Genomic DNA, 98,167 nt, shown 5'->3' on the forward strand with positions numbered 1-98,167 from the left:
AAGCTTGATTGACTTTTAATTCCAGGTAAGCACTTGGTTGATATTGGGCAATCAAAGCTTGTTTAGTGGCTGGGGAAATCAAATCTTGACTTGTTTTTTGTAAAAAAGCCGAAATCTTTTGGTCAAAAGTAATGAAAACAAATGGTTGATTTTTTTTAAGTGCCAGATTTTTTGCTTGGTTCAGAATTTGTTGATGATATTTATGGACACCATCAAAATAACCAATAACAACCACACTGTTTTTAAAATCATCTCATTGTTGTAAATTTTGAATTGTATCTTGGATAATTTGCATTAATTATTTAACCCACCTCTTCTTGATTTATAAATCGGAAATTGATCAAGTTCATAAATTGCCACTAGTTCATCATTTTCATTAGCAATGAAAATGATTGGTTCTGGAGTTGGCAAATCTAAGCTAACTTTTTTTCCTTGTTCAAATAAAATTGTATTTTGAAATTTAATAATTGGTTTTTGGGCAATTTGGATTGCCTTGTTTAAAGGAATAATATCTTGTGCTGTGATTTCAGCTATTTTTTTCGCATAGTCCAAATTAAAAGATCCCGATGAGATTCTTCTTAATTTTGAAACAAAACCAATGGTTTTTAATTGTTTAGCAAAATCAAGCGCTAAACTACGAATATAAGTCCCTTTACTTACATCAACAACCAATTTAATTTTATCATTTTCAAACTCTAATAATTGCATTGAGTTAATGGTAATTGTGCGTGATTTAATTGTCACTGCTTCTTTTTTTAAAGCATATTCATAAAGTTTTTGCCCATCAACTTTAATCGCTGAATAAATTGGGGGAACTTGGTCATAAGTTAAACCTGAAAAATATTGCACTGCTTTTTGAACTTCTGCTAAACTAATTGTGAATGGTTCTTGTTGTTCAATCACTTCACCTTCAGCATCTAATGTAGAAGTGGTTGAAAATAATTGAATTGTAAATTGATAACTTTTTTGATCATTTAATAAGTAATCACTAACTTTAGTTCCATTTCCAATTAAAGCAATTAAAACACCACTAGCAAGTGGGTCCAATGTGCCAGCATGACCAATTTTTTTAATATTTAATTTACGTTTTAATTGCTGAATAACTTTATTGGAACTCAAATTTAGTTCTTTATCAATAACAATAATTCCGTCTTTCATAAGTTTCTTTCTATCAAAAAAGTCCAACTGGACTTTTTTGAGTTCTAGTTTTTATTTACTTTTTTTAAAATTTCTTCAATATGATTAGCATTTGCTAAGGAAGTATCATAAACAAATTGTAGTTCTGGTACGGCGCGCACTTGAATTTTACCAGCTAAAAGATGACGAATTTTTTTATGATTAATGGCTAATTCTTCAGCCACACTCGCTTCATTAATACTTGGATCAAAAGCAATAAATGAATAGAAAATTTTGGCATTTTCATTATCTTTGGATAATCTCACTTCACTAATTGAAATTGCATTTAAGCATTTATTTTGAAACTCTCTTGTTAAAATTAAAGTTAATTCACGTAAAATAGTTGATTCTTTACGAGCTGATATTTTGTTAAATCCCATATGATTTACCTTCTTTCATTCTCACTAATATTATAACTAATTTAGCTTTGTTTAACTTCTTTAACAGCGTATGCTTCAACAACATCGCCTTCTTTAAGGTCTTTGAAGTTTTTAATTGTCATTCCACCTTCAGAATCAATTTTAGCTTCTTTAATATCATCTTTTTGATGTTTTAAAGTTAAAATTTCACTAGTGTATATCACCACTCCATTACGAATGACACGGATTTTAGCATTTCTTGGAATTGAACCACTGACCACATGGAACCCACCAATCACACCAATATCTGTATGTCTAAATAAGGCACGAATTTCAGCTTGTCCTAAAATTTGTTCTTCAAAAACTGGATCAAGCATTCCTTTAGCAGCAGCTTCAAGTTCTTCAATTAGTTTATAAATAACGTTATGTAAACGAATTTCCACACCATCTTCTTCTGCTTTTTTATGCACCACAGCACTTGGGCGGACATTAAATCCATAAACTAAAGCTTGTCCAGCTGCTGCTAAGGTAATATCTGAATTGGAAATCGCCCCAACACTGGCACGAATAATGTTAATTCTCACACCATTAATATCTAATTTTGCTAATGATGATTTTAAAGCTTCGACACTTCCTTGTGTGTCAGCTTTAATAATTAAGTTGACCAATTTTAATTCCCCATCATCAATATGCGTTTTAATTGAATCTAAAGTAAATGATTGTTTGTTTGAACGTTCCATTGCTAAATGTTTTTCGTATTGTGCTTCAGCAATTGAACGCGCAACTGTTGCATCATTCATGACTAAGAATTTATCTCCCGCATTTGGCACTTCATTTAAACCAATAATCACAACTGGTTGTGAAGGCACGGCCGTTTTTAATTTGCGACCATTTTCATTTTCCATATCTTTAATTGTTCCATAAGTTGGTCCAGCAATCACGACATCACGAATATTTAAAGTTCCTTGTTGAATTAAAACTGACGCAACTGGTCCTTTTGATTTATCTAAGTGGGCTTCTAAAACAATTCCACTAGCAAACTTATTCGGATTAGCTTTGTAATCACGTAGTTCAGCAATGAATAAGATAGTTTCTTGTAAGTCATCTAAACCTTGTTTTTGCTTAGCTGAACCATAAATGAATGGAACATCGCCACCAAATTCTTCAGCTAAAATGCCATGTTGCATTAATTCAGTTTTGACACGTTCGGGATTGGCATCTGGTTTATCCATTTTGTTCACAAAAACAATGATTGGAACATTGGCATGTTTAGCATGGTCAATCGCTTCTTCAGTTTGTGGCATCACTCCATCATCAGCTGCCACAATCAAAATAACAATATCAGTGACATTTGCTCCACGACTTCTCATTTCTGTAAATGCTTCGTGACCTGGTGTATCAATGAAAGTAATTTTTTTACCACTTTTACTTGTCACTTGGTAAGCCCCAATCGCTTGAGTAATTCCCCCAGCTTCTCCAGAAACCACATTAGAATCACGCATCGAATCTAATAATGTAGTTTTCCCATGATCAACGTGTCCCATAATTGTCACAACTGGGGGGCGAGTTATTAAATCTTCTGGTTTGTCAACTTCTTGCAGTTGTTCAAAAATATTTTCTTTAGTTAAAACATTTTCTTTTTTAAAGTCAAAACCAAAATGTAAAGCCAGCTCCCCCATTTGGTCTTCATTTAAGGTGGTGTTTTGGTTTAACATCATTCCTTGAGCAAAATAATATTTAATGATTTCTGTAGTTGGTTTTTGAATTTCTTTAGCAAATTCAAAAATAGTTAAAGGTTTTGTATAGACAAAAACACCATTAATTAACCCCGTTTCAACAGTTTCTTTCAACTGTTGTTTAATGTTTTTTGTGTGTTGCTGAGCACGTTTTTTTTGTGCCAACTTGTTGTTTTTATTGTGATTATGATTGGTGTTTTTTGCCATATTCCTACTCCTTTTCTTTACTTTGTTTTAATAGTGTAATAATATTTTTGTCTTTAATACCAATAGCAACAACTTTTTTTAAACCTGTTGCTTGTGATAATTCTTCGATACTCATCATATCTGTTCATTGCTCAATATTGTAAAAATTGCTTTTATCAATAAATTTCTTTTTTTGGGTTTCGCCCATATCTGTTGCGATAATTACAAGATTAACTTGGTTATTTTTGATTGCTTCGATTAAACGAAACCCAAAAACAATTTTCCCTGACCTTCTGGCTAGTCCTAAACCATTAATTAATTTCTTGTTATTCATCTAATAATCCTAAAAGTTTATCATAAATTGCTTCATCAATTTTAGTTTTTAAACTACGAGCCAGACCATTATGTTTTTTCACAGCGATAATCGCTTCGTAACTTTTTTGCATGTAAGCACCACGACCCGACATCTTTTGATCAAGGTCAATGATGATTTGGTTGTCTTTGGTTTTAACAATACGAATCAAGTTTTGGCGATCAATTAATGTTTTAGAAAATAAATCTTTACGCAGATTCTTAGTTGTAATATTTGTCATAACTTTCATCTTCAAAATCTTCATCATCTTCATCATCGATGACATTTTCATCTTCTTCTAAATTATTAAATGCTTCAATGTTTTCACGAATTTCATCCAACTCTAATGTTGGTGTTGCAAAATCAATGTTTTCTTCAAAATCATCTTCTTGTTTTGATAATTGATCAATTGCTTGAATTTCTTTAATTTCTTCTTGTAAAGCTAATAACTCATCTTCATTAATCAAGTTGTAATTATTTTGGAAACTATTTAAACTATTGTCATTATTTTTGTAGTTGTTATTACGATATTCATTGTTTCTAAAATTATTGTTACGTGGTTGGTCTTGGTAACGAGTAAATGGTTTGTTAGCCATTGGTTGACGACGACGCATGGTGCTTTCAATAAATTCAGGACTAGTTAATTCAGTTAAAGTAATGTTTCCATTTCAATTAATATCAATTGAAAATTGTTGTGCATCATCATATGAGTATATATTGATACGTTTACGGATTAAGTTAGCCACTAATCTCGCAGCCACTCCTTTTTTTCCAATCGCTAATGATAATTGTTCGTTGGGAACCACAATATCGATTTCTTCAGTACCTTCGACAAAGTTAATAGAAATCACACGCACTGGAGCCATTGTTTCTATAATGAATCGAGTTAAATCTTCATCTCATTTAATAATATCAATACGTTCATCTTTTAACGCTTTTCTAACAGCATCAATTCTGGCAGAATTTTCCCCAATAATTGATCCTTTGGGATCAATTGCTTGGTCGTGAGACATGACAGCCACTTTCGCTCTAACTCCTGGTTCACGACTAATTGCTTTAATTTCAATTAAACCATTTCTAATCTCTGGCACTTCTCTAACTAATAATTTCTCAAGAAAAGCAGGGGTTGTTCTTGAAACTTTAATTTGTGAAAATTTGTCTTCTTTAGCAACTTCTTCAATATAAACATCAATAATTTGGTTCACTTCAAATTTTTCCCCAGGAATCACTTTTTGTTTTCATAATGAAGCTTGTGCACCATTAATGTCTAATAAATAAGAATTTCCTTGTTCATTCATCCCAGTAACTTTAGCTGGTGAAATGGTGTGTTCTAAATCAATAAATTTTGAGTAAACATTAGCACGTTCTGCTCCTTTAATTTTTTGTTGCAAAATTTGACGCACTTGAATAACTGCTAAACGAGAAAATTCTTCACCAAAATGCACTTCTTTTTTCACAATGTCACCAATTTTAAAATCTTTGTTGATTTTATGAGCATCTTCTAAACTGATTTCTAATCAGTCATCTTCAACTTTTTGAACAACTTCTAAAAGTTGAAACATTTTTAATGTTCCTGCTTGTTCATCGATTTGCACATCAACATTTGCTTCAGTGTCAAAAAACCTTTCATAGGCTTTTTTAAATCCTTCTTTAATTCCTTGTAATACAACTTCTTTTTCAATTTTTTTTTCAGTCGCAATTTCGTTAATTGCTGCTAATAATACTGCTCCGTTAATCATTTTCTCTTCTCCTCTTAAAATTTAACCGCATATCTTGCTTGCTTGATTATTGGTCAAGTGAAAGCAAGTTTCTTTTTTTGCCCTTTGACAAAAAACTCAATATCAAATGTTTTTGTTTCCTGCTCATAGCCAGTTAGTGTGCCATCTGTTTTTTGAATTTTATTTATTGGGTCATGAAACTCAACATGAATATATTGACCAATCGCTTTAATTAATTCATCTTCATTGCGAATTGCTTTTTCAATCCCTGCACTAGCAACCTCTAATAAATATTGATCATCAATTTCTGGAATATCATCCATCATATTGGATAATGCTTCATTGACCAAAAGTAATGTATCAAAACTTAATGCTTTATTTGCTTCTGTTTTATCCTCAACTAAAATTTGAATCACATCACTATCAAACTCTTGGAAATTATTAATTTCATACACTTTTAAGTGGTGTTGATCTAAAATCTGATTTGCTAAATCTGTAATTTGTGTTTTAAAGCTGGTAAAGTTTTTCATAGTCCCCCTAAATTTAAATAAGAAAGCAAGCGGTGACGCTTGCTAATTTTTTTACTAACTTGCATATACATAATAACATATTTCAAACGAATATGTTTTTAAAACTAAGAAAAATTAAAATAAAAAACCAACACAGAATATTATTGGTTTTTATCAACTAACCTTTAATTTTTAGGGCAATAGTCGCATAAACTTTTTGCAAGTTTTGTTTAGTCACAATTTTTTTAATACCTAAAATTTCTTCATGAATATCAAATTTTAATTTTTCAGTGCCTTGGTTGGCATAAATTGGTCTAGCAAAAAACATCATTGTGTAGCAAAGTGGAAAGAGAATTCAACTAAACCCAAAAATCATAATAAAGTATTGTGCTAATAAATTAAGATATCCTAAGCCAAGATTATCAAAAATAAATTTATAAATATAATTTTTCCCTCAATGACCATTTGGTTTTGTTCCAACTGGTAAAGATTCTAAGGGATTAGTTCCGACTGGAATATAAGCCATATTTCAAACCATCACAAATGTTAAAAGTAAAACCGAGAAAATGGCTGAACGACGAATTGATTGTCAGCTTAAACGAGCGCCTGTGAAATCATATAAATAAATATATAAATAACTAACAATAATTCCTAAATGCGCAAAGTAATAATTTCAATATCTAAAATGATCAAAACCAAATTCTTTGGCAGTTCCAACGAAACCACCTCCAATAGCTAAAATAGGACCAACCATCACTAGTGGCATAAATAAATCGATTTGTAGTTTAGTTGGGCAAGCCATTAGGATTACAGCACTTCAAGCAAGGATGTAGCACAATTCCCAATCGAAAGTGATGTTTTCAAAAATAACAATATAAATTTGGTTACCAAGCATTCAAGCAAAAAGGATAATTCGCACTCAATAAGTTTTGGTTGTTTTTGCTCAAAATTTATGAAAAACAAACATACTAGTTATAACTAGTATGCTCACAATCATTCCAACAAGATACTCTGCAATATGACTCATTTTTTTAAAACCCTCCATTTTATTTTAAGAAATAACTAATATTTTTATAAAGTATTTTGTTTTCTTTTTCAATAAGTAAAATTAAAAAGTTATTCTGGGATGACTAATTGTAAAATAAAAATGTTCTAAAATAAAACAGCATTGGTGAGTTTTTAGAATAAATTTTTAAAGTAATTGTAGGACCTAAAAAGTTATGAAAAATGATTTTTGTTTCTATGATAAAAAGAATAGAACATCAAAAGCACCATCTTGAAAATAGAAAGTGAAAATAAATTCTAGATAACTTAAGTAATTTTCATTTATAATTTAAGAAGAAATTAAAAACTTAAGATTCTTATATGGGGTTATATGGAAAAGCATGATTTTTGAAAAATTACTATTAAAAAAGAAATAGTTTCATTGACAAAAAAGATAGTATATTGAGTTGATGTCCTTATACTAGCTTGTTTTGGTATTATTTTACCTATTTTATTGTTTATATTTGGTGATAAAGTAAAGGCACCAACAGGCATCTTAATAATTTGTTTAAGTTCTTTTTTCTTAATATATTCATTGCAAAGATTAACCCAATTATTTCTTGGACGTAAAATCATAAAAAAGATCTCAAGTAAGATTATTAATAATAAATTTGTTGATTGAAAAAAAACAAGAAGCTATCTATTTGTTTTAAGTAATGAATATAAAAACATCAATTACAATATTCAAAAAATAATTAAAAGTAATGATTTTTGCAAAACTAAAAATGAAGAAACAGTTAAATTTGTTAATATAAAATATTTATCATTTGATTTCTTTGGTTTGTTAATTTTAATAATTTTGTTTATTTCACAATTGTTGATAAAAGAAAATTTTTGGCATTGACAATTAATTCTTTCCATTGTGATTTTAAATGTTTATATCATCTTTTGTTTACCATTTTTGATTATCAGGCAAATAGTTTTAAATAATAAAATTAAAAATTATTATTTGAGTCAAACAAATAAAGAACAATATCCGCCAACAAACAAATGATTGTTTTTAGATAAAATAAAAGAAAAAATTATAGAAATTAGATAAATTTTATTAAGACTAGATTATGTTAAAAACGACACCTTAAAAAATGAGATTGACCTCCGTGTAGAATTTAGTGAAGCATCAAATTTAACTTATCATTTTTTATGAAGACATCAGGTTTATAAAAGCAAATGACGTATAAAATTTGATAATTCAAACTAATTGTAGGACCAGTCCTTGTTTGTGAATTTATTAATTTTTTCTAAAAAGAGGCCAACAATTACACTGATTCATGTCAAAGGCGGGATTCGAACATAATTCTTCAACCAAATTTTTAAATAAGTGATTTAAACACTCTTTTTTAGAATAATATGGCAAGCATTTTAATTTTTTAGGGGAATTTAAAAACACATTCCAAGAATTCATAAATTCTTGGAATGTATCAAAATCTAAATGTATACTGCAATTATCGTAAATGGAACAATAAAATTTTAAAGTAGCATTCTTAAGTTAACATATTTTAATTTTAAATATTTGTTAATTTCCTTTTAAAATTGTCAGTATTTTTTTACCATTATTAGATAACTTTCAATGAAAAAGCAATTTAAATAATAAAATAAATAAAAATGTTATAGTACAAAAAAGAAATCATATTAAAGACACAAAAACAGTTCAATAAAGAAGGTCGTACCAAAAATGGTGTGAAGCTTTTGTATCTTCGTCTTCATCAAAAAATGAACGTGCAGTTAACAAAAAGAGTATAGGACTAGGCTTCATTTGCTTTTTTTGTTCATCAGAAGAAAGATCCTTTTCAAAATTGTTTGTAATATCTTTAAAAATTTCATAATAAGTTTCCTTGCTTATAAAAAGAGTGGAAATAATTCTAAAAGAAGAGATGTCTTCGCCTCTTTTTTTAAAGAAGGATGTTTTTAATAGAATGAATATAAGATCAGCCATAATAATTACCAATGAACAAAGAGATAAAAACAAAAATACTTGAGGAACAAATACTTCATTGTGTTTGATTCATAAAAAGGCTTCAATCCCACTAAAACTTAAAAATATTAAAAATGTTGCAAGTAAATAAATTTTAGTTAGTTTTTTGAATTTTTCAAATTTAGGAATAATTTTTTCAAAATTGTTTTTGACAGATTTCATAATATGCATTTTCTCCCTTCTGATTATTAATATTTGATCCAAATATTATCTTTATTTTAATCAAATACATGCCCAAAACTTAAAAATTTATAATTATTAGTAGTAGACTCAATTGGATATTTTGATAAAATGTCTTTTGTTTTTGGACTAATTGCATCATTAAATTCTTGTTTGTTATTTTGGTAAATCTTAGCTTTATTTTTGGTATATTTTAAATTTTCAGATACAAATAAAATTTTTGCTATTGGTGTGCTTTTTTTATTAATGTTGGGTTTTAACTCTAATGTGGTTTTTTCTAAAAAATTTGCAGATCAATCTAAATCATAATCTCCACTTTTATCATTGTCAACAGGCCCATAAAATGTTCCTGTTCATGTTCCCTTAACTGCTAATGTTGCTGTAAAAAATGTTAATTTTTTGTTTTTATCAATATTGTGCTCTACTGTTTTTTGATTTGTATAAGTTAATCATGGAATTCATTTTCTAAATTTTGCTGTGGAGTGTGATGTAATAGATTTTAAATTTCAAAGAGGATTTTTAACCTCATCAAAAATAATAACAGCTCTATCTTTTACACTAGTACCTCCAAATGTTGAATTTCATTTTCCCCAGAATCCATTTTCAAAACCTTTCATAAAAAATTCAAAATATCGATCTCAAATGTCTTCATTATATTCTTCTGTTAAAACTTTTTTATTTTCAAATAAAATTTTACGTAATTTATCATATTGCAAAATTGATTTTATTATTCCTGTAAGAGATGATCAACCAAGTATTTTTTTTAAAGGGGTACTAACAGCATTATTTATCACTGATTTTATTATCATTTTAGTAATTGTATCAGGTATTTTTATGCCAATACTTAACAATGCTTTTGTGACTATCGGTACCACCATAGGTAATGCCAGATCTTTTATTGGTCCTAGAGCTTTAGATACAGTTAATATGAAAAGCGTTTCCATTCCCATTAATATAAAGTCATCTGATGGAGAATATACTTGACTAAATCCATTTATTGATTGATAAAAATAATTTGGTTTATCTTCTTCTCGGATAGGTTTTTCATATTGTTTTCATGCATAATTTGAAAGATATTGTTTTTCTTCATCTTTTGAAGATTCTATTTTATATAAAAACAACTCACTCATTTTACTTTTAAATTTATTGTCATAATGCAATGTATTAATGTGTAAGTATTTATTAATAAATTTTACTTCTTCATCAAAATTATAATCATTGTTTTGCATTTCGTTTAATTCAGTATCAATAAAAGAATAGATTTCATTTTCAATTTTATCCCTATCATATACATATATTCTTTGTGTTCCTACATTATTTTTGATGTCAAATAATTCAATATGATTGTTAGATTTTTCTTCCAAAGTAGATTTTGTTGATAAACTTCTTTTTTTAAAAAGTTTTTTCTTATACTTATCAATATTTATATTATATTTTTGCTTATCTGTTTTAGATATTTTAATTGCGTTCTTTTCTAAATTGTCTTCAATTGCTTGTATTTTTTCATCTTGTATTTTTGATACAACCTTACTACTAGAAACACAAACTAAACTAGTTGACCCCATTAAAGTCAAAGACAATAGTGAGATTAATAATTTTTTCATATAAACTTCTCCTTTTGCATATTATTATTTATAAATATAAAAATGTTAATCACCGACTTTTTACCTTAACTTTTGAATATAAAAATATTCTAAGAAATAATAAAATATAATGATTTTTAATAGGTATTTTTTGCTCTTCAATATTAAAAATAATTATTGATAAAATGTTGAATCGAAGTTCCATATGATGCCTCCTATAATTATTATATTTATTAAATTTTTCAAATTAGAATTACTAACCAAATGAAAGTACTTTCTATTTAGCAAAGATATTCCTATGTTTACACTTTACATTTTTGATCTTTATTTTCACCAATAAGTAAATGGATGTAATCCAAATTAAATTGTAATTTCCTAAGTTTAATGTTCATCTTTCCATTTTTCTTGATAAAAAATCAGAATCCGATAACATAAGTGTATTCATTTAGAGTACAAATAATTGGCTTTTTCAATTATTGTTATAATTGAAAATATGTTGTGCATTTCATAGTTTAACAAACTTTGCAAAGCTTGATACAAAATGCTCTATAGAATCATAAATGTTGCCAAAAAGTAAAAAAAATATTTCTAACTCAGCCATTTAATAATTCTGTTGGAGCATTGTGTTTGCAACTAGCATTTAACATTGAATGTGGGGTATTATACAGTTTCTTTAACCCCAGAAGGCCAACGAGCTTTAAAGGAAAATAATAAAAAATGGTTTCTTTCTCAACCCGACGTAACCGAAGCAAATTTGGCAGAATTTCAAATAGCAGGGAAGCTTAAAGTTTATTTTGTTTTTCAAGAATTAACAATTTCCTAATTTTTTTTAAAGTATATACCCTTAACAAGGTTTGGTGTATACTAAAATTAATCAAAGGTGACTTTGGTGCTCAAGTATGTAGGCAAGTGCCTCTCTAAAAAAAGAGCTTATGCTCTTTTTTTAGTTCTTAAATTAATTTATGATAAGAAAAGAAACATGAGGATAATATGACTGCCAAAATTGGGGAAATCTACATGGGTTGATCAGAAGCACCTGGAGATTTATTATAAAGATAATGGAAAATATAAATTTAGGCCCTTAATCATTGAGAAAGTATACCCAGAGGAAAAATTAGTTAGAGTGGGATTATCTTCAACACAATTACAATCAAAATACATATTTGAAATAAATATTCCCGAAAAAAAATTACATTTTACATTTGATAAATATGAAATTATGATTATTTCTGAAATAAACTTGAAAAAAAAGTTATTAGATTTACGTGAATATCTTAAAATCTATAAAATGTTTGAACAATTAAAACAATCTCATGAACATGCATGAAAACAAGAAAAAACTAAATTAGCTTTTGAACAAACCATTATCATAGGTCAATATGCCTTACTTTCACCCAAAGCACAAGAATACGAAAGAACAATAAACCAATTCTCGCTTAAAGAACAAGCACATAGAATAAAATGTAAAAAGGAAAGAATGAAACTCATTGAACAAATGAACCAAAACAAAATTGTGAACATAGAAAAAAAATCTTTATATAAAACAAAAGGGGAACAAGAATTTAATTCAACAAAATTCTTGAATGAAGCAGATAAAATTCTCAAACCTAATAAGCAAGAATCAGAAACCCAAAAATAAACAAAATCCAGAAAGAGATAACAACCAAAAACTAAAGCTTATTTTTTGCTCAAGATTTTGAGTTATATAATTACTTTTAAGTATCAAACCAAAACTAAATATATAACTTGGATCGATTAATACCGATTTTTTATTTTTTACAACCTACATAGTACATACTAAACACTACATACTACATAGGTTATTTAGTATAGTCAATTTTGAGGTATCAAAAAATGTGAATTAATGAAAAACTCGAATATAAAAAAATTCTAGACCAAAAGAAATTGGAACTAGAAGAATTAGATTATAAGTTATTAAAAAATAGAGATAAAAAAAGATACATACTAATAAAAGTTGCACCAAGAACAATCTCTACAAAATTTGGAACCTTAACATTTAATAGACGTATCTATATGGATAATACTAAATCTGTGTTTATATTTCATGTTGTTTCCTTGTTTGTGAAAGAATCATTATTGTTTTGAAAATAAACTTACGTTATGTTTTATTGTTTTTGTCGAGAGAATTTTAAAAGGTTTTTAAAATTCTTTTTGGTTAAATGTTTTTTAATGCCTAAAACTTCATCATGAATGTTGAACTTAAGTTTTTCAGTGCCTTTATAAGCATAAATTGGTCTGGCAAAAAAGATCGCTGTTCAACAAAGCACAAGAATGGCTGGCCCAAAAACAAACATCATTAAAAAGTATTGGACTAGTAAACTTAAATAGCCAAGACCAATGTTACCAAAAATATGTTTATAAGTATCATTTGATCCTCATCAAGTAGCAACATCTTCACCAACTGGCACTGGTTTTAAAGGGTTATGTCCAGCTGGAACATGGGCCATATTTCAAACCATAATAAAAGTTAATAAACAAACTGCAAATAAGCCAGATCTTTTGAGCATTTTTCAATTTAAACAGGCACCGGTAAAATCAAATAAATAAATATATAAATAACCAACCATAATTCCTAAATGGGCAAAATAATAATTTCAATATCTAAAATGTGCAAAACCAGCATCAGCAGGAGCAGCAACAATCCCTCCTGCAATCGATAGGACAGGACCAACCATCACTAATGGAAGGAAAAGTTCCACTTGTAATTTATTGGGGATAAACATCAACACAACAGTGGACCAAGCTAAAATATGACAAATTTCAAAATTAATTCAATGACCTTCATAAGTTCCTAATCAAATTTGATTCCCAATCATCCAACCAGCAACAATGATTCTCACTCAATAGGTTTTGGTTGTTTTTGCTCAGAATTTATGAAAAATAAAAAAGCTGGCAATGACCAAGATACTCACACCAAAACCAAAAAGATATTCTAAAATTTGCATAACTTAACTCCTTATGATGTCATTGCTATTTTAATAACTTTATTAAGTTTATATAAAACTATGAGAAAAGCAATGATGAAGATAAAGAAGACAATTTTCAAAAACCTGTGTATAACTTTTGGTTTTGATATTTAAAAAAAGTTTATAAGTGGAAATGTGGGAAAATGTTATTGAAATAAAAACAGAAAGATAGTCCAGGGAATTTGGTTTAAAGCCAAAACTGTACCAGCAACTGTAAAGAGGATTGATTATCAAAACCATTGGGCAACCGAGAAGGTGATAATCGAAGTGAATCTGAGTCAGGATACCTACTACTTTTCTCAATTATTCTTTTTCCTGGTCAGAAAAAGTTGGTTAAATCACCTTTTGCCAAATACGACCACGATTTACTTGCTAGCTAAATCGTGTTTTTATTTCAAAAACTAATTTTTAGCAAAATACATTTAGGAATCACTAAAAGTTTTTGTTATCGAAAAAAATGAAAATTTGGCACAAATTTTCTAAATAAACATCAAGGAGAGAGTATGAAAAACAATAAGAAAAACCAATACTATGAAGAGTCGGTTTCCCCATTAGCATATGCACTAAATGGTTTTGAAGGGAACATTCGTTCAGTCAATTGAAATGTAATTAATGATCCCAAAGATTTAGAAGTCTGAAATCGGATTACCCAAAATTTTTGATTGCCAGAAAAAATTCCTGTATCAAATGATTTACCATCATGAAAAACCTTACCCCAAGAATGACAAGATTTGGTGACCAGAACTTTTACTGGTCTCACCTTATTAGACACTGTCCAAGCAACAATTGGTGATACTAGCCAAATGGAAAATGCTTTAACTGATCATGAGCAAGTGATTTATACCAATTTTGCTTTTATGGTTGGAGTTCATGCTCGTAGTTATGGAACAATTTTCTCAACATTATGTTCAAGTGAACAAATTGAAGAAGCTCATGAATGAGTGGTTGGGTGTGAAGCTTTGCAAAAACGTGCTAAAGCTTTAATTCCTTATTATGTTGGCAATGATCCATTAAAATCAAAAGTTGCTGCTGCTTTAATGCCTGGGTTCTTATTATATGGCGGGTTTTATTTACCATTCTATTTATCAGCTCGTGCAAAATTACCAAATACTTCTGATATTGTACGTTTAATTTTGCGTGATAAAGTGATTCATAATTATTATAGCGGGTATAAGTACCAGCAAAAATTAAAACTCCTATCACTCCAAAAACAAGCCGATATGAAAAAATTTGTTTTTGATTTAATGTATGAATTGATTGATTTAGAAAAAACTTATTTAAGAGAGTTGTATGCTGGGTTTGATATTGTTGATGATGCAATTAAATTTAGTTTATATAATGCTGGTAAGTTCTTACAAAATTTAGGTTATGATTCACCTTTTTCAGAAGAAGAAACCACAATTAAATCAGAAATTTTTGCCCAATTATCAGCCAGAGCTGATGAAAATCATGATTTCTTTTCTGGAAATGGTTCAAGTTATATCATGGGTGTTAACGAAGAAACCGAAGATGAAGATTGAGAGTTTTAAAAACCATGCACAAAGACGTCATTAAAGTCGACGCTCAAGATATCGTAAAACCAACTGGTGAAATCTGCGTCGTTTATTTTTCATCACCCTCAAATAACACCCATCGTTTTATACAAAAATTAAATTTTACTAATTTACGTATTCCCTTTGAAGAGGATGAACAACTTTTAGTTGCACAAGATTATATTCTAATTTGCCCCACTTATAGTGGGGGAGGCGAGCATACTAGTGGAGCCGTGCCCAAACAAGTAGTTAAATTTTTAAACCAAAAACAAAATCGTGATTATTGTCGCGGAGTGATCGCATCGGGTAATACTAATTTTGGTAATACCTTTGCCATTGCTGGACCAATTTTGTCTAAAAAATTAAATGTTCCTTTACTCTATCAATTTGAGCTTTTAGGAACAAAAGAAGATGTTGAGAAAATCCAAAATATTATTAAGAATTTCTGAAAGAAAGAAGGAGAAGAAAATGGAAAAAACAACTAATGCATTATTTCAAAATGATGAATATATTAATTTAAATGCTAAATCAAAAGTGTTTTCAAGTAGTCAAACAAATTATCACTTAGATCAAGAAGCAGCAATTTTATATCGCCAAAATCATGCTAATCCAAAAATGATGGAATTTAAAAACTTTGCTGAGCGTATGCATTTTCTGGTGGAAAATGCATACTATGAAAAAGACTTAATTGAGAAATATACAATTGAAGATTTAGAAAGTTTAACTGAATACGCTTTAAGTTTTAATCATAAGTTTCCAAGTTTTATGGGAATTTTAAAGTTTTATAATGCTTATGCTTTGAAAACTTTTGATAACAAATATTTCTTAGAACATTATGAAGATCGGGTTGTAATGAATGCTCTTTTATTTGGTGATGGCAATGTCAATATCGCTGAAAAAATGATTAAAGAAATGATGTTAGGGCGTTATCAACCAGCCACTCCAACATTTTTAAATGCCGGTAAAAAACAACGTGGCGAATATACAAGTTGTTATTTATTACGTGTTGAAGATAATATGGAGTCAATCGGAAGAGCTATTGCCACTTCTCTCCAATTATCAAAACGTGGGGGCGGAGTTGCTTTATGTTTGACTAACTTAAGAGAATTCGGTGCTCCTATTAAAAACATCGAACATCAAGCAACTGGAATTGTACCGATTATGAAATTATTAGAAGATAGTTTTTCATATGCTAACCAATTAGGACAACGTCAAGGAGCTGGGGCTGTTTATTTATCTGCTCATCACCCAGAAATCTTAACTTTCTTAGATACTAAACGGGAAAATGCTGATGAAAAAATTCGGATTAAATCTTTATCACTTGGTGTTGTTGTTCCAGATATCACATTTGAATTAGCTAAACACAATAAAGAAATGGCTTTGTTTAGTCCATATGATGTTTTTAAAGTTTATGGTAAACCATTAAGTGATATTGCAATTACTAAAGAATATGACAAAATGGTCCACAATCCAGCGATTAAAAAAACTTATATTAATGCCAGAAAACTATTTCAAATGATTGCCGAATTACATTTTGAAAGTGGTTATCCATATTTATTATTTGATGATACTGTCAATAATCGTAATGCTCACCCAAATCGTATTATAATGTCAAATTTATGTACTGAAATTGCCCAATCTTCTACTCCAAGTGAGTTCAATGATGATTTAACTTTTGCCAAAATTGGCGAAGATATTTGTTGTAATTTAGGCAGCTTAAATATTGATAAAGCGATGAAAGCAGAAACTGATTTTGAAGAAATGATTTATCATGCTGTTTATGCTTTGGATCATATTTCTCGTAAAACTAATTTACAATCAGCTCCCAGTGTTGAAAAAGGTAATCAAAATAACCATGCTATTGGATTGGGGGCAATGAATTTACATGGGTTTTTAGCAACTCATAAAATTTATTACAACTCACAAGAAGCAATTGATTTTACCAACATGTTTTTTTATACAATGGCTTATTATGCTTTTAAAGCTTCGAATAAATTAGCCAATCTTTATGGAACATTTCATAACTTTGAACAAACCAAATTTGCTGATGGTTCATATTTTGATAAATATACGCAATGTGAAGCCAATAAATGAACTTTTGCGACTGCAAAAATTCAAGAAATCTTTGCCCAATATCAAATTACTCTGCCAACTCAAGAAGATTGAATTGAATTGGTGGTTAAAATTAAGCAAACTGGTTTGGCCAATTCACACTTAATGGCAATTGCTCCCACTGGATCAATTAGTTATTTATCAAGTTGTACACCAAGTTTACAACCAATTGTTTCTAGTGTCGAAGTCCGCAAAGAAGGCAAGATTGGGCGAGTTTATGTGCCAGCATATAACATCAATTTTGATAATATGGGATATTATGCTCTAGGGGCTTATGAATTAGGTCCAGAACCAATTATTGATATTGCAGCAGCTGCTCAACAACATATTGATCAAGCCATTTCTCTAACTTTATTTATGAATGATAATGTGACTACACGTGACTTAAATAAAGCTTATATTCGTGCCTTTACTAAAGGTTGTGCTGCACTTTATTATGTTCGTATTCGTCAAGATATTTTAGAAGATTCTGAAAACTACGAATGTGATTCATGTGTTATCTAATATTTTAAAAAAGCAAAGTTTTGCTTTTTTATTTTCTAGTTATCATGATTAATCATTTTGTGCTTGAGATAAAATAATAGTGAGGTGATATTATGCAAAAAATATATTTCGGAACTATGACCAAATTAGAAGAAACTTATGATGCAATGATCCAGGCTTTCAAAGCTGGTTATCAAATCTTTGATTTCGCTGATACTTATAGTAATCAACATGTGATTGGGCAAGCAATCACTGCTTGATTTAAAGATAATCCCCATTTAAAAAGAGAAGATTATTTTTTCCAATCAAAAATTTGAACAGAAGATATTGATAATCATTTAGTTGATCAAGAAGTTGAAAAAATCTTAAAAGATTTAAATTTAACTTACATTGATTCATTACTCTTGCATCGTCCATCAATGACAATGGCCAATTCAATTGCAGCTTATCAAAAATTGCTGGTGTGAAAAGCGAAGGGTAAAGTAAAACATGTTGGGGTTTCAAATTTTGAAAAAGAACAATTGATGTTGTTGTGAGCAACAACATCAGTCAAACCAGAATTCAATCAATTTGAAATGAGTGTTTTTAACCAAAGATGAGATCGCATTTTGTTTGCTCAAAAGTTCAAAATTGAAATTCAAGCTTATGGTTCTTTTAAGGGGATTAATGATTGTCCTGAACTAAGTGAAATTGCTCACAAGTATCATGCAACCAATGCTCAAGTTGTCATTGCTTGGTTAAAACATTATGATCTAGATGTCATTTTAAAATCAACTAATCCCGATCACATCAAAGAGAATCTCAAACCAATTGCTTTTCAATTAACAAATGCAGAATTAGAGATGATTAAAAAATTAAATCGTTTTGATAATTTTTATCCTGATAGCTTCACTTCAGATTTAGTAGAAGACTTTTATGCCAAAATTAAGCAAGAGTACAAATAAAGTGTTAACTAACACATCATCAAATGATGTGTTTTGTTTTTTTGTTGATCTTAATGGTTCTTTAAGTAAAAATACCACACAAAAAAATAAAAGGGGTTACTGTTTAAAACTAAAAAATACCTGAGGATTTTAGGTGTGAACCAACAAAACCAAGCAAGAAATTTATAAAATATAAGTGTGGTTTTCAAAAACTACACAGTCACAGCTTAAGCTAATTAAACTGTGAAACAGCAATAAGGAGGTATTGTATGTTAAAAAGAAAATTAGGCATTAGCATTTATCCAGAACATGCACCACTTGCAGAAATTTATGAATATTTAAAATTAGCACACAAATATGAATATGAAATTCTTTTTGTGAGTTTTGTGCATTTTGCTGAAGATAGTACAAAAGATAACACAATTCAAATCAATGAAACCATTCAAGCTATTAAATATGCACATGAATTAGGTTTTTATGTGATTACTGATATTAGTTTGCGTACTTTAAAAATGCTTGATATTAAAATCACTGATTTGAAAAAAATCAAAGAAATGGGAGTCGCTTGCATTCGCTTTGATTCACCAGCATCAGCGATGACACTGGCTAATTTAACCCACAATCAGTATGGTCTTGATGTGCAGTTGAATATGTCAGGTAATGATTATTTAGTTGATGATATTTTATCTTATCAACCAATTATCCCAAGATTAAGTGGTTGTCATAATTTTTATGCTCAAAAAAATACTGGTTTAACTTTTGATTTTTTTCAAAAATGTAATCAAAAATATATTACTAGAAAATTAGAAACCACTGCTTTTATTGGTTCGCATGTTGGTAATCAAGGTCCATCATCAACTAATAAAGACATGACAACACTAGAAGAGTTAAGATATTTATCTTGTGCTACGCAAGCTAAATTTCTTTTCTATACTAATGAAATTGATAATGTTATTTTTGGTAACGCTTTTGCGACTGAAGCAGAACTAAAAGCAGTTGCTGAAATTGATAAATATGAAATCATCTTAAAAGTTCATCCGTGTGATGATAATAGTGAAGTGGAAATGAAAATTTTAGATTTTAAAAAACATGCTAGAAGAGAAGAAAGCACAGATCTTTTGATTCGTTCAAGTATGTCGAGATATTACTTTAAAAAAGAAGCAATTAAACCAAAAAAAACACCAACAAAATTCAATCAAGGTGATGTTGTTGTGATTAATGAACAGGGGGGAAGTTATCAAGGAGAAATGCACATTATTTTACAAGATAATTATGAACACCAAGACAACTTCTATAATTTGATTGGCAAAATTGATCCAGATCAACTTCCTTTATTAAGATTTATTCATGGTTGATCAGCTTTCAAATTAGAAATTTCAAAAACTGAATCTTAATTAGATTTATCCACAATAAAAACCACAAAGTCATCAATTGCACAGCTTTGATATAAAATATTAGTGAGGTGATATTATGCAAAAAACATATTTCGGGACCATGACAAAACTAGAAGATACTTATGAAGCAGTGATGCATGCATTTCAAGCAGGTTATCAAAAATTCGATTTTGCCGAAGTCTATCATAACCAATCAGAAATTGGCAGAGCCATTACTGATTGGTTTAAACAAAACCCAAATCTTAAAAGAGAAAGCTATTTCTTTCAATCAAAAGTTTGGGTGGAAGACATTGATAAGCATGATGTTGACCAGGCCATTGAAAAAATTTTACAAGATTTAAAACTTGAATATATTGATTCTTTATTGGTTCATCGTCCATCATTCAATTTAGAAAATTCTCTAGAGGCTTATAAAAAACTTCTGGAATGAAAAGAAAAAGGGATTGTTAAACATGTCGGAGTTTCCAACTTTGAAAAAGAACAAATTCTTTATTTATGAGCAAGCACAACAGTCAAACCAGAATTCCATCAATTTGAATTAAATATTCATAACCAACGTTGAGATCGAATTTTATTTGCTCAAAAATATAACATTGAAATTCAAGCTTATGGTTCATTCAAGGGAGCTTATGATTCTGAAGAAATTAGTCAAATTGCTAAAAACCATAAAGCCACAAACAATCAAGTCATCTTAGCTTGATTGAACCACTATAAAATTAACCGTGTTTTAAAATCAACAAATTTTGCACACATGCAAGAAAATATAAAACCTCTTGATTTCAAATTAACTGAAGAAGAATTAGCAACTATGAAAAAATTAAATCGTTATGACAATTATTATACAGAAAGCGTCCCTTCTCCATTAGTCAAAACTTTTTATGAAAAAATTAAAAGATAACATATTTTAAAAAAACACGATTAACATCGTGTTTTTCTTGTTTATTTAACTATTTTGATGAATTCATCTTGGTGTCTGCGCACTTTAGTTTTGTGTTCATGATTAAAATCTCCATTAGTTAATTTTCCTAAAGCTAACCCAAGAACAATCATTTCATTATGTTCGATTAACTTTTGTTCAACCATTAACTTATTTAATTTTTCATGATCAAAACCTTCTTGTGGGACAACATCAATATTTAAATCAGCAGCAGCAACAATTCCCACCCCAAGCATAATGTAAGCTTGTTTAGCACTTCAATCATTAGCTGATGAGTCACTAGCAAAATATGTTGGGAAGCGTTGTTGAAAACTTAAAATATAATTATCGCGTTTAGTTAAATCTGCCCCAAACATGTCAGCTGCTGATTTAACAATTGTTTCACTAACTAATTTTTCAACTTTATCAACAACAAATAATAAATATTCACTCGCTTGATAAAAGTTTGGTTGATTAAAAAATAAAGGCGTTAAACTATCTCTAAATTCACTTCTTGGCATTCTAATTAATCGAGTATTAAATAACCCATAAGCTGCTGGACTCATGCGCATTGCTTCAATAATGGAATCCATATCTTCTGGTTTAATTTCGTGGTTTTCATCAAATCGTCTTGGTGACATTCTTTGAGTCATGATTTTTTCAATATATTTCATCTTATTCCTCTTCTGTAGTGGTATCGATATTGATTCCGGAAATTTTTTCTAGGAAACCAATAATTTGTGTTTTGATGTTTTTTTCTAAAATATCTTTAGATTTTCCAATTGTTTCAGCACTTCTACCTAATGCTTTTTGAACATTCTCTAAATCATCAAATTGTTTTTTAAATTTTTTTCAAATTGATGGCAGTTTGACTTCCATAAATTTTCTAATTTCTTCTTGTTGTTTTTCATACAACTTTTGGATTCCATTATCTTCAAAAGCGCTTGCCATTTTTTTACGTTCAGTTTCAAATTTATTTTCCATTTCAATTAATTTTCGAATAACTTGGCCAACAAAAACAAAGCTGTTTGGATCAGTAATTCAAATATTTGCATATTCTTCAGATTTAATAAATGAAAGGTCACCTTTATATTTATCATTAAATGATGTTGCAATTAAAATTCCATATTTCGCTTGTTGGTTAGCTGTATCAATTGCTAATTTACCAACTCAAGAATCTTTTCATTCAGCATTTTTTACTTCATAAACAATTTTACCCATTGTTTCATTATTAGCATTTTTCACAATTTGTAAAAAGTCTGCCTTAACTCCATCAATTGAATCATTGATTTTTTGAATACTATCAAAATATCCAAAACCTTTTCTTAATTCTGATTCGACTTCATTTTCAAAATTTTCACCTTTGGCTTTCGAATGAATAATTTTAAATTGTGAATTTTTCAAGTTCAATTCATTGATTTCGTTTTGTTGTTTTTCAATAATTTGCTGCATTTCTTTTTCTTTAAGCAACACTTGGTGCTCAATGTCAGCTGTTTTTTGGAATTCAACTTGATTAATTTTGTCTTGTAATTTCACCATTTCTAAACTTAAACGTGTTTTTTCTTGCTGGTTCAATTCTTCGATTTTCATCTTTTGAACAATTAACTCGTTTTGTTTTTCCAAATCTAGATTTTTAGCAATTGATTCCACTTGGTTTTTTAATTGCTCAATAGTTTTGGAAGCTTCTAAACTTAAACGTGTTTTTTCTTGATGATTAAGTTCTTCGATTTTCATCTTTTGGGCAATTAACTCATTTTGTTTTTCTAAATCTTTATTTTTTTCAATTGATTCTAATTGATTTTTTAATTGCTCAATAATTTTGGCAAATTCTAGTTGTTTTTGATTAAAGCTAGCTTCTAAATCTGCTTTTTGCTTAGTCTGAATAGCGTCCTGTTCACGTAAAATAATCGCTTTTTCTTTGGCGATTTCGTCAGCCATTTTTAATTGCACTTGGTGATTAATGAATTCATTAAATTGCTCTTTATTATGATCAAATAATTCATCCAAGCTAAATTCTTGTCCACATTTTGGACATTTAAAATTAGTATTTTTCATACATTCTCCTCTATTTCTGGATTAAAGGTTTAAATTCATGTGAGTTTTTTATTATGCAATAATAAAAAAGCATCTTATGTTTTTACTTTTTTAATCTCAAAAAGATTTTATTTTTAAACAAAGAAAAAAGCAATAAAAATATTGCTTTAATTTCTTATCTACTTCACAATTGTGGTAAATTCGTCTTCATTCATTCTGATTTTGTCAAAAAAATGAACCATTGGATCTTGTAAATCTGCTTTTCCAAACCCAATTACCACTGATAATCTTTCGTTGGTTGGATCAATTAAATTGTGTTTAGCAAAAATTTTATCTACTTCAAAACGGTTGAACCCTTCATAAGGTGCTGAATCAATTTCTAAATCAGCAGCAGCAATCATGGCACTTCCTAAACCAATGTAAGTTTGTTTAGATGCTCATTCTTCAGGAATCACTTGATTCATTTTTCAGTTATCAAGAACAGCATTGATCATAATCCCACGCACATCGATTGCTTCTTCAGGAATTGTTTGTTCATAACTATAAGCAAGTGCTGTTGATTTAATGAAATCTTCTTTTTTAGAAATAAAAAAGATAACGTGACTTGAGTTGATAAATGATGGTTGATTCATCATGGCTGGGGCTAATTCATCTCTTAGTTGTCCTCTTGGCACAACAATAAGACGATAATTTCAAACTCCGTAACTCATTGATGTTCATCTGATTGATTCAGTAATTGTTCTTAAATCTTCATCAGATATGACATAATCAGGCAACATTCTTTTTGTTGAACGGCGAGTCTTAAGTAGATTAAGAACATATGTATTTTTAGTCATATGCAAAAACCTCTTCTATAATATGCAGAGCTAAATGTAAAAAATAACTCTAGAATGATTATAATACATATATAGCATATTGGGAGATGTGGAAGATAAAATGGAGTTAAAATGAAGAAAATTGGCATTGATATTGTTGAAAATACCAGAATAAAATTAAATGATGAGTTTTTAAAGAAGTTTTTAACAAAGCAAGAAATGACTTATCTAAAAAGTGTCCAAAGCACCCAGCGTCAAATTGAATTTGCCGCTGGACGATGAGCTGTCAAAGAAGCCATTTTTAAAGTCTTAACCAAAACAGAACATCTTGCTTTTAACCAAATTGAAATTGCTTATGATGCAGAAAAATGTCCAATTATTCTCAATTCTGAACTAGCGAACATTGCGATTTCCATTTCTCACGAGAGACATTTTTCTGTCGCTGTTGCGATGCAAAACTAAGCAATTTAATTGTTGAAAACTTAATTGATTGCGAAAAAACAAATGTAAATATTTAAGTTTATAATTAAAATAATGAAAGATGAGAACATCTTAAAAAATAGAGTAGAGGTTATAAAATGCAACAATATTTAGATTTATTAAAGTTAGTGAAGGCAAAAGGTGAACATCGTTCTAATCGTACAGGAATTGATACAATTTCTTATTTCGGTGCTCAATCTCGTTATGATTTACGTCATGGTTTTCCGTTGGTCACTACTAAAAAAGTGTTTATGAAAGGGATTACTCATGAACTTTTATGATTTATTGCTGGAGATACTAATATTAAATATTTAGTTGACCATGATGTCAAAATTTGAAATGAATGACCTTATGAAAAATTCAAAAAAAGTTCAGATTTTCAAGGCGAAACATTAGCTGAATTTATTGATTTAATTAAAACTAATGCTGATTTTGCCCGCGTTCATGGTGATTTAGGACCAGTTTATGGAAAACAATGAAGAGATTTTGGTGGGGTTGATCAATTAAAAAAAATTATTCAAGAAATTAAAACTAATCCAGATTCAAGAAGATTGATTATTTCAGCTTGAAATCCTCCCCTTGTTGATTCGATGGCCTTACCTCCATGTCACACTATGTTTCAATTTTATGTGTCACCAGATCATAAAACTTTAAACCTCCAACTTTACCAAAGAAGTGGTGATTTATTTTTAGGAGTGCCATTTAATATTGCTAGTTATGCTTTATTATTAGCAATGGTCGCTCAAGAATGTAACTTAGAAGCTGGTGAATTTATTCATACAATTGGGGATGCTCATATTTATGTTAATCATCTTGAACAAGTTGATTTACAACTAACTCGTGAACCAAAAAAATTACCAACTTTAGTAATTAATAATTTCACATCAATTTTTGATGTGAAATTCGAAGATATTAAAATTGAAAATTATGATTCATGACCAGCCATTAAAGGCGAGGTTGCAGTTTAATGATTATTTTAATTTATGCTCAGACCAAAGAAGGGGTGATTGGAAATGACGATCGCCTTCCTTGAAACATTCCAGCCGAAATGAAACATTTTCAAGCAACAACACTAAATCACACAGTTTTAATGGGAAGCAAAACTTTTGTTTCGATGAAAAATCGTCCCTTAAAAAATCGCTTCAACATCGTCATCACCAGAAATCCAAAAAAATTTAACGAGATCAAAGCTGATAACTTAATGTTTACAAGTGATGTCGAAGCGATTGTCAAAAAATATCAACACACAAAAACAAATAATTTATATGTGATTGGTGGAAATGAAATTTTTGAATTATTTTTTGATTATGCAGATGAGATAATTAGAACAACGGTCTATGAAAATTATCCAGGTAACATCAAAATCTCAAATTACGATTTTGAAAAATTTGAAAAAACAAATATTATTAAAGAGGATGAATTCGAAATCGAATATTTTAAAAGGAAAGAATAATGGCACCAAAAGAAACAACAAAAACTAAACCAGTTGCAAAAAAACCAACAACTAAAAAAACTGAAACAACTGCTAAAAAAGCACCTGTTAAAAAGACTGAAAAAGTTGAAGTAAAAACAACTAAACCAGTTACGAAAAAAACAACAACAGCTAAAGTTGCAGTTAAAAAGACTGAAACAGTAACTGTAAAAGCAGCAACAAAAACAGCAAATAAAACAACAGTTAAAAAGACTGAAAAAGGTGAAGTCAAAACAACTAAACCAGTTGCAAAAAAAGCAACAACAACAAAAGCACCAGTTAAACAAAATGCTCAAAAAGAAACACCAAAAATTGCTGAAGTTGAAACAAAGACAGCAGAACCGATTGAATGTTTTAACGAACCTGCTAAAGAAAACAAAGCTGTAGAAGTTGAAGCACCAAAAGTTGAGATAGAAGCTAACGACCATCAAGTAGCAGAAACTAAAGAAGAAAAAGAAGGAAAGTTTATTCTAAATAAAGGTAAAGTATTTTTAATGTGACCATCTTTATTAAACATTAAGATGAAAGCAAAAAAAATTGCTCGTAAAAATAGAAAACATCCTGATTCTTACAATGAAGAATACCGTTATAACTGAGTTAAAAAAGTCGCTAACAGGATGATTACTGCAATGAATGTTGATGTTAAAGTAGAAGGAATTGAAAACTGATTAGATCGTGGTATTGTTTTAGCACCAAATCACCAATCAAACTTTGATGCTTTAGTTTTACTAGCAATTAATGACTTTTCAAAACAACAACCAATTGCTTTTATTGCCAAAAAAGAATTATGGGATGACAAAAGTTTTGCCCGTTTTGTTGATTTGATTGATTTAATCCCCTTAGACCGTAAAAGTCCTAGAAGTGCTATTGAAGCTTTTAAAGAAGCAAGACAATTAATCGTTGATTTCAAACGTAGTTTAGTGATCTTCCCAGAAGGAACTAGATCTGGAGGACAAGAAATTGGCGAATTCTTACCAGCATCAATGAAAATTGCTCAAATGGCTAATGCTCCAATTGTGCCAGTGACAATTATGAATTCATATTTAGTCACTGACCCAAATCGTCCAAAACGCATCGAAGTTAAAGTTGTCTTTGGAAAACCAATCATGCCTCAAAAACATCTTTCTTTAAAAACTGAAGATTTAACTAAAAATGTGCGTAAGGCTGTGCAATCTGGAATGGATGAATGATTAGATAAAGAAATGACTTATGAATTAAAAGCATTGAAAAAACCAAAAAAACAAAAAAAAGCTCAAGCTCTTAAAAAAGATAAACCTAAACAAAAAAAATCATTTAAGGATCTTTTCAAGATAGTTGATTAATTTAAAACCCTTTTGGGTTTTTCTTTTTGATTTTTTTGTTTTTTAGACTTGATTTTTTTAAAAATTAAAAGATAATTAATAAGTATTGTTTTTATTAAGATATTGACTTTACTACATAAATCAACATATACTTTATGAGTATTCATGCTGACTTAGCTCAGTTGGTAGAGCAATTGACTAGTAATCAATAGGTCGTAGGTTCAACTCCTATAGTCAGCACCAGATTCATGGAAGGGTAGCGAAGTGGCTAAACGCGGGTGGCTGTAACCCACTTCCTTTCGGTTCGGGGGTTCGAATCCCTCCCCTTCCACCATTTTTTTTGGGCTATAGCCAAGCGGTAAGGCAAGGGACTTTGACTCCCTCATGCGCCGGTTCGAATCCTGCTAGCCCAGCCAATACGACTCGTTAGCTCAGCAGGTAGAGCAACTGGCTTTTAACCAGTGGGTCCGGAGTTCGAATCTCCGACGAGTCACCATTTATTTTATTCTTCCCCAAGTGGCGGAATGGTAGACGCAGTGGACTTAAAATCCACCGAGCTTTATATCTCGTGCCGGTTCAAGTCCGGCCTTGGGGACCATTATAAATGTAAAAAACACTTTCGAGTGTTTTTTTTATTGCCTAACTGAAGATGAAAAAAGATGCTTAGAAGCATCTTTTATATTATTTATTTTCTCTTTTTTAAATCAGCATTGTTGTTAGATTGTGATTTTGGATTCTTTTCAGCTTTTTGAGTAGTTCCTTCGCCTCCACCTGGTGGTGTTGGTTTTGGATCTTTTGGTTCTTCTGGTTCAGTTGGTGGTGGAGTTGGGGTTTGGCTTACTCCAGAATCTTTAGCATGATCATTTTTAGTATCTCAGTTTGAAGCACCTTGATCTCAACTATCCAGTTTAGCAATAATTGATTTAACCAAGCCACTAGGAGCCTCTTTATTAAATAATGATTTAAAATTATTTTCTGATAAAGAGTTATACATTATTGGTTGAATTGCATATATGAATTGATGATATCAACGTTCAAAACCACTTGGTAATTCTTTTGTTGAACCATTTTTTAAAAATTCATCACCATATCTGAATCAACCATTATTGATTGAAACAATATGACCATTTTTAACAACTAAGAAAACCGGTCCTTTGGTAATATTTGTTTTAATGTCATTAATAGCATTATCAATAGCCGTTTTTCTTTTAGTGACTAGATCTTTCCCATTTGGATTATCATAAAATTGTTGGACTGATGCTAATTGAATCATTAAATCCTTGCGAATAAATTTATCAGCTAAATCAGAAGTCGCCTTACTTAAATCTTCAACCTTATCATAGCTGATGTAATCAAAGAAGAAATTTGTTGGTCCTGTTGGTTTGGTGAATAAATTATGATCTTTGGCACCAGTAATTTGTCCATATTTTTTACTATTAGTATCTAAATTAACATTAGCTTCTGGAAGATCAGTATCTTTTCATGTTTGGTTAAAAACGGTTTGCCAACTATCAACATATCAATTACTTGGTGATGCTAGATGCCCAGGTGTAAACTCGGCACTTAATTTTCTGGAAACTTCATCCATTGAATCAACATCCATCGCTTTTTTAAACCCATATTCAAAGGAACGCGAAGAAGCATTATCTTTTGCTCCCAGGTAAATTACCCCAGCAGAATTTTTCGTTTTTTCAATTAAAGTAACAATTTTATCTTCCGGATTACCCCCAGAACACGCCACAACAGTGAGTGTTGCTGAGACAGCAATTCCAACGGTTCCAATAAAGCTTAATAATTTTCTCATAGCCATTCCTTCCACGTATAATTAATATTTTACTATATTATTTCCCAAGAAGAGAAAATTAATAATTAACATCTCAAATTTTTAATAATTATGTTATTATCAATAAAGTATTAAATACTTAATGTAATAGAGAGGTGAATAACATGCGTGAAGGAATAATTTTAAGATGTGCTGATTGCAAACATGAAAACTATGTTGGTAAGAACGACAAGAAAAAAGAAAAAATTGAAACAAGCAAATATTGCCCAAATTGCAACAAACACACAACTCATAAACAAAAAAAATAGTTAGAACGATTGTTTCTAACTATTTTTTTTGTTTTAATTTACTTAAAATTGAAAAGAGGAATTTTTAAAATGATGAAAAAAGCAATTATTAAGCAAACGATGACAGAACATAAATTAGATGCGATGCTAATTTATTCTCCTGAAAATCGTTATTGATTTTCGAGATTTAGATCTTCATTAGGTTATCTTTTAGTCACTAAAAATAAAACTTATTTATTTTTAGATTCACGCTATATTACCATGGCTAGAGAACAAAAAGATTTACAAAACATTGATCTTTTAGATTATTGTGGAAAAAGTGTTTGAACAAAAATCAATGAAATTTGTCAAAAAGAAAACATTCAAACAATCGGCTTTGAAGCTGATTGATTAAAATATCAAGAAATGCTGAATTTCAAAAAAGTATTACATAGCAAAGATTTTATCCCTGTTGATACTAGCAAATGAAGAATGGTCAAAGATGAATGAGAAATTAAACAAATTAAAAAAGCTTGCGACATTACCAATCAAGTTTATCAAGATGTTTTAAAGTGAATTAAACCACGTGTGACTGAAAAAGAATTAGCTAGATTTGTTTCAGATGCTTTTCTCAAATATGGCGCAGATAAATTAAGTTTTGACACAATTGTTGCTAGTGGGGCAAATGGCAGTAAACCACATGCCGTGCCAACTGACAAAGTTATTGAAGTTGGCGAATTAATTACTTTAGATATGGGTTGTTTTTACAATGGGTATGCTTCTGATCAAACAAGAACCTTTTTAATTGGTGATGAGTGTAATATCGCGAAATTAGAAGATATTTACCATATTGTTTATGAAGCCCAAAGTTTAGGGATAAGCATGGTTAAGGCTGGGGTGAATGCTGGGGATATTCATCGTGCTGTTGCTAAATTTATTGATCAAAAAGGATATGGTGAATATTTCGACCATGGACTTGGACATGGGTTAGGGATTGAAATTCATGAAGAACCTTATGAAAGTCCTTTGTCACAATCAATCTTAAAACCTGGCATGACAATTACTGTGGAACCCGGAATTTATATTCCAGGTTTTGGTGGAGTAAGAATTGAAGATGACTTACTTGTCACTGAAACTGGTTATGAAATGTTAACTTCTTCACCACGAGAATTAATTAAAGTAAAATAAAATGCTCAATTTGCAAATAGAAACCGCCCAGGTTTCTATTTTTTTTGACTTTTGTGGAAAAATTTCTTTTTTTTAGCATAAAAGTCGGAAAATTTAACCAATAACTTTTATATTATAGATAGGGACAATAAAAAACCCATCAAGGAGGTCGCATGCTTGTCGCACATCGAGGTTTTAGAAAACCTAATGGTCAAGAAAATCGCATGGTCGATTTTAAAAGAGCTTTAAAAACATGTAAAGCTGTCGAATTTGATATTCGCATGACTAAAGATAAAAAAATCATTATTTTTCATGATCACAATTTAAAAAGGATCGCTAATGAAAATGTCACATTAAGAAAAATTACTTATCCTGAAATTAAAAAATTACCATTTTTTAAAAGTCATAAAGATTTTTTACCACCATTATTTATTGAGGATTTTGTTCATCAAATTAGTGATCAATATGACATGATTAATGTCGAAATCAAACCTGACCGGTACAATGAGCAAGAATTTGCACAAATTCATGAAGCTTTAACTTTATTAAGGAAAACAACTGATGCTGAAATTATTGTGTCTTCATTTAGTGTCAAAGTTTTAGCATGAATTGTTACTTTGGATGCAACACAATTTAAAAAAGGTTATTTATTTGAAAAGGCTCATGAAATTAATTGAGATTTAATTCGTCAATTTGATTATGTTCATCCATATGTTGGAACTGTTGCTAAAAGAAGTAATAAAAGACTTTTTAAGGATATTAATTTACCAATGAACATTTGAACATTCAAAACAGATGATCAAGTTGCAAGAGTTAAAAAATTTTATGGTGAAGACCAAATTCATGCCTATATTAGTGATAATCCAAATCTAAAAATTTAGAAAGGTAAATTTATGAATAAATTTCATACTAAAAAAATAAACTTTAAATCCTTTTTTTCAGGTTTGAAACAAAACTTTCCATTAATTATTTTAGCTTTAGCTGATGTGGTTGTTTTTGCAATTCCATTGTATATGGAAAATTTCATTCCTAATATTTACAAATACCTTGGTTTAAATGCTTCGGATTATTCTCAAGCTAGTGCCACATATGGTTTTGTTAGTATTCCTTGTTTTTTAATCGGTTCTTATGTTGGGGACAAATTTAAAAGTAAAAACTTAATTATTTTAAGTTTGATTTTAACCTTTCTTTTAGGGGGTTGATACATTACCTTACCAATAACTTCAACATATAGTTCTGATGCTTCAATAACTGCCATTCAATTAAATGTTATTTTTGCTGGTTTTGCTTTTTCTAAATCTGGTTTATTTTGAGGTCCTTTATGAAAAGTGGTGAAAAATCATCGCACTGAAGACCTAGAAGGAATTGCTAGAGAAAAGAAAGTTGGCCAAAACAATGGTTATGAAGGGATGATGAATGGACTGATTGGACTGACTTTAGCTTTATTTGGAACATTACTTTTCCAACTTTCTGACCATCAACTTTTACCAAATGTCATGATTAATGGTCGAGCAGTTGACTCAGGATTCTTTATTCTTGTTTCTGTTTATGTCAGTTTAATGGTTGTTGCTTGCTTGCTTTTATTAAAATATATTAAAGCAGTGCAAAACAAACCTGGAGAAATGAGTTTTTCACTTAAATCTATTTACAATACTTTAAAAAATTATCAAATCTGATTAATGGCTTTTTTAGTTTTGGGTGTTTATATGTTGCAAATGGGTTTAGGCTCATATATCAATTACCTATCTAACATCTTTTTAATCCCAGCATTAGCTGTGATGATTATTGGTATTTTTCGAACTTATGTCATGCGTTTTGTGATGTCTGGTTGGTTTGGCAAAAGGGCTGATAAATCACATTCATATATTTTATGAATTTGCATTGGTTTATTTATTGGAATTCTTTTAATTTTAATTGGGGTTGTTTTACCTGGATTTAAAAATAATTTTAATCCTAAAGATGATCCAACCATTGGGACAATTGTCCAAGTTGTGGCTTGTTTAAATCTAATTTTACTAGGTGCTTTAACTTGATGCTTAGTTACAATTAGATGATCACCCATTGGAGCTGAATTAAATGTTTCTAATAAAGATTATGCGACTGGGGTGAATATCATTTCTGTTATTGCTTTCACTCCAGATGCTTTTTTCAAACAAATTAAATCAGCAATTGAAGCCAACCATAATATGCCATTAATTAATCCAACCACTGGTCAAGTGACTAAAGTTGCTGACCAATTAGGAAACCAATTAATATTGACTGTAGCTATTGGCTTAGGATTATTTGGTTTAATTTCAGGCATTATTCTCTACATTATTCTTTATCGTAAGTCAGACAAGTTTATTTTCAAAAAATTCAGTAAGCACTCTAAAGATCGCTTACAACAAATAAAATAATTTATTCAGAAAGGATAAAATATGAAAAAATTTAATTTAAAAAAAATTGATTTCAAAACATTTTTTAGTGGGTTTAAACAGAACTTCCCGCTAATTATTCTAGCTTTAGCTGATGTTGTTGTGATGGCAATTCCTTTTTATATGGAAAACTTTATTCCTAATATTTATAAAAATATTGGTTTAAGTGCCTCAGAATATTCACAAGCTTCAGCAATTTATGGTTATGTGGCAATCCCATCATACCTTTTAGGTTCTTATATTGGTGATAAATTCAAAACCAAAACCTTAATTGTGGTGAGTTTAATTATTACTTGTCTTTTAGGTGGTTGGTATATTTCTTTACCAATCACTTCAACATTTGCCACAAACTCAATGGTTACTGCCATTCAATTAGATATTATTTTTGCTGGTTTTGCCTTTTCATGTTGCGGACTATTTTGAGGTCCATTATGAAAAGCAGTTAAGAACCACAGCACTGAACACATTGTTGGAGAAATGAAAGAAAGAAAAGTTGGTCAAAACAATGGTTATCAAGGGATGATGAACGGTTTAATTGGACTAACTTTAGCATTATTTGGAACCTTATTATTAGAACTTTCACAAAGTAAAATTTTACCAAATATTATGATTAATGGACGTCCCATTGATTCTGGATTTTTCATCCTTGTCACTATCTATACTGCTTTAATTGTGCTTTCAGCTGTTTTAGCATTGAAATATATTAAATCAATCAAAGAAGAAGGAGAGGCGAGTTTTTCTCTAAAAGCAATTTATCATGTTTTAAAAAATCTACAGATTTGATTATTAGCATTCTTAGTTTTAGGTGTTTATATGTTACAAATGGGATTAAGTTCTTATGTTAATTATTTATCAAATATCTTTTTAATCCCATCGATAGCTGTCATGATTTTAGGAATTTTTAGAACTTATGTCATGCGCTTTATGGTCTCTGGTTGGTTTGGTAAAAAAGCTGATAAAGCCCATTCTTACATTATTTGAATTTGTCTTGGATTAATTGTGGGAATTGTTTTAATTTTTATTGGAGTTGTTTTACCTGGCTTTAAAAATAATTTTAATCCTAAAGATGACCCAACCGTTGGGACAATTGTCCAAGTTGTGGCTTGTTTAAATTTAGTATTATTAGGTGCTTTAACTTGATGTTTGGTCACAATTAGATGATCACCATTAGGAGCTGAATTAAAAATTGAAAATCAAAATTATGCAGCTGGAGTTAATGTTATTTCTGTCATTGCTTTCACTCCAGATGCTTTCTTCAAACAAGTTAAATCAGCGATTGAAGCAAAACATAATATGCCACTAGTTGACCCTACCACTGGACAAGTCACCCAAGTGGCTGACCAGTTAGGTAATCAACTGATCTTAGTTGTTGCTATTGGAATGGGCTTATTTGGTTTAATTTCAGGAATTATTTTATATATTGTTCTTTATCGTCAATCAGATAAGTTTATTTTTAAGAAATTATCTAAAAAACATCGCCATAAATTACAACAAGTAAAATAATTAAAATTGAAAGTCTTCGTGCTTTCAATTTTAATTTTTGTCCTCTTTTTCAATCCGAAAAAATTTAATTTGGTGACAAAACATTCCCTTTTGACCTAAGAAAAATCCTATTTAATGATAAAATTAAAATAGTTTAAGGGGAATTCATGAGTGAGAATAAGAATTTACAAACAAAACTAGATAAACAAAAAAATAATAACTTAAAAATCAGAACACTTTCAGCGATGATTATGCTGTGTTTTTTAGCGGTTTATCTTCTTTTAGTTGTCTTTTCAACTGAAGCACAAAGACAAGGATGAAAAATCGACCCAAGAATAACTAGTTATGTTTTTTATGGTTGCACAATGGTTTTACTAGTAATCTCAATTCATGAATTAGCTAATAGTTTAGGTTATAAAAAAATCTGAATGCAAATCTTAATTGTTATTCTTCCATTAGCCATTTTCTACTTCCCATTTTTTAAAGCCAATAATCTGTCGATTATTGATGTTGATGCACAAATTCATTTATGATTTGACTGATGATTTACCTTGATTATGGTTAGTTGTTATTTCTTATTATTGCTTGCTTTAAGTTTTGCTTCTAAAGAAGAGCATGCCAAAAGAAAAATGATTGTTTTATTTGCTTATTCTTTAATTATTATTATTGGTTTTAAAGGTTTAAGTGAAATTGCTTTAACCATGAATACTATTGGTAATCATTTGGACCATAATCCTAAATATGGTTTCATGACAATTATTTGAGTTTGAGGAACAGTTATTTTAACTGATACATTTGCTTATTTAGGCGGAACTAAGTTCGGTAAAACTCCACTTGCTCCAACAATCAGTCCTAAAAAAAGTTGTGAAGGGGCTTTAATCGGAACTGTGGGCGCAACCTTAATTGGAGCATTGGTTGCTAATTTAAGTTTTTATTTAGTACCTAACTTTGGACCATTAAGTTGGAATTTAGGAACCGTCCAAGCAACCATGCCAAAAGTTATACCAGGACTTTTATTAACTTTATTAACTTTATTAATTTCTATTTTAGGTCAATTGGGCGACTTATTATTTAGTGGATTAAAAAGAATGGTGGGAATTAAAGATTTTGCCAATTGTTTCCCTGGACATGGGGGAGTATTAGATCGTTTTGATTCATTGATCTTTGTTACTTTCTTTCTTTTTATTATTATTCAAATCATTTAGTGGGAGGAGATTTGCATGGAACAAAGATTAAAATTAATTTTTGAAAAATTAAATATCGAAATCGACCAAGAAGACTTGGTTTGTTTTAATGGTGCTTGTGTGGTTGGGCAAATTGCTGTATCTGAAGTTAAAGAAAAAGCTTATTTGACAATTCAAGTTTCACAAACTTTACCAATCACAGTTATTAAAAAATTGGATCATAAATTTAAAAATGCGAAAATTCAAACTAAAATTACTATTTGCCCAACAATAGTTAATTATCATTTAGAAACAATTTGACAATATATCGATTTTATTAAAAATGAAAAAGCAACCAACAAAACTTCAACTTGAGAAGCTATTGATCAAGCGCATGCTAATTTTGATGCAGAACAAAAGTTAATTGAATTTGTTGTTGAATCAGTGAGCAAACAAAAAGTGGTTGATGAAGAAATTAAATATTTGTTAGCTAAACTACAACAATATGGTTTTCATGATTTAAAAATTACTTCAACATTAATCACCCCTGTTGAAGATTTTATTTCACAACAAGAAGACACATTTAAAAAAATGGCAATGGCTGAACAAGAAAAAAAAGTTCAACAAAATCGTGTTGAAGAAACTAAGCCAGTTAATAACAATAACTTTAGAACTTATGCTGGTCCAAAACTTGACCAAGCAAGTTATAAATCTTTATTAGATATTGAAGAAAATGCTAATAACGTTGTTATTCATGCCCAAATTTTAAAATTAAACATTCGTAATTCGAAAACTGGGCGAAAAATTTATTCTTTAGACGTGACTGATCACAACTCTTCAATCAAAGCAATTTATTTTGGCAAAGACGAAGGAATTAATTTATTAGATCCTTTAACTGAAGATGAGGCAATGAGTGATAATGTGGCAATTTATAAACAAAATCGCATTGGTGTTGGGGATTGAATTGCTTTAAAAGGAAAAACAAATTTTTCGCAATATGATAATGAAATTATTTTTATTGTGGAGAATTTCCAAAAAATCAATCGTGAAATTAATACTAGAGAAGACAATGCTGAACAAAAACGTGTTGAACTACATACCCACTCAAAAATGTCTGTTATGGATGGTGTGAGTGAAGTTAGTGATTATATCAATCGTGCTGATAAATGAGATTGGCCAGCAATTGCAATTACTGAACATACTAATGTTCAGTCATTTCCTGATGCTTTCAAAGCAATTAAAGCGGTTAATAAAAAACGCCAAGAAAAAAATCAAAATCTTTTAAAACTAATCTATGGGGCAGAAGTGACTGTTTTAAATGATGAACTTTGATATGTTAAAAATCCAACAGGAATTAAATTAAATCAAGCTAAACTAACTGTTTTTGACTTAGAAACAACAGGACTAAGTCCTGAATTTGATGAAATTATTGAATTTGGAGCAATTGTTTATGATGTTAAAACTGGTGAACGTAAACGCGTTGATTATTTAATCAAACCAACCAAACCATTAAAAACATTTACTAAAGAATTGACCAACATTACTGATGAAATGTTAGAAGATAAACCAACAATCGAAGAAATCTTCCCTACCATTTATGAATTAATTAAAGATACGATTTTAATTGCCCACAATGCTAATTTTGACTTAGGTTTTTTAAACTGTAATGCTAAAAAATTAGGTTATCCCGAATTAACCAATACAGCTTTAGATACATTAACAATTGCCAGAGCAATTTATCCTGAATTAAAAAATCACCGTTTAGGGACAGTTGCTAAAAAAACCGGCATCATTTATGACGACAAAATTGCTCACCGTGCGGATTATGATGCCGATATTTTAATTGATGTTTATGAACATATGTGAAGTGATGCTAAAAAAAATCACGACATTATTTATGATGAAGATTGAAAGAAAATTCATCCTGAGAACAAAAAAATCAATGTTAACTTTACAAAAACACGTGGTTTTCACACCACAGTGTTGGCCAAAAACCAAGCTGGTTTAAAAGATTTGTATAAAATCATTTCTTACACTCATACAGATTCCTTGCTAGGTTCACCAAAAATTTTTAAATCAGAATTATTAAGTTGAAGAAATAAAGGAAATTTATTAATTGGGACAAGTTGCGTCAATGGAGAAATTTTTGAACTAGCGAGAACCGGAACTTTAAATGCTTTAAATACCAAAATTCAAGATTATGATTATGTCGAAATTCAACCATTAAGTGTTTATAAAAACTTATTACAAAATGATAGTTTAGATTTAGATGAATTAAAACGCACAATTAAACTAATTATTAAAATTGCACAAGCCAACAATAAATTAATTGTGGCTTCAAGTGATGCTCACTATGTTGACCCTGAATTAAAAATTATTCGTGAAATTTATATTAATTCCAAAGGTTTAGGTGGGTCTAATCACCCGTTATTTGATTTCAAAAAACGGGTAACTGATTATCCCGATCAACATCTTAGAACAACTAAAGAAATGCTTGATGAGTTCAGTTGATTAAATGATGAGAAACTTGTCGAAGAAATTGTTATCACCAATACCAATAAAATTGCTGAGATGATTGAACATGGTATTGAAGCTGTGAAAACTGGCACATTTGACCCACAAATTAAAGATGTTGATCAACTCTTAAAACAAAAGTGTTATGAAATTGCTCATCAAATGTATGGTGAAAAACTGCCCGAGATTGTCAGCAAACGTTTAGAACTAGAATTGAATTCAATTATTAAACATGGATTTGCTGTCGTTTATTGAATTTCCCATAAATTAGTCGAGAAAAGTTTAAACGATGGTTATCTTGTTGGAAGCCGTGGAAGTGTTGGTTCTAGCTTTGTTGCAAGAACCAGTAATATTACTGAAGTTAACCCTTTAAAAGCTCATTATCGTTGTTTAAACTGTCAATATTCTGATTTTGAAACACCACCAGAATTTAATTGCGGATATGATTTACCGATTAAAAATTGTCCAAATTGTCATCAGCAATTAATTGGTGATGGTCACGATATTCCTTTCGAAACATTCTTAGGTTTTGATGGAGATAAGGTGCCTGATATTGACTTAAACTTTTCTGGTGAATATCAACCCAAAGCACACAACTTTACCAAAGAAATGTTTGGTGAAAATAATGTTTTCCGTGCTGGAACCATTTCAACAGTCGCTGATAAAACCGCTTTTGGTTATGTGAAAAACTTCTTAGAATCACACACCGAATTAGAACAACCGCGCAAAGTTGAAATTGAACGTTTAGCAACACTTGCTAGTGGGGTGAAACGCACAACTGGTCAACACCCTGGGGGGATTATTATTCTACCAAGTGAATTTGAAATTGAAGATTTTACCCCTGTCAATTATCCAGCTGATGATGTCAAAAGTGCTTGAAAAACGACTCATTTTGATTTTCACTCAATTCATGACAACTTATTAAAAATGGATATTTTAGGTCATGTCGATCCGACTGCTTTAAAAATGTTGCGTGATTTAACTGGGGTTGATCCTGTCAACATTCCCACAAACGATAAAAAAGTTTATACTTTATTTTCTAATTTAAGTGCTTTAAATATTACTGCCGATCAAATTAATAATGAAGTGACAGGAGCGATTGGTATTCCTGAATTTGGCACTCAATTTGTCCGTGGGATGTTAAAAGATACAAAACCAAGATCATTTGCTGATTTAGTGCAAATTTCAGGATTATCCCACGGAACTGATGTTTGGTTAGGCAATGCCCAACTTTTAATTAAAAATGGTTTAGCCAATATTTCAACTGTTATTGGTTGTCGTGATGATATTATGGTTTACTTAATGAACATTGGTTTAGAACCATCACTAGCTTTCAATATTATGGAATCTGTCCGTAAAGGTAAAGGTTTAAAAACGCAATGAATTGAAGAAATGCGTGCTTTCAAAATTCCGGAATGGTATATTGAATCTTGTCAAAAAATTAAATATATGTTTCCCAAAGCGCATGCCACTGCTTATGTGTTAATGGCCTATCGCATTGCTTGATATAAAATTTATTATCCAGAAGAATACTATGCAGTCTTTTTCTCAACAAGAGCCAATGCTTTTGATTTAAAGACGACATTGCAAGGTTATGATGCCATTTTAAGCAAACTAAGAGAATACGAATCAAAAGCTGCCAGAAAAGAAACAACAGCTAAAGAAAATGATTTAATTACAACTTTTGAGGTTTTAATTGAAATGATGTCGCGAGGGGTGAAAATTGCGAACATCGATTTTAACAAATCACTTTCAACTAAGTTCTTAGTTGAAAGTAATGAAAAAGGTGAGAAAATTTTATATCCACCATTCAATGTCATTGATTCATTAGGCGAAACTGCTGCCCAATCAATTGTTGATGCTCGTGAAGTGCAACAGTTCAGTTCAATCAAAGACCTAAAAACAAGAACCCAAATTACCCAAACTCAAATGAAAATTTTTGAGGAACTAAAAATTGTTGATTCATTATCAAATGATGAACAACTAACATTTGAATTTTAAAAAATTTTAAAATTCAAAAATGAAGGAGAAACATAATGTTATTAAATAAATATATTGACCACACGATTTTAAAACCAGAAGCCACTGCTCAAGATGTGATCAAAATTTGCCAGGAAGCTAAAGAATATGACTTTGCCACAGTTTGTGTGAATCCAAGTCGCGTTGCCCAAGCTAAAGAACTTTTAAAAGGAAGTAATGTCGGAATTACCACTGTTATTGGTTTTCCATTAGGAGCTTCAACAAGTGAAGTTAAAGCTTGTGAAACAAAAAATGCGCTTCAGCAAGGGGCCAGTGAAATTGATATGGTACTTAATATTGGAGCCATGAAAGACCGTAATTATGCGGATGTTTTAAACGATCTAAAAATCGTGAGACAAGCAGCACAAAATCATGTCTTAAAAGTGATTTTAGAAACTTGTTTATTAACTGATGAAGAAATCGTCAAAGCTTGTCAATTATGTGTCGAAGCTCAAGTTGATTTTGTTAAAACCTCAACTGGATTTAGTACTGCTGGGGCTAATGTCCATGTGGTTGAATTAATGAAACAAACTGTTGGTGATGTTTGTCAAGTTAAAGCTAGTGGGGGAGTAAGAACTTATCAAGATGCTTTAGAGATGATCAAAGCTGGAGCAACTCGTTTAGGAACTAGTGGGGGAGTGGCCATTGTCAATGGTCAAGAACACCAAGAAAAATATTAAAAAAATTGGATGTTTAATCCAATTTTTTATTTCACGAATTTTAAAGCTGTTTCTAAAGCTAATTCAAACATGGTGGTGAATTTGCTTTCACGTTCTTGACTCGTTGTCACTTCTCCAGTCACTAAGTTATCTGACACAGTAAATAAAGCGGCAGCTTTTTTATTTAACTTAATGGCATTGGCAAATAAAGCATATGTTTCCATTTCAACAACATCTAAATGTTTTTCTTTAGCAAGAGCTAAAGAATTATCACTACGGTAGAATACATCACTGGCATGAGCACGACCACTAATCAAAGGAATATTTAGTTCCTTGGCAGTTTCAGCAATAGTGTCAAACATTTCTTTGGCAGCTGGTAAAATCTCTTGATGTGTTCTAGTCACAATTTTAGCAAATTGTGATTCGCCATAAGAATCTTTAGTGTTAAAAACTGAATAGGGGCGGTAATCTTTGTTATATGCCCCACAAGTTCCAACACGTAAAATGTAATCAACATCATAATCATTAAATAATTCATATGAATAAATTCCCATAGATGCATTCCCCATCCCTGAAGCAGCAATTGTAATTGGTACTCCTTTATATGTTCCTGTATACATAAACATGTTACGCACACGATTAACTAATTTTGGATTTGTTAAATATTTTTCAGCCATTACTTTAGCGCGTAATGGATCTCCTGGCATTAAGACAAATTTGGCAATTTGGCCAACTTGCGCTTCAATATGTGGTGTTCCCATTTTTTCTCCTTTTTTGTTACATTTCTAATTTTAATTGATTTTTTAAATCTTGTCACATTTTAATTTGTTTGTCTTTTGATGAAATTTGATTTTTATCAACAACAACAAAGTAAATTTTTAATTTTGGTTCAGTTCCCGATGGACGAGCAGCAAATCATGATCCATCTTCAAAATAAAATTTTAGCAAATTTTGTCCTGGCATATTATATAGTCCGTCAATGTAATCTTCGACTTTCACAACTTTTAAACCAGCTAGTTCTTTAAGACCATGAGTTCTTAATTGTTTCATGATTGGATCTAGTTTAATTGCTTTTTCTTCTGGTTTAACATTCAAATTGACAGTGTCAGTGAAATAAAAACCATATTCATCATAAATATCATCTAAAACATCAATTAGTGTTTTGTTGTGTTTGGTTTTGGCATACCAACAAGCTTCAGCAATGACCACACTAGCTTGAATCCCATCTTTATCTCTAGTTGAGGCATCTAAAACATAACCAAATGATTCTTCATAGGCAAAAACAAAGTTTAAACCACGACTTGCTTCTTTAGCAATTTCATCACCCATTCATTTAAAACCAGTGAGGGTTTTAATAATTTCTACTCCATAAGTTTCATGAGCAATACGATCTCCTAAATCTGAAGTCACAAAGCTTGAATATAAAGCAGGATTAACTGGTAATTTATTAAATTTCTTTTGTTGAGATAATTTTCATTGAATTAACAATGGTCCTGTTTCATTCCCATTTAAGCGAACTCATTGCTTATCATGTTTGACAGCAATCCCGATGCGATCAGCATCTGGATCATTAATAATGATGATATCTGCATCATGTTTTTCTCCATATTGTAAAGGGATGATTCAGGCTGGTGCAAATTCTGGATTGGGATTTCCAACATTTTTAAATGTTTCATCTTCAAAAGCATGTTCTGCCACTTCAATGACATCATAGCCAAACTTTCTTAATAAAACTGGGGTAAATTCAGTTCCAGTTCCATTCACTGCTGAAAAAATTATTTTAGTTTGTTTTTTGGAAGCAGTTTCATTTGGATAAAATTGTAAATCAGCAATCATTTGTTCATATGCTTTGGTAATTTCATTAGCCACTGTGGTCATTAAAGCAGGATTAGTTTGATAATTTCAATTTAAAATATCAGTAATTTTATCCATTTCTGTCGCAATGACATCAGTATCTTCTGGCATTAATTGGCATCCAAACGGATCATAAATTTTGTATCCATTATATTCAGCTGGATTATGACTAGCAGTAATCACAACCCCAGCAATGGCATTTAATTTTTTAGTAGCATATGAAACCAACGGGGTTGGTTTCATGGCATTGTTTGCAAATAAATAAGCTTTAATATTAAAACTAGTTAAAATTTCAGCAACTAACTGAGCAAATTCTTTAGAATTATGACGATTATCATGACCAATTACGACACCATCATTTAATCTGTCAGGGTATTTACTCAATAACAATTTGCTTAAGCAAATTGTTACTTTTTTAATTGTATAGACATTAAAGCGACCTGGGCCTGCTCCCAAAATTCCTCTAATTCCAGCTGTGCCAAATTCTAATTCCAAATTAAAAGCAGCATTTAATTCTTCATCACTAGCATTGGCTAACAAATCTTGCAGTTCTGGATCCATAGTTGGATTAGTACTTCATTCTAAAAAATGTTTATTTTGTTTGTCAAAAATCATATTTTATTCCTTAACTATTCTTTTATATTTTTAATTATACCCTTAAAAAGGAATAATAAAAAAAGGACTTTAGTCCATTTTTATGTCATTAATTAAAATTTCAATCTTTAAATCAGGTAATAATTCATAACTGATCTGGGCGGCATCTAACATGCGTTTAGAAGCAATCACATTTGGCTCGTTGTCATATTTATTATCCATAAAATAAATTTTGCTAATTCCGGCTTGGATTAAAATTTTAGCACATTCATTACAAGGGAATAAAGTCACATATAATTCACAACCAGTTAAATCAGTTCGTGAAGCAACAACAGCATTTAATTCAGCATGAGCCACATAAGGATATTTTGTATTAACAAAATCCCCCTCACGTTCTCATGGAAAATCATCATCACTAATACCACGTGGAAAACCATTATACCCAGTCGAAACAATTTGTTGCAAACGATTAACAACAACGGCCCCAACTTGAGTTGATGGGTCTTTACTACGCATGGCAGATGCTTTAGCAACTGTCATAAAATATGTTTTTCAATCTAAATATTCTTTACGTTTCATTTGCAACCTACTCTTTTCTGACTTTGTTTGATCACTATTTTAAAGATTACCAGGGAAATAATAAACCCAACCGATTCTAGCAACAATGTCTGCTGCTGTTTTTTTAGACATTAATCCATTTCTAATATAAGCCTCTAGTGTGTCAAGTACTCTAATATCTGTAGCTGGAGTGAATTCTCTAATAAAGATAAAGATAATTGGGACAATAATTAAAGCAAGCAAAATAACTAACGCACCAATTTTAGTAATCATTGATTGTTCAATTTTTAATGGCATTAAAGCCATTAAAGCAGAACCACTTGCTAATCCAACTCCCATAGCGATGAAGTCTTCTTTACCTCCACCACTCATCATAGTGATTAAAATTAGAATTAGAACTGGTCAAATCATTTTTAATTTAATAAATTTAGAAGTGACTTTACTATCAGCAGCGACACTCATAATTAAGGTCCCGACTGCAATAGCTGTGATGTTAGAAATTCCTGCAGTGATTTGCATTGGGAACATCACAGAAACAAATAGTCCAGTCATGATATAAGCCATTAACATCACCAATAATAATTTTCAAGCTTTAATTGTTGCTTCTGAAAATTTTAAAGCTGTATAAAGTGCAATCCCTCCAAATCCAATCACAAAAATGTTAGAAAACATTTGTGATGTTGGTAAGGCAAATCCATATGTAAAAATTCGTCATCATTGACCACCATCAATTGTTAAAGATAAAGTGGTTCCACCAGAAAATAAACTATGCACTCCAAAAATGCCATCTAAAGTATAGTTGTTTAAATTATACATAATTGATAATGATAACCAAACAATCGGAGTTAAAACTGCAGCTGCTAAAACAAATCAAGTAAAAATTAATTTATTTGGTGAAGTTCTGGCAATTAAAGAAGAAACAGATTTAGTGATTTTTTCCAAATCAAGTTCACCAATATCTTCATTTTCTTCTTGGTTTTTCACCATATTTTGTTGGTTAAAAAAGCTAGTTGATTTTTCCATGGTTAGATTAGTAATTTTTGGAAAAAAATCACGTAAAGTAGTTTTGACAAAGTCAAAACTTCCAACAATTTCGATGTTACCATTGTCATCTTTAACAAAATTATTAGCTAATTCAGCATTCACAATTAAGTTTAAAAATTTTGGTTTGTGGTGTTCAGAAATTTTCATTTTCAACAATAATTTTTCTAAAAAGAAATCAGTTGTTCCAGGTTCTAGTTTGATATTTGATAATTTAATCACATTAATATCATTTGTTGAAGAATAAAAATAAATTGCATTCTGACTATTTTTAGTAATTTTTTTATATCTCTCTTCGCGAATAAAAAAATTCTTAAAGGCATGTTTAATATCTTTGTAATTTATATCCATTATGCACCATCCCTTTTTATCTTATTAATCATATCATTAAATTCACTTGGTAGTGGTGATTCTACTAGGATTTCCTTTTTTGTAATTGGGTGAATAAACACTAATTTAGCTGCGTGTAAGTATTGTCCAAAAGCGGTTGGCTTTTCAGTTTTACGACCATAAAGTGGGTCATTCATCACGGGGTGTTTAATAAAATTTAAATGCACACGAATTTGATGAGTTCTCCCAGTTTCAATTGATAATTGCAATAAAGTGGCATTGGTATATCTTTCTAAAACTTTAAAATTAGTTTTGGCATATTTGGAATTAGTATGGGTGACAGCCATTTTTTTACGGTCATTTTCATGACGTCCAATTGGTGCTTCGATAATTCCTTCATTTTCTTCAAACTCACCCCAAACTAAGGCAATATATTCTTTATAAATTTGGTGATCAACAAGCATGTTAGTTAATAAACGATGTGTTTTATCATTTTTAGCTACAATTAAAAGCCCTGTGGTTTGTTTGTCTAAACGATGAACAATCCCTGGTCTTTCCACACCCCCAATTGAACTTAAATTTTTCATTTGGCTTAATAAACCATTGACCACAGTCCCGCTTTGATTGCCAGCTCCAGGATGGACAACCATATTATTAGCTTTATCAATCACTAATAAATGTTCATCTTCATAAACAACTTTTAAATTTAGTTGCTCTGGTTGAAGATCAGTTTGATCTGGTTTAGGAATGACAATTTGAATGACATCATGAGCTTCAATTGGTTTTTTAGCAATCACAACCACTTGATCATTAATGCTGACATTGCCTTTTTCAATGATTTTTTGAATCATTGAACGTGAAAAATCAAAAGAACCTTTTAACACTTCTGTTAAAAAGATATCTAATCTTTTGTGATTTTCTTCGGCTTTAATAATTTCAATTTTTTCCATAATTATCCTTCTTTATTGGGGGTCGGAGCTTCAGGTTGGTCTGAAGCTTGATCTTGATGTGATTTAGATTTTTTACTATGTGATTTTTGGACAAACATTTTGACAATATCAATCAAGACACAAACTACCAAGTAAGCAATTGCGAGACTAACTCAAATGTCAGCAATATTTAAAATAAAATTATCAAGTCCAAAAATCGGTAGCTCAATTTTAATAAAATCGACAACTCCTCCCATCACACCAAGATGTGTACCAACTGTGACCATCGGTGCTCAAGCACGTGCTAATAGATTAGCAAAACTTCCAGAAATAAAAATTGTTAAACCAATCAATCATTTTTTATCATTGATAAAAATGATTGCTGTAAAAATTAAAATTGTCAAAATGGTGGCCATCGTGATGACGAATGTTGGATTGCCATCCATCATCCCTTTGGCAGCACCAGGATTAATTACATAATCAAAAGTTAAAAGACCTTTAATAATCGTAATTGATTCACCTTGATGCATATAAGCATTAATTAACCATTTAGAAATTCAATCAATGGCCACTAAAACAGAAAATAGCGGTAGGCAAGCTACCAACTTAAATTTTCACTTATACTCGTGGTGTTTGATTCTTTCAACAAAGTTTAATCACATAATTCTCCTTTTTATTTAGTTACAACATCAAAACAACGTTGACAAATTTCAGCATCTTTTAATGTTTCAAAAATCGCTCAACATCTTTGACACTTCTCACCTTTTCTTGCTTGAATTTTAATTCAAGCATGTTTGTGTTCGACAAAATCATTGGTTTTGGGAGTTAACACTATTTTTGAAACAATTAAAACTTGGGCTAATTCTTCGATGCTAATAAAATTTAAGATGGTTTTTAAATCATCTTTTAACTCTAATTCAACTAGTGCTTCAAAGCTTTTTGAAACTACTTGGTTGTTTTTAGCTTCTTCTAAAGCTTTATTAATATCAGTTTTTAAATCTAAAATTTTAGTTCACATCTCAATAAAATCATCGGTTTGGCTTTGGTCTAATTTTTTATTATCTAATAAATGAACAGATGCTGCAGTTTTTATTCAAGGTAATGCTTGATAAACTTCTTCAATCGTATGAACTAAAATTGGTCTTAATATATCAATTAAAACTCATAGTTGTTCAAATAAAACAGTTTGTACTTGTCTTCTTCGAAGACTATTTTTACCTTCAACATATAAAATATCTTTAATAAAATCTAAATAAAATGAAGATAAATCACGAGTCACATAATTAATGGTTAAATTATAAACTGAGTTAAATTGGTAATGATCATAAGCTTGTGCTGCTTGATTTTTAAAGATTGTGGCATTATGCAGAGCAAATTTATCAACACTACTTAATTCTTTTTGATAATCTGTTGCTGGATTAAAATCTGCTAAATTAGCTAAGATAAAACGCATGGTGTTACGAATTTTTCGGTAAGTTTCACTAACTTGCTTGATGATTTCTGGACCAATTTTTTGGTCGTCAGTATAATCAGTTGATGCAACTCATAAACGGAGAATATCAGCTCCTAAATCATTTGAAAATTCAATAGGATCAATCCCATTACCAAGTGATTTAGACATTTTTCCACCTTTTTCATCAGTGGTCATTCCATGAGAAATTAAAGTTTTGTATGGTGCTTTATCATCATAAACAACCGAATTAATCATCGATGCATTAAATCAACCACGATATTGATCATTTCCTTCTAAATAAATATCGTATGGACGTTTGAATTCAGGGAATCTTTCTTCTAAAGCAATCGCACTACTTCCAGAGTCAAACCAAACATCTAAAATATCCTTTTCCTTTTTTAAACCTTTGTTTTGATAAGCATCAGGTAAGAAAGTGTCGGCTGGTTCTGAAAATCAAGCATTAATGCCTAATTTTTCAATGGTTGCGATTGTGTGATTTAAAATTTCAACATTTAAAACTAACTCATCTTTTTGATCATAAAACCCTAAAATTGGTACCCCTCATAATCTTTGACGAGAAATTGTTCAATCAGTACGATCATCTAAGACTTGGTAAAGTCTTTCTTTGGCTCATTTAGGTCTAGTTTGAATTTCATCAACGTGTTTTAAAATTTGTTTTTTAGCTTTGTTTAAACCAACAAATCATTGTAAAGTGGCGCGATAAATAACTGGTTTTTTAGTTCTTCAATCATGTGGATATGAATGCGTGACAAATTTTAATTTTAATAACTTGTTGTTAGCTTGTAATTTCATTCCCACAATTTTGTTGGCATCTTCATAAAATTGACCTTCTAAAGTCGCATCAGCAACTTCTGGGGTAAATTTACCTTGGTTATCAATTGGGGCAAATGGTTCTAAGCCATGAGCTTTAGCAATCATATAATCATCTTCACCAAATCCACCAGCAACATGGACAATTCCAGATCCAGCTTCATCAGTTACATGATGTCCAGCAACAATTTTTGAAAACTGATTTTCATATCAAGGGTGTTCATATTGCAAATTAATTAAGTCATGACCTTGCAAATGGCTAACAACTTGGACATTAGTTCAACCAATTTGTTCAGCAACTTGCTGAACAAGACTTGTTGCAACAATAAAATGACGAGTGTCATTTGCTGGTTTCACAATTGCATAATTCATCTGTTCACCAACAGCAATTAATTGGTTTGCAGGAATTGTTCATGGAGTGGTTGTTCAAATAATTAAATGTGTATCTTGAGGTAATTGTGCATTTTCAACGATTTTTGTGGCCACAAAAATCGTTGGTGATTTAATATCACGATATTCAATTTCTGATTCAGCTAAGGCTGATTCAGATGATGGTGATCAATAAATTGGTTTTAGCGCTTTGTAAATTAAACCATCATTAAACATTTTGGCAAAAAGTTTTAATTCTGAAACTTCATAATCTGGACGCAATGTTAAATAATTAGTCGCATAATCGGTAAACATTCCTAAACGTGTAAATTGATTGATTTGGTTTTGGATTTGTTCTAAAGCGTATTGATGACAAAGTTCTCTAAAACTAGCCGCATCCATGCTTTTACGATCAACCCCAGTCTTAGTGACAGCTGTTTCAATTGGTAAACCATGAGTATCTCAACCCATAATAAAAGGAGCATGATATCCACTAGCATTTTTTCAACGCACAATAAAATCTTTCAATGATTTATTCAAAGCATGACCAATATGTAAATCACCATTGGCATATGGCGGACCATCATGAAGCATAAATAAAGGCTTGTCTTGATTACTCTTAATTTTTTGCTGATAAATTTGGTGTTCAGCTCAAAATTTTTGAATTGTTGGTTCTTTATCTTTCAGACCAGCTCGCATATCAAAACTAGTTGAACCAAGGATTAAGGTGTCTTTATATTTATTATTCATAGGTGTCCTCTCATTAACATTTAAAATATTATAACATATGGGTTTTTTATAAAATTAACAACAAGAAAAACATCTGGTTGCTATTTAGTGGTTTTGCTTTTAAACAATTTTTTAGTTAACTTAAATTTATGCATATTTCCATTATAATGTTGAGTTAATGCTGGGAAAATTGTTTTAATTTCATCGGTATGTTCTCGATGAATAGCTTTTAGTTCAGCGACTGTTGTGGCTGTTTTAATTTGGTGAATATATTTTGATGAAGATTCTGTCATCACAAATAATCCATATTGATTTTTACGATGGAATTGGAGTTCTTTCATAATTTTGATGACTGACATTGATAAATACATCACAAGCACAATCACAGCCCCTAAATAAGCTAGTCACAACTTACCATCAAAGCCAAAATCAACAGAAATGGTTCGTTCATGAGTCACAACCATATCTTTAATAATTAATATGGAACCACTACTTGCATCATTAGCAAAGCCAGCTTGGGCAAGGTTGATGGCATAGCGATGTGGCCATAAATAGAGAATATAACCAAATCAATGATAATCAGGATTTAAAATAACATCGATCGGAAATCCTAAACCTAAAAAGTATGTTGATGTGGCATAAATTAGAATGACAATCATTTGCGAAAGAATCGAATTTTTAATAAATGTAAAAATAAATAATCCCACTGCAAAAGATGTCATTCAAACAAAAAGCAATGCTGTTAAAACCACACCCCAATTAGCTCGACTAACCAATTCTCGTTGAGCCGAGAAGAAAGTGATTCCGACTAAAAACATAATGATCGAAACACCTAAAGTCGTAATTAAATTAAAGAAAATGGAAGCTAAGGCTCGAATATAATTCGGAATCGAAGTTTGATTTAAACGATTAACCATCCCAGCATCACGATACTCATTATAATGTCTCGTGTAAATAAACATGCCATTACGAATAATTCCAATTGAAATCCCGGAAACTAATAAAAATGGATCAGCATCTTTAAAAACTAATCAGATGACCATTGTATACAAAGCAATCCCAAAACCAAGAATTAAATTCATTGGTCCTTCAAACCAATTTTTACATTCAATCTTTAAAAGCAAACCTAAGATTCTGCAATTTTTTAAAAATGATTTATTCTCCATTACCGCACCACCTTTTTAGGTTTTTTATATCGCGCATTTTTAATTTTTAATTTTTCTTTTTCATTTTTAGCTTCTAAATTAATTTGATTAATCACTTGGTTTAACTCAGTTAAACTTTGGGTTTTTTTGATTTGATTGATATAAAGAATTCTTTTATTCACACCTTGATAACTTTTAATTCCGCGGGAATTAAAAATATTTTGTCGACGATACCCTCAATAAATGATTAAACAAATTAAAGCAAATCAAGCAAAAATAGCCAGATAAACTAATCATAAATGGTGGCCAAATCCAAACCCAGCACTAGCTAAAAAAGAATCAGGATCAACACTGCCAGGAAAATCATGACCATCCCCCATATGCCACTTACCATCCCCAACAACCGGCATGCCTAAATTAGGATAAGCTTTCCCGATTCAACCGCTTTGCATTAAAGTGATGGTATATCTTTGTGGGGCAATGTAAAGTAAATAATTTAATCAAGGCACATTGCCAACTACTTTTCATGGAATTCCTAAACCTAATAAATACATTGCTCCAAAATAACAAACTAAACAAAAAACTTGTTTTCAATCACGACTTTTTATTCAAAATTGTAAAAGCATCCCTAGTAAAGAACACATAATAATATGCAAAAAAAGTCCCGAAAGAAAAACGGTTCAATCAACAAATTGAATTAAGCGTCGTTGTTCTGGAAACATCATTCCCATAATAAAAATTAAAGTGATAATAACAAAGTTGATTGCTCAATTAAAAGCTAAAATAGAAAAGAAAGCAATACCTTTAGATAATGGTGTTTGTTTCAGCTTAGTTAACGTCCCTTTAAATCGCCAATCACCAAGAACATTAGATAAATTGTATTGAGCATTCCTAATTGTGGTAATCCCAATTCCTGAAGCTAAAATAAATGGGTCGGCTGTGAACAACCCATTTTTTGGTTTAAACATTAATCAACAAAAAACCATAATTGTTGTTAAAACAAAACCTAAAGTAATTGATGCATAATCATTTTTGTAATTATTTCATTGGATTTTTCAAAAGATCGCAATTAAGGAAAAGTTATTTTTCATTAGTCATCACCTTCATCATCATCTTTAGGTAATGGTTTAGTTTTAATGGTGTTCAGAGTCACTGTTGATTGTAAATCTTCAGCGGTTGGATTTTTAAGAATTTTAATTTCTTCATCGTTGTTTAAAATGATCGTTTCTTCATCGACACTTTGTTGTAAAGCACTTAAAACATCTTTATGTTCCACATGATTTAGGGTTTCTAAACGTTGACCAACAATTTTATTTTTCTTGATTAATTTACGTTCTAGTTTAATAATTTTGATTTCTTCTTTGATGTACTTTTTTTTCAAAATTCGCAATTGTTTTTTTTCCAATGATGATACTTCTTCTTCAGTTTCTTCAATGCTGAATAACTCATCATTTTCAAAAATCAATAAAACTTTCTTTTCAATAAAAGTTGCCATTTTTTCTAATTCTAAAACAATGTTTTTATACTTTTTCTCTTTGGGATTATTTTTAATATGTTTTTTAACTGTATAAATTGTTTGGGTTAATTCTTTTAAAGCTTGTTTTAATTCTTTGATTGCTTGATTAATATTTTTTTGAATTAAAATTTCACTAAATGTTTTAGCTAGTTGCTCTTCAGTTAATTGAAGTTGATAAAAAGTGTTTTTAATTTGAATATTAATTTTGTCACCTTCATGATCAGGGAAATTATTTTTATAAACAGCTTCTAATTCTTTAAAAGCTGTGCGGAATTTTTTTAATAAAATTTGAAAGCTACGGTTAGTAGCCACACGGCGTTTATTTTCTTTAGCTTCTTCAGCTAATTTACGAATATATTCAAAAGTTGAACCATGTTCTTTGACGATTCCACGTAATGAGGAATCGTCTTGCATTTCACCTTTATTTAAAGTGATAATGCGATTACATAATGCATTCAAAATAAAGTCTTCAGGTTGGATGATAATAATGGTTCCGCCTTGATTTTTATATTCTTTTAATAAATTAAGAATTTTCATTTTATGTTCGAAATCAACAGATGAAGAAAACTCATCAATCACAATTAATTCAGGTTTATATAAAAATGCTAAAAATAAAGCAAACATTTGTAAACTTAAAATGTTTAACTTCGATAATTTTTTGTCCATAATTTGTTCAAAACCAAAAGTATCAATTAATTTGGCGATTCAAGCTTTGTCCTGAACATCATAAATGGCCTTGTATAAATCAATCACATCCTTAACTTTGAAACCAATTGGTCATGATTGTTCTCTTGATTGATAACCAATCGCTTTAAAAATATTTGGTTCTTTAAAAAAGTAATCAATAATGCCACTTGTTTGTTGAATCACATTCCCAATCAATTTTCCTAAAACTGTTTTCCCAGCACCATTATTTCCAACCAAAGCAATCGCTTCACCACGATTAACTTTAAAATTGACTTTTTTAATCGACCAAACTCCATGTAAAAAACTTTTAGAAAGGTTATGTACCACAACTAAAGTATTATCATCTGCATGATTATTTTGATCAATTGTTTTTTCCATATTTATTTTTTCTCGTGTTTTCTAACAAAAAGTAGGCTTTTCTCTTTATATTCTTTTGTGTGTTCAATCATAGCTTTTGTATGATGGGTTCCATCAAAAATGATTAATTCATTAATCGTTGTTTCTTCCAAATTATTTTTTGTGTTTCACATCCTAAAACTATCTAAATAGTTGGTGATTCGATCACCACGATTATGAATGTACAAAATTGGAAAATGTTTTTCTTTTGGTTTGATCATGGATAGGTAATCTAGATTAGTTAAATCGGCACCATATTCTTTTTCATAAATCTTCATCATATTTTTTAAAGTTTCTTTACCAAAATTTTTTAAAATTTTTGGTGAATTCTCATAAACTATTTTTTCTAATTGTTTTGGAGCAGACATATAAGCCGAATCAGAAATTCCCCATCTAATATTGGCTTTTTTGATTAATTCTGGTTCAGTTAAACTAAAATAATTTAAGGTAAAACCACCCATGCTAGTGCCGATTAGTCCCATTTCATCAACTTGATATGCACTGATCAACCATTCAATAGTTGCAATCATATCCCATTTTTCTTTAAATCCTCAAGTGACAGCATCATTTTCACTAGCACCATGATTTCTAAAGTCAAAAGTAATAATATTATAACCCAATTCACGATAGTGTCAGACTAAATATAGCACTTCAAATCGCGAAGAATTATAACCATGCATTGCGACAATTCATTTGTTGGAAGGTTTTTCATTTAAACAAACAGAAGCTGCAATTTTAATTCCATCTTTCGAGGCAAAAGTTACATTATTTGTTAGCTTTCAATAATCAATATTTAATTTTTTATTGGAATTAAAATTCACAGGATTTAGATTAAACATTTTAATAATGTTTAATCTAATATCACGACCATCTTCACGGCGATAAACTGTCGGAGAATAATGGGAATTCAACATATTGATCATAGTTCTTGCAAATGATGAATTTTCAGCCATTAATTATTTCTCCCTTACTTTGTTTATTATATTCTTTTTTTTAATTTATTTTTTTATAAAAGCCAACAAAAAAACCAAAAATTGGTTTTTTTGTTTTATTTATAAATTATGTTTCTTTAATTGGTTAATTTAATTAAAGACCACATTTTAATTGGACATTACAGTTGTTGCAAGTGACACATCCACCACTATCAATTAAAGTTCCTAATTGACAAACTGGACAAGTATCACCAATTTCTGTCCCAATTCTAATTGTGTCTTCATCTTTAAAATCTTCATTGTCAACAACAACTCCAGTTCCTGATTTAGTGAATTCTTCACTAAATAAGTTTTCTTCTTTTTCTAAAGATAAGACTTGCGTATCACGACTTCCATCAACATAAACTGTTCCACCTTTAGCACCATGTTTATATAAATACATATAGATTTGTTCAACATCAGCAACACGATATCCTTTGGGAGCATTAACTGTTTTTGAAATTGATGAATCAACTCAACGTTGAATAATACATTGTACATCAGCATGTTCAACGGGACTTAAATTCATCGCTGTTGCAAAAATATCTGGTAAGTTTTTATTTTTGTATTCTGGATGCACGTCTAATCATTTATCAACCAAAGGGACTTTTACTTCCATAAATTTACCTAATCTTCCACTTCTGAAATATGAGAAGGCAAAGTATGGTTCTAATCCAGTTGAACCCCCAACCATTGTTCCAGTTGATCCGGTTGGTGCAACTGTAATTAAGTGCGAGTTTCTAATTCCGTATTGCACAATATCTGCAGCAATATCTTTTGGTAAGGTTTTGATAAATCCTGATTGAACAAATTTTTGGCGGTCGCCTAAGAATGGGAAACTCCCTTTTTCTTTAGCTAAAGCAATTGAAGCACGATAAGCAGTTGTGGTAATAATTTCAAAAACACGATCCACAATTGCATTTCCTTCTGGACTTCCATATCTGACACCAGCTCAAATTAGCATGTCATGTAAGCCCATCACACCCATTCCGACACGTCTCTCACCAAGTGCTTGTTTTTGATTTTCTTCTAAGAAGTATGGCGTAGCATCAATAATATTATCTTGTAAGCGGACACAAGTTGTGACAGTTTGTTTCAATTTATCTTCTAAGATTTCACCCGTTTTTTTATCAACAAAGTTAGCTAAATTAATTGCCCCTAAATTACATACTGAATATGGTGCTAGTGGTTGTTCACCACAAGGATTAGTGGCGACAACTCTTTGCTCATAACCACGAGCATTAGTCATTTCGTTAGCTTTGTCAATGAAGAAAATTCCTGGTTCTGCTGAATAAGTTGAACAGAAGTTAATTAACTCTCATAATTCTTTAGCTGGAATTGTTCTAAATGTTTTGGTTGGTAAACCCATTGCTTCTCATTCAAAAACATTCCCAATTTTTTCTCATTCTGTTTCATAAACTTTTTTTTGATCAGCATCAAATGCTAAGTTATCTGGGAATTTCAATTCTCATTCTTGACCTTTTTCAATAGCTTCCATGAATTTGTTAGAAATAGCGACTGAAATGTTTGCTCCAGTTAAAAATTCTGGATGAACAACTTCATATTCTCCACCACTTAACAATTTTTCTTTGACTTCATTGACAAATGCTTGGTCAAATGAATAACTATGTTGTAAAACATTTTCATAAATTTTTCTTTGTGTTTCATCAAAACTTTTGAATTTTAATTTTTTATTAACTTCATTTTGAATATGTTCAGATTTAAAATGTTTTTTGACAAAAAGTAATGAACGCACATTTTGCATTTTAGAAATAATGAATTCAATAATGTCTGGGTGTCAATCAGCAAGCATAATCATTTGTGCTCCACGTCTTGATCCACCTTGTTCAATTAAGTGTGTTAATTGAGACAAGTCATTTAATCAAGAAACAGCTCCTGATGAAGAACCTCCCACTGATAAAGCAGCAGCTCCTTTTGGTCTTAAAGTTGAACCATTAGTTCCAACTCCTCCCCCACGACTCATAATTTCTGCCACTTTTTCACGGTGGTGAGCAATTCCTTCACGACTATCGTGAATATATGGCATTACATAACAGTTGAAAAATGTCACTTGTTTATTTGAACCAGCTCCATATAAAACTCTTCCAGCTGGAATAAAGTTCAATGTTTCTAATTCGTAGGCAAATGCTTTTTGAATCGCCTCAGTTTCTTCTTGTCCAAGATATTTTGCCACACGACGAGCAATTTGTTCAAAATACAATTCTAAAGGTTTCATTAAAGACCCTTTGTCTTTAATGATTAAATTATTAATTTTTGGATCCACTTTAAATTCATTAGAAATAAAACCAACATATTGATCTTCAATCTTAATTAAGTATTTACCATCTTCTTTTTTTTCAATCACTTGACCAATTCCACGAGTTGGAAAATTGGGATCATTTTTAATAATAGTAATCACTAAATCTCCGACTTTTAAAGTTTTTAAAGTGTCATCTTTTTGTGAATAGCGGTCTAACATGACCATTCTTGAAACACCTTCAAAGTGTAGTTTAAATCCTTCTTCAATCGGAAAAATGTTTTTAAAATTCTTTTTAATGTCTGCATTTAATTCTGTAATTTGATTTACATTATACATTTTTGCTTTCCTCCATATTTGCATGTTAAAACACATTTTTTTTCATTTTTAATTAGTAAATACCGATAGAAAATAAAGCAAAAACATCGTTTGCTCAGTTTTTCATGAGTGTTTTTTCATGTATATACATTGTAATACATCTTTTGTGGAAATGTGGGAAAAAAATTGAAGAATTTTTTACACAATAAAAAACCATCGATATTTAGATGGTTTTTTAAATTATTTTCTTGTAATGAATTTGTAGATTTTATTTTCAACTTTGCTATATTCGCCATCTAATCCGTACATTACACCAGTGATAAAATCAATGGTGCGCACTTTATCAGTTGGTGATAAGCGTGAAAGATCCACTAAAACAATTTTATATTCAATTAATTCATCAACAATCGGTCTGATTGTTGAAAAAGATGTGGGAGTAAAGATGGGAGTTTTACGTTTAACATCTTTTTGAATTGTTGAAGCTGCTTGTTGTTCTTGAGTTTGCACACCTTCACGAAAAGTTGCAAAATCTTCATTGTCATGAATTGAATTTGATGAAAATTGGTTATGAACAATTGGTTGTTCTGTTTTATGTTTAAAAAGATTAAGAAATTTTTTCATATACACCTTACTTCAAGAATGTTGGGAAGTCATCATCCTCTTCATCCACTTCATTATTTAATTGTTGTTTTAATTTGATTGTGCGGTCAACCATTTGTTTATTTTCAAAAACTTTTTCTTTTTGTTTCAATGATTCAATATCAAAATTATTTGTATTAATCACTTGTCTTCTTTGTGATTCCAAAATAGTGTTTTGTTGTTGCTGTTGCACGTCGGCTTGGTCAAAACCAGTTGCAATCACAGTCACAATTAATTCATCATTTAATTGACTATTAATTGCAATTCCAAACACAATATTCACATCTTCACTACCAGCTGCTTGTTGAATAATATCAACAGCATCATAAGCATCATTTAAGGAAACAGTTTTACCACCAGTAATATTAACAATCACATCTTTTGATCCAAAAATTGAAGCTTCTAATAATGAAGAAGAGATGGCTTTATTTGCTGCTTGTACAGCTTTATCTGGTCCTTCAGCAATTCCAATTCCGAATAAAGCATTGCCTTTTTTAGACATCACAGTTCTGACATCAGCAAAGTCTAAGTTAATCACGGCAGGCACAGCAATTAAATCAGTAATTGTTTGTACACCTTGTTTTAAAATTGAATCTGCTTCTTTAAATGAATCTTCAATTGGTAATCCACCAATGTATTCTAATAATTTATCATTGGAAATCACGATCACTGAATCAACATGTTTTTTTAACTCCGTTAGTCCTTCAATCGCAAATTTATTACGATTTTTTCCTTCAAAGCGGAATGGTTTTGTAACAATTGCCACAACCAAGGCACCAGATTCTTGCGCAACTTTGGCAATGATTGGCGCAGCACCAGTTCCAGTACCCCCACCCATTCCAGCAGCGACAAACACTAAATCTGCACCTTCTAATGATTCTTTAATTTGATCAATTGATTCTAAAGCAGCTTGTTTCCCGATTTCAGGATTTGCCCCTGCTCCTAGTCCTTTAGAAATTTTTTCTCCTAAAATTAATTTTGTGGGCGCTTTTGAAACTGATAATACTTGCGCATCAGTATTGGCAACAATGAAATCCACACCTTGCACACCTTCGTTGATCATTCTATTGACAGCGTTGTTTCCACCACCACCGACTCCAATCACTTTAATTTTCGCGATTTGGTCAAATTTTTGTTCCATATTTTTATCCTATCCTTTTCTTTTTATAAATTGGTTTCTTGTCAATTAAGATCCCTTCATCCATCAGGAAATATCCTTGTTGTTGAATTTGGGCCCCGCCCAAAGTCAAAGGGCTTTTGAAAATTGTATTTTCATTTTTTGGTTTTGCATATTGTTTTGGAATAATTCCCACCGAGGTTTGCAAATCCTCATCTTCTTTTTTCATGTTGTTTAATTGTTCTAAACTTTTTACTGTTCCCAAAGCAATATTTAAATGATAATTATTGTTTGCTCCCATAAAAAATTCGTTAAAGACATAATCACTAGCAATCGCGTTACCTTTTTTTAACACTTCTTCAGCACCAATGATTTTTTGAATACTTCCGAAATTATAAGTTATAATTTCGTGAGCATTGCTAAAAATTTCAAAAATACTTTTAATTTCTTCATACTGTGTATTTAAGGTTTGAGTGACAATATTTTTGAGTTCTTCACCTGTGTATTTAACTAATTTTTTATATGTTTCAATTTTGGAAAATGTTTGTAAGACCAAACTATCATTGAAATTATTACTTGCAAAATTTAAGAGGTTAAACAAGTAAGTTTCCGCGATTGTTTCTTTGATTTTTAATTGTTTAGCAACGGTTTCTAATACCTGATTTAAACCAAAAGGAATCACTGAATGTTTTTTCATAATCCCTTCAATAAACATCCCTGCTTCAATTTGTTTTTCACCTCAATTAATAATTAAAGTTGAAGCATTTTTTGAAATCGGATTGACCGAAACACGATAGAGTTCATTAATCGCATGAGTGAGAAATAAGATTGTCAAATTTGCTTTTTCCACAACTTCATGATGACTATTCACAATCGCATTATTCATTTCATAATTCTGGAAAATTGCTGAAAGCTCTTTTCCAGAAAACTGACAAATCCGGTTGAGAGGTGCAGACATATGGTCAACTGATCATGATAGACTACGTGATTGTAAGATTACATTTTGGTTAGTTGATGGTTTGGCTGAGGCAACATTTTTTAATTGTTTAATTTTGTCTTTGGTCACTGGTGTTGGTTGATCATCAAGAGCAATATTAATTTTTTCATAAGCTTCTTTGATTTGAATTTTTTCAGATGGCAAGATTAATGCCACTTTGCAAATTTGAAAACCTTCATGTGTGCGTTCATATTGATCAACAAATTCTTTAACTTTGTTTGCTGTTTGTTGCACATTATTCACAACGAAGTTATGGTTTAAAAAATCTTTTTTATTCTCTGTTTTTTGAAAAACAACCATTGTTTTATGTCCAACCACTTTTAAAACTGTAAACAATAATTTGTGGGGGCGAATTTCTAGAGTAGCATAAATTCTTGCTGGTACACTTACTGACATAATCTCACATCCTTTCTTATTTTTTTTCGATGACTCACATCTTTGCACTATGGGCGCGATTATTATTTTCAAGTTCTAGACTTGATGGGGTAATTGGCTTTCTAATAACTAATTCATATTCTTTATCAGTTGGAATCGTTATTGGTAATTTTTGAGCAATGGCATCAATTTCTTTAATCGTGACTGCTTTAAAAATTTGTTTAATGTGTTTTTCTTCTAAAGAGTGGAAAGTAATAACAACAATTCTTCCTCCTGGTTTTAAAAGTTTTAAACTTTGTTCAATTGAAGATTGCAAGACATTGATTTCATCATTGACATAAATTCTTAAAGCTTGGAAAACTTTTTTAGCCGGATGACCTTTTTGACTCAAAACTTTCGCTGGTAATGTTTTTTTAATCACATCCACTAATTGGAAAGTGGTGTTGAGCGGTCGAGTTTTGACAATTGCTGCTGCAATTTGTTTGGCGAATTTTTCATCAGCATATTGTCAAAAGATTTGTGCTAACTCTTCTTGAGTTTTGTGATTAAGCACATCTGCTGCTGTTAGTTTGTTATTCGTTGTGTCCATACGCATATCTAATGGTCCATCAAAGCGATAACTAAACCCTCTTTGCGCAACATCAAATTGCGGGGATGAAACTCCTAAATCATATAAAATTCCATCAACCGCAAAAATATTTTCTAAAGCTAACAGTGAAGCAATGTTTGAAAAATTTCCATTTAAAATATGAAAGTTTTTCCCGGTTTGACTTAATTTAGCTTGTGATTCTTCAATTGCTGTTAAATCTTGATCAATAGCATAGAGTACACCATCTTTTAGATGACTAAGGATTGCAGATGCATGTCCTCCCCGCCCTAATGTACAATCAACATAAACACCATCGGGTTTAAGCTTTAAATATTTAATTGCTTCGTCTAATAAAACGGGTTTGTGTTTTTCCAATTTTATTCACCCACATTGTCTATTTTTTCTGCAATTGCTTCAATGTTTGCGAAGTTATCTTTTTCATATTGGTCATAAGAAGCTCGGTCTCAAACTTCAATTTTGGAACCAACACCAAGAATGTAAACATCTTTATCGATTTTAGCCACTTGCAATAAATTGGCAGGAATTTTAATTCTTCCTGTAGCATCAAGCTCAAGATCAGCAGAATTAGCAAAGATATAACGCATTAAAGCACGGGTATCTTTTTTAAATGGTTCAAGCATTTCTAATTCTTCTTTTCAAATTAGGAATTCTTGTTCATTTCTAATTTCTAAACTTCCTTCAAAACCACGAGAAAGATAAACCACTGGGTTCATCTTGGTTCTAAGTTTAGACGGCAAAGTCAAACGACCTTTGTTGTCTAATGAATGTTCAAATAAACCCAAAAACATAACACTTTGCCCCACTTTCTCCCACTTTGTAGTTATTATTACATTATTCAGTAGTAAAAACAAGCATAAAAATATAAAAAAAGCATTATCTAATTGGCAATTAAGCAAAAATAAAATGGAAATATTGCTTCTTTTGGTGGAAAAACTGCCAAAAATATGGTGGTTATGGTAAAAACTATATAGATAAGAGTACGACAATTATCTTTATAATGAATTTTAACAACCTAATTAAGTTGGTTTTTTTCATATTTTTTCTCCCGCAGATGTGTTTTTTGTGCATCAAAAAACAAAAAAAATACAAACATTTGTTTGTATTTTTTCAATTATTTAATCCTAGATCACTTAATTTATAAATTAAGCTTCTACTTTAATTGCTTCTTTTCCTTTGTAAAATCCACATTCACGGCAAACACGGTGAGGTTTGATTATTGCACCACAGTTTGTACATGACATTAAAGTATCTGGTGTTAATGCTAAGTGTGAGCGACGTTTGTTTTTAGCCGCTTTACTGGTTTTTCTAAATGGTACTGCCATAATCTCACCTCCTATTTGTCAGTCTTAAAGTTGTTTAATTTGTCTCATCTGGGATCCAATTCTGCATTTGTTTCTTGTTCTTTTAAGTAATCATTTTCACTCAAAAGTTCCCAGTTGGAACCAACCTTATAGATTATATCATGTTTTTCTGAGATGTTAACAGGGATATTTAGGTTTATTTGTTCAATAATATATGCAGTTAAATCGAAGTTGTTTTCTAAAATTAAATTTGTTTGATCATTGTACTCTTCATCAAAAGAATATTCATCATTTCAATCAATTTGTTGAGTCGAAGTGAATGTGTGTCCATCATTGGCATCAGTCACTTCTAAGCTAAATTCAATCATGCCATCAATTTCAACAGTGGCAAAATCTGCTATGTAAGTTAAATCTATATCATAATTAATTGTGTTAATCTTTTTAATCAAAGGGTTTGCTAGTTGAATTTTGGTTAGATCATCAATTTGACCAACCAAACGCTGAGAGGGTTGATTTTTAAAATCTTGTAAATTCATGTTATCTAATTGTTAAATTCATTTTTTTAATGTTATTTAACACCTTATCTCATTCAGCAGTAATTTCGGCTTCAGTTAATTGTTTATCTCAATCATTAAAAACAAATGACAAAGTAATTGATTTTTCTTGTTTAGCTTTCATCTCATCATTTTCGTACTCGCCCATTAATTTATAAGACATCACTTTGGAAACATCATTTAAAATGTTTTGGGTTAATTCTTGATAAGTGATAAACTCTGGCAAGATTAAAGAAACATCTCGTGATGAAGGTTGGAATTTAGCAATCGGTTTAACTATAATGGTTTTTTCAGCCATCTCAAACAATAAATCTAAGTTTAATTCAGTTACAAAAGTTGGTTTTATTTTTTGGTTGATTTCAAATTTAGGGTTTAGTTTAAAAATAAAACCAATAATTTTTTGATCAATTTTAATTTCCGCATTAATAAATGGGTGGATTTGTTTATTGATTGGTTTAACCTCATTAAAACTAATTCGTAAAGGGTCAATTTGATAGAATGCCAAAATAGCATCAACTACACCTTTTAAGTAGAAATAATTATTTTCCAAATTGTTTTTGACAATTGGCTCTTGAACAACATCCCCAGTCACTAAAACACCTAAATGTCTTTGACGTACTTCACGAGTATAAACATCACCAATTTCTCAAAGTTTTAGACGTTTGTTATTGTTTAATGAATTATAAACAGCAGTTTCAATGATTGAATTAGTTAAATTCATACGATATACTTCACGCATTTGTGATAATGGTGAATTTAAAACAATTGGTCGTTTTAAAGCAAATAAGTTTCATTCATCATTAGCTTCTTTACTAATTAAGGAGTAAGTTTTAATGTTATTAAATCCAACCCCAATTAAGTAATTACCTAGTTTGCTTTCAAGGTTTGCTTTTAATTTATCTTCATGATGGTTAGATTGAATAATCAATGGTGCTTCTGGAATATTGTCATATCCATATAAACGAGCAATTTCTTCACAAATATCATTTTTACCATATAAATCAACACGGTTCAGGTCAGGATAAAAAGTCAATTTATCACCATTATGTTTAATTTTAAAATCTAATGTTTTAAATAATGAAGCAATGTGGTGTGCTTTGATTTCAAAACCTAAAATGTTTTTAATCTCTCCTAAAGTTAAGACAAATTTGTTTTTGGCATTGGCATCTTTCGCTTCAAAAACATGAGCAGATTTAGCTTCTAAAATTTTGTAATCATTTAAGATGTGCATAAAAACTTGATCCGAAAGTTCAAAAAGATTTGGATTTAAAGGTTTCATATATCTTTGTAAATTTAAATTCGAAAGGTTTAAATTTTTTTGTTGTTTTCTCATTAATGAAGATTTGAAATTTAAACGTATGGCCAACATTGTTTTTGTGTTGTTATCAACACAAAATTCTGGTGTGGTTTCTAAACCAATAATTTGGACAATTTGTTTTTTTGCTATTAAAGCTAAAACATCTTTGTCTTCATGTTTAATGATTTCTAAATGCAATGGATCTTGCAATTTAGCTTGGTCAATTAAAATAATTGGTTGTCCAGTTTGCACAGTCGCAAGCATGGCCATATTTTCCATTTGGTTAGGCAAACTTTTGTGACCATTAAGTTTTAATCATAAATCATCTCTCGCATGTAAATTGGAAATATTTTCCTTAATTTGATAGCTTTGGTAAGTGAATGAATTAATTTCTTGTTGAATATGTTTAGCAATGTGAATATCTAATTTCGGGTTAGAAATTGTTTTAACGTCTAAATTTTTAGTATAAGGTTTTTGAATCTTTAAAGCAAAGTAGTTTGCCACCTCTTTTAAAAGTTGTAAACTTGCTAAAGCATCACTACGATTTAAAGTTAAGTCAACTTCTCAAACGTAATCATTATATTTAATTTCATCAACAGTTTTACCAATTAAATGAATTAAATCAATATCAGAATGAATGACATAAATCATGTCATTTTCTTCTTCTCATAATGATGTTTTGGGCATCCCAATTTCGTTCAAAGCACAAATCATTCCTTGCGAATTATAACCTTTAATTTTTCTTTCACCCATCGTTAAACCATTAGCAATCGTTGCTCCAACTGGAGCAACGACAACAAATTGTCCGGCAGCCACATTACTTGCTCCACAAACAATTTCTAAAGGTTGTTTAGTCCCAATATTAACATGACAAAAACTTAGGTGTGTATCAGGGATTTTTTCTATTTGTTCAACATAACCAATTAGTAATTTGGTGTTTAATTTGGCAAAGTCAGTTTCTGATTCCACTTCAAATCCTAAAGCATTTAAAGCATGAGAAATTTGGGTATTGGTTATTTTGTTTAAATCTAAAAATTTAGACAATCATTTTCTTGTTAAAATCATTTTTACCTACTTTCCATAAAATGGGAATTGTTCTAAAAACTCCACATTGTTTTCATAAAATAATCGAATATTATTAATGCCAAATTTTAACATCGCAATTCTTTCGATGCCAATTCCAAAAGCTAATCCAGTCAGTTTTTTTGGATCTAACCCATTAACTTCCATCACTTGTTGATTAATCATTCCAGCCCCTAAAATTTCAATTCATCCTGAAAATTTACATAATCCACATCCAGTTCCGGCACATTTGAAACATGAAATATCCACTTCAATACTTGGTTCAGTGAATGGAAAAAAACTTGGACGTAAACGGATGTTGACACTTTCATCAAACAATCTTTTAGCCATATATTTTAAAACTCATTTTAAATTAGCAAAGGAAATATTTTTACCAATGGCAAAACCATCCACTTGCATAAATTGGTGTGAATGTGTGGCATCGTCATCATCACGACGATAAACATTGCCATAAGAAATGGCAGCGAGATTTTGGTCTTTGTGTTTTTGTTCAGCCAATTTAGTCAGCAATCTTGAAGTCATATTAGTACAATGTGTTCTCATCACATGATCATCTTCAATGTAAAAAGTATCTTGCATATCACGAGCAGGATGATCTTTTGGTAAATTTAATTTTTGAAAGTTAAATTCATCATTATCAATTTCTGTACCATCAACTAAATCAAAGCCAATTTCAGAAAAAATTTGACCAATTTCTTCAATCACAAGATTTAATGGATGTTTAGTTCCAAATTGCAAATTCATTCCTGGTAAGGAAACATCAATTTTTTCAACTTTTAATTGTTCATGCAAAATTTGTTCTTGTAAACTTTCGGTTAAAGCATTTAATTTGTTGGCAATTTCAACAAAAACAAGATTTGCTTGTTTACCAACTTCTTGTTTGGTTTGTTCATCAGCATCCCGCATTGATTTTAAAATGCTGGTTAATGGAGCATCTTTTCCTGAAAATTCTTTTCGTAGATTTTGCACTTCAGCTAAAGTTGTTACTTGTTTTAGTTTGGTTTCAAAATCTTTTTTAATGTTTTTTATTTGTTCTAACATGTTTCCTCCATCATTTATTATTTATTATATAAAATTTAGCAAATAGTATTGAATAAAATAAAGCTATTGTGTATTTTTTTCATTTATTCGGGCATTTTGCTTCATTATTTTCAATTTAGCACTCTTACTAATCAAATCTTGTTCATATGCTTCATTCAATAAAGCAAATGTTTGGTCAGTTGGAACAGCAGTAATTAAAATTTTTAAAATGACTTTTAAAAATTTTTGCAATTCATAGCTGACTAATTCATCGGCATAAGCGATGTACAAATCACGATCATAATCAACTTTTTGTTTAATACAATTTAAATTCAAAGCTGATTGAAAAATTCACGGAATTAAAGCATCATTAATGTAAATTTTCAATAAAGCATAGGTGTTTTTTAAAAAGGCATTATACCCATTAATTTTCAAACTATCATTATTTAGTTCGCCTAAATAACGAACAGTGACATCATTAACCTGGTCATATAGGGCAGTTATCTTAGTGATGCGATTGAAAATTGCTTGCTTGGTCAAGGACGAAAACTGAAAATTAGCAGTGATTTCTAGGCAAGCAACAAATTCAGTTTTATTCAAAAAAATCGGTAAATCACTAAATTTTCATTTGAGAGTTAAGTCATTAAATTTGGTGCTAAAAAAATCTTTTTTTCTGTTTTTATTAAAAGTTTGCATTAATTCTTTAAACATTTGTCCTCCTTTGTGCTGCATTTTTGATCTTCATTGACATTTTCATTAAATTGCAATCAGTCTTCCAACTTTAATTATATAATTTTACATGAAAAATTACACCAATTTGCGAGGTAGCAAGTTGATGTAATATATTTTCAAAATTTTAAGTGGTACAAGCACTATTTCGAAAGCCATAGTTATGGTTTTAAACGCGATTTTTAAATCGTTTTTTGATGTATATAAATATTAGTTATGTCATACTTAAATGACTGAAAAGATTACATATCTTTACCGTGTTCGAGTTCACCAGGGCAATAAAGCAATTAGTGAATTCTTGATAATTCAATTTTTGTTAGCAAAAATCATCTTAACACCTCATTCTATTTGCATTTAATTTTGCATTAAATGTACTTTTATCAGTCTAACTTTTCTAAGAAAACATTGGTCTAATCTCCTAAAGTATTTATGCTTTTATATGTAACTTTAAGTTGCATAATTTTGTCTGATCTATCTTTATCATTCTAGACTATCAACTCCTTTGAAGTATTTACTCCCTACCTTTATTAAAACACTTTCCAAATTAAAAACAATATTTTTTTAAAAAAATAAAAAATTTTTAAAAAAATAAAAAAATCTTTTCCAAAGTGCCAATTATTGCTAATTATACACTGGAAAAGATTTTTGTGAACTGGCATCGTGCTACTTTCTCGCAATGCAATATCATCGCCGCAGTAGAGCTTAACTTCTGTGTTCGGTATGGGAACAGGTGTGACCTCTACGCCATAGACACCAGATCGTGTTTTTGAATTATTCTTTGAAAACTGAATACTAGATTGAAATACTTATATTTATAAGCGTTGTTAAATAGATTTTTATTTCTAAAAGTCTCTCGAATTATTAGTATTGGTTAGCTCAATGCCTCGCAGCACTTACACACCCAACCTATCAACCATGTGGTCTACATGGATTCTTACTTCTTACGAATGGGAAAATTCATCTTAAAGGAGGCTTCTCGCTTAGATGCCTTCAGCGATTATCCTTTCCACATATAGCTACCCAGCTGTGCCCTTGGCAGGACAACTGGAGCACCAGGGATGTGTCCAACTCGGTCCTCTCGTACTAGAGTCAGCTCTCTTCAATTTTCCTACGCCCACAACAGATAGGGACCAAACTGTCTCACGACGTTCTGAACCCAGCTCACGTACCGCTTTAATGGGCGAACAGCCCAACCCTTGGAACCGACTACAGCTCCAGGATGCGATGAGCCGACATCGAGGTGCCAAACCTCCCCGTCGATATGAACTCTTGGGGGAGATCAGCCTGTTATCCCCGGGGTAACTTTTATCCGTTGAGCGACGGCCCTTCCACTCGGGACCGCCGGATCACTAAGTCCTTCTTTCGAATCTGTTCGACTTGTAAGTCTCGCAGTTAAGCATTCTTCTACCTTTGCGCTCTATGTATGATTTCCAACCATACTGAGAATACCTTTGAGCGCCTCCGTTACATTTTAGGAGGCGACCGCCCCAGTCAAACTACCCACCAGACACTGTCCCTGACCCAGATAATGGGCCGAGGTTAGAAATTCGAAGTAACGAGGGTGGTATTCCAAGGTTGACTCCACAAGAACTAGCGTTCCTGCTTCAAAGTCTCCCACCTATCCTCTACACGTTACACCAAATTTCAATATCAAGTTATAGTAAAGCTCCACGGGGTCTTTCCGTCTAGTTGCGGGTAACCAGCATCTTCACTGGTACTAAAATTTCACCGAGTCTATAGCCGAGACAGCGAAGGGATCATTACACCTTTCGTGCGGGTCAGAACTTACCTGACAAGGAATTTCGCTACCTTAGGACCGTTATAGTTACGGCCGCCGTTCACCGGGGCTTCAATTCAAAGCTTCGCTTGCGCTGACTTCTCCTTTTAACCTTCCGGCACTGGGCAGGTGTCACCCCCTATACATCGTCTTACGACTTAGCAGAGAGCTGTGTTTTTGTTAAACAGTTGCCCCTCCCTCTTCACTGCGGCTCACATAAAGTGAGCACTCCTTCTTCCGAAGTTACGGAGTCATTTTGCAGAGTTCCTTAGCTATAGTTTTCTCGCTTGCCTTAGGATTTTCTCCTTGAATACGTGTGTTCGTTCTAGGTACAGGTAAATAGTTCTTAAGTTAGAAGCTTTTCTTGGAAGCATGGAGTCATGGTCTTCGTTACTAGGCGTACCGTTCACTCCCCATAACGCTTCAGAGTTAAAGTATGCGGATTTGCCAACATACACCCCTTTGCGCTTAGCCCGCAATCCATTAAGCGGGATCCACTATCCTTCTCCGTCACTCCATCACAAACTATTCAGTACAGGAATATCAACCTGTTGTCCATCGACTACGCCTATCGGCCTCGCCTTAGGTCCTGACTAACCCTGGGTGGACGAACCTTGCCCAGGAAACCTTATTCAAATAGCATGAGAGATTCTCACTCTCAAACGTTACTCATGCCGGCATAATCACTTCTAAGCGCTCCACTGGTCCTCACGGTCCAACTTCATTGCCCTTAGAACGCTCCCCTACCACTGTACAAATTGTACAATCCGTAGCTTCGGTAGTATGCTTAAGCCCCGGTACATTTTCGGCGCAGAATCACTCGACTAGTGAGCTGTTACGCACTCTTTAAATGATGGCTGCTTCTGAGCCAACATCCTAGCTGTCTATGCAATTCCACATCCTTACACACTTAGCATACATTTTGGGACCTTAGCTGACGATCTGGGCTGTTTCCCTCACGAGCATGGACCTTATCACCCATGTTCTGACTGCCGTATAATTGGTTATGGCATTCGGAGTTTAATTTTATTCAGTACCGCTAGGTGCGGCCATCATAAATTCAGTGCTCTACCTCCATAACTGTACGTACGACGCTATCCTTAAAGATATATCGGGGAGAACTAGCTATCTCCGGGTTCGATTGGAATTTCACCGCTAGCCACAAGTCATCCACGGTCTTTTCAACGAACGTTGGTTCGGTCCTCCATTAGGTTTTACCCTAACTTCAACCTGCTCATGGCTAGATCACCCGGTTTCGTGTCTACTGCTGCATACTATCGCCCTATTAAGGCTCGCTTTCACTACGGCTCCACATTTATCTGCTTAACCTTGCATACAACAGTAACTCGCCGGCTCTTTCTACAAAAAGCACGGTGTCACCCCTTAACGGGCTCCACCTTCTTGTAGGCATATGGTTTCAGGAACTATTTCACTCCCCTCTCGGGGTACTTTTCACCTTTCCCTCACGGTACTGGTTCACTATCGGTAAAATGGTAGTATTTAGGCTTGCCGAGTGGTCTCGGCGGATTCCGACAAAGTTTCACGTGCTTCGCCGTACTCAGGATACTTCTTCGAGATTAACGCATTTCATATACGGGAGTATCACCCTCTGTGCTCAGATTTCCCAATCTGTTCTACTATACGTTAATTTTGTAACTCTAACAAAAGTCCTACAACCCCATCCCGTAGGATGGTTTGGCCTCTTCCCCGTTCGCTCGCCGCTACTAGGGGAATCATTATTTATTTTCTTTTCCTCTTGGTACTAAGATGTTTCAGTTCCCAAGGTTCCCTTCATGGTAGCTATGTATTCACTACTCAGATAACATGTAAACATGTTGGGTTTCCCCATTCGGTCATCACCGGATCAAAGCTCACTTCCAGCTCCCCGATGCTTTTCGCAGGTAGTCACGACCTTCTTCGGCTCCATTTTCCAAGGCATTCACCATACGCCCTTACTATTTTTTAGAAAAAATCTATTTGGCATATAAATATATTTATTTATTTTTGTTTTGTAATTTTAGTTTTATTACTGATGTCTTTCAAGATCGTTGTTTAAAACAACGATCTGAAATTTGTTTTTTAATTGTTATTATTGCTAATAACAAGTAAGAAAATTATATTTCATCTAATATTCAGTTTTCAAAGAACAATTCTGTTTTGCCAGAGATTATTAAAAATAACCTCTGAAAACTAAATAGAACCAAACAGTCCACATAGACACCACTATGTGTTAATAATTAATCTCCATAGAAAGGAGGTGATCCATCCGCACGTTCCCGTACGGATACCTTGTTACGACTTAACCCCAATCGCTAATCCTACCTTGGGAAGCGCTCTCCTTACGGTTAAGCTACCTACTTCTGGTATTACCAACTCTCGTGGTTTGACGGGCGGTGTGTACAAGACCCGAGAACGTATTCACCGCGACATAGCTGATTCGCGATTACTAGTGATTCCGGCTTCATGGAGTCGAGTTGCAGACTCCAATCCGAACTGAGACCGACTTTTTGAGATTAGCTAGTCCTTGCGGATTTGCGACTCTTTGTATCGGCCATTGTAGCACGTGTGTAGCCCAGGACATAAGGGGCATGATGATTTGACGTCATCCCCACCTTCCTCTAGTTTACACTAGCAGTCTTGTTAGAGTCCTCAACTTAATGGTAGTAACTAACAACAAGGGTTGCGTTCGTTGCGGGACTTAACCCAACACCTCACGGCACGAACTGACGACAACCATGCACCACCTGTCTCAATGTTAACCTCCACTATATCTCTATAGCTTTGCACTGGATGTCAAGCCCTGGTAAGGTTCTTCGTGTTGCTTCGAATTAAACCACATGCTCCACCACTTGTGCGGGTCCCCGTCAATTCCTTTGAGTTTCACTCTTGCGAGCATACTACTCAGGCGGAGTACTTAATGCGTTAGCTGCAGCACCGAGGAAATCCCCGACACTTAGTACTCATCGTTTACGGCGTGGACTACTAGGGTATCTAATCCTATTTGCTCCCCACGCTTTCGTGCCTCAGCGTCAATAACAAGCCAGTAAGCCGCTTTCGCCACAGGTGTTCTTCCATATATCTACGCATTTCACCGCTACACATGGAATTCCGCTTACCTCTCTTGTATTCTAGTGATGTAGTTTTCAAGGCGAACCGGAGTTGAGCTCCGGGCTTTAACCTCAAACTTACAAAACCGCCTACGCACCCTATACGCCCAATAATTCCGGATAACGCTTGCCACCTATGTATTACCGCGGCTGCTGGCACATAGTTAGCCGTGGCTTTCTGGTAAGGTACCGTCAGCTTAAAAGCATTTCCTCTTTTAAGTGTTCTTCCCTTACAACAGAGCTTTACAATCCGAAGACCGTCATCACTCACGCGGCATTGCTTCATCAGACTTTCGTCCATTGTGAAAAATTCCCTACTGCTGCCTCCCGTAGGAGTCTGGGCCGTATCTCAGTCCCAATGTGGCCGATCAACCTCTCAGTTCGGCTACGTATCATTGCCTAGGTGGGCCATTACCCCGCCTACTAGCTAATACGCCGCATCCTCATCTTAAAGTGTTCCAAACGGAACTTTCAACTTCTTCTCATGCGATAATGAAGTTCACATGCGGTATTACCCTTCGTTTCCAAAGGCTATCCCCCGCTTTAAGGTAGATTAGATACGTGTTACTCACCCGTTCGCCACTAGGGTGCAAGCACCCCCGTTCGACTTGCATGTATTAGGCATGCCGCCAGCGTTTATCCTGAGCCAGGATCAAACTCTCATTTAAAATTTAATGTGTTTTGATTCTGACTGTTTGTTTATATATTTGTATAAAGTATTTGTTTTTTTATTACTCAATTTTATTGAATTAACAAGTTTGTACAATAATTGTTCTATTTAGTTTTCAAAGATCATTTGTGCATTCTTTTGACCCATTTTCTGGTGAAAATTAAGCCGTTTCCAAAGAAGCAACAAAGAGATAATAACATAATGAGATAACTTTGCAACCCTTTTTTTAAAAAAGTTTTGGAAAATTATTTTTTTTAAAATATCTTTTGTTGGTTTTTGTCATTCGTTTCACTTTTAAACAAATAATTTCGCTTTTTTGAACGTCTCAGGTGGAAAAAAGCATGCTTTTGTTTTCAAAGTTGTAGATTAAATTTTTAACTGGCTAAAATTCTTCTTTTAGCTTTTAAAATTTTATTCCTTAATGAAGTTCTTTACGTTTAACGTTAACTTCATCTTCATTTTTAAATCATTGATCGGAAAATGAAGAACGAGTTTTTAAATTAAATGCACAGGAAAGCAAATGTTCCATCTTTTAATGGTAATTATGTCCCTGAGCATTATTTTACATGCTTTATTTTTAATAGGTGAAAAAAATGCTGTTTTTTTGAAAATTTTTGCCAAAAACCGGTGATAAATTTATTTTTCACGAATTTCAAGCTTTTCTCTTTCATTAATTAGCTTTGCCCTATCAGTTTGGTGTATTGAAATTACTACCTTCCTTCCATCTGAAAACAAAAAAATGAGTTAGCACTCATTTTTTGGTTCTTTTTAATTAGTTTAGTAATTAATCACAATTCCTTTTAAGCGTGTGACGCTTAAAAGTGTTTCATGAATTCCTTGTGCCCCAACCCCAGAATCTTTAATTCCTAAAAATGGGAACGAATCTGGTCCACGTTGTGATTTACCATTAATATTAATTGTTCCCACTTCTAAAGTTTTAGCAATGTGAATAGCTTGATTTAAATTTTGGGTATAAATTGAAGCTTGTAATCCATAATTTGAATCATTAGCCACTTTAATCATTTGGTCAAGATCATTAATGCGCAATACTGGTAGGACTGGTCCGAATGGTTCTTCTCAAGCGATTTTCATTGCTGGTGTCACATGATCAATTAAAGTTGGTCAAAGTAAATTTTTTTCATGACGATCACCAGTCACAATTTCCGCCCCTTGCTTTTTGGCATCTTGGATTAACTCTAAAACAAAATCAGCAGACACTTGATCAATCATTGGGGTAATTTGGGCGTTGTCTTGTGGAGTACCAACTTTTAGTTTTTCCACTTTTTCTTTTAAGATTGGGACAATCTTGTCAGCAATTGCATCAGTCGTGATCACACGTTTAATTGCAGTACATCTTTGCCCTGAATAAGAAAAGGCTCCACTAATAATTTCATTAGCATAAAAATCTAGTTTTAAATCATCTAAAACAATTGCTGGATCTTTGCCACCCAATTCTAAAACCACATCTTTTGTTGAGGCAGTTTGTAAAATATGTTGACCAGTTTTTGTTGAACCAGTAAAAGAAATAAAGTTTAAATGCGGATTATTAGTTAAGTCATCACCAATATCTCTTCCACGACCAGTTACCACATTAAAGACACCTGCTGGAATTTGGGCTTCGTGAGCTAATTGTCCCAGCTTGGCCCCAATGAGACTTCCTGCTGTTGCTGGTTTAAAAACTAAAGTGTTTCCCATCACTAAAGCTGGGGCAATTTTAGCTAGTGCTAAATTGATTGGATAGTTAAATGGGGAAATTGCTAAACCAACTCCTTTAGCAACTCTTTCAAAAATACCGTATTTATTTTTGACACCCATCCCAGCTCCAGTTAAAGCCATTGGTTCAAGACGCATTGCTTCTTGGAAAGTGTAATCGATATATTCAATAGTTCTTTCCACTTCACTTAAAGCATCTTTATAAGCTTTAGCAACTTCATGCATAATGATTGTTGCTAATTCTTCCTTGTTTTTTCAAATTAAATCTCTTCATTGATTGAGAATTTTAATTCTTTCTAAAAGTTGTAAATGCTCTCATGATTTTTGAGCATTTTTAGCTGCCTGGTAAGCATTTTTAATATCTTCAGCACTTAAAGCCGGCACTACCCCAGCAATAGTTAAACTAGTTGGATTTAAAATTTCCACGACTTCTTTTCTCTCAATTAATTGACCATTAATCAAAGCTTGCATTTTGTACATATCCATACCTCATCAAATGTTTTATAAATTAAAACATTCTTTCTTACTTATTATTTAACCATAAAATTAGCCTTTTTTGGTGGGGGTGACAACTCACCAAACAAAAAAGGCTATTCGCCTTCGACATAAATCTTGTGCATAATAATTGAACCAGCAATCGCTGCATTTAATGATTCAACTTGGTCATTCATTTCCACATTAATATTAATGTCAATCATATCTAAGAGTTCAGGAGAAATCCCTTTGTTTTCATTACCAAGAATTAAGGCATATTTTTCTTTGTCATCAAATTTAACTTTTTCCAAAGTTTTGGCATGTTGGTGTAAAGAAGTTCCTAAAATAATGTAATCTTCATTTTTTAAATCATTAATTGTTTTCATTAAATATTCATTAATTAAGTTGACTTGGAAAAAGTTACCTTGTGTTGAACGTAAAACTTTACTATTATAAAAACCAATTGTATTTGGCGAAGCAATAATTGTTTTGAAATTAAAACTAGCAGCACTTCTAATTAAAGTTCCTAAATTACCTGGATCTTGTAATTGGTCTAAAAGTAAAATGTTGTGGTCTAAATCAATGGCTGGTTTTTTCATCGCACAAACAGCAAAAATACTTTGACTAGTCACCACATCACTTAACTTCTCAGCTACACTAGGACTAATTTCAAAAACTTCTTTGGCTTCATCAAGATGTTTTTGAATCGCACCATGTTTTAAAGCTTCTGAGGTTCCTAATAAAATTAAAACTAACCCTTTACGAAATGCTTCTAAAATTAAGTGTTGTCCTTCTAAAAGAAATTCTTGGCGTTCTTTACGCACAGCTTTATCTTTTAATTGCAAAATGTCTTTAATAGTTTGGTTAGTGACTGATGTGATTTTTTTCATATATTCCTTTGTAATAATTTTATCTTAAATTTAGTAATTAGAATTTTGACGTTCAAAATTCACTTCATTTTTGATTTTATAAGCATTTAAAATTGCAGCTTCTGAATAGTTTTGAATGTGAGCAATCATTAAGAAAGCATTTAAAAGTTGCTCATAAGTTTGACTAGTTTGTTGTTTAATAAAACTATTTAAGTGTTCTAGAATACAAAAGTAAGTTTCAATGTTATTTTCAACATTTAAAGTTTCAAATTGAAAGTGTTTGAAATCAAAATTAAGATCATTACCTAAACTAATCAAGAAATGCAACCCATCAATATATTCATCTAATTGAATATCTAAATCGCTGGCTTGTTTTTTGGATCAAAATTTAAAACTACGCTCTTCGTTGGCATATTCTCCTAGTTCAACAAAAAAAGCAATGATTTTTTTGTTGATATAATTTTGGTCTGTTGCTAAATTAATTTTTTTTAAAATATAATCATCGAGTTTTTGTTGTTGTTGGCTTAATCAAATTAATGTTTGTTGTGAAATCATTGTTTCTCCTTAAAAATAAATTAATTATATTTTATCAAAACAGACAATTTTTGGAAAATAAAAAGGAGCAATCTGGATTTTTCTAGACAATATCCACAATCATTTTTATGATGGAAGCTCAAATTAAAATAATCAACAATCATTTAATATAAATCTCTTTGTGAAAATGTTTTTTTAAAACAAAAGCCAGCGTTGTTGACCCAATTGCTGCTACTGATAAAGGTAGTAGATAATTTAAAGTAATAGTTTGGTTAGTAAATGTTTGATAATTTAACATCAAACTCACAAAACTTGACACCATAATAATTGTGTGGCTAATTGGGGTAGCTTGTTTCATATTTAAATAACACAATAAAATTAAGGCTGGCATAATCACAGGTCCACCCCCCATACCAGTTAATGCAGTAATAATCCCTGAGCAAAAAGCCACAACCGGAATAATTAAAAGATTAATTTGAGTTTGATCATTTTTATTTAATGGGACAATTCAAAATTTATTTTGTGGTGGTTTTTTAGAATATGTTTTTTGTTTGAAAACATATTCTGACAGAAGCAAAAGAAGAGTGACAATTCCTAAAAAGACAATAATAATAATTTTAATGATCAAAGCATTAAAGACAGTATTTAAATACTGACCAAGAAAAATTGCTGGTGTAGCAAAAATAATTGCTAAAAGAATAATTCAATAATTAATATTTTTTTTATAAGCTTCTAAAAGAACATTAAATAGAGCTGAAGTGAAAACTAAAAAAGTGGAAATAAATTTGATTTGATCAATGCCATAATAATCACCAACAACTAATAAAAGTAACGGAACATATAAAATTCCCCCACCAACTCCAGATAATGAACCTAAAAAAGAAATTAATAATGTGAGAAAAAATAATAAAACAATTGTTTCGACCATGCCCATCTTAATTTCTCCTCTCCTTTATTGACAATTGTGTCTGGTAAGTTAATTACATTTCAATTATAACATTACCAAATTAAGCAAATTTCAGAAAAACTAAAAGAAAATTGAACCTATAAAAGTTAAAACTTTTTGGTTCAATTTTCTTTTATTTAGTTAGTAATTCATAAACTTGTTCATTTGTGCGGTGTTCCACTTTATTTTTACTTGGAATATAACCTTCACTTTTGACATATTTAGGAATAATGTGTTCATGATAATGGAACACAACTTGAAATGCCTCTGCTCCATTATTAGAAATGAAATTAAAGCCTTTTGGTTGTAATTTATCACTTAATAATTTAATCACAGCTTTTTTAGCAACATTCACATAAGCAATGTTTTCTAATGTTGTAGAACTAAAATCTTCTGAATGTTCTTTAGGAATGACTAAGGTGTGTCCTTCACTATTTGGGAAGATGTCTAGAAAAGCAATCGCATGTTCATCTTCATAAATCACATGTGCTGGAATATCGCGAGCAATAATTTGACAAAATAAACAATCTTTCATTAGTCTGATGTCCCTCCTGATTTATCTTCTAAGTATTCTTTTAATGCTTCATATAAAGGTTTATATAAGATTTTATCATTAGTTAAGAAGAGTGGATAAATCGCAGCTTCAGCATTTTTAGACATACCATCTTTTTTCGATGTAATATATTCAACTTGTGCTAGTAATTCGGCTTTTTTAGTTTTATTTAAGTTTGTCACATCTAAACTAGTTACATTATTTGAATAGAAATCAAACCCTCCATCTTTCACCATGTCATTTGGATGGTCTGAACCAGAACCTAAATTAATTTTGTAAGAAACAGTTCTTCCATAGTTACTAATTTCATCTTTGGTATAAACATTTCCTGTTGAACCTTTATCAAATGATAATTTTATTGAACCAAAGTCTTTAACATCACCATATTTTAAAGTTGATGTTTCTTTTGGTGTTTTAACATATAGATTACTATCTTCAACAGTAAATACGAAGCCATCTTTTTCAATTGGTTTTACACCTTTGAAATCTTCTGCTAATAAAACTTTATCTTGTCCTAAAGCCACGTTTCCATAAGTTGTTCCTAGTGTGTTTTTGATGTTAGCTTGGAACCCTTTTAAAGGTGCTATAGCTGGTAAATCCCAAATCTGTTTAGGTTCGTATTGGGTACCGTATTTTGTATTAAATGCATCAATTGTAAATGAAGCATCATTTTGATCAATCAATAAAATATTTTGTAAATTATTAGCATGATTGTTAGTAATTCAAGTTTTTTTAGTGTCTGAAATTTCGGCCTTGTTTTCATTAGCATCTTCTAAAGAAGATCAAAGTTCAGCAACACCAGCTGTTTTATAGAAAGTTGTTGATTGTCCATAATCAAATGCACTATCTTTATCACTTAATAAATCAATTGCATAAATTGGTAAGACAATGACAATATCATATTTACCAATTTGTTTAGAAGTAAATCCTTGACCAGAATTTGTTAAAATGGCTGGTGCATTAGTTTTTGCTATAACCGCTTTTGTACTATCATCAACTTGAAAATTACCATCAACAGATTTAATTGAGTCGCCATCATTTTCAACAAAACCATTAAATCCTTTTAAACCGAAGAATGGATCAGTTCCGATGTTAGTGACGTTTTTTTCATCTTTTGAAATAACACCATTATATAACGCTTTCAGTGTTTGACGATTAGAGTTTATCAAGACCCCAGTTCCATCATCAATAATATTATCCTTACGAAGTGTTTTTCTTACATTATTAAGATCTTCTTGTTCATTATATGTTGCTGTTCAAATCATTTTTAGATTTGATTTGTATCCTTCATCTTTATTTCATGATTGGAGATATTTTAAGAGATTTGATGATGATTTATAGTATAAATCTTTTTCAATTGTTGTCACTTTATTATCAAGAGTTTTGGGTGCCCCAAATCTTCTAATAAATGTATCACTTGATAAGAAAGTTGAAGTTAATAGATTTTGAAATGCCTTACTTTTAATTGTTGCATTAAAGTATTCTTGAAATCTATATTCTAAAGCGGTTTTACCATTCATTTCAAAAACAGATTTTCCTTCATCTTTTGAATAAATTCCATCATCTGGTCCTTGTCTTTGCCCATCTGCATCAATATAAATTCTATGAAGTTTGTCAAGTGAAGCATTAGTAATTTTTTCATCTGTGCCTTTATTTCTAATAACAAATCTTCCCTCTTCAAGATCTTGAATAGTTGGAATGTATTCAGTTGTGTTTTGGTTTTCACCATTATAGTTTCAACGTTTTCAATCTTCCCCTGGTCTGCTTTGAATATAAATAAAATAATGATAAGGATCTATTTCTTTTTCTGTTTCTAATAAATTTTGAGGATTTAACAAGAATAAACTTGATTCTGATGATGCTATTTCACTATCTAAAGAAACTGGATTGTTTTTATCCAATAATCTAGTTGTATATTGAATATAAAACTCATTTTGTGAAATTTTACTTAAACGGTCCTTAGTTTCTGCAAATGATTCTTCTTTAGATTTTGGTTGAGCTTTTAAGTCTCTTGAATTTTGTTCATTAAAATAATTATTAGCTAGTTTAGAAGTGGTTTCTTGCACCATTTTTAGAACTGCATCTTTAAAATCAATACTGTTAAATTCTTTTCCGTTAGTAATTGCAAAATTTTTGTCTTTTGCTAATTCTCACATAATTAAATCTCTAAGTTTTTCTTCTAAAGTTGGAGTATCAAAACGTTTAACTTGGGTGTTCCCTGTACATGCAACAACAGTTAAACTAGTTGTTGAAATTAAACCTATTGTAGATAGGATTGCTAATATCTTTTTCATTATATCGCCCCCCCATCATGCTCTTTTGGCATGTATTTAGAATCAATGTCAAAAACCAAGGCCATTGCAGTTTTTGGTTGTGATTTGAATGGCTCAAATGCCTCTGAAAAAGCAACCTGATACCAATAATCTTTATCAGCTTTTGGAATAGGCAATTTAGAAATTGGTGCTCGTCCTTTTTCAACAGGATCTTTCATTGCATTAACAGTGTCATCAATATCTTGGTCTCACTTAGTTTTACCATCGAAATATGCATTTCGTGGATTATTCATTGAAGCATCATCTAATGTCACAAGTAAATCTGTAATTCTTTTTTTAACTCTTTGACTCTCTTTATTAGTTGCATCAAACTTAAACATTTTATCCATTAATTTGTTATTGTGTTCAATACCAGTAATAGCTTTAATGTAGTTTCATAATCAAATGTTATTTTTGCTCAACTTATTAGCATCTTTATCATTCTCAGTCATTTCTTTTTTCATTTCAGCAAAAATATCAAAACCATAAAAAGATTTGGTGGTGTCACCAGTTCCATTTAAGATTGAGTTATTTACTAAAAATTTTTCATAAGGATTAGTGATTGCAGAATTGATTGAAGAATAACCAACACCAATATCTTTAGCTGCTTTAATATCTTGTAGATCGATAATTTGTTCAACAAAATCATCAGGTTTTGTTGGCGTTTGACCGTTTCCAGATTCTTCAGTTCTAGATTGTTGCCCTTCTCCTGGTTTTGGTCAAATGGCATCACTATAATCTTGAAAAACAAAACGTCTTAATCCTTTAGCATCTTTGGCATCGTTTAGTTCAAGTAATTGCTTAAGTTGAGAAACTTCCTGCAAATATTTTTCTTTATTATTATTAAAAAAGAATGATGTTTGTTCTTTGATTAAATCTTTGTTGATTAATTCGAATCCATTGATTTTAGTAATATGTAAACCATCTTTATCAACAAAAGCAATAATTCCTTGCTTTGCATTTAAAACTTGATAAACCGGTTTGGTTGTTGCTGGGTCTCCAGCTCTTTCACCACCTGAAGTTCGTTTAGGTGACGGATCTTTACTTGGATCACGACGATCAAGGGATTTAATTAAGTTTAGGGTTTTAAACAAACTTTGTTTAACTTCATTATTTAAAGTTGGATCATTAATGTTTCCTATTGCGGTTTCTAAACTACTTGTTACTACTGGATCAGTAAATTCATATTTACCTGGTAAGTCTTTAAAATCTCCTGTTGCATCTAAATCAGCATGTGCTTTAGTTCCACTCCCAATAAAGTCATACACTGCATATTTTTGAATGCTTGATGCTCCAGGATTATTCATACTAATTAATGTATTTGGTGCTTTAAGTTCAAAATTGTTTGAATCTCATGTTTCGGGAAGATATCCCTTAGCAGCTTCTGAGGTTTTTGCTTTATTAGTTCAAATTTTGTCTTTTTTTCCTGAGTCTGAATTAGCAAAAATTGCATCAAATTTATATAAACTTGAGCCAGGTATTTTATCATCGTTTTTATTTAAACCTTCTATGACATAGTTTTCTAAAAAGTTAATTAATCCATAATATTGTTGTCAGTTTTTAGGATCAATTGTTGTCGCATTCAAAAAATTAGATCCAGTAATGTTTTTGTCTGATTCACCTTTAGTTGATTTAAAAACAACTTCACTAACTGAAACCGGTTTTTCCTTTTTAAAATATTCGTCCATTAAAAATCTTTGCGAATTAGTTAATAAACCATAAACATAAGAATCATCATTAGTTTTGATTTGTTCTTCATCTAAATTAGGGTATTCAGAAATCAAATCAAAATATGAAGAATTTTCAGTTAAAAATGGTGTTTTGCTTGATTTAAAAGTTCAGTGTTGTTCAACACCAGTTCCACGTCCTTGATTAAAATTAATCTCTTCAACTTTCTGAGTTGATTTTGGTTCTTTAAAAAGCCTATTAATTAAATCTTCGGCCATTGGCGAAGTAATTTCTGTGTCTTTATTTGCAAATTTGATGTTATTTAAAGATCAAGATTGAGTTGTTGGTGTTTGAGTTCTGCTTCCACTAGTTTTTGGAGCAATTATTGCAGTTCCACCAGTCATATTAATTAAATTTAAAATAATATTTTTTTGGTCAAGTGTTGCGCTTGTTAAACTAGCAGACAAATCTTTAACTTGAATACCGCCAAATGCTGTTTTAAATGCGGTTAATGCTGTACCAATATTTGTTTCATTTACTAAATTTGTATTAACACTTTTAGAACTATTGACTAAAAGTGTGTTAGTCAGCATAGCATATGCACCATATTCTGTATTGGTTAAAATTTCATTATTTTTTCAAGCTTTAGCTAAGTCATCGTAATTATTTTTTACTCAAGGAAATTGTTTGTGTAAGTCTTTTTGGAGTGTTTCTTTATATTTCTTTTCACCATGGTCATCTTTATATTTTTTTTCTTTAGCTATTCAAGCATTTTGCACTTTTCCATTCACAGAACTAGAATCACCACTACCAGGAGTTCCTCAAAGTTCTTGCAATTTAGCTTGCATTCCTTCTAAAGCATATTGATGTGCACTTGTTGTTGGTTCAATGTTTGCTAAAAAACTTGGATCACTTAAAAGACCAACTGCAAAAAATTGAAAGAACTCTTTCATTTTGGCAATATTATTTACCCCAATTGAATTCTCTCTAACTCAGTTTAATAAGCTTTCTGCTGTGATTTTTAGGTCACCATCTCCATCAATAAATGTTGAGCCTGTCGTGTCTTCTTCTGTTGAACCTGAACAAGCAACAACTGTTAAAGCTGTTGTTGCTACCATGCTCACTCCACTCAATATCGACAATAATTTTTTCATATTTCCTCCAAAAAAATTTCAATATAAATAATTATAAACAAATTCTTGCTTTATAACTACTAAAAAATATATAATTTGTTGAGAAAGTGGTCTTGAAAATGTTTGACAAAAATTTATTTCCCGTTTTAAAAAATAACTCTGATTTAATTTATTTAGATAGTGCTTCAACAACTTTAAAACCGCAAAATGTGATTGATGCTGAAGTTGAATTTTTAATTAAAAATGGAGCTAACCCCCATACTGATGCTTTTGAAAATGCAATTATTGCCACAGAAATGATCGAAAAAACGAGAAAAACTATTGCCAATTTCATTGGTGTTACTAATGCCAATGAAATTGTTTTAACTAGTGGGACTACCATGTCAATTAACCAAATCGCTTATGGTTTAAAACATTTATTACAACCTGGGGATGAAATTTTAATTACTGATTTAGAGCATACAGCCAACCTTTTACCTTGAATGGTTGTTGCCAAAGAAACTGGGGCAATTATTAAAAACTTAATCTTAGATTCATTAACAATGGGAGTTGATCCTTATCAATTAGATAAAGTGATCACCGATAAAACTAAAATAGTGGCTTTTGCACATGCAACAAACACCATTGGTTATTTAAATGATGTGCAATTGATTGCCGAAAAAATTAAACAAATTAATGCCAAGATTATTATTGCAATTGATGCCGCCCAATCAATTGCTCATTGCCCAATTAATCTCCAAACATGAGACATTGATTTCTTAGCTTTTTCGGCTCATAAAATTTATGGGCCGTTTGGGGTTGGGGTTTTATGAGGAAAAATGGCCTGACTCCAACAAATGCCACCTTTAGTTTATGGTGGCGGAATGAGTAAAAACATCACTGATGATTACCAAACATATCAATTAGCCGACGTTCCTTTTAAATTTGAAGCAGGGACACAAAATCCACCAGCTATTCAAGGTTTTGGTGAAGCAATTACTTGAATGAGTAAGATTGGCATGGAGCAAATTCATCAATATGAAACTGAACTAAAACAATATGCTGTTGCCCAAATCAAAAAATTAGGCTTAGAAGCACAAATTGATTTTTATAATTTAAATAATTTAGCACCAATTTTAACTTTTAACGTTAAGGGGTGAAATGGTCAAGATGTGGCCAATTATTTAGATGCTAAACATCATATTGCCGTAAGAATGGGTGAGCATTGTGCAAGATTAACTGGTAAAGTTTATGCTCAAAACTCCCTACGTGCGAGTTTTGGGATTTATACCACTAAAGCAGATATTGATATTTTGTTAAAAGCTTTAACAAAACAAGATGAATTTTTAGATATTTATTTTAATGAGGTGACGTAATGAAAACATACACTGAACAAGAAATGCGCCAAATCATTGTCGAACGTTATTCAAAACCAAAGCATTTTTTTAAAAACGAAAACCAAACTTATGCTGAAATTAATTTAAGGTTAGACACATGTTCTGATCAACTTAATTTATTAATTAAAACTGATGGTCATTTAATTAAAGAGCTAAAATTTAATGGTAGTGGATGTGCCATTTCAACTGCCAGTGCTGACATTTTATGTGAAATGCTTGTTGGTCAAGATTTTAAAAAAGCAACATTGCTTTTAGAAGCATATGATCATTTAATTAATCATGACCAAGAAATTGACACCAAGATTTTAGGTGAGTTGATTGTTTTGAAAAACATCTACAAACAACGTGCCAGAAAAAAATGTGCCACTTTATTTAGTAATGGCTTATGAACAATCATTAAAGGAGAGAAAAATGAAAAATAATAAAACCCAACTACGTGAAAGTTATTTGCAAATCCGTAATATGTTATCTGATGATTTTGTTGATTTTGCTAACAAAAATTTAACCAGAAAAGTGATTTGATTTATTAAAAAATATCATTTAAAAAAAATCGGAATTTATTTAGGTGCTAAAAAAGAAGTTGATACTAAAGAAATTGTGAAATTTTGTTTAACTAATGAAATTGAAGTTTATGTCCCTAAAGCACAAATTAAAACAAACAAAATGCAATTTAAACAAATTAAAAATTTGAGTTCAGATATTGTCAAAAATGACAAATGAGATATTTTAGAACCACTAGATGACAAAGCGGATTTAAAAAATGTCAATGATTTAGAAGCTTTATTTATGCCCTTAGTTGTCTTTGATAAAAATTTAAACCGCATTGGTATGGGCGGGGGATATTATGACCGTTGAATTAAAGACAATGCTTTTAATAACTACAAAATTGGGATTTCTCAATCAAGTCAATTCACAAATAAAATTATTGATGCTGATGAAACAGATATTAAATTAAACTTTGTGATTACCGAGAAACAAGTACACATCCCCTTTGAAGACCAAGAAGAATTACAAAATGATTTAGAAGTCACTTACTGAAGATTAAATGAAGATGAGCTTGATTAGTTTGCAAAGTAAAATAAGCAAGCATAAAATAAAAAAGAGATGGAGATAAAATATGATTAAAGTAAATTTAGAATATGCTAGTGTTGATCTAGCAAAAGAGATTAAAGATGGTGATATTCAAAAAATAGATGCAATGATTCGCAACAAAACTGGTGAGGGTGCCGACTTTTTAGGTTGATTAGATTGACCAAAAAATTATGATACCAAAGAATTCAATGCGATGAAAAAAGTTGCTAAGCAACTACGTGCTAAGATTGATACACTAATCGTGATCGGAATTGGAGGTTCATATTTAGGAACCAGAGCTGCTGATGAAATGCTACGTGGTTTAAACCACACTGACAAGGTCGAAGTGATTTATGCCGGACACACCATGAGTTCGACTTATACTGACCAACTAACTAAGTATTTAAAAAATAAAAAATTTGGGATTGTTGTTGTTTCTAAATCTGGAACAACAACAGAACCAGGAATTGCTTTTCGTCTTTTAGAGAACCAATTAATCCAACAATTTGGTTTAGAAGCAGCAAAAGAATTAATTGTGGCTGTCACTGATAAAGCAAAAGGGGCATTAAAAACTTTAGCTGACCAAAAAGGATATCAAACATTTGTTATTCCTGATGATATTGGAGGACGTTTCTCAGTTTTAACTCCTGTGGGAATTTTCCCTTTAATGGTCGCTGGGGTGAACACTGATAAAATTTTAGATGGTGCTAAAAAAGCGATGAAAAAATTAGCTAAACAACATGATCTATCTAACTCAGCATATCAATATGCTGCTGCACGTTACATCTTAAACACTAAACATGGTTATAAAATGGAAGCATTAGTTTCTTATGAACTACAAATGCAATTATTAACTGAATGATGAAAACAATTATTTGGTGAATCAGAAGGAAAAAATGGTAAATCATTATTTCCAACTTCAATGATCTTTTCAACAGACTTGCACTCATTAGGACAATGAGTGCAAGAAGGTACAAGAAAAGTGATGTTTGAAACAGTGATTCGTGTCGCTAAACCACTAGCTGATGTCAAAGTACCAAAAGATAAAGATAACTTTGATGAGCTAAATTACTTAACTACCAAAACATTACACGAAATTAATTCGATCGCGATCGAAGGTGTTTTAGATGCACATGTCAATGTTGGAAAAATGCCAAATATCGTTTTAGAATTTGAAAAAATGAATGAAGAAATGTTTGGATATTTAGTTTACTGATTTGAATTAGCAGTCGCTATGAGTGCTTACTTATTAGAAGTCAACCCCTTTAACCAACCCGGAGTGGAAGTTTACAAAAAAAACATGTTTAAACTTTTAGGAAAACCTGAATAAATAATCAAATAAAATGAAAAACAAAGCAAAGTTGTTTTTCATTTTATTTTAGATAAAGGTTCTAGAGTTAACCATTTGGATTAGTTGTTTTTGTTTTAGAATCATCAAGAATCTCCCGGCATCAGCTTCATCAATTAATGCAATGTTGGGCTTAATTGGTTCTTGTTTAAGTTTAATGCATTTTAAAAATAACTCTTTAGTGAATAACCTTAATGGCATTTTAAAAGTATTATTCTTATTATATAACCATCGTTTTAGAGAAAATATCCAATCTTAAATGAAGAGTTCATTTTTATTTTTGAGTTTACTTTTTGTGTTTTAAAAACATTTTTCCATCTTCACTTGGTAAGCGACCAGTCCAGCTATCCAAATCAACTTTGTTGACTTCTTCATTTACTCGGTAAATTCGAGCATCTAAATTATCAAAAGTTGATAAGATAATAGCTTCAATGATTACTGGTTCAGTTGGAGAACCAAATTCATTTTTGCCATGACTAGCTAACACCATGTGTTGTAGTAATGTGACAAATTTATTTGTCACACCTTTTGCTGAATTAGTGTAATCCAATTGTTCGGCAATTTGAGCAATTTCAGCATTCCCTATCGAGATATGTCCAAGCAATTTTCCTTCTAAAGAATAATCGCTGCCATTTTCATCAGTTAATTCTGATATTTTTCCAATATCATGCAAAATCGAACCACAAATTAAAAGTTCTCAATCAACATTTGCATATTTATAAAGTGGTTTAATTGCTAAAGCATTTTTAACCAAAGTGTAACTATGTCAGAATAAACCAGATTCCACATTATGATGAATTGTCATTGCTGCTGGATAATATTTAAAACTATTTTCATATTTTTTAATTAAAGCCATCGTAATGTTTTTGTAAACTTCATTTTCTAAAGCATTTAAAATATTCATTAATTCGATAAAATCTTTTTCGACATCAATTGGGGCAACAACCACAAATTCTTTAATATCAATATTTTTTTTAATTAATTCATCTTTATCTAAAATCTGATAACTATTGATTTTAACTTGTAATTGTCCACGATATTCAGAAGTTGCAGCATCAATTAACTCAATAAAGTTGTTGGGCTGAATATTTTGTTTATCAGCTTCATTAACAGTTCATTTTCTCGCTTCCATTCTTCCAGTACTATCAACTAAATGAACAATCATATAATTTTGTCCACTAGCCCCAGTTAAAGTAGCGACCTTTTCAATTCGCGCAATCAAATTGACACTTTTGATATCCGCTGTTATTTCTTTTATTTTTTGCATTTTTTGTTCTCCATTGGTTTAATTTTATTTTTTTATCATTTTGAATACAATAGCAAGTAAAATATATTTATAGAAATTGGTGATAAAATGAAGACACTATTGATTGACGCAGGCAATACAACTATTGATTTTAGAGTTTATGACTCTAAAGATAAAAAAATTAGAAAGAAATATCGTTGTTTTACATATTCAAACGATTGAAAAGATGCAAAGTGAGCAAAAGAGATTATTTATGATCAAATTTTATTCACAAGTGTCGTTCCAGAATTTACAGAATTTATTGAAAATTTAAACATTGATGCTTTAGATATTAAAAAAGCAGAAAAACTTGATTTGGATAAATTAGGGGTCAGACACATTACAGAATTAGGATCAGATTTTATTGCAAATCTCCATGCTTTAAAAAAACCGAATGCCATTGTAATTAGTGTTGGTACAACAACAACAATTATGAAAGTTAAAGATTTTAAATTTGATGGAAGCATTATTGCTCCGGGGATTAGAATTAGTTTGAAATGATTAATTAAATCTGCTTCTTTACTTGGTAAAGGCGACTTCAAATGAAGTGAAGAAATGGTTGGTTTTGATACCAAAACAGCGATTAGCATTGGAGCAATTAACGGGCATTTCGAAATGATTAAAGGCTTAGTTTCTCAAATTAAAATTAGTGGGGAATACGACATTATTATTACTGGTGGGAATGCCAATTTAATGGAAACTGGTATTCAAAAAGAAAAATGAATTTGAAATGAACAATTAATTTTTGATGGAATGGTAAACTTATTATAGTTTATTAGTTTAAAAAAGTTTAAGGAGAAATTTATGGTTTGTATCAAAGAAAATTGTAATAACCAAGCTAGTGCTCAAATTAAAGAAGATATTTTAGATGTTAATGCATCTGAAAATAAATGAGTCACAGAAGAACCAACATATAAGAAAGTATCGTTATATTATTGCAAAGTTCATTTCAGAGAAATGATGCATGTACTAACGACTAAGAAAGTTTCATAGAATAAAATGAACAAAATTGCTTTTGTTCATTTTATTCTATTTAATTGTTATTAATATTTTGTATATTATTTAATAAATATTTTATCAATTATAGTCAGAAGTATCTACACTTGTAGGCATAATTCAAAACAAAAAACGTATTCTGGTTCCGTGTTGCGTATCCATTAAATTTGAAGCCAATAGTGCAATTATATCGGCAGCTAGTTTTCCGATATTTGCAATAGCAGATAATCAAGGATTGCTAGATACATTTTCACTAATGATTCCTGCTAAGTCTGAAAGTAAAAGTGTACCATCTACTATTCCTTGACTATAATACGCACTCAAATGCAATCTTCAAACACCGCCTATTCACTCATATCAAATTCTTGGTGATTCAAAAATAATATTTCCATCAGCGACAATTAAATTTCTATAAAAAGAAGTGTGACTGCGAATTAATGAATACATATTTGTGTCTATTAAAATTTCGCTTAAAAATTTTTTTATTTTATTGGAAAAATTGTTTTTTTGAATAAAATTTGAATCAAATTTGTATGAATTATTTTCCTTTATAAATATAAGATTTTTAAAAAATGATGTATTTTGAATTTTGTCTAATTCTTTAATGTCTTTTGAGGTTAATGTTAAAAAAGAATTAAAATTATTTCTTTGTGTGGTACTTTCCTCGGCAACACCATTTTTTATAGTATTGGCTGCAGTAAAATTAATTACAGGTGTTGTCGAAATTGAAATAGAACCTAATAAAATTAATGCTGTTTGCATATTATAATTTCTCCTTTGTGGGTTTTCCCCAATCTAATTTTAGATTTTTTAAAACAAATAATAAAAAAATATGCAAAAAATGCAAAAAATCATGAAAATCTTTTTAAAATCGAGAGTTTTTAAGTAAAATAAAGTTGGTTTATACCAGAAAACATATTGGAGTTTTAATCTTATGGTGAAGCAAACAAAATTCTATCAAAATTCTCTTTTTTGAATTATTACTTTTTTAATTTTATCAATCATTATTTTTTTACTTTGTGTATTTTTTAATAGTTTGATTCTTTCCATTCTAAATTTATCAATTAAAAAACCAGGCAAAATTATTTATGAAACTTATTTTGTCATTTTATTAGGAATCGTTACACAATCCATTTTGATTTTAAGTGTTCTTAATATTATTTGTTGTTCAGTTTTTTTGAAAAATCGAGATGATTTAGATTCTTGTCGAAAATTAATCAAAATCATGATTTTGATTAATATAACTGCATTTTATACATGACCATGATATTTAATTTTATTGGCAATTAATTTATTGCTTTACAAAACATTGGATTTAGAACAAAAAATATATTTATTTAAAAAGGATGAAAAAGTCTTAGAAATTAAATCATTAAATCAAATCGGGCTTTTAACTTTATTAATTTTATTCATTTCTTGTATATTTATTTACTACTCTCTTACTGGTTTGCTTTTTACGGGTCAAATTCTTTGATACCAAAATAATTTGAGTAAAACCATCTTAGTGTCAACTTGAGTTTTAATTTTAGTTTTAATGCTTGCATTACTAATCATTATTCAATGTGCCATTAATATTGGGGTTTGTTCATTACTTATGAACAATTTCCAATTAACTAATAATCAAAATCCATTTTTACACTATTTGATTTTAGAAAACCTATGATCATTTTGAAGTATAGTTGGGATAATTAGTTTTATTCCTATAAGTATTTTTATGTTCCAAAAATACCAAAAATTAAATTTTAATACTACTTTGAATATGCAATAAGCATTGCCAGATAGTAAATGATCTCGAAATATTTCTTACAAGTAAAATTAATTATTGCATTCATTAAAAATAAATATGGAAATCAAAAATTTAAGTATATAAAAATCTTTAGGCAAAAACCTAAAGATTTTTTACATTAAAAACTTATTCTTTTGTTTGGTTTAAATTTTTAAAATAAAAGAAATTTTGTATGGCAACTTTTTTTAATTCATTAATGTCTGCTGGAACTTGATTTATTAAAACTGTAATTGAAAATTCTCTTTCCATTCTTCAAATAAATAATCCATATATTCTTAAGTATTTATGTAAAAGTTTTATTTCCTTATTTGGTGGGGTTGTGTTTGTTAACTTTTGAATCTTTTTATTACATGAGTTTATTTGTGGTTGAAAAATGTTTTTAAATAAATTTATTTTTCAACCTTGTCCTGTGGTATCAATTTCAGAAAATTGGTTTTGACTGATATCAAAACTGAAATTTTCTTGAGAAGCTCAATTTATCACTCTAGTATCATGTTTAGAATATAATGTATGTTTAGTTCAAACTATTTTATTGGTTCATAAAATACATCCTATAACCAAAACAAAATGTATCACTAAAAATATAGAACTTATAGAAAAATACAAAGCAAGATCACCACCAGTTAAGACAGATCATGTTAAAGTTTCATAGCTAGTTCATATATAATAACCAAGCATTATTAATGTAAAAAACAAATTAATCATTAAAACTTGATTTTTTCCACGTTTAAAACATAATGGAAAAGAAGAAAAATTAATTTCTTTCTTGAAAATATCATAAATCAACACTTTCTTTACCTGTTTATAAACATATGAAGCATATGTTCCGAACATTGTACAAAGAAGGCATCCGAGCACGAATACAGTTGTAAAAATTCATCAATACATAGTTTTCTCCTTTTTATTTTGGATATGCACTCAACAATAAAACTGTTGAATATGCATACAAATTAGATTATTTTTTTCTCACTATTATAGTTTTTAAAGTAGAAAAAATTTTCAATTATAGCTTGTTTCATTTGGTCTATATTAACTTCTTTTTGGTTAATATAAATTGTATTAATTGAATTTCATCCCATAAAATTAATAAATACTGCATAAATTCTTAAATAACAAAGAAATGATTCAATTTGTTTATCTGGTTTGTGTAAATTTTGCATTTTAGCATTCTTTTGTTCATATTTTTTTAATTTTACTTTTAATCGTTTTTGAAAATATCTTATTAATATAGTTGATTGAATCAAATTTATTTCCTTGATTAGATTTTTATCTATTTTGATAAAAAAATTTTCTTGATCTCATTTATTTTTTAATTCAGGATCATTATTTGCATATGAAGTTTGGTTTTTCATAGACATTTTTGCTTTCCAATAAATTCCTAAAATCAGTGAAATATTAATGGTAGGTTCTAAAACAATTATTCACAAAAATTGGACATTTTCCTTATCTTGAAAATCTAACCATTTTATAACCAAAAAGACCACTAAGAAATTAAGCATCAGGATTATCCAAATACAGAAAACATTAAATATTAATAATTTAAATTCTTCATTTCTTAGAAACAAAGGAAACTTTTGAAAGTTTATTTGTTCCCTAAAAATTTTGTAGATTAGTTTTTTTCTTCAACTATAAATTCACGTCAACAATGCACAAAAAAGTGCCAAAATTAAACATAATGTTATAATTATTAGGGTGAATAAGAAAATCATGAAATTTAAGAAAGGTAGTTAAAAAACTACTTTTTTTATTGGTAAAAATTTTGACAACTAGTTATTGTCTTTTCTTTAATAGCTTTCATGGCTTTTAATCTGAAAACAATTTTTAAATAATTCACTTTGTAGCTTTTTATTTATGAATTGTTTTTTATTAAAAATTAGGGAAGTCTATGATCCTAACAAAATTTAGGATCGCCTAAGGTCGGGTTATGTGTTGGTGAAAACCAGCAAGAAAATGATCTCGGTTGCAGCAAATACGTAAGCTGTAGTTATTTCTTAGCTTTAAAAGAAGGCAGTTCTGTTTTGCGAGCAGTTCACATCCAATTCAGCAAATTGGGGGTAGTAGATTAGAAATCTAGGAAGAAGTTTGTGCAACACCAAATCCTAATTAATTAAAGCTAGTTAATTAGGAGACAAGGGGCTTTGAGTCTTAAACTTGGTGATGCTGTTGACGCAATTCTCAGTCCACACTGAAAAGTAGATAAACAGTTTGTCCAGATAAGGGCAAACTGCGTTTCGGCAAAACACTCGTCCTCCTAAAAAGAATAGATAAAACAAACTAAATAAGGATATAGTTCAATTGGTAGAACATCGGTCTTCAAAACCGAGTGTTGTGAGTTCAAGTCTTACTATCCTTGCCAAAGTTTAAAAACAACAAAGAAGTGTTATTAAAATTAAAAAAATAGATCGGAATAATTAAAGTTATGAATTTAAAAAATTTAGGAAATGAAGATCATCAAATTTATCAAGGATCTTGTTATGAAGTTATGCAAGAATTAATTGATAAAAATATTAAGGTAGATGCAATTATTTGTGATATGCCATTTGGAGTAACCACTAACAATTGAGATAAAAAATTAGATTTAGATAAAAATATTAAAATTAAAGATTTTAATAAAGAAGAAAATTTAATGGAAAAAACTAATGATGGAAATAGAGAATGGGTTTTAGAACATTATGGATATGACTTAAGAGATATTATTGAAGATAATGAAATTTGGAAAGATAATGTTAAATATTTGGCATATGAAGTATATCCAAATGCTTATAACGAAACTTTAGAACGTTTTCAAAAATATGGAACAACTAACGAAAATGAAAATATTTTAAGTCAATTGAAAGCAGCATATAATGAATAAATTTATAAGCCCCTTAACTTGACCTGGCGGCAAAGCAAAGCAGTGAAATTTAATTAAAAGTTATTTTCCAAAAAACACTGAAAGAATGAGATATATAGAACCATTTTTTGGAGGGGGCAGTATTGGATTAAATGCTTTAAGAGAAGATTTATTTAGGGATTATACTTTTAATGATATCAATACAGATTTAATTAATTTTTGAAAAGGAATTATGTCAGATAAAAATTTTTTGGAAATGTATAAACCAATCTTAAAATTAATCTTCCACCCCAAAGTCAAAACCTTAGATGAAATTAAATCCATTTATGCTGAGATTGAAAGAGAAACACCAAATCATTGATTATTGTTCTTATTAAAAAACAATCTAACTTTTAATGGAAGTGTAAAAGGAACATGGACTCAACAAAGATTAGAGCAAAACTGAAACCATAATAAGTTCGAAAGAGTATTAGAGACTTCTAAATTATTAAATAAAAAATATTGATCAACTTTACCTCTTGTTCATTTTGAAAACAATCCAGCACAAGGTTCAATGTTTTTTGGGAAATATAATTCAAAAACTTGAATGAAAAACACCTTTTATTACATAGACCCACCATATTTTGAAATTAAAAATTTATATGAATATTCAATGTCTCAAAAACAATGAAAAAAGTTTAAAGGTTGAATAAGAGAAATTAATAATTATGGAGCCAAGTTTTGTATTTCATTAAATGATTGCCCTGAAGTAAGGGAAATGTTTAAAGAATTTAATATCTATGAAGCTGCTTGAAAATATACAAGCTCAAATACTAAAAACTGTCCAATAAAGATAGGCAAAGAATTGATCATAACAAATTATGAGATTAAGGAGTAATTATAAATAGAACAAAATTTTTTAATGGTGGCCACAATGGTGTTTGCGGACTTTGTGAGAAAAGAAAATGAGTAGGAGATTGTGCTATTTGTTGAAATGCAGAGTGGTGTATCGCTTGTTTTGAAAGAGTAGGCGCTAGTTGATATGAATACAAAAAGTGTATCTGCCACTATAAACGAGAAAATGATGAGTGAATAGACTACTCTGTTTGTGGAGAAACAGATGACGAGCCAAATGCTTGTTTGTGTAAATGTGACGAAAAACAAGACTATTGAATATGTGGTTATGACTAAAAAAGGGATAAATAAAAATATGAATAAAACAAAACTGAAACCAAAAAAAGATGTTAAATCTAATGAAAATAATTTTCATCAAAACGTAAATATTGAAGACAGATTTTTTAAATCAATTTGTTTTGAAAAGCAAATAAAAATGAACCAAATTAAATTTATTAATTGTAAATTTGAACAAGTTGTTTTTGATTCAACATTTTCTAGCTGTTTGTTTGTTAATTGTCTTTTTAAAGAATGCAAACTAAGAAAAGATTCAATTTGGTTAAGGTGCCATTTTGATAAAAAAACAAGATGAATCAATGTGATTAATGAAGCTGGACTCTTCAAAAGAAATTATTTTGAAAAAGGATAAAACAATGAAAGACAAAAACAATTTAGTAGAAATTATAACAAAAGAACAAGCCCGAGAAATCAAGCAAAGATTAGAAAATGGAGAGTTTGAATTAGAAGCTAATTCAGACAACGAATTGGAGATGGAGTAGTATGAAAAAATTAATTAAAGCACTAACAGGTGTTGGAGTTAGCGATCAAAAACTAAAAGAATATTTAAAAAAGAATCGTTTAGATTTAAGAGATGTAAATTTAAAATGTGCAGATTTAAGGGGAGTGAATTTACTTCAAGCAAATTTAAGTAAAGCAGATTTAAGACACACAGATTTAAAAGTTAATCAAGATTTTAAAAGCAACGTGCTATCTTGCGACAATTGTTTAGCAGAAGGCATTTTATACACTTGTGATAAGTGTGTTGATAACTTTTGTGAAGATTGTTTAACTCAAACTTATACACTTTGTGAGTTAGAAATTGGCGAATATTGTGATTTAGGTGAATGTGAGAACGAGCACGAAAAAAATGACAGGATATTATGTAATAAGTGTTATTTATAGAAAGGAATAAAAATGAAAAAATTTTGAAAAATTAAAAAACATGAAAATATATGTTTCCCAACAACAATGGAAAATTTGTTTTGAAAATGCAATTGTGATTCACCAAAATACAATAAAGTGGAGATTTCAACAAATGAAGACCATCATTATAAAATTCATTCAGAATGTGAGAAGTGCTTTAATTCACTGTTTTGAACATTAAATAACCATAAATCATTAACTTCTGAAAGTTGAATTACAAAAAATAAAAAATGAAAGTTAAATAGGAGATAAATAAAAAATGAACCAAGACCAACAAAATATTTTATTAAAAAAGTTAGAAGAAGCAGATAAATTAGTTTTTGAAGCAAAACGTTTGATAAAAGAATTGCCAAATTGCAATGAAATTAAAAAAAGCATTTTTGGTAAAAACTTGTGGTTAAGTTATGAATATTTAGAAAATTCAATTATTGATTTAATTACAGAGATGAAACAACCAAGAATATTAACATATAAAGATATGATGGATTCTCTTGAAGATGCAAAAAAAACAATTTTAAATGATCCAGGAATGGTTAGTGCTTTAAAAAGATTGGCCAATAAATAATTATTAAAAGGAGATAAAAAAATGAAAAATTTAATTAAAAAACTAACAGGATTAGAAGTTAGCGATCAAGAAATTAAACAATATTTAGAAAATAATCGTTTAGATTTATCAGAAACAAATTTAAAAGAAGCAAATTTATCAAGAGCAAATTTAATGGGAGCAAATTTAAGTGAAGCAAGTTTATATAAAGCTGATTTAAGAAACGCAGATTTATGATATGCAGATTTATGATATGCAGATTTAAGAAGAGCAGATTTAACACATGCAGATTTAAGGGACGCCAATTTAAATGAAATTAAATTAACAAAAGAACAAGCCCGAGAAATCAAGCAAAGATTAGAAAATGGAGAGTTTAACTAATGAAACTTCAATGTTGAAAAATAAAAAGGATGAAACCATATGTTTTCCAACAACACTGAAAAAATTCTTTTTGTGAGAACGCAAAATCTATATATTGATAGAAAGAAATATAAATCCAATTATCTTTGAGGTAAGTTACGATCTACAAACACTCAAAAATATATTTAATAAATCTCTTAATTGAGAATTTGATTATATTAGAAATTGTTGATCCAGTTATTTTTATGAAACAGATTCAATTTTTGAGATCTATGAAAGAGAGTTATTATAATATGCAACAAAATCAAGAAACACCTGTGTTATTAGATATTCGTTCTGTTTCAAATTTAATCCCCAAACCAAGCACTAAAGCAAGATGGTATCAATCAGGTAAATATTTAAAATATATTGCTCGTGAAGAAGCCACACAAGGAATCAGTTTTACTAATGAAGAAATTATTTTATTAGGTAAAGCCAAAAAAGAAGCAAATAAAAAATATCAAGAGCTTTTTTTACATCATGAATTATTAGAACAATCTAACTCAATTTCTAAAGAACAATGCGAAACACTAAAAGCAACGGCTTATAAAGATTATTATTCAACATTAAATCAAATAACTTCAACAAAAGAATTTCACACAGGGGTTTTTGATTTAAATGGTGAATTGACCAAAAAACAATTGTATGCTAAAGAAAAATCATTTAATAAAATTAAAGATGAACAATTAGTATGATCTGGTGTCCTTTCGTTTTCTAAGGAATTTATGGATGAACATCAAATCCATTCAGGTGAAGATTTCCAAAAAATTATCAGTAAAAACCTAAAGGAATTTATGGCATTAAATGGGTTTAATCATAAAAATTTAGAAACGGTGTTTTCTTTTCACAAAAATACTGACAATACACATTTTCATTTTGCTTTTTTTGAAAAATATCCAACAAAATATAACAAGCAAACTCAACAAGCAGAATACAGAAAAGAGTATATGTTAAATAAAGATAGCTTACGTAATTTTGAAAATTCTATTGCTTTTGATATTCAAAACCAACATGTAAATTATGATGATATATTCCAATCAAGAGATGATTTGAGAAATTCATTTAAAACAACACACCACAATAACAAAGAGATTTTACAAGATTTGATTCATTCATTACCTGCAATTGATAAAAAATTATTTAAGAGATTAAAAATTTTGAAACAGGTAAAACTTAACAATCCAGAAGTTTCTTTTGGGAACAAAAAAATTAGTAGTAAACTTCGAACTGACTTATATAATATATCTGATTTTTATTTAAAAAATAATCCTGAAACTCAAGAAAAATATGCTATGTTTTTACGAGCTTGTGAAAAAAATAGTGAATTAGAATTAGAATTGTTTTGAAATGGTTATTCAAAATCAAGCAATGTTATAGATGAGTTGAAAGGTTTAACTTTTGAAGAAATCAAAAAAAGAACAAAATTATCAAATGACGAATTAATTTGAGATGCTAAATTTGATTTATCAAATCCTATTGAATATTTAAAATTCAAAAGACATGATTTTTATTTTAGAAATATTTTATCAAAAAATGAAGACAATGAATTTGAAGGAGTTATTCCCTCAATTGCCAATGCTCTTTTAGAAGATATTGACGAAATATCAATTCCTAAAGAAAATAATTCTAGTTCTAAATTAAATAGATTTATTTCAAATAATTACAATAATTCATTTGACTATGAAAAATGAAAACAAAACCAATTGAATTACGTTGTTAATAAAGCTTTAGATAAAGCAAAGGCTGATGCTCAATATACTGCCAATCGATTGCAAATGCTAATTGATCAAAACAAACAAAAACAGCTTACACATTTTAAATAAACTAATAGGAGAATTTATGAAATTTGAACAAATTACATTAATTATAGGTTTGGTCCTTTTGTTTATTTATTTGATAGGAACAACAACTTATTTTCACCTAATTATAAGAAAAAAAATAAAAAAATTAGATAAAGAATCAGACTTTAATGAAAATGAATTAAGAAGCGATCTAGAAAAAAGAAAAATTTTAAACAATAATACAAACAAAATTTTTAAATATTGCTTAATATTGATGTGTTTAATCATATTAATTTCAATAATTATTCTTTGTATTTTATTTAATCCTTTAATAAAATCTGCTTTGTTTTAATGTTTGACCTATATGCCAATTTCAAACCATAAATCCGGTTATATGAATAAAAAATAGTGAAACAATAACTATAGTAAATAATTGACCAACAATCCCCAGAATTAAATTATAAATTTCCAAAACCAAATTGTTGT

The 98,167-nt window shown here is 30.5% G+C and carries 87 protein-coding genes, 6 tRNA genes, 3 rRNA genes and 1 riboswitch (1 of these 97 running past the window's edge); of the genes, 43 read left to right on the forward strand and 53 right to left on the reverse strand.

Annotation, left to right across the window (positions count from 1 at the left end):
* From P695_RS0100245 to P695_RS0100285, 9 genes are all read right to left on the reverse strand, one after another.
* Positions 1–295 carry the start of a hypothetical protein gene (locus tag P695_RS0100245; RefSeq protein ID WP_028126339.1) on the reverse strand. It extends 449 nt beyond the left edge of the window, so 295 of the gene's 744 nt are visible here — the first part of the coding sequence; the start codon lies at positions 293–295; its stop codon lies beyond the left edge, outside the window.
* Positions 295–1,158, reverse strand: coding sequence for a tRNA pseudouridine(55) synthase TruB (truB, locus tag P695_RS0100250; protein ID WP_028126340.1), 864 nt, complete (start codon positions 1,156–1,158; stop codon positions 295–297). Before truB ends, P695_RS0100245 begins: the two co-directional genes overlap by 1 nt.
* Before the next feature lie 44 nt (positions 1,159–1,202).
* On the reverse strand, positions 1,203–1,556 hold the full coding sequence (rbfA, locus tag P695_RS0100255) for a 30S ribosome-binding factor RbfA (RefSeq protein ID WP_028126341.1): 354 nt from the start codon (positions 1,554–1,556) through the stop codon (positions 1,203–1,205).
* Positions 1,557–1,597: 41 nt separating this feature from the next.
* A complete protein-coding gene (gene infB, locus P695_RS0100260) occupies positions 1,598–3,478 on the reverse strand; it encodes a translation initiation factor IF-2 (protein ID WP_028126342.1) in 1,881 nt (626 codons plus the stop codon).
* A 4-nt stretch (positions 3,479–3,482) separates the two neighbouring features.
* Positions 3,483–3,791 carry a L7Ae/L30e/S12e/Gadd45 family ribosomal protein gene (locus P695_RS0100265; protein ID WP_028126343.1) on the reverse strand — a complete coding sequence of 103 codons (309 nt, stop codon included), beginning with the start codon at positions 3,789–3,791 and terminating at the stop codon, positions 3,483–3,485.
* Entirely contained in the window at positions 3,784–4,050 is a 267-nt protein-coding gene (locus P695_RS0100270; RefSeq protein ID WP_028126344.1) for a YlxR family protein, read from the reverse strand. Before P695_RS0100270 ends, P695_RS0100265 begins: the two co-directional genes overlap by 8 nt.
* A complete protein-coding gene (gene nusA, locus P695_RS0100275) occupies positions 4,031–5,548 on the reverse strand; it encodes a transcription termination factor NusA (RefSeq protein WP_028126345.1) in 1,518 nt (505 codons plus the stop codon). Before nusA ends, P695_RS0100270 begins: the two co-directional genes overlap by 20 nt.
* 14 nt (positions 5,549–5,562) lie before the next feature.
* Positions 5,563–6,057: a ribosome maturation factor RimP gene (rimP, locus tag P695_RS0100280; protein WP_028126346.1), complete on the reverse strand. Its 495-nt coding sequence runs from the start codon at positions 6,055–6,057 to the stop codon at positions 5,563–5,565.
* Positions 6,058–6,214: 157 nt separating this feature from the next.
* Complete coding sequence (locus tag P695_RS0100285; protein WP_028126347.1) at positions 6,215–7,063, reverse strand: TMEM164 family acyltransferase; 849 nt, start codon at positions 7,061–7,063, stop codon at positions 6,215–6,217.
* Positions 7,064–7,411: 348 nt separating this feature from the next.
* On the opposite strand from P695_RS0100285, the gene P695_RS0100290 reads away from it, so the two are divergent.
* Positions 7,412–8,119: a hypothetical protein gene (locus tag P695_RS0100290; protein WP_028126348.1), complete on the forward strand. Its 708-nt coding sequence runs from the start codon at positions 7,412–7,414 to the stop codon at positions 8,117–8,119.
* Positions 8,120–8,593: 474 nt separating this feature from the next.
* On the opposite strand, the gene P695_RS0100295 is transcribed toward P695_RS0100290, so the two are convergent.
* Positions 8,594–9,214, reverse strand: a complete 621-nt coding sequence (locus tag P695_RS0100295) for a hypothetical protein (protein WP_146063663.1) — start codon at positions 9,212–9,214, stop codon at positions 8,594–8,596.
* 56 nt (positions 9,215–9,270) lie between these two features.
* Positions 9,271–10,836 carry a hypothetical protein gene (locus tag P695_RS0100300; RefSeq protein ID WP_028126350.1) on the reverse strand — a complete coding sequence of 522 codons (1,566 nt, stop codon included), beginning with the start codon at positions 10,834–10,836 and terminating at the stop codon, positions 9,271–9,273.
* Positions 10,837–11,794: 958 nt separating this feature from the next.
* Here P695_RS0100300 and P695_RS0100315 point away from each other — a divergent pair.
* Entirely contained in the window at positions 11,795–12,454 is a 660-nt protein-coding gene (locus tag P695_RS0100315) for a hypothetical protein (RefSeq protein WP_156922726.1), read from the forward strand.
* Positions 12,455–12,669: 215 nt separating this feature from the next.
* The gene (locus P695_RS06405) at positions 12,670–12,927 is read left to right on the forward strand and encodes a UPF0236 family transposase-like protein (RefSeq protein ID WP_028126352.1); all 258 of its coding nucleotides are present in this window, start codon (positions 12,670–12,672) and stop codon (positions 12,925–12,927) included.
* 14 nt (positions 12,928–12,941) lie between these two features.
* On the opposite strand, the gene P695_RS0100325 is transcribed toward P695_RS06405, so the two are convergent.
* The gene (locus P695_RS0100325; protein ID WP_028126353.1) at positions 12,942–13,781 is read right to left on the reverse strand and encodes a TMEM164 family acyltransferase; all 840 of its coding nucleotides are present in this window, start codon (positions 13,779–13,781) and stop codon (positions 12,942–12,944) included.
* 173 nt (positions 13,782–13,954) lie between these two features.
* Positions 13,955–14,111, forward strand: a riboswitch (cobalamin riboswitch).
* Positions 14,112–14,305: 194 nt separating this feature from the next.
* On the opposite strand from P695_RS0100325, the gene nrdF reads away from it, so the two are divergent.
* The 6 genes from nrdF to P695_RS0100360 all read left to right on the forward strand — a co-directional run bounded on the left by nrdF (position 14,306) and on the right by P695_RS0100360 (position 21,144).
* Positions 14,306–15,331, forward strand: a complete 1,026-nt coding sequence (nrdF, locus tag P695_RS0100330) for a class 1b ribonucleoside-diphosphate reductase subunit beta (RefSeq protein ID WP_084331570.1) — start codon at positions 14,306–14,308, stop codon at positions 15,329–15,331.
* A gap of 5 nt (positions 15,332–15,336) precedes the next feature.
* The gene (gene nrdI / locus P695_RS0100335) at positions 15,337–15,819 is read left to right on the forward strand and encodes a class Ib ribonucleoside-diphosphate reductase assembly flavoprotein NrdI (RefSeq protein WP_028126355.1); all 483 of its coding nucleotides are present in this window, start codon (positions 15,337–15,339) and stop codon (positions 15,817–15,819) included.
* Positions 15,803–17,950 (forward strand): class 1b ribonucleoside-diphosphate reductase subunit alpha, encoded by a 2,148-nt coding sequence (nrdE, locus tag P695_RS0100340; RefSeq protein ID WP_028126356.1) that lies wholly within the window; start codon positions 15,803–15,805, stop codon positions 17,948–17,950. Before nrdI ends, nrdE begins: the two co-directional genes overlap by 17 nt.
* Positions 17,951–18,042: 92 nt before the next feature.
* Complete coding sequence (locus tag P695_RS0100345; protein ID WP_028126357.1) at positions 18,043–18,873, forward strand: aldo/keto reductase family protein; 831 nt, start codon at positions 18,043–18,045, stop codon at positions 18,871–18,873.
* A 248-nt stretch (positions 18,874–19,121) separates the two neighbouring features.
* Positions 19,122–20,246: a MupG family TIM beta-alpha barrel fold protein gene (locus P695_RS0100355; protein ID WP_028126358.1), complete on the forward strand. Its 1,125-nt coding sequence runs from the start codon at positions 19,122–19,124 to the stop codon at positions 20,244–20,246.
* Between the two features lie 76 nt (positions 20,247–20,322).
* On the forward strand, positions 20,323–21,144 hold the full coding sequence (locus P695_RS0100360) for an aldo/keto reductase family protein (RefSeq protein ID WP_028126359.1): 822 nt from the start codon (positions 20,323–20,325) through the stop codon (positions 21,142–21,144).
* Between the two features lie 41 nt (positions 21,145–21,185).
* Here the strand turns inward: P695_RS0100360 and P695_RS0100365 are convergent, their stop codons facing one another.
* The 3 genes from P695_RS0100365 to P695_RS0100375 form a co-directional block, all read right to left on the reverse strand.
* A complete protein-coding gene (locus P695_RS0100365; RefSeq protein WP_028126360.1) occupies positions 21,186–21,836 on the reverse strand; it encodes a nitroreductase family protein in 651 nt (216 codons plus the stop codon).
* A gap of 1 nt (position 21,837) precedes the next feature.
* Complete coding sequence (locus P695_RS0100370) at positions 21,838–23,217, reverse strand: DUF2130 domain-containing protein (RefSeq protein WP_028126361.1); 1,380 nt, start codon at positions 23,215–23,217, stop codon at positions 21,838–21,840.
* 158 nt (positions 23,218–23,375) lie between these two features.
* On the reverse strand, positions 23,376–24,032 hold the full coding sequence (locus P695_RS0100375) for a nitroreductase family protein (protein WP_028126362.1): 657 nt from the start codon (positions 24,030–24,032) through the stop codon (positions 23,376–23,378).
* 111 nt (positions 24,033–24,143) lie between these two features.
* Here P695_RS0100375 and P695_RS0100380 point away from each other — a divergent pair, with 111 nt between their 5' ends.
* The 9 genes from P695_RS0100380 to P695_RS0100425 all read left to right on the forward strand — a co-directional run bounded on the left by P695_RS0100380 (position 24,144) and on the right by P695_RS0100425 (position 27,861).
* Positions 24,144–24,473: a holo-ACP synthase gene (locus tag P695_RS0100380; protein ID WP_028126363.1), complete on the forward strand. Its 330-nt coding sequence runs from the start codon at positions 24,144–24,146 to the stop codon at positions 24,471–24,473.
* A 116-nt stretch (positions 24,474–24,589) separates the two neighbouring features.
* Complete coding sequence (locus P695_RS0100385; protein ID WP_028126364.1) at positions 24,590–25,459, forward strand: thymidylate synthase; 870 nt, start codon at positions 24,590–24,592, stop codon at positions 25,457–25,459.
* Complete coding sequence (locus tag P695_RS0100390) at positions 25,459–25,944, forward strand: dihydrofolate reductase (protein WP_028126365.1); 486 nt, start codon at positions 25,459–25,461, stop codon at positions 25,942–25,944. Before P695_RS0100385 ends, P695_RS0100390 begins: the two co-directional genes overlap by 1 nt.
* Positions 25,944–27,284, forward strand: a complete 1,341-nt coding sequence (locus P695_RS0100395) for a 1-acyl-sn-glycerol-3-phosphate acyltransferase (protein ID WP_084331571.1) — start codon at positions 25,944–25,946, stop codon at positions 27,282–27,284. The genes P695_RS0100390 and P695_RS0100395 overlap by 1 nt, the downstream gene beginning before the upstream one ends.
* A gap of 146 nt (positions 27,285–27,430) precedes the next feature.
* Positions 27,431–27,506 (forward strand) — tRNA-Thr (locus P695_RS0100405).
* A gap of 7 nt (positions 27,507–27,513) precedes the next feature.
* Positions 27,514–27,597 (forward strand) — tRNA-Tyr (locus tag P695_RS0100410).
* A 7-nt stretch (positions 27,598–27,604) separates the two neighbouring features.
* Positions 27,605–27,679 (forward strand) — tRNA-Gln (locus tag P695_RS0100415).
* A gap of 4 nt (positions 27,680–27,683) precedes the next feature.
* Positions 27,684–27,759, forward strand: a tRNA-Lys gene (locus P695_RS0100420).
* A gap of 14 nt (positions 27,760–27,773) precedes the next feature.
* Positions 27,774–27,861: transfer RNA gene (locus P695_RS0100425), tRNA-Leu, on the forward strand.
* Between the two features lie 87 nt (positions 27,862–27,948).
* Here P695_RS0100425 and P695_RS0100430 read toward each other — a convergent pair.
* Positions 27,949–29,067, reverse strand: coding sequence for a lipoprotein (locus tag P695_RS0100430; protein ID WP_028126367.1), 1,119 nt, complete (start codon positions 29,065–29,067; stop codon positions 27,949–27,951).
* A 143-nt stretch (positions 29,068–29,210) separates the two neighbouring features.
* Between P695_RS0100430 and rpmG the strand changes: the two genes are divergently transcribed.
* The 8 genes from rpmG to deoC all read left to right on the forward strand — a co-directional run bounded on the left by rpmG (position 29,211) and on the right by deoC (position 40,751).
* Complete coding sequence (gene rpmG, locus P695_RS0100435) at positions 29,211–29,354, forward strand: 50S ribosomal protein L33 (RefSeq protein ID WP_028126368.1); 144 nt, start codon at positions 29,211–29,213, stop codon at positions 29,352–29,354.
* Between the two features lie 69 nt (positions 29,355–29,423).
* Entirely contained in the window at positions 29,424–30,500 is a 1,077-nt protein-coding gene (locus tag P695_RS0100440; protein ID WP_028126369.1) for a M24 family metallopeptidase, read from the forward strand.
* 152 nt (positions 30,501–30,652) lie between these two features.
* A complete protein-coding gene (locus P695_RS0100445; protein WP_028126370.1) occupies positions 30,653–31,360 on the forward strand; it encodes a glycerophosphodiester phosphodiesterase in 708 nt (235 codons plus the stop codon).
* A 12-nt stretch (positions 31,361–31,372) separates the two neighbouring features.
* Entirely contained in the window at positions 31,373–32,875 is a 1,503-nt protein-coding gene (locus tag P695_RS05175; RefSeq protein ID WP_051437254.1) for a hypothetical protein, read from the forward strand.
* 21 nt (positions 32,876–32,896) lie between these two features.
* The gene (locus P695_RS05180; RefSeq protein WP_051437258.1) at positions 32,897–34,396 is read left to right on the forward strand and encodes an MFS transporter; all 1,500 of its coding nucleotides are present in this window, start codon (positions 32,897–32,899) and stop codon (positions 34,394–34,396) included.
* Positions 34,397–34,542: 146 nt separating this feature from the next.
* Positions 34,543–35,580: a phosphatidate cytidylyltransferase gene (locus tag P695_RS0100460; protein ID WP_028126371.1), complete on the forward strand. Its 1,038-nt coding sequence runs from the start codon at positions 34,543–34,545 to the stop codon at positions 35,578–35,580.
* 15 nt (positions 35,581–35,595) lie between these two features.
* Positions 35,596–40,053: a PolC-type DNA polymerase III gene (locus P695_RS0100465; RefSeq protein WP_028126372.1), complete on the forward strand. Its 4,458-nt coding sequence runs from the start codon at positions 35,596–35,598 to the stop codon at positions 40,051–40,053.
* A gap of 35 nt (positions 40,054–40,088) precedes the next feature.
* Positions 40,089–40,751: a deoxyribose-phosphate aldolase gene (deoC, locus tag P695_RS0100470; protein WP_028126373.1), complete on the forward strand. Its 663-nt coding sequence runs from the start codon at positions 40,089–40,091 to the stop codon at positions 40,749–40,751.
* Between the two features lie 26 nt (positions 40,752–40,777).
* Here deoC and deoD read toward each other — a convergent pair whose 3' ends face one another.
* From deoD to P695_RS0100630, 32 genes are all read right to left on the reverse strand, one after another.
* Positions 40,778–41,491: a purine-nucleoside phosphorylase gene (gene deoD / locus P695_RS0100475; protein ID WP_028126374.1), complete on the reverse strand. Its 714-nt coding sequence runs from the start codon at positions 41,489–41,491 to the stop codon at positions 40,778–40,780.
* 16 nt (positions 41,492–41,507) lie between these two features.
* Entirely contained in the window at positions 41,508–43,199 is a 1,692-nt protein-coding gene (locus tag P695_RS0100480; protein WP_028126375.1) for a phospho-sugar mutase, read from the reverse strand.
* Positions 43,200–43,268: 69 nt separating this feature from the next.
* Positions 43,269–43,757, reverse strand: coding sequence for a deoxycytidylate deaminase (locus P695_RS0100485; protein ID WP_028126376.1), 489 nt, complete (start codon positions 43,755–43,757; stop codon positions 43,269–43,271).
* Between the two features lie 39 nt (positions 43,758–43,796).
* Positions 43,797–45,128, reverse strand: coding sequence for a hypothetical protein (locus P695_RS0100490; RefSeq protein ID WP_028126377.1), 1,332 nt, complete (start codon positions 45,126–45,128; stop codon positions 43,797–43,799).
* Complete coding sequence (locus P695_RS0100495; RefSeq protein WP_028126378.1) at positions 45,128–46,057, reverse strand: RluA family pseudouridine synthase; 930 nt, start codon at positions 46,055–46,057, stop codon at positions 45,128–45,130. The genes P695_RS0100490 and P695_RS0100495 overlap by 1 nt, the downstream gene beginning before the upstream one ends.
* Before the next feature lie 2 nt (positions 46,058–46,059).
* Complete coding sequence (locus P695_RS05185; protein ID WP_051437260.1) at positions 46,060–46,698, reverse strand: signal peptidase II; 639 nt, start codon at positions 46,696–46,698, stop codon at positions 46,060–46,062.
* 11 nt (positions 46,699–46,709) lie between these two features.
* Positions 46,710–49,439, reverse strand: coding sequence for an isoleucine--tRNA ligase (gene ileS, locus P695_RS0100505; RefSeq protein ID WP_028126379.1), 2,730 nt, complete (start codon positions 49,437–49,439; stop codon positions 46,710–46,712).
* An 80-nt stretch (positions 49,440–49,519) separates the two neighbouring features.
* Positions 49,520–50,500, reverse strand: coding sequence for an ABC transporter permease (locus P695_RS0100510; RefSeq protein ID WP_146063662.1), 981 nt, complete (start codon positions 50,498–50,500; stop codon positions 49,520–49,522).
* Between the two features lie 83 nt (positions 50,501–50,583).
* Positions 50,584–51,654 carry an ABC transporter permease gene (locus P695_RS0100515; protein ID WP_028126381.1) on the reverse strand — a complete coding sequence of 357 codons (1,071 nt, stop codon included), beginning with the start codon at positions 51,652–51,654 and terminating at the stop codon, positions 50,584–50,586.
* Positions 51,654–53,144 carry an ATP-binding cassette domain-containing protein gene (locus P695_RS0100520; RefSeq protein ID WP_028126382.1) on the reverse strand — a complete coding sequence of 497 codons (1,491 nt, stop codon included), beginning with the start codon at positions 53,142–53,144 and terminating at the stop codon, positions 51,654–51,656. Before P695_RS0100520 ends, P695_RS0100515 begins: the two co-directional genes overlap by 1 nt.
* 2 nt (positions 53,145–53,146) lie before the next feature.
* Complete coding sequence (locus P695_RS0100525; protein WP_028126383.1) at positions 53,147–54,115, reverse strand: alpha/beta hydrolase; 969 nt, start codon at positions 54,113–54,115, stop codon at positions 53,147–53,149.
* Positions 54,116–54,248: 133 nt separating this feature from the next.
* Positions 54,249–56,729, reverse strand: coding sequence for a vitamin B12-dependent ribonucleotide reductase (locus tag P695_RS0100530; protein ID WP_084331572.1), 2,481 nt, complete (start codon positions 56,727–56,729; stop codon positions 54,249–54,251).
* A gap of 219 nt (positions 56,730–56,948) precedes the next feature.
* A complete protein-coding gene (gene sepF / locus P695_RS05790; RefSeq protein WP_169728729.1) occupies positions 56,949–57,329 on the reverse strand; it encodes a cell division protein SepF in 381 nt (126 codons plus the stop codon).
* Positions 57,330–57,336: 7 nt separating this feature from the next.
* A complete protein-coding gene (ftsZ, locus tag P695_RS0100540) occupies positions 57,337–58,488 on the reverse strand; it encodes a cell division protein FtsZ (RefSeq protein ID WP_028126385.1) in 1,152 nt (383 codons plus the stop codon).
* 4 nt (positions 58,489–58,492) lie between these two features.
* The gene (locus tag P695_RS0100545; protein ID WP_028126386.1) at positions 58,493–59,857 is read right to left on the reverse strand and encodes a hypothetical protein; all 1,365 of its coding nucleotides are present in this window, start codon (positions 59,855–59,857) and stop codon (positions 58,493–58,495) included.
* Positions 59,858–59,873: 16 nt separating this feature from the next.
* The gene (gene rsmH / locus P695_RS0100550; protein ID WP_028126387.1) at positions 59,874–60,800 is read right to left on the reverse strand and encodes a 16S rRNA (cytosine(1402)-N(4))-methyltransferase RsmH; all 927 of its coding nucleotides are present in this window, start codon (positions 60,798–60,800) and stop codon (positions 59,874–59,876) included.
* 2 nt (positions 60,801–60,802) lie between these two features.
* On the reverse strand, positions 60,803–61,234 hold the full coding sequence (mraZ, locus tag P695_RS0100555; protein WP_028126388.1) for a division/cell wall cluster transcriptional repressor MraZ: 432 nt from the start codon (positions 61,232–61,234) through the stop codon (positions 60,803–60,805).
* Between the two features lie 354 nt (positions 61,235–61,588).
* On the reverse strand, positions 61,589–61,768 hold the full coding sequence (rpmF, locus tag P695_RS0100560; protein ID WP_028126389.1) for a 50S ribosomal protein L32: 180 nt from the start codon (positions 61,766–61,768) through the stop codon (positions 61,589–61,591).
* 11 nt (positions 61,769–61,779) lie between these two features.
* The gene (locus tag P695_RS0100565) at positions 61,780–62,283 is read right to left on the reverse strand and encodes a YceD family protein (protein WP_028126390.1); all 504 of its coding nucleotides are present in this window, start codon (positions 62,281–62,283) and stop codon (positions 61,780–61,782) included.
* 1 nt (position 62,284) lies between these two features.
* Positions 62,285–64,663 (reverse strand): phenylalanine--tRNA ligase subunit beta, encoded by a 2,379-nt coding sequence (gene pheT, locus P695_RS0100570; protein WP_028126391.1) that lies wholly within the window; start codon positions 64,661–64,663, stop codon positions 62,285–62,287.
* A 6-nt stretch (positions 64,664–64,669) separates the two neighbouring features.
* Entirely contained in the window at positions 64,670–65,722 is a 1,053-nt protein-coding gene (gene pheS / locus P695_RS0100575; RefSeq protein WP_028126392.1) for a phenylalanine--tRNA ligase subunit alpha, read from the reverse strand.
* A 63-nt stretch (positions 65,723–65,785) separates the two neighbouring features.
* Complete coding sequence (locus P695_RS0100580; RefSeq protein WP_028126393.1) at positions 65,786–66,412, reverse strand: hypothetical protein; 627 nt, start codon at positions 66,410–66,412, stop codon at positions 65,786–65,788.
* Between the two features lie 668 nt (positions 66,413–67,080).
* Positions 67,081–67,188 (reverse strand): 5S ribosomal RNA (rrf, locus tag P695_RS0100585).
* Between the two features lie 82 nt (positions 67,189–67,270).
* Positions 67,271–70,173: ribosomal RNA gene (locus tag P695_RS0100590) — 23S ribosomal RNA — on the reverse strand.
* A gap of 284 nt (positions 70,174–70,457) precedes the next feature.
* Positions 70,458–71,982: ribosomal RNA gene (locus P695_RS0100595) — 16S ribosomal RNA — on the reverse strand.
* The 16S, 23S and 5S rRNA genes sit together here, the layout of an rRNA operon.
* Positions 71,983–72,761: 779 nt before the next feature.
* The gene (locus P695_RS0100600; protein ID WP_028126394.1) at positions 72,762–74,177 is read right to left on the reverse strand and encodes an NADP-dependent glyceraldehyde-3-phosphate dehydrogenase; all 1,416 of its coding nucleotides are present in this window, start codon (positions 74,175–74,177) and stop codon (positions 72,762–72,764) included.
* Positions 74,178–74,287: 110 nt separating this feature from the next.
* Positions 74,288–75,061, reverse strand: a complete 774-nt coding sequence (locus P695_RS0100605; RefSeq protein WP_028126395.1) for a TrmH family RNA methyltransferase — start codon at positions 75,059–75,061, stop codon at positions 74,288–74,290.
* A 30-nt stretch (positions 75,062–75,091) separates the two neighbouring features.
* A complete protein-coding gene (locus tag P695_RS0100610; RefSeq protein WP_028126396.1) occupies positions 75,092–75,595 on the reverse strand; it encodes a dUTP diphosphatase in 504 nt (167 codons plus the stop codon).
* A gap of 82 nt (positions 75,596–75,677) precedes the next feature.
* A complete protein-coding gene (locus P695_RS0100615) occupies positions 75,678–76,508 on the reverse strand; it encodes a sulfite exporter TauE/SafE family protein (protein ID WP_028126397.1) in 831 nt (276 codons plus the stop codon).
* A 145-nt stretch (positions 76,509–76,653) separates the two neighbouring features.
* Positions 76,654–77,055: an HIT family protein gene (locus tag P695_RS0100620; RefSeq protein WP_028126398.1), complete on the reverse strand. Its 402-nt coding sequence runs from the start codon at positions 77,053–77,055 to the stop codon at positions 76,654–76,656.
* Positions 77,055–79,367, reverse strand: a complete 2,313-nt coding sequence (locus P695_RS0100625; protein WP_028126399.1) for a lipoprotein — start codon at positions 79,365–79,367, stop codon at positions 77,055–77,057. The genes P695_RS0100620 and P695_RS0100625 overlap by 1 nt, the downstream gene beginning before the upstream one ends.
* Entirely contained in the window at positions 79,367–82,207 is a 2,841-nt protein-coding gene (locus P695_RS0100630) for a lipoprotein (protein ID WP_028126400.1), read from the reverse strand. The genes P695_RS0100625 and P695_RS0100630 overlap by 1 nt, the downstream gene beginning before the upstream one ends.
* Positions 82,208–82,305: 98 nt before the next feature.
* On the opposite strand from P695_RS0100630, the gene P695_RS0100635 reads away from it, so the two are divergent.
* From P695_RS0100635 to P695_RS0100650, 4 genes are read left to right on the forward strand one after another with little or no spacing between them, the layout of a single operon-like run.
* The gene (locus P695_RS0100635; protein ID WP_028126401.1) at positions 82,306–83,541 is read left to right on the forward strand and encodes an aminotransferase class V-fold PLP-dependent enzyme; all 1,236 of its coding nucleotides are present in this window, start codon (positions 82,306–82,308) and stop codon (positions 83,539–83,541) included.
* Positions 83,541–83,984: a Fe-S cluster assembly sulfur transfer protein SufU gene (sufU, locus tag P695_RS0100640; protein WP_028126402.1), complete on the forward strand. Its 444-nt coding sequence runs from the start codon at positions 83,541–83,543 to the stop codon at positions 83,982–83,984. The genes P695_RS0100635 and sufU overlap by 1 nt, the downstream gene beginning before the upstream one ends.
* A complete protein-coding gene (locus P695_RS05195) occupies positions 83,974–84,627 on the forward strand; it encodes a 5-formyltetrahydrofolate cyclo-ligase (RefSeq protein ID WP_051437266.1) in 654 nt (217 codons plus the stop codon). Before sufU ends, P695_RS05195 begins: the two co-directional genes overlap by 11 nt.
* A gap of 52 nt (positions 84,628–84,679) precedes the next feature.
* Positions 84,680–85,963 carry a glucose-6-phosphate isomerase gene (locus P695_RS0100650; RefSeq protein ID WP_028126403.1) on the forward strand — a complete coding sequence of 428 codons (1,284 nt, stop codon included), beginning with the start codon at positions 84,680–84,682 and terminating at the stop codon, positions 85,961–85,963.
* Positions 85,964–86,011: 48 nt separating this feature from the next.
* Here P695_RS0100650 and P695_RS06030 read toward each other — a convergent pair whose 3' ends face one another.
* Positions 86,012–86,182, reverse strand: coding sequence for a hypothetical protein (locus P695_RS06030; RefSeq protein ID WP_156922727.1), 171 nt, complete (start codon positions 86,180–86,182; stop codon positions 86,012–86,014).
* A gap of 85 nt (positions 86,183–86,267) precedes the next feature.
* Positions 86,268–87,248, reverse strand: a complete 981-nt coding sequence (locus P695_RS0100660; RefSeq protein ID WP_028126404.1) for a 3'-5' exoribonuclease YhaM family protein — start codon at positions 87,246–87,248, stop codon at positions 86,268–86,270.
* An 87-nt stretch (positions 87,249–87,335) separates the two neighbouring features.
* Between P695_RS0100660 and P695_RS0100665 the strand changes: the two genes are divergently transcribed.
* Positions 87,336–88,037, forward strand: coding sequence for a type III pantothenate kinase (locus P695_RS0100665; protein WP_028126405.1), 702 nt, complete (start codon positions 87,336–87,338; stop codon positions 88,035–88,037).
* A 33-nt stretch (positions 88,038–88,070) separates the two neighbouring features.
* Positions 88,071–88,259, forward strand: coding sequence for a hypothetical protein (locus P695_RS0100670; protein WP_028126406.1), 189 nt, complete (start codon positions 88,071–88,073; stop codon positions 88,257–88,259).
* An 81-nt stretch (positions 88,260–88,340) separates the two neighbouring features.
* Here P695_RS0100670 and P695_RS0100675 read toward each other — a convergent pair whose 3' ends face one another.
* Positions 88,341–89,024, reverse strand: coding sequence for a hypothetical protein (locus P695_RS0100675; RefSeq protein ID WP_028126407.1), 684 nt, complete (start codon positions 89,022–89,024; stop codon positions 88,341–88,343).
* Positions 89,025–89,439: 415 nt separating this feature from the next.
* Here P695_RS0100675 and P695_RS0100680 point away from each other — a divergent pair, with 415 nt between their 5' ends.
* Positions 89,440–90,030 (forward strand): hypothetical protein, encoded by a 591-nt coding sequence (locus tag P695_RS0100680; protein WP_146063661.1) that lies wholly within the window; start codon positions 89,440–89,442, stop codon positions 90,028–90,030.
* 144 nt (positions 90,031–90,174) lie between these two features.
* Here the strand turns inward: P695_RS0100680 and P695_RS0100685 are convergent, their stop codons facing one another.
* Complete coding sequence (locus P695_RS0100685; protein ID WP_146063660.1) at positions 90,175–90,882, reverse strand: hypothetical protein; 708 nt, start codon at positions 90,880–90,882, stop codon at positions 90,175–90,177.
* Between the two features lie 116 nt (positions 90,883–90,998).
* Positions 90,999–91,406 (reverse strand): hypothetical protein, encoded by a 408-nt coding sequence (locus tag P695_RS0100690; protein WP_169728730.1) that lies wholly within the window; start codon positions 91,404–91,406, stop codon positions 90,999–91,001.
* 922 nt (positions 91,407–92,328) lie between these two features.
* On the opposite strand from P695_RS0100690, the gene P695_RS0100695 reads away from it, so the two are divergent.
* The 10 genes from P695_RS0100695 to P695_RS0100745 all read left to right on the forward strand — a co-directional run bounded on the left by P695_RS0100695 (position 92,329) and on the right by P695_RS0100745 (position 98,033).
* Positions 92,329–92,404 (forward strand) — tRNA-Trp (locus P695_RS0100695).
* A gap of 63 nt (positions 92,405–92,467) precedes the next feature.
* Complete coding sequence (locus P695_RS0100700) at positions 92,468–92,902, forward strand: hypothetical protein (RefSeq protein ID WP_028126411.1); 435 nt, start codon at positions 92,468–92,470, stop codon at positions 92,900–92,902.
* The gene (locus P695_RS0100705; RefSeq protein ID WP_028126412.1) at positions 92,895–93,758 is read left to right on the forward strand and encodes a DNA adenine methylase; all 864 of its coding nucleotides are present in this window, start codon (positions 92,895–92,897) and stop codon (positions 93,756–93,758) included. Before P695_RS0100700 ends, P695_RS0100705 begins: the two co-directional genes overlap by 8 nt.
* A gap of 222 nt (positions 93,759–93,980) precedes the next feature.
* Positions 93,981–94,403: a hypothetical protein gene (locus P695_RS0100710; protein ID WP_028126413.1), complete on the forward strand. Its 423-nt coding sequence runs from the start codon at positions 93,981–93,983 to the stop codon at positions 94,401–94,403.
* Positions 94,404–94,407: 4 nt separating this feature from the next.
* On the forward strand, positions 94,408–94,533 hold the full coding sequence (locus P695_RS06375; protein WP_275667555.1) for a hypothetical protein: 126 nt from the start codon (positions 94,408–94,410) through the stop codon (positions 94,531–94,533).
* A gap of 1 nt (position 94,534) precedes the next feature.
* Positions 94,535–94,936, forward strand: coding sequence for a pentapeptide repeat-containing protein (locus P695_RS0100720; protein ID WP_028126414.1), 402 nt, complete (start codon positions 94,535–94,537; stop codon positions 94,934–94,936).
* 280 nt (positions 94,937–95,216) lie between these two features.
* Positions 95,217–95,522: a hypothetical protein gene (locus tag P695_RS0100730; RefSeq protein ID WP_028126416.1), complete on the forward strand. Its 306-nt coding sequence runs from the start codon at positions 95,217–95,219 to the stop codon at positions 95,520–95,522.
* A 21-nt stretch (positions 95,523–95,543) separates the two neighbouring features.
* Positions 95,544–95,882, forward strand: coding sequence for a pentapeptide repeat-containing protein (locus P695_RS05795; protein WP_051437268.1), 339 nt, complete (start codon positions 95,544–95,546; stop codon positions 95,880–95,882).
* 251 nt (positions 95,883–96,133) lie between these two features.
* A complete protein-coding gene (locus P695_RS0100740; RefSeq protein ID WP_146063658.1) occupies positions 96,134–97,723 on the forward strand; it encodes a relaxase MobL in 1,590 nt (529 codons plus the stop codon).
* Positions 97,724–97,739: 16 nt separating this feature from the next.
* A complete protein-coding gene (locus P695_RS0100745; RefSeq protein ID WP_028126418.1) occupies positions 97,740–98,033 on the forward strand; it encodes a hypothetical protein in 294 nt (97 codons plus the stop codon).
* Positions 98,034–98,167: the final 134 nt, after the last annotated feature.

Origin of the sequence: Williamsoniiplasma lucivorax ATCC 49196 (genome assembly GCF_000518285.1) — a bacterium.
In the GTDB taxonomy this organism is placed as follows: Bacteria; Bacillota_I; Bacilli_A; order Mycoplasmatales; family Mycoplasmataceae; genus Williamsoniiplasma; species Williamsoniiplasma lucivorax.